Origin of the sequence: uncultured Tessaracoccus sp., assembly GCF_947286155.1 — a bacterium.
Classification (GTDB): domain Bacteria; phylum Actinomycetota; class Actinomycetes; order Propionibacteriales; family Propionibacteriaceae; genus Arachnia.
The window spans coordinates 1-111,189 of sequence record NZ_CAMYPD010000003.1; the positions used below are offsets into that span (position 1 = coordinate 1).

97 protein-coding genes, 3 tRNA genes and 2 pseudogenes are annotated in these 111,189 nt (G+C 64.4%); 60 read left to right on the forward strand and 42 right to left on the reverse strand.

Translation table 11 applies throughout. The annotated features are described in order from the left end of the window. Window positions 1-5: 5 nt before the first annotated feature. The 5 genes from Q0X68_RS01125 to Q0X68_RS01145 form a co-directional block, all read right to left on the reverse strand. Window positions 6-305, reverse strand: a complete 300-nt coding sequence (locus Q0X68_RS01125) for a hypothetical protein (protein WP_297746318.1) — start codon at window positions 303-305, stop codon at window positions 6-8. A gap of 29 nt (window positions 306-334) precedes the next feature. Next, complete coding sequence (locus Q0X68_RS01130) at window positions 335-676, reverse strand: hypothetical protein (protein ID WP_297746321.1); 342 nt, start codon at window positions 674-676, stop codon at window positions 335-337. Window positions 677-771: 95 nt separating this feature from the next. Beyond that, the gene (locus tag Q0X68_RS01135; RefSeq protein WP_297746324.1) at window positions 772-1,986 is read right to left on the reverse strand and encodes a site-specific integrase; all 1,215 of its coding nucleotides are present in this window, start codon (window positions 1,984-1,986) and stop codon (window positions 772-774) included. Window positions 1,987-2,103: 117 nt separating this feature from the next. Continuing rightward, window positions 2,104-2,179 (reverse strand) — tRNA-Arg (locus tag Q0X68_RS01140). Window positions 2,180-2,285: 106 nt separating this feature from the next. Then, window positions 2,286-2,379 (reverse strand) — tRNA-Ser (locus Q0X68_RS01145). A gap of 117 nt (window positions 2,380-2,496) precedes the next feature. Here Q0X68_RS01145 and Q0X68_RS01150 point away from each other — a divergent pair. Next, window positions 2,497-4,293, forward strand: a complete 1,797-nt coding sequence (locus Q0X68_RS01150) for an LCP family protein (RefSeq protein ID WP_297746327.1) — start codon at window positions 2,497-2,499, stop codon at window positions 4,291-4,293. A 3-nt stretch (window positions 4,294-4,296) separates the two neighbouring features. Here the strand turns inward: Q0X68_RS01150 and Q0X68_RS01155 are convergent, their stop codons facing one another. Both Q0X68_RS01155 and Q0X68_RS01160 read right to left on the reverse strand, forming a co-directional pair. Continuing rightward, window positions 4,297-4,740: a hypothetical protein gene (locus Q0X68_RS01155; protein WP_297746330.1), complete on the reverse strand. Its 444-nt coding sequence runs from the start codon at window positions 4,738-4,740 to the stop codon at window positions 4,297-4,299. A gap of 56 nt (window positions 4,741-4,796) precedes the next feature. Further along, a tRNA-Ser gene (locus tag Q0X68_RS01160) sits at window positions 4,797-4,884 on the reverse strand. A 172-nt stretch (window positions 4,885-5,056) separates the two neighbouring features. Here Q0X68_RS01160 and Q0X68_RS01165 point away from each other — a divergent pair. The 5 genes and pseudogenes from Q0X68_RS01165 (at window position 5,057) to Q0X68_RS01185 (ending at window position 11,794) form a co-directional block, all read left to right on the forward strand. Further along, window positions 5,057-5,893 (forward strand): pseudouridine synthase, encoded by an 837-nt coding sequence (locus Q0X68_RS01165; RefSeq protein WP_297746598.1) that lies wholly within the window; start codon window positions 5,057-5,059, stop codon window positions 5,891-5,893. A 521-nt stretch (window positions 5,894-6,414) separates the two neighbouring features. Beyond that, window positions 6,415-7,386 (forward strand): NAD(P)H-quinone oxidoreductase, encoded by a 972-nt coding sequence (locus Q0X68_RS01170; RefSeq protein WP_297746333.1) that lies wholly within the window; start codon window positions 6,415-6,417, stop codon window positions 7,384-7,386. 64 nt (window positions 7,387-7,450) lie between these two features. Next, a pseudogene (gene argG / locus Q0X68_RS01175) lies at window positions 7,451-8,797 on the forward strand (argininosuccinate synthase); the annotation flags it as partial. 235 nt (window positions 8,798-9,032) lie between these two features. Beyond that, window positions 9,033-10,058, forward strand: a complete 1,026-nt coding sequence (locus tag Q0X68_RS01180) for a hypothetical protein (protein ID WP_297746339.1) — start codon at window positions 9,033-9,035, stop codon at window positions 10,056-10,058. A gap of 122 nt (window positions 10,059-10,180) precedes the next feature. Beyond that, window positions 10,181-11,794 carry a L,D-transpeptidase gene (locus Q0X68_RS01185; RefSeq protein ID WP_297746342.1) on the forward strand — a complete coding sequence of 538 codons (1,614 nt, stop codon included), beginning with the start codon at window positions 10,181-10,183 and terminating at the stop codon, window positions 11,792-11,794. Between the two features lie 54 nt (window positions 11,795-11,848). Here the strand turns inward: Q0X68_RS01185 and Q0X68_RS01190 are convergent, their stop codons facing one another. The 3 genes from Q0X68_RS01190 to Q0X68_RS01200 all read right to left on the reverse strand — a co-directional run bounded on the left by Q0X68_RS01190 (window position 11,849) and on the right by Q0X68_RS01200 (window position 15,393). Continuing rightward, on the reverse strand, window positions 11,849-12,820 hold the full coding sequence (locus Q0X68_RS01190) for a hypothetical protein (RefSeq protein ID WP_297746345.1): 972 nt from the start codon (window positions 12,818-12,820) through the stop codon (window positions 11,849-11,851). Window positions 12,821-12,950: 130 nt separating this feature from the next. Further along, window positions 12,951-14,318 carry a cytidylyltransferase domain-containing protein gene (locus Q0X68_RS01195; protein WP_297746347.1) on the reverse strand — a complete coding sequence of 456 codons (1,368 nt, stop codon included), beginning with the start codon at window positions 14,316-14,318 and terminating at the stop codon, window positions 12,951-12,953. Window positions 14,319-14,370: 52 nt separating this feature from the next. Then, window positions 14,371-15,393 carry a PseG/SpsG family protein gene (locus Q0X68_RS01200; protein WP_297746350.1) on the reverse strand — a complete coding sequence of 341 codons (1,023 nt, stop codon included), beginning with the start codon at window positions 15,391-15,393 and terminating at the stop codon, window positions 14,371-14,373. An 84-nt stretch (window positions 15,394-15,477) separates the two neighbouring features. On the opposite strand from Q0X68_RS01200, the gene pseB reads away from it, so the two are divergent. The 3 genes from pseB (at window position 15,478) to Q0X68_RS01215 (ending at window position 18,768) form a co-directional block, all read left to right on the forward strand. Continuing rightward, window positions 15,478-16,461 (forward strand): UDP-N-acetylglucosamine 4,6-dehydratase (inverting), encoded by a 984-nt coding sequence (gene pseB, locus Q0X68_RS01205; protein ID WP_297746353.1) that lies wholly within the window; start codon window positions 15,478-15,480, stop codon window positions 16,459-16,461. 4 nt (window positions 16,462-16,465) lie between these two features. After that, the gene (pseC, locus tag Q0X68_RS01210; RefSeq protein ID WP_297746356.1) at window positions 16,466-17,590 is read left to right on the forward strand and encodes a UDP-4-amino-4,6-dideoxy-N-acetyl-beta-L-altrosamine transaminase; all 1,125 of its coding nucleotides are present in this window, start codon (window positions 16,466-16,468) and stop codon (window positions 17,588-17,590) included. Window positions 17,591-17,805: 215 nt separating this feature from the next. Beyond that, window positions 17,806-18,768: a hypothetical protein gene (locus Q0X68_RS01215; protein WP_297746359.1), complete on the forward strand. Its 963-nt coding sequence runs from the start codon at window positions 17,806-17,808 to the stop codon at window positions 18,766-18,768. 44 nt (window positions 18,769-18,812) lie between these two features. Here the strand turns inward: Q0X68_RS01215 and Q0X68_RS01220 are convergent, their stop codons facing one another. From Q0X68_RS01220 to Q0X68_RS01230, 3 genes are all read right to left on the reverse strand, one after another. Then, entirely contained in the window at window positions 18,813-20,657 is a 1,845-nt protein-coding gene (locus Q0X68_RS01220; RefSeq protein WP_297746362.1) for a hypothetical protein, read from the reverse strand. Window positions 20,658-21,112: 455 nt separating this feature from the next. Next, a complete protein-coding gene (gene pseI, locus Q0X68_RS01225) occupies window positions 21,113-22,165 on the reverse strand; it encodes a pseudaminic acid synthase (RefSeq protein ID WP_297746365.1) in 1,053 nt (350 codons plus the stop codon). 2 nt (window positions 22,166-22,167) lie between these two features. Then, window positions 22,168-22,659, reverse strand: a complete 492-nt coding sequence (locus tag Q0X68_RS01230) for a GNAT family N-acetyltransferase (RefSeq protein ID WP_297746368.1) — start codon at window positions 22,657-22,659, stop codon at window positions 22,168-22,170. Window positions 22,660-22,854: 195 nt separating this feature from the next. Here Q0X68_RS01230 and Q0X68_RS01235 point away from each other — a divergent pair, with 195 nt between their 5' ends. The 14 genes from Q0X68_RS01235 to Q0X68_RS01300 all read left to right on the forward strand — a co-directional run bounded on the left by Q0X68_RS01235 (window position 22,855) and on the right by Q0X68_RS01300 (window position 35,321). Then, window positions 22,855-23,958, forward strand: coding sequence for an excalibur calcium-binding domain-containing protein (locus Q0X68_RS01235; protein ID WP_297746371.1), 1,104 nt, complete (start codon window positions 22,855-22,857; stop codon window positions 23,956-23,958). A gap of 168 nt (window positions 23,959-24,126) precedes the next feature. Continuing rightward, complete coding sequence (locus Q0X68_RS01240) at window positions 24,127-24,381, forward strand: acyl carrier protein (RefSeq protein WP_297746374.1); 255 nt, start codon at window positions 24,127-24,129, stop codon at window positions 24,379-24,381. Continuing rightward, window positions 24,378-25,607, forward strand: a complete 1,230-nt coding sequence (locus tag Q0X68_RS01245) for a class I adenylate-forming enzyme family protein (RefSeq protein WP_297746377.1) — start codon at window positions 24,378-24,380, stop codon at window positions 25,605-25,607. Before Q0X68_RS01240 ends, Q0X68_RS01245 begins: the two co-directional genes overlap by 4 nt. Then, window positions 25,600-26,343: an SDR family NAD(P)-dependent oxidoreductase gene (locus Q0X68_RS01250; protein WP_297746380.1), complete on the forward strand. Its 744-nt coding sequence runs from the start codon at window positions 25,600-25,602 to the stop codon at window positions 26,341-26,343. Before Q0X68_RS01245 ends, Q0X68_RS01250 begins: the two co-directional genes overlap by 8 nt. Next, window positions 26,324-26,704, forward strand: a complete 381-nt coding sequence (locus Q0X68_RS01255; RefSeq protein ID WP_297746382.1) for a hypothetical protein — start codon at window positions 26,324-26,326, stop codon at window positions 26,702-26,704. The genes Q0X68_RS01250 and Q0X68_RS01255 overlap by 20 nt, the downstream gene beginning before the upstream one ends. 131 nt (window positions 26,705-26,835) lie before the next feature. Then, window positions 26,836-27,342, forward strand: coding sequence for a helix-turn-helix domain-containing protein (locus Q0X68_RS01260; protein ID WP_297746384.1), 507 nt, complete (start codon window positions 26,836-26,838; stop codon window positions 27,340-27,342). Between the two features lie 3 nt (window positions 27,343-27,345). After that, window positions 27,346-27,912 carry a putative toxin-antitoxin system toxin component, PIN family gene (locus Q0X68_RS01265; protein ID WP_297746387.1) on the forward strand — a complete coding sequence of 189 codons (567 nt, stop codon included), beginning with the start codon at window positions 27,346-27,348 and terminating at the stop codon, window positions 27,910-27,912. A 194-nt stretch (window positions 27,913-28,106) separates the two neighbouring features. Further along, window positions 28,107-28,979 carry a glycosyltransferase family 2 protein gene (locus Q0X68_RS01270; protein WP_297746389.1) on the forward strand — a complete coding sequence of 291 codons (873 nt, stop codon included), beginning with the start codon at window positions 28,107-28,109 and terminating at the stop codon, window positions 28,977-28,979. Window positions 28,980-29,005: 26 nt separating this feature from the next. Continuing rightward, entirely contained in the window at window positions 29,006-29,965 is a 960-nt protein-coding gene (locus Q0X68_RS01275; protein WP_297746391.1) for a hypothetical protein, read from the forward strand. Between the two features lie 41 nt (window positions 29,966-30,006). After that, a complete protein-coding gene (locus tag Q0X68_RS01280; RefSeq protein WP_297746394.1) occupies window positions 30,007-30,795 on the forward strand; it encodes an ABC transporter permease in 789 nt (262 codons plus the stop codon). Beyond that, entirely contained in the window at window positions 30,795-31,547 is a 753-nt protein-coding gene (locus tag Q0X68_RS01285; protein WP_297746397.1) for an ABC transporter ATP-binding protein, read from the forward strand. The genes Q0X68_RS01280 and Q0X68_RS01285 overlap by 1 nt, the downstream gene beginning before the upstream one ends. Before the next feature lie 89 nt (window positions 31,548-31,636). Further along, window positions 31,637-32,938: a nucleotide sugar dehydrogenase gene (locus tag Q0X68_RS01290; RefSeq protein WP_297746400.1), complete on the forward strand. Its 1,302-nt coding sequence runs from the start codon at window positions 31,637-31,639 to the stop codon at window positions 32,936-32,938. Continuing rightward, entirely contained in the window at window positions 32,935-34,041 is a 1,107-nt protein-coding gene (locus Q0X68_RS01295; protein ID WP_297746403.1) for a glycosyltransferase, read from the forward strand. Before Q0X68_RS01290 ends, Q0X68_RS01295 begins: the two co-directional genes overlap by 4 nt. Further along, window positions 34,038-35,321, forward strand: a complete 1,284-nt coding sequence (locus Q0X68_RS01300; RefSeq protein WP_297746406.1) for a lipopolysaccharide biosynthesis protein — start codon at window positions 34,038-34,040, stop codon at window positions 35,319-35,321. Before Q0X68_RS01295 ends, Q0X68_RS01300 begins: the two co-directional genes overlap by 4 nt. Here Q0X68_RS01300 and Q0X68_RS01305 read toward each other — a convergent pair. Beyond that, a complete protein-coding gene (locus Q0X68_RS01305) occupies window positions 35,291-36,598 on the reverse strand; it encodes an O-antigen ligase (RefSeq protein ID WP_297746409.1) in 1,308 nt (435 codons plus the stop codon). The two genes, Q0X68_RS01300 and Q0X68_RS01305, sit on opposite strands and share 31 nt — an antisense overlap. Before the next feature lie 102 nt (window positions 36,599-36,700). Here Q0X68_RS01305 and Q0X68_RS01310 point away from each other — a divergent pair, with 102 nt between their 5' ends. Beyond that, entirely contained in the window at window positions 36,701-37,963 is a 1,263-nt protein-coding gene (locus tag Q0X68_RS01310; RefSeq protein WP_297746412.1) for a hypothetical protein, read from the forward strand. A 4-nt stretch (window positions 37,964-37,967) separates the two neighbouring features. On the opposite strand, the gene Q0X68_RS01315 is transcribed toward Q0X68_RS01310, so the two are convergent. From Q0X68_RS01315 to Q0X68_RS01325, 3 genes are read right to left on the reverse strand one after another with little or no spacing between them, the layout of a single operon-like run. After that, on the reverse strand, window positions 37,968-39,212 hold the full coding sequence (locus tag Q0X68_RS01315) for a glycosyltransferase (RefSeq protein ID WP_297746415.1): 1,245 nt from the start codon (window positions 39,210-39,212) through the stop codon (window positions 37,968-37,970). 10 nt (window positions 39,213-39,222) lie between these two features. Continuing rightward, window positions 39,223-40,479: a glycosyltransferase family 4 protein gene (locus Q0X68_RS01320; RefSeq protein WP_297746418.1), complete on the reverse strand. Its 1,257-nt coding sequence runs from the start codon at window positions 40,477-40,479 to the stop codon at window positions 39,223-39,225. A 24-nt stretch (window positions 40,480-40,503) separates the two neighbouring features. Next, entirely contained in the window at window positions 40,504-42,294 is a 1,791-nt protein-coding gene (locus tag Q0X68_RS01325) for a nucleoside-diphosphate sugar epimerase/dehydratase (RefSeq protein ID WP_297746421.1), read from the reverse strand. Window positions 42,295-42,410: 116 nt separating this feature from the next. Here Q0X68_RS01325 and Q0X68_RS01330 point away from each other — a divergent pair, with 116 nt between their 5' ends. The 10 genes from Q0X68_RS01330 (at window position 42,411) to Q0X68_RS01375 (ending at window position 52,228) form a co-directional block, all read left to right on the forward strand. Further along, the gene (locus tag Q0X68_RS01330; RefSeq protein ID WP_297746424.1) at window positions 42,411-43,559 is read left to right on the forward strand and encodes a DegT/DnrJ/EryC1/StrS aminotransferase family protein; all 1,149 of its coding nucleotides are present in this window, start codon (window positions 42,411-42,413) and stop codon (window positions 43,557-43,559) included. Then, on the forward strand, window positions 43,556-44,152 hold the full coding sequence (locus Q0X68_RS01335) for a sugar transferase (RefSeq protein WP_297746427.1): 597 nt from the start codon (window positions 43,556-43,558) through the stop codon (window positions 44,150-44,152). The genes Q0X68_RS01330 and Q0X68_RS01335 overlap by 4 nt, the downstream gene beginning before the upstream one ends. Before the next feature lie 83 nt (window positions 44,153-44,235). Continuing rightward, window positions 44,236-44,838: an acyltransferase gene (locus Q0X68_RS01340; RefSeq protein WP_297746429.1), complete on the forward strand. Its 603-nt coding sequence runs from the start codon at window positions 44,236-44,238 to the stop codon at window positions 44,836-44,838. Then, window positions 44,838-45,929, forward strand: coding sequence for a DegT/DnrJ/EryC1/StrS aminotransferase family protein (locus Q0X68_RS01345; protein WP_297746432.1), 1,092 nt, complete (start codon window positions 44,838-44,840; stop codon window positions 45,927-45,929). The genes Q0X68_RS01340 and Q0X68_RS01345 overlap by 1 nt, the downstream gene beginning before the upstream one ends. Further along, window positions 45,929-46,921, forward strand: a complete 993-nt coding sequence (locus tag Q0X68_RS01350; protein WP_297746601.1) for a Gfo/Idh/MocA family protein — start codon at window positions 45,929-45,931, stop codon at window positions 46,919-46,921. The genes Q0X68_RS01345 and Q0X68_RS01350 overlap by 1 nt, the downstream gene beginning before the upstream one ends. Window positions 46,922-46,963: 42 nt before the next feature. After that, window positions 46,964-48,265: an O-antigen ligase gene (locus tag Q0X68_RS01355; protein ID WP_297746434.1), complete on the forward strand. Its 1,302-nt coding sequence runs from the start codon at window positions 46,964-46,966 to the stop codon at window positions 48,263-48,265. 152 nt (window positions 48,266-48,417) lie between these two features. Continuing rightward, a complete protein-coding gene (locus tag Q0X68_RS01360) occupies window positions 48,418-49,719 on the forward strand; it encodes an O-antigen ligase (protein ID WP_297746437.1) in 1,302 nt (433 codons plus the stop codon). 141 nt (window positions 49,720-49,860) lie between these two features. Then, entirely contained in the window at window positions 49,861-50,328 is a 468-nt protein-coding gene (locus tag Q0X68_RS01365; RefSeq protein ID WP_297746440.1) for a VanZ family protein, read from the forward strand. Window positions 50,329-50,679: 351 nt separating this feature from the next. Next, on the forward strand, window positions 50,680-51,762 hold the full coding sequence (locus Q0X68_RS01370) for an ImmA/IrrE family metallo-endopeptidase (protein ID WP_297746444.1): 1,083 nt from the start codon (window positions 50,680-50,682) through the stop codon (window positions 51,760-51,762). 10 nt (window positions 51,763-51,772) lie between these two features. Continuing rightward, complete coding sequence (locus tag Q0X68_RS01375) at window positions 51,773-52,228, forward strand: hypothetical protein (protein WP_297746447.1); 456 nt, start codon at window positions 51,773-51,775, stop codon at window positions 52,226-52,228. Between the two features lie 217 nt (window positions 52,229-52,445). Here the strand turns inward: Q0X68_RS01375 and Q0X68_RS01380 are convergent, their stop codons facing one another. The 4 genes from Q0X68_RS01380 to Q0X68_RS01395 all read right to left on the reverse strand — a co-directional run bounded on the left by Q0X68_RS01380 (window position 52,446) and on the right by Q0X68_RS01395 (window position 56,329). Continuing rightward, window positions 52,446-53,708 (reverse strand): ATP-binding protein, encoded by a 1,263-nt coding sequence (locus Q0X68_RS01380; protein WP_297746450.1) that lies wholly within the window; start codon window positions 53,706-53,708, stop codon window positions 52,446-52,448. A gap of 54 nt (window positions 53,709-53,762) precedes the next feature. Then, a complete protein-coding gene (locus Q0X68_RS01385; RefSeq protein WP_297746453.1) occupies window positions 53,763-54,203 on the reverse strand; it encodes an ATP-binding protein in 441 nt (146 codons plus the stop codon). A 270-nt stretch (window positions 54,204-54,473) separates the two neighbouring features. Further along, the gene (locus tag Q0X68_RS01390; RefSeq protein ID WP_297746456.1) at window positions 54,474-55,400 is read right to left on the reverse strand and encodes a hypothetical protein; all 927 of its coding nucleotides are present in this window, start codon (window positions 55,398-55,400) and stop codon (window positions 54,474-54,476) included. Next, a complete protein-coding gene (locus Q0X68_RS01395; RefSeq protein ID WP_297746459.1) occupies window positions 55,397-56,329 on the reverse strand; it encodes a hypothetical protein in 933 nt (310 codons plus the stop codon). Before Q0X68_RS01395 ends, Q0X68_RS01390 begins: the two co-directional genes overlap by 4 nt. A gap of 940 nt (window positions 56,330-57,269) precedes the next feature. On the opposite strand from Q0X68_RS01395, the gene Q0X68_RS01400 reads away from it, so the two are divergent. Then, entirely contained in the window at window positions 57,270-57,623 is a 354-nt protein-coding gene (locus Q0X68_RS01400; protein WP_297746462.1) for a hypothetical protein, read from the forward strand. 212 nt (window positions 57,624-57,835) lie between these two features. Further along, a complete protein-coding gene (locus tag Q0X68_RS01405) occupies window positions 57,836-58,300 on the forward strand; it encodes a hypothetical protein (RefSeq protein ID WP_297746465.1) in 465 nt (154 codons plus the stop codon). Between the two features lie 441 nt (window positions 58,301-58,741). On the opposite strand, the gene Q0X68_RS01410 is transcribed toward Q0X68_RS01405, so the two are convergent. Continuing rightward, window positions 58,742-59,365 carry an N-acetyltransferase gene (locus Q0X68_RS01410; RefSeq protein ID WP_297746468.1) on the reverse strand — a complete coding sequence of 208 codons (624 nt, stop codon included), beginning with the start codon at window positions 59,363-59,365 and terminating at the stop codon, window positions 58,742-58,744. Window positions 59,366-59,697: 332 nt separating this feature from the next. Here Q0X68_RS01410 and Q0X68_RS01415 point away from each other — a divergent pair, with 332 nt between their 5' ends. From Q0X68_RS01415 to manA, 8 genes are all read left to right on the forward strand, one after another. Then, a complete protein-coding gene (locus tag Q0X68_RS01415) occupies window positions 59,698-60,471 on the forward strand; it encodes a hypothetical protein (protein WP_297746471.1) in 774 nt (257 codons plus the stop codon). A 493-nt stretch (window positions 60,472-60,964) separates the two neighbouring features. After that, the gene (locus tag Q0X68_RS01420; RefSeq protein WP_297746474.1) at window positions 60,965-63,208 is read left to right on the forward strand and encodes an N-acetylneuraminate synthase family protein; all 2,244 of its coding nucleotides are present in this window, start codon (window positions 60,965-60,967) and stop codon (window positions 63,206-63,208) included. A gap of 36 nt (window positions 63,209-63,244) precedes the next feature. Beyond that, window positions 63,245-64,249 (forward strand): glycosyltransferase, encoded by a 1,005-nt coding sequence (locus Q0X68_RS01425; protein WP_297746477.1) that lies wholly within the window; start codon window positions 63,245-63,247, stop codon window positions 64,247-64,249. Further along, window positions 64,246-65,271: a glycosyltransferase family 4 protein gene (locus Q0X68_RS01430; RefSeq protein WP_297746480.1), complete on the forward strand. Its 1,026-nt coding sequence runs from the start codon at window positions 64,246-64,248 to the stop codon at window positions 65,269-65,271. The genes Q0X68_RS01425 and Q0X68_RS01430 overlap by 4 nt, the downstream gene beginning before the upstream one ends. Further along, complete coding sequence (locus Q0X68_RS01435) at window positions 65,268-66,197, forward strand: glycosyltransferase family 2 protein (RefSeq protein WP_297746483.1); 930 nt, start codon at window positions 65,268-65,270, stop codon at window positions 66,195-66,197. The genes Q0X68_RS01430 and Q0X68_RS01435 overlap by 4 nt, the downstream gene beginning before the upstream one ends. Before the next feature lie 2 nt (window positions 66,198-66,199). Beyond that, window positions 66,200-67,315 (forward strand): glycosyltransferase, encoded by a 1,116-nt coding sequence (locus Q0X68_RS01440; RefSeq protein WP_297746486.1) that lies wholly within the window; start codon window positions 66,200-66,202, stop codon window positions 67,313-67,315. A gap of 60 nt (window positions 67,316-67,375) precedes the next feature. After that, entirely contained in the window at window positions 67,376-68,566 is a 1,191-nt protein-coding gene (locus Q0X68_RS01445) for an O-antigen ligase (protein ID WP_297746489.1), read from the forward strand. An 87-nt stretch (window positions 68,567-68,653) separates the two neighbouring features. Further along, window positions 68,654-69,835, forward strand: a complete 1,182-nt coding sequence (manA, locus tag Q0X68_RS01450; RefSeq protein ID WP_297746492.1) for a mannose-6-phosphate isomerase, class I — start codon at window positions 68,654-68,656, stop codon at window positions 69,833-69,835. 49 nt (window positions 69,836-69,884) lie between these two features. Here the strand turns inward: manA and Q0X68_RS01455 are convergent, their stop codons facing one another. Continuing rightward, window positions 69,885-70,832, reverse strand: coding sequence for an acyltransferase (locus Q0X68_RS01455; RefSeq protein WP_297746493.1), 948 nt, complete (start codon window positions 70,830-70,832; stop codon window positions 69,885-69,887). Between the two features lie 346 nt (window positions 70,833-71,178). On the opposite strand from Q0X68_RS01455, the gene Q0X68_RS01460 reads away from it, so the two are divergent. From Q0X68_RS01460 to Q0X68_RS01475, 4 genes are read left to right on the forward strand one after another with little or no spacing between them, the layout of a single operon-like run. Further along, a complete protein-coding gene (locus tag Q0X68_RS01460) occupies window positions 71,179-72,114 on the forward strand; it encodes a glycosyltransferase family 2 protein (protein WP_297746496.1) in 936 nt (311 codons plus the stop codon). Continuing rightward, window positions 72,111-73,115: a glycosyltransferase gene (locus Q0X68_RS01465; protein WP_297746498.1), complete on the forward strand. Its 1,005-nt coding sequence runs from the start codon at window positions 72,111-72,113 to the stop codon at window positions 73,113-73,115. Before Q0X68_RS01460 ends, Q0X68_RS01465 begins: the two co-directional genes overlap by 4 nt. Then, on the forward strand, window positions 73,106-74,143 hold the full coding sequence (locus Q0X68_RS01470) for a hypothetical protein (protein WP_297746501.1): 1,038 nt from the start codon (window positions 73,106-73,108) through the stop codon (window positions 74,141-74,143). The genes Q0X68_RS01465 and Q0X68_RS01470 overlap by 10 nt, the downstream gene beginning before the upstream one ends. Next, entirely contained in the window at window positions 74,143-74,829 is a 687-nt protein-coding gene (locus Q0X68_RS01475) for a cytidylyltransferase domain-containing protein (RefSeq protein WP_297746504.1), read from the forward strand. Before Q0X68_RS01470 ends, Q0X68_RS01475 begins: the two co-directional genes overlap by 1 nt. A 48-nt stretch (window positions 74,830-74,877) precedes the next feature. Here the strand turns inward: Q0X68_RS01475 and Q0X68_RS01480 are convergent, their stop codons facing one another. The 5 genes from Q0X68_RS01480 to Q0X68_RS01500 all read right to left on the reverse strand — a co-directional run bounded on the left by Q0X68_RS01480 (window position 74,878) and on the right by Q0X68_RS01500 (window position 81,449). Then, window positions 74,878-76,329 (reverse strand): lipopolysaccharide biosynthesis protein, encoded by a 1,452-nt coding sequence (locus Q0X68_RS01480; protein WP_297746507.1) that lies wholly within the window; start codon window positions 76,327-76,329, stop codon window positions 74,878-74,880. Window positions 76,330-76,550: 221 nt separating this feature from the next. Beyond that, complete coding sequence (locus Q0X68_RS01485) at window positions 76,551-77,303, reverse strand: hypothetical protein (RefSeq protein ID WP_297746509.1); 753 nt, start codon at window positions 77,301-77,303, stop codon at window positions 76,551-76,553. Between the two features lie 385 nt (window positions 77,304-77,688). Beyond that, window positions 77,689-78,450, reverse strand: coding sequence for a hypothetical protein (locus tag Q0X68_RS01490; RefSeq protein WP_297746512.1), 762 nt, complete (start codon window positions 78,448-78,450; stop codon window positions 77,689-77,691). A 294-nt stretch (window positions 78,451-78,744) separates the two neighbouring features. Further along, window positions 78,745-79,743 carry a dTDP-glucose 4,6-dehydratase gene (rfbB, locus tag Q0X68_RS01495; RefSeq protein WP_297746516.1) on the reverse strand — a complete coding sequence of 333 codons (999 nt, stop codon included), beginning with the start codon at window positions 79,741-79,743 and terminating at the stop codon, window positions 78,745-78,747. A gap of 143 nt (window positions 79,744-79,886) precedes the next feature. Beyond that, on the reverse strand, window positions 79,887-81,449 hold the full coding sequence (locus tag Q0X68_RS01500) for a CpsD/CapB family tyrosine-protein kinase (RefSeq protein WP_297746519.1): 1,563 nt from the start codon (window positions 81,447-81,449) through the stop codon (window positions 79,887-79,889). A gap of 192 nt (window positions 81,450-81,641) precedes the next feature. Here Q0X68_RS01500 and Q0X68_RS01505 point away from each other — a divergent pair, with 192 nt between their 5' ends. After that, window positions 81,642-83,072: a sugar transferase gene (locus Q0X68_RS01505; protein WP_297746522.1), complete on the forward strand. Its 1,431-nt coding sequence runs from the start codon at window positions 81,642-81,644 to the stop codon at window positions 83,070-83,072. Here Q0X68_RS01505 and Q0X68_RS01510 read toward each other — a convergent pair. Then, window positions 83,066-84,127, reverse strand: a complete 1,062-nt coding sequence (locus Q0X68_RS01510) for a MauE/DoxX family redox-associated membrane protein (protein WP_297746526.1) — start codon at window positions 84,125-84,127, stop codon at window positions 83,066-83,068. The genes Q0X68_RS01505 and Q0X68_RS01510 overlap by 7 nt on opposite strands. Window positions 84,128-84,228: 101 nt before the next feature. Here Q0X68_RS01510 and Q0X68_RS01515 point away from each other — a divergent pair, with 101 nt between their 5' ends. The 7 genes from Q0X68_RS01515 to Q0X68_RS01545 all read left to right on the forward strand — a co-directional run bounded on the left by Q0X68_RS01515 (window position 84,229) and on the right by Q0X68_RS01545 (window position 90,504). Beyond that, entirely contained in the window at window positions 84,229-85,644 is a 1,416-nt protein-coding gene (locus Q0X68_RS01515; protein WP_297746529.1) for a sugar nucleotide-binding protein, read from the forward strand. Beyond that, complete coding sequence (locus Q0X68_RS01520; protein WP_297746532.1) at window positions 85,641-86,513, forward strand: hypothetical protein; 873 nt, start codon at window positions 85,641-85,643, stop codon at window positions 86,511-86,513. Before Q0X68_RS01515 ends, Q0X68_RS01520 begins: the two co-directional genes overlap by 4 nt. A 1-nt stretch (window position 86,514) precedes the next feature. Beyond that, the gene (locus Q0X68_RS01525; protein WP_297746535.1) at window positions 86,515-86,778 is read left to right on the forward strand and encodes a hypothetical protein; all 264 of its coding nucleotides are present in this window, start codon (window positions 86,515-86,517) and stop codon (window positions 86,776-86,778) included. Next, window positions 86,775-87,662: a nucleotidyltransferase family protein gene (locus Q0X68_RS01530; protein ID WP_297746538.1), complete on the forward strand. Its 888-nt coding sequence runs from the start codon at window positions 86,775-86,777 to the stop codon at window positions 87,660-87,662. Before Q0X68_RS01525 ends, Q0X68_RS01530 begins: the two co-directional genes overlap by 4 nt. Continuing rightward, window positions 87,659-88,528 (forward strand): hypothetical protein, encoded by an 870-nt coding sequence (locus Q0X68_RS01535; RefSeq protein WP_297746541.1) that lies wholly within the window; start codon window positions 87,659-87,661, stop codon window positions 88,526-88,528. Before Q0X68_RS01530 ends, Q0X68_RS01535 begins: the two co-directional genes overlap by 4 nt. After that, window positions 88,525-89,568: an LCP family protein gene (locus tag Q0X68_RS01540; RefSeq protein WP_297746544.1), complete on the forward strand. Its 1,044-nt coding sequence runs from the start codon at window positions 88,525-88,527 to the stop codon at window positions 89,566-89,568. The genes Q0X68_RS01535 and Q0X68_RS01540 overlap by 4 nt, the downstream gene beginning before the upstream one ends. Before the next feature lie 393 nt (window positions 89,569-89,961). Continuing rightward, window positions 89,962-90,504, forward strand: coding sequence for a WhiB family transcriptional regulator (locus Q0X68_RS01545; protein ID WP_297746547.1), 543 nt, complete (start codon window positions 89,962-89,964; stop codon window positions 90,502-90,504). Between the two features lie 234 nt (window positions 90,505-90,738). Here the strand turns inward: Q0X68_RS01545 and rfbA are convergent, their stop codons facing one another. From rfbA to serS, 3 genes are all read right to left on the reverse strand, one after another. Further along, the gene (gene rfbA, locus Q0X68_RS01550) at window positions 90,739-91,626 is read right to left on the reverse strand and encodes a glucose-1-phosphate thymidylyltransferase RfbA (RefSeq protein ID WP_297746550.1); all 888 of its coding nucleotides are present in this window, start codon (window positions 91,624-91,626) and stop codon (window positions 90,739-90,741) included. Window positions 91,627-91,841: 215 nt separating this feature from the next. Beyond that, window positions 91,842-92,651 (reverse strand): HAD family hydrolase, encoded by an 810-nt coding sequence (locus Q0X68_RS01555; RefSeq protein WP_297746553.1) that lies wholly within the window; start codon window positions 92,649-92,651, stop codon window positions 91,842-91,844. A 102-nt stretch (window positions 92,652-92,753) separates the two neighbouring features. Next, entirely contained in the window at window positions 92,754-94,025 is a 1,272-nt protein-coding gene (gene serS, locus Q0X68_RS01560; protein WP_297746556.1) for a serine--tRNA ligase, read from the reverse strand. Window positions 94,026-94,089: 64 nt separating this feature from the next. Here serS and Q0X68_RS01565 point away from each other — a divergent pair, with 64 nt between their 5' ends. Both Q0X68_RS01565 and Q0X68_RS01570 read left to right on the forward strand, forming a co-directional pair. Next, entirely contained in the window at window positions 94,090-95,604 is a 1,515-nt protein-coding gene (locus tag Q0X68_RS01565) for a diacylglycerol kinase family protein (RefSeq protein WP_297746559.1), read from the forward strand. A gap of 293 nt (window positions 95,605-95,897) precedes the next feature. Then, on the forward strand, window positions 95,898-96,947 hold the full coding sequence (locus Q0X68_RS01570) for a hypothetical protein (protein ID WP_297746562.1): 1,050 nt from the start codon (window positions 95,898-95,900) through the stop codon (window positions 96,945-96,947). A 165-nt stretch (window positions 96,948-97,112) separates the two neighbouring features. On the opposite strand, the gene pheA is transcribed toward Q0X68_RS01570, so the two are convergent. From pheA to Q0X68_RS01600, 6 genes are all read right to left on the reverse strand, one after another. Next, on the reverse strand, window positions 97,113-98,018 hold the full coding sequence (gene pheA / locus Q0X68_RS01575) for a prephenate dehydratase (RefSeq protein ID WP_297746565.1): 906 nt from the start codon (window positions 98,016-98,018) through the stop codon (window positions 97,113-97,115). A 29-nt stretch (window positions 98,019-98,047) separates the two neighbouring features. Then, window positions 98,048-99,364 carry a S8 family serine peptidase gene (locus Q0X68_RS01580; RefSeq protein WP_297746568.1) on the reverse strand — a complete coding sequence of 439 codons (1,317 nt, stop codon included), beginning with the start codon at window positions 99,362-99,364 and terminating at the stop codon, window positions 98,048-98,050. Then, window positions 99,361-103,461: a type VII secretion protein EccCa gene (gene eccCa, locus Q0X68_RS01585; RefSeq protein WP_297746571.1), complete on the reverse strand. Its 4,101-nt coding sequence runs from the start codon at window positions 103,459-103,461 to the stop codon at window positions 99,361-99,363. Before eccCa ends, Q0X68_RS01580 begins: the two co-directional genes overlap by 4 nt. Before the next feature lie 67 nt (window positions 103,462-103,528). Beyond that, on the reverse strand, window positions 103,529-104,413 hold the full coding sequence (locus tag Q0X68_RS01590) for a hypothetical protein (protein ID WP_297746574.1): 885 nt from the start codon (window positions 104,411-104,413) through the stop codon (window positions 103,529-103,531). Between the two features lies 1 nt (window position 104,414). Then, a complete protein-coding gene (locus Q0X68_RS01595; RefSeq protein ID WP_297746577.1) occupies window positions 104,415-105,629 on the reverse strand; it encodes a hypothetical protein in 1,215 nt (404 codons plus the stop codon). A gap of 20 nt (window positions 105,630-105,649) precedes the next feature. Beyond that, the gene (locus Q0X68_RS01600) at window positions 105,650-106,201 is read right to left on the reverse strand and encodes a hypothetical protein (RefSeq protein WP_297746580.1); all 552 of its coding nucleotides are present in this window, start codon (window positions 106,199-106,201) and stop codon (window positions 105,650-105,652) included. Window positions 106,202-106,351: 150 nt separating this feature from the next. Between Q0X68_RS01600 and Q0X68_RS01605 the strand changes: the two genes are divergently transcribed. Beyond that, window positions 106,352-107,206 carry a DMT family transporter gene (locus tag Q0X68_RS01605; protein ID WP_297746583.1) on the forward strand — a complete coding sequence of 285 codons (855 nt, stop codon included), beginning with the start codon at window positions 106,352-106,354 and terminating at the stop codon, window positions 107,204-107,206. A gap of 1 nt (window position 107,207) precedes the next feature. Here the strand turns inward: Q0X68_RS01605 and Q0X68_RS01610 are convergent, their stop codons facing one another. The 4 genes from Q0X68_RS01610 to Q0X68_RS01625 are packed head-to-tail and all read right to left on the reverse strand — an operon-like array spanning window position 107,208 to window position 110,644. Beyond that, entirely contained in the window at window positions 107,208-108,197 is a 990-nt protein-coding gene (locus tag Q0X68_RS01610; RefSeq protein WP_297746586.1) for a hydroxyacid dehydrogenase, read from the reverse strand. Between the two features lie 21 nt (window positions 108,198-108,218). After that, window positions 108,219-109,109 (reverse strand): Gfo/Idh/MocA family oxidoreductase, encoded by an 891-nt coding sequence (locus tag Q0X68_RS01615; protein WP_297746589.1) that lies wholly within the window; start codon window positions 109,107-109,109, stop codon window positions 108,219-108,221. A 13-nt stretch (window positions 109,110-109,122) separates the two neighbouring features. Continuing rightward, window positions 109,123-109,893 (reverse strand): amidohydrolase family protein, encoded by a 771-nt coding sequence (locus Q0X68_RS01620; protein ID WP_297746592.1) that lies wholly within the window; start codon window positions 109,891-109,893, stop codon window positions 109,123-109,125. Continuing rightward, entirely contained in the window at window positions 109,886-110,644 is a 759-nt protein-coding gene (locus Q0X68_RS01625) for a hypothetical protein (RefSeq protein ID WP_297746595.1), read from the reverse strand. The genes Q0X68_RS01620 and Q0X68_RS01625 overlap by 8 nt, the downstream gene beginning before the upstream one ends. A gap of 141 nt (window positions 110,645-110,785) precedes the next feature. Between Q0X68_RS01625 and Q0X68_RS01630 the strand changes: the two are divergent. Beyond that, a pseudogene (locus Q0X68_RS01630) lies at window positions 110,786-111,189 on the forward strand (epimerase); the annotation flags it as partial.

The following is a 111,189-nucleotide window of genomic DNA, read 5'->3' on the forward strand; positions in this document are numbered from 1 at the left end:
GCTCATCACAGCTCACCCCCGGCGACGTAGGTGGCGTTGGGGTCGTCGGTGAACTCGCGTAGCGCCTTGATGTCGGTTGCGAGCAGCTCGGGCAGCACCTCGTAGAGGTTGTCCTCGCCGGTCTCCTCGTCCTCGCGGTAGAGGCCCGCAGTCTTGGCGCGGTCGATCATGTCGACCATGTCTCGGTGGTAGCCGTAGCGGAAATGGTCGTTAATCAGCTCAGCGATGGTGCCCCGCCAAGGGTCACGACCGCCCCGGATGAGGTCTGGCAGGTGCACGATGGTGGCTTCGTGTTCGGTGGTCATTTTGGTGTTCCTTTCGGTGCTGAAGGGGGCTAGCTTTGGGGTGTGTTGTTGGCGGTGATGCCGGCGGCTGTGAGTGCTGCGGTGATGCGTGCGCGTTTCTCGTCTTTGGTGAGCAGCGAGCTGTCAGAGTGGTAGTCGAGATGCAAGACGTCATCCTCGTCAAGCCATACTTTCCCTGCGGCTGTGGCTCCGCCCTTGCGGTTGGATACCGAATCCTCGAAATCGTCAATCACCACACCACAGACATTGCCGCTCTTGTAGTAGTTGACCCAGATTCCTGCCAACTCATTCCAGTTGTTGACGTAGCGGCGTACCTGACCGGTGCCTGGCTTGGTCCACTCGGCGATGTCGGGGGTAATGATGTCGTCCATGGTAGTTTCTCCCTGTCGTTTCCGTCCTTGTGTCTACTACTATACACCGTTGCATAGTGATGTACAAGTCTGGATAGGGAAAAGCAGAAAATCTTTTATCTGTCGTCGTCGGCACTCGCTAGCTGGAGTTGCTCGGCCACCCGGTCTAGGGCGCGCGACAGCAGCTCGGTAGGAGCGTGCAGATAGGTCTGTGTCGTGGCGTAGTCGCTGTGGCCCATAATCGCAGTGATAACCGCCTCATCTACCCCGGCGGCGAGTAGGAGCGTCGCAGTCGTATGCCGCGCCTCATGTAGGACGTAGAGGCCATCGCCCTTACTCACGCCCGCAGCGGACTGGAGTGCCTTCCATGCCTCACTGTCGGCGCGTGAGGTTTGAGGCCTGCCGTCCCGACGCGGCCAGACCAAGCCGTGCGGCGACCCCGGTGCGGCCTCGCGCCACTGCCGCAGCGCCGCGTCCAGCCACGGCACCATCGGGATCATGCGCGGACGCGACTTTGGCCGCACCAGATGGAACGACTTGTAGAGCTGGCGCACCTCGTAGCCATCAGGAATGCGGAACTCTCCAGACCTGCCCGATACATACGGCAGCGGCTGTAGCTGCCACGACACGTCCAGTGTTCTTGCCTTGAAGTTGACGGCCTCCCATGTCAGCCCCAGGCACTCCCCTTGCCTCATCCCCTGCAAGAGAGCTGCGACCCAACGTGCAGCATCCGGCTGGCGTTGAGCCTGTTCGATCAGCCTAATGGCGTCCGTGAGGGGGATCGCAGTTCTGTCATTGACAGCCTTTGATGGACGCCTCATCGCAAGAACAGACTCGGGCACGGCGTACCCCTCGACGCGGGCCGCCCTGAGGGCATTTTGTAGGCATCCCTGGATGCTGGCGGCAGTGGTAGTGCTCGCCCCGCTAGCCCGGATCGCATCGACCAGCCGGCGCACGTCAGCTGGCGTCAGCTCCTCGAGCTTTCTGCGCCCAAGTTCGGGGATGATCCACCGCTTCACCTGTGACCGATTGTTGCTCCACGACTTCGGGCGTAGCGTCTGCTGTGTGGCCTCCAGCCACCGCTCGCACCACACCTGGAGCGTTACTGACCGCTGGAGCGCGGTAGCTACGCCATCGATTTCGAGCGCCTTTCGACGCGCTGTGAGACGATCCCAGCACGTGTTCTTGTCCCGCGCAGTGACCTGGATGCGTCGACGCTTACCGTCGGGCGTCCATCCTGCCTCAATCCGGCCTATCCATAGCTGTCGCGTCTCGTCGAAGAAGAAACTCCCCTCGCCATATTCAAGGTCGAACTTTTTCCGTCGCGCCACGTCGCCCCCTTTGGTGTACCCATTGGTGCACCCATTCCGATACTGTTTCCATGGTACCACCGAGGGGTAAGGAAATGGCCCCGTCTAGGCATTTCCCCTAGTCAGGGCCATTTCACCTGGCGCGCACGGGAGGACTCGAACCCCCAACCTTCTGATCCGTAGTCAGATGCTCTATCCATTGAGCCACGTGCGCTTGGGCAGAAAAGAACTATACCCACCCCTCGCCTTCAGCACAAAATCCCCTGGCGAGGCACCGTCGCAATATGGAACCGCCCGGCGCAGGAACGCGCCGGGCGAGGTGGCGGAGGTGGCGGGATTTGAACCCGCGAGAGGGTTGAAGCCCTCAACCCGCTTAGCAGGCGGGCGCCATAGACCGGACTAGGCGACACCTCCATCGACGGCCAACTGTACCGGCCAAACAGGGTGAGCGCGCAACTTGTCTGCTGTTCGAGGCGTCGCGACACCATTTTTCTTCCTCTGCGCGGTTACACTGGCGCGAGGAGGAAACGAATGGACGAGCCCAACACTCCCGCGCCACGACGCGGAGCTGAGAGCGACGCCGACCTCTCGGGGCTCTTCCGAGATGCGCGCCCGCGACGTCTTCTCACCGACGACGATCCCACCGAGGTGCGCCCGCGTACCCGTGAGACGCTCTGGCGCGCCGACGAAGCATCTCACGCCACGCAGTCCGCCACGTCGCAGCGAACCTCCCTCGACGACTTCCTGCGCGAGGATGACGATCCCGCACCCGAACACGCCGACGTCGAGGACACCACGGCTTCCAGTTCGCAGCCTCGTTTCCGCCGCACGGTGCTGTTCACCATCCTTTCGACGCTGGTCCCAGGCCTCGGCCTGGTGGGCAGTCGCCAGAAGGCAAACCGCTGGCTGGGCGGGCTCGTCGCGCTCGGCTTCGTAGGTGCGACGATCGCCGGCGTCATGTTCTTCACGTCCCGGGTGAAGCCCGACCCAGACGAGAGTTTCATCGCGGCGGCTGCGTCAGCTGCCGTCGGCCTGGCATCGGGCAGAGGCGTGCTGCACATCGTCACGGCCCTCCTGATCGGCATGGGCTTGCTGTGGGTGGCGCTCATCGTGATGACGCATGTCGCGACGCGCTCCAGCGCGGTCAGCCAGGGCAAGCGCCTCGCCGGAGCGGTCCTCGTCGGGGTGTTGTCACTCGCAGTGGCAGCGCCGGTGGCTGTGGGTGCCGCCTATTCGCAGGTGTTGGCGAGCACGCTGAGCAAAACGTTCGGCTCAGATAACGAGGTGGTGTCGAGCTCCAAGCCGACGCTGGACGGCAGCGGGGAGAATCCGTTTGGCGACCTCAAGCGTCTGAACATCATGCTCATCGGCTCCGACTTGGACGAAGGCCGTATCGCGAGCGGTGTGAAAGAGAGCTCCGGGTTCCGCACCGACACGGTCATGCTCGCCAGCGTCGACACCACCACAGGCGCCACGACGCTCATCCAGATCCCCCGCAATCTGCAGTACACGCCCTTCCCCGAGGGCAGCGAGATGGCCAAAGAGTTCCCCGACGGATTCCGCGGCGAGGGCGACCCTGCGGAGTGGCACTTCAACGCCATCTGGGAGCGCACTGATCGCGACTACCCTCACCTGTTCGAGGGTCAGACGTACCGCGGGGCTGAGGCTCTGAAGCAAGGCGTGGAGGGCATCACCGGCCTGCCCGTGCACTACTTCCTACTGCTCAACATCGATGGGTTGCGCAATCTCATCGACGCCATGGGCGGCGTCACAGTCAACATCAACGAGCGCCTTCCGATGGGCGGTAACTCCGAGAACCGGCGCGCGAAGGATTGGCTCGAGGTTGGCGCGAACCAGCACCTGAACGGAGACCAGGGCCTCTGGTACGCCCGCAGCCGTTGGAGCACCAGCGACTACTCACGCATGGAGCGCCAGTCGTGCCTCATCAAGGCCATCACCGACCAGGCCAACCCCACGACGCTTCTCACTCGTTTCGAGGCCATCGCGGGCGCGTCGAGCGACATGGTGCTCACCGACATTCCGCAGCACATGCTCGAGTCGCTCACCGATCTCGCGCTGAAAACCCAGAAGCAGAAGATGCTGCGCCTCGCGTTCACGATGGGCAAGAACGGCTACTCCTACCAAAACCCCGACTTCGACGCCATGCGCGCCTACGTCCAAGAAGCCATCAACGGGCCGAAGGAATCGACGGCGGCGCCTACCCCTAGCGAAGAGCCACACGACACCGACGAGGGGAACAGCAAGAACAACGGTAACGGCGCCCAAGATGTCGCGGACGCCTGCGCGTTCAACCCTAAGGAAGACTGAGGTTCAGCCCTGCTTGACGCGTTCGAGCCGGGCCATGATCTCGTCGATGACATCCTGCATCTGGGCCTGCGCCGGCCCGCCGGGGAAAATGAGGTGGGTGCGGCGGACGTCGCCGTGGTAGATGGTGATGTGCGCGCCTTCGACGGCCTGGGTGACCTTCGAGACATCCTTCCATTGCCCTTCGCGGGTGGCCTGCGTGCCCGACACCTTGTACCCGTCGTCGGTGATGGTGATCCGCACGCCGAGCCTGATCGTCGCCATAATCGCGATGGTGAACAGCGCGATGCCCAGTACCAAGACGATGATGAAGAAGGCGACCGCCAGTGCGTTCCATCCGTGTTGCAGCGATAGCACGGTCAGCACCCCGCCGACGAGGCTCAGCAGCGCAGCGAGGAGAAATGCGCGCAGCGGCGGACGAGATTTGAGGAAGAACGTGCGCTCGGGCATACCGGCAGTGTACTCACGTGGCCGGCCAGTCCCGCGCGGCGTCGGACTTGTGGTGTTGGCGGCGAGGGTGGGATTCGAACCCACGGAGGCTTGCACCTCGGCCGCTTTCAAGGCGGCTGCACTAGTCCACTATGCGACCTCGCCAGAGCCACGAGCTTAGCGCACCCGCCCGGTATGCTCACGCCACAGCACCACCATCGATCAGTGAGGACGCCCGATGCCGCCCAAGTCTCCCCTTCCGCCCCGCCACGGGCTGCAAGCGGCGTGGGTGCGCACCCCTGATCGCGACCCGAACAACGCGCTCCCTTGGCCGACGATGGGCGCGTTCTTGCGTGACAAGCTCGCCGCCGACGGTGACCGCGTCGATGCCATGCTGGAACGCGGCGACTTCGTCGACCAACAGGGGCGTCCGTGGACCGGCGACGAGATCTACCGACCGCACACCTTCGTGTGGTTTCACCGTGAGTTGCGCGACGAGCCCGAGGTGCCCGGGGAACTCACGGTGTTGCATCGCGACGAGCGGATTGTGGTGTTCGATAAGCCTCATTTCCTGTCGACGATCCCCCGCGGCCGCCACGTCGTACAGTCGGCCGTGGTGCGGGCGCGGCAGACGCTCGGGTTGCCGGAGTTGTCGGCGGTGCACCGACTCGACCGAGCCACCGCGGGCGTGCTGCTCATGGCCACGACGAAGCGCTGGCGAGCGCCGTACCACTCGATCTTCGGGGAGCCGACGACGCACAAAACCTACGAGGTGATGGCCCCCGTCGACGATGGATTGACCTTTCCGCGACGTGTCTCGTCGCACCTGGTGAAGCAGGTGGGAACGATGCAGGCCGAGCGCCTCGACCTGCCACCCAACGCGCACACCGACGTGCGGCTGCTGGAGACACGCGACGGCTGGGGTCGGTACGAGGCGACGCCGCTGACCGGCAAGACGCATCAGATCCGCATGCATTTCCTCGAGCTGGGCATCCCGCTGTGGAACGACCCGCTCTATCCCGTGGTGCAGCCGTGGAGCATCGACGACTTCACCCACCCGCTTGGGCTGCTCGCTGCCGAGCTGCGGTTTGTCGACCCCGTCGACGGCTCCGAACGCGTCTTCCGAAGTGGTCGCCAGCTCCCCTGGCCCGACGCTGCGCCTCCAGCTGGTTGAGCGGTCCGCGCCTCGGCGCCGGGTGCTTGAGCCGCCGGCGCGCTCCAGGTGGTTGAGTAGCGCCCGAAGGGCGCGTATCGAAACCAGCCACCCGCTAGGTGGCAGATTCCGGTCCATGTTTGGGCGCGAACCTGCCACCTAAGCTCAACTGAAGTGATTTCGATACGCGGGCTACGCCCGCTACTCAATCACCGAAAGTTGGCCAGGCCTACTCGACGATCGGGGGAACGCTGGTTGAGTAGCGGCCAGCCACCAGCGGCGTGCACCACTGAAGAAACTGCAAAACTCGCCAACAGACGCACCCCTCTACGCTCAGCCAAGCGTGAGACACGCAACTGATGGCGAGTTTTGCAGTTTTGAGGCGTTGCATCTCGGGATTTCGATATGCGGGCTACGCCCGCTACTCAATCACCGAGAGACGGCCGCCTGCTACTCAATCACCGAAGGTGACCACGCCTCAGTCACCGAGCGAGATCACCCCCACCACCCCGGAGCCTTGCTGTGTGTGGCAGGGTGGAGACATGAAGGCAGTGATCGTTCCCGAACCAGGCGATGCGTCGGCACTCACCATCGCTGAAGTCGAGAAGCCCTACCCAGCCCCCGGTGAGGTGCTGGTGCGCACCACGGCAGTCGGCGTGAACCGCGCCGACGTGCTGCAGCGGCAGGGCCACTACCCGCCACCGAAGGGCGTCACCGACGTGCTCGGCCTCGAGGCGTCAGGAGTGGTGGAAGCCGTCGCGGAAGGATGCGAGCGCTGGAACGTCGGCGACGAAGTCGTCGCGCTCCTCGCGGGTGGCGGCGCGGCGGAGTACTTCGTCGCTCCCGAAGGTCAGCTTATCTCCCCACCCCCTGGCGTCGATCTCGTGAGCGCCGCGGGTGTGCTCGAGGTGGCGGCCACCGTCGTGAGCAACCTGGAACATACCTCCCTCAAGGAAGGCGAGACGTTCCTTGTGCACGGTGGCGCGGGCGGCATCGGCACGTTCGCCACCCAGTACGCGAAGGCGCTGGGCGCGCGCGTTGCAGCCACCGCAGGCACGGAGGCGAAGCTCGAACACTGCCGCCAACACGGCACGGACATCGCGCTCGACTACCACGGCGACTGGGTGGCAGCCCTCAAGGAGGCCACCGACGGGCATGGCGCCGACGTGATCCTCGACATCATTGGCGCCAAGTACCTCGAGGCAAACGTCAAGGCCCTCGCCCGTCGCGGGCGCATGGTGGTGATCGGCCTGCAGGGCGGCGTCAAGGGCACGCTCAACGTCGGCTTGCTGCTCAGTAAACAAGGCACGGTGACGGCCACGTCGCTGCGCTTCCGCCCCGAGGCCGAAAAGGCGGAGATCTGCGCCCAGGTGGAGCGCCAGGTGTGGCCGCTGATGCGAAGCGGCAAGGTCAAGCTCTCGCCGGAAACCCGGATTCCCTTCGACGAGGTCCGTCGCGCACACGAACTGCTGGAGTCCGGCGACAACGTCGGCAAGATCGTACTGGAGCTGTAGAGCGTGTTGCAGGCTCGGCGAGACTGAAACTGCCAGTGGGATGCGAATGCCCTAGGGTAGAAGTGTGGTTAAGGTACTGACTTCTCTTCCCGTCGGCGAACGCGTCGGCATCGCTTTCTCTGGTGGCCTCGACACCTCGGTGGCTGTGGCTTGGATGCGCGAAGCAGGTGCGATTCCCTGCACCTACACCGCCGACATCGGCCAGTACGACGAGCCGGACATCGAGTCGGTGCCTGGGCGTGCGAAGGAGTACGGCGCTGAGATTTCGCGTCTCGTCGATGTACGCGGCCCGCTCGTCGAGGAGGGCCTGTCAGCGCTGGCTTGCGGCGCGTTCCACATCCGCTCCGCCGGCCGCGCCTACTTCAACACCACCCCGATCGGGCGCGCTGTCACCGGCACCATGCTGGTGCGCGCGATGGCCGAAGACGACGTGATGATCTGGGGCGACGGCTCCACCTACAAGGGCAACGACATCGAGCGCTTCTACCGCTATGGGCTCATGGCTAACCCGCAGTTGCGCATCTACAAGCCCTGGCTCGACGAACAATTCGTCAGCGAGCTGGGGGGTCGCGACGAGATGAGCGTGTGGCTCACCGAACGAGGCCTCCCCTACCGCGACTCCAAGGAGAAGGCTTACTCCACCGACGCTAACATCTGGGGCGCCACGCACGAAGCCAAGACCCTCGAGGCACTCGACGTGTCACTCGAGACGGTCGAGCCCATCATGGGCGTGAAGTTCTGGGACCCGGCCGTGAGAATCGACACCGAGGATGTGCGCATTGCCTTCGAGCAGGGCCGCCCCGTCGCCATCAACGGCAAGCGCTTCGACGACGCCGTCGCCCTGGTGATCGAGGCCAACGCCATCGGTGGCCGCCACGGCCTGGGCATGGCTGACCAGATCGAGAACCGCATCATCGAGGCAAAGTCGCGCGGTATCTACGAGGCGCCGGGCATGGCGCTGCTCTGGATCGCGTACGAGCGCCTCCTCTCCGCCATTCACAACGAGGACACCCTCTCAAACTACTTCCAGCAGGGGCTGCGTCTGGGCCGCCTGCTGTACGAGGGGCGCTGGCTGGACCCACAGTCGCTCATGCTGCGCGAATCCATCCAGCGCTGGGTGGCGTCGGCTGTGACGGGCGAGGTCACGCTGCGACTTCGCCGCGGCGACGACTACACCATCTTGAACACCACCGGCCCGAACCTCAGCTACGACGGCGACAAGCTCTCGATGGAACGCGTCGAGGATTCGGCGTTCGGCCCCACCGACCGCATCGGCCAGCTCACCATGCGCAACCTGGACATCGCGGACTCGCGTGAGAAGCTCGAGCTCTACGCCTCCCAGGGCACGCTCGGTGTCCAGCAGGCGAAGCTGTTCGGCGAGATCGAGGCCGGCGGCGCTGCGCAGATCGCAGAGCTCGGCGCGCCCCAGCCCGATGATGACATCGACGCGGCAGGGCTGCGCTCGTCGTTCGACTCCGGCACGGACTGATCCGTACACCTTCTTTCGACGGGGTGAGGCTGCACGTATGCACCTCACCCCGTCGCATGTTTGACGCCGCCCCTCAAGCTGGGAATTTGCTGAGAACTTCTCAGGATGATGTACTGTATCGGTCAACAAACCTGCACCACAGTTCGGGGGAATTCCTATGGCACGGGCCAACACCCAGTCTGCGCTTCGTCGTTGCATGGCCGCGGTATTAGCTGCCGTCTTACTCAGCCTGGGGCTACCCGCCCACGCCGACCAGCAGCGTCCGACGGCAAACACCGCAGGCACGAAGCTCACCGGCGAACGCACCTTCCTGTGGGGGGCTCTTCCGTCAGCTCCAAACAGCAAGGTTTGGACGGAGGTGCGGCTCCCCAGCGGCGACTGGTCGCGTTCCCAGTTCGCTCAAAGCAACGCCAAGGGTTCCTACACGGTGCCGCTCACGTACGGTGCCACCACGCCCGGGACGACGCATTGGCGCCTCGCAGTTGCAACGCCTCAGGGTGTCGTGCGCTCCGCAGCGACGACGCTCACCCGCGTCGCTGCGCCCGTCGCGAAGGGTGCGCCCAATAAGCTCATTCGGCAACCGACGTTCACGTGGGGCACGTTCCCAGGCCCCGCGGGCACGAAGGTGTGGACCGAAGTGCAGCTTGCGAACGGTTCGTGGTCGCGCTCGCAAGCATCAACCACTCGGGCTGGCGGCGGATTCACCATCCCTCTCACCTACGGCGCGAACAGCATCGGCACGTACCGCTGGCGTGTTGCCGGCGTGTTCCAAGGGCGAGTTGTGCGCTCCAAGCCGTTCACTCTGAAACGCCGGGATTTCAATTTTTCGTCCTGTTCTCGCGCGGCCCATGCCGAACGTGGGCTGCAAACCCGTGCGAAGCGAGCGCTGCGCGCGGTATGCCATGAGTTCCCCAACGTCACTCGCTACGTGGGCCGTGGCTCCCGGTACAACGCCACGTTCCACTCCACTGGGCGGGCCATCGACGTGATGGTCTCTGGCTCGCGGGGCTGGGAAGTAGCCCACATGATGCACCGCCACGCTGACAGGCTGGGCGTGCAAGAGATCATCTACGAGCGTCGAATCTGGACGAGGCAGCGCTCCAGTGAAGGTTGGCGGCTAATGCGTAGCCGAGGCAGCGCCCGCGCTGATCACTATGACCATGTGCACATCTCCATCCCGTAAGGGATAACGGCTGGTGTCCGGAAAAGAAGTGGGCACGTGAGCCCAGAGTTGGTTGAATGGCCTCCGAAGTGTCATGCTTACCTTGCCTTCAGGGCACTGACTTCAAGTTTGGGGAGAACGACATGAAGACCAACGACACGGGGACGATGCCAGGCGCCTGGCGCGCAGCCGCAGCTGCAACACTCGCACTCTCGATGCTCGGCACCGGGCTGACTGCAGCGGCCGCACCCACCACCGAGTGCACTGTCGACGTGAACCCGGCACACTCATTGATCGTTGGCTCGGCAACCGAGATCACCGGCTCTACGTCGGGGTGTGAGTCTGGAAAGCTCGTGGCGAGCGCATACTCAGACGGACGCTGGGTAACCGTCGGAAGCACCAACACGGCAGGCAACGGTTCGTTCACGTTGCAGCTGTCCGGTCTCGAGGCTGCAGGCACGCACGACGTGCGCGTCTCCCTCGGCAACACAGAATCGCGGACGGTTGAAGTCACTCGCCTGCGCAAGCCCACCATTTCCACCGCGAATTGGTCGCTGGTGGGCGCCACAGCGAATGCGTGGGGTGTCATCGACGGTGCTTCCTCGGCAGAAGTTTGGACGGAGGTGTGGCTGAAGAACGGCCGCTGGTCGCGCTCCCAAACCCGGACTACTGACGCGCGTGGCAACTACGTCATCCCCCTCACCTATGGTGCAAACACCCCCGGCAGCTACCGCTACCGTGTGGGCGCTCGGTACGCGGATGGCACCGTCGTCTACACAGATGATGCGCAGGTAGTTCGTCGTGCGCCCCAGGCCACCGTCAAAACCGCGGGTACTGCACCGGTACGCCAAACGGCAAACGCGTGGGGCACGTTCAGCCAAGGCTCAAACATCCAGGTATGGACCGAAGTGCGCCTCCCCAACGGCACCTGGTCGCGCTCTCAAACCAGCAAGACGAACTCGTCGGGCTTCTACGCCATCCCCCTCACCTACGGCGCCAACACCCCCGGCACCTACCAATACCGCGTTGCAGGCCGCTACCCGGGCGGTGCCGTCGTGCGCACGAATTCCGTGAAGCTTACGCGTGTCGCTGCGCCGTCCATCAAGACCGCGGGTACTGCGCCAGTACGCACAACGGCAAACGCGTGGGGCACGTTCAGCCAAGGCTCAAACATCCAGGTATGGACCGAAGTGCGCCTCCCCAACGGCACCTGGTCGCGCTCTCAAACCAGCAAGACGAACTCGTCGGGCTTCTACGCCATCCCCCTCACCTACGGCGCCAACACACCCGGCACCTACCAATACCGCGTCGCAGGCCGCTACCCGGGCGGTCAGGTGGTTCGCACCAACACTGTCACCTTCCGGCGCACCAATCCTGCCTACAATCTTGATTCGCGCTGCTACTCCGGTGCCCGCGTGATGTGCGCGTCGAAGAAGGACCGGAAGCTCTACTACGTGATGGACGGCAAGGTCGTGAAGGTGCTCGACGCCCGCTTTGGCGCCCGCAGCAACCCGACGCGCAACGGCGTGCACTACGTGTACTGGAAGTCGCGGCACCACGTCTCCAGCATCTACGGCACCGCGATGCCGTGGGCGATGTTCTTCGATGGCGGCCAGGCTGTGCATTACTCGTCGAACTTCGCTCGCGTGGGCTGGAACCATCCGGGTTCGGGCGGTTGCATCAACATCCGCGATGCAAAGACCCTGGATTGGATGTACAAGCAGATCCGCAACGGTGACAAGGTCGTCGTGTACTGATCGACGCTCAGTGAGCCGGGCCACTTCCCTCTGGAGGTGGCCCGACTCGTTGTTCTAAGCACCTGCGTGTGCTTCAGTGTCAGGAATTGGTTCGTTGACGAGCAAACTTCTGACACTGGGACTGCATGACGGGCATGTTCCGCTCCCTTGCCACCCGTGGCTGCGCAGCACCTCGACGATCTCTGCCGCGACGGCACACGCGTCGAACATGACGCGTTCCCATGTGTAGCGCAGCGTGGTAATCCCACGACGAAGCGCGTTGCGGTTGTCACGTCGGGCGTCGCTGCGTGCGTCGTGAAACTCTCGCCCGTCGACTTCCACCGCGAGCAGGTAGTCGTCGTAGAGCGCGTCGACGAACTCGCCATCTTGCACCACGGCTTGGCGCGTCGGAGGCGGCAGCTGGTGCGCTCGCTCAACGCGCTGCTGAAACATCCACTCCAGCGGGCTGTGAATGCCCTCACTCTCCGAGGAGCACAGCCCCTCAAGGAGCGCGCGCCGAGCTACCCTCGTGCGGCGCGAGGCGGCGTCGAGCACCCTCGACGCGGTGGTGCGCTTGGTCTGCAACGCGCGAGTGACGCCCTCCACAAAGGTGACTTCGTCGGCTTCCGACGCCATGTCGAGTAGCGCTTCCTCGAGCTTCGCACGTGCGGGGACGCCGAATGCTGGTCGGGCACCCCGTCGGAAGGTGGCTCGGTAGGCACCAAGCTGGAGGCTGTCTCGTCGCGATGACGCCCACACGACGATGTGGCCGGGCTCGCGTCGGAGCGCGCCGTGGATGAATCCAGCTGCCGCCCCGCTCACGTGGGCGCCTGGCCCTCCGCGCAGGAGCGCTGCATGCACGAACCCTAACCATGTGACCGTACCGAGGATGTACAGCCCTTCGGCAACCCGAGTCGCACGTCGCAGATGGGAGCGCAACGCGCTGCGTGTCATGCCGTGTTGCAGCGCTTGGGCGACGGTGAACGCTCCGTGCTGGTCGGTGATGCGGGCTCGGAGCGACGGCGGCAGTGCGGAACGCTGGTGCATGTGCCCATCGTCGCGGCCATGGCTCCCGGAGACGAGATCTTACGCGTCGTAGGACAACACTATTTCGCTGTTCGATTGTGTCAGTGTCAGGAATTGGTTCGTCGACGAGCAAACTTCTGACACTGAACGCTCACCTCGCAGTCAGCAGTGAGGTGAGCTCGCGGCGGCCGACCGGCTGCACCACGACGGTGTCGATGGCGTCGCTGCGCATCTGCTCGGTGATCTGCGTTTGTTTGGCCTCCTGCGGAGCAATACCGACGGTGATCGCTCCGGCGTCGTGCCACTCGGTGAGGGTTTCGGGCGCCGCGTCATCGCCCAGATACGTCGCAGCGACACTCACCTCGGCAATCGCTCCGGGCTTGAGCACGCCGTCGGGCTTCACCACGGCACCAATTTCCTTGAGCACGTTGCGTTCCCGGTAGTCAGCCAGCACGTCGAGGAGCGCTCCGGCGTGTTCGGAGACGAGGTCGGCTTCCTGCAAGAACACCGTACGTAGCGCGGCATGTCCCGATTCCGTGCGCGCGCGTTCGATGCGGTAGCGCAGCTCCAGCTCGGGCGCCGGCGATTCGATGACGGACGGCAGCACCACAGAGACGCCCATGCGCTGCTTCAGCATGGGCAGCAGCCCGGTCGCGACCAGGGGGGCCGCGTCGGCAGTGCACACGACGTCGGATACCCCGGCCTCTACCGCCCGGGTGAATACCTCGCGGATGGTCGCCGCCTCATGCTCTTTACCGTTCCATCCCAGGTTGTCCACGCCCAGTACCAGGCTGGTGAGCCGCGGTGCAACGTCGGGCACCACGTTGGCGATCGGCCCGAGCGCTCGCACGTGTCCGACGAGGCTGTCCATCACGTCTGCCCAGGGGACGGTGACGGGGTCGGCGTAGCCGTCGAAGAGTCGGGAGACGCGGATGAAATCATGAAGGCAGTCGACGGTGGCGCGGTAGACCGCGGGCTTGCCGGGGTTGCGTCGGGGTGCGAAGAGCAGTTCGTCTGTGTGGCGTCGGATCCAAGGGGTGACGTGCTCGCGGTCGTACGAGTCGACGGCCTCCCTGCCGGCCTGGCGCAGCAGCCTAACAGGGAACACTTCGACGCCGAGGCCCTCGGGAACGACGTCGATGTCGACGCGTCCGTATTCACGCCCGGTTCGGTCCATTTCGTCGATGAGTTCCTGGACGAGATCCGCGTCGGCGACGGGGTTGTCGCCAGTCAACCGCACCACGCGGTCGTCCTCGGCAAGGTCGGATGTCGCGTCGAGGAAGCGCGAGAGCACATCGTCGAGCGAGCCCCGAAGCACCCGGATGCCGGCGGGCTGGAGTGTGGCGGCGATTCTGTCGTCGTACATCTCAACCGACGTAGCCACCACAACTTCAAACCCAGTACGCGAGGCCCTACGGGCAACCAGTTCGACAAGCGGCATGCCTCCAACGGTCATGAGCGCTTTGCCGGGCAGCCGGGACGACGAAAGACGAGACTGAATCACCACACGGGTACGCATACCGGCCAGCCTACTCGTGCACCACCTCGACTGATGCTCACGCCTCGGATAATCAGCGGGCGGCAATGCCTTCCATCGCTGCCACCACTCGACGACGTCCCTCGCCGTCGACGAGGGCTCGGCCTTGCACACTCAGCTCGTCAAGCCATGCCCGGTCTTCGAGCATCCGGGTGAGTGCGACGGAGGCGGCGGTGCGAGCTTGCTCGTCGGCGCGCAGCGCTTCGAGGTGGCCCACCGGGACGGCGAGGGATTCCGTCGCCGCCTCGTAGCCAGTGATCTGATTATCCGTGACGCACACCAGGCCGGTGGGGATGCCGAGGCAGGCGAACTCCCACACGCTCGACCCCGATGCGGAGATCACGAAGTCGCACGTCAACGCTAGGCCGGGGAGGTCGTCCTGCGTACCCAGCACCTCCAGCGACTGACTCTCGGCAAGCTCCAGCGCCTCAAGCGCGGCCCGACGTTCTGGCGACGCAGCGATCGCCACGACGTGGACCGGCAGCCCCGTCGACAGCAGCAATTCAGCGGCGACGGGGCATCCGCCGAAGGGGTCAGACCCGCCGAATACCACGAGCACCTTGGGCGGTCGGTTTGCTGGACGGGGGGTGCCTCGTCGGTGTACAACGACGTCGCGAAGCAGCACATACTCTGGGCCGACAAGCCAGTTCGGTAAGGCGGGGTCGTCGGAGCCGAGGTTCTGGTCGATGTAGATGTCGGCCTCCTGGTGACGCCCGAAGTCACCATCGACCATGGCCAGTACAGGGAATCCTGCTGCCCGCGCGTCGGCGCCGAGTGACGCTGGAAACTCGTACCCGTCAATCATGAGTGTGTCGCAACCGGCTGCGGTGAGCTGCGCCACGAAGTCGTCGGCAGGGGGCACAAACTCGAGCCCGACGGAGGCTGCCTGCTGGCGAGCCCACTCGACGTCACACTCTCCAAACAGCGTTGCGACATGTCCTCTGGACCGCAGTTCCTGCACGAGCGCGGTTTGCCGCACGAGGTGTCCGGTACCGCGGGTAGAAAGCGCGTCGCACCGAATCGCAACGTGAAGGGGCGTAGATTGGTGGGAGTCCATACCGCAAATGGTAGGCTTTGCCAACGGTAACTGTGCGGTGGCATGCCTGCTTCCGTCTGTCTCATTCACAACATAGGAGTACTCGTGAGCCTTCTCGAGAATTCGTCGATCCTCATCACCGGTGGCACCGGGTCCTTCGGCAAGGCGTTCATCACGCGTGTGCTGAAGGACTTCAACCCGCGCCGCGTGGTTATCTTCAGCCGCGACGAACTCAAGCAGTACGAGTGCCGCCAGATGTTCGACAACGACGAGCGTCTGCGTTGGTTCCTGGGTGATATCCGCGACCAGCACCGTCTTGCGCGCGCCATGAAGGACATCGACTACGTCGTGCACGCCGCCGCCTACAAGCAGGTGGATACCGCGGAGTACAACCCCTACGAGTTCGTGAAGACGAACGTCATGGGCTCTCAGAATGTTATCGAGACCTCTATCGACGCGGGCGTGAAGAAGGTCGTCGCGCTCTCCACCGACAAGGCTTCCTCCCCCATCAACCTCTACGGCGCCACCAAGCTCACCGCCGACAAGCTGTTCATCTCGGGCAACCACTACGCTGCTGCCTATCCGACGCGGTTCTCCGTCGTGCGCTACGGCAACGTGATGGGCTCGCGCGGCTCCGTGATCCCGTTCTTCCGCAGGCTTGCTGCGGAAGGGAAGTCGCTCCCCATCACCGATTTCCGCATGACGCGATTCTTCATCACGCTTCCGCAGGCCGTGCAGTTCGTCGTCGATTCGTTCGAGGAGATGCAGGGCGGCGAACTGTTCGTGCCGCGCATCCCGTCGATGAAGATCACCGATCTCGCGCAGGCCGTTGCTCCTGGCGCCGAGATGCACGAGGTTGGCCTTCGCCCGGGTGAGAAGCTGCACGAGGAAATGATCTCGGAGGAAGAGGGGCGACGCACCATTCAGGTGAGCGACACCCGGTATGTGATGCAGCCCGACCTTGCTACGTGGGGCTACGAGGCGCCCGAGGGCACCCCTGTTCCGGAGGGCTTCCACTACACCTCTGACCGCAATGACCTGTGGTTCACGGGCGAGGAAATGATGAAGATCCTCGAAACCGAGGTCTGAGCCCATGCTTCCCTACGGACGCCAGTCCATCAACGACGCCGACATCGAGGCCGTCGCTGAGGTGCTGCGCGGCGACTGGCTGACCACCGGCCCGTTCGTCGCACGTTTCGAAGAGGCCCTCGCGCAGTACACCGGCGCGAAGCGCGTCGTGAGTTGCACGTCCGGCACCGCCGCGCTCCACATCGCGTATGCGGCTGCGGGCGTTGGGCCAGGCGACGAGGTCATCACCACGCCGATGACCTTCGTCGCGACGGCATCCGGCGCCCTAGCTTGTGGCGCCAAGGTGCAGTTCGCGGACATCGATGAGACCGCCAATATCGCACCCGACGCCGTCGAAGCCCTGGTGAACAGCAACACGAAGGTGGTGGCGGGCGTCGACTACGCCGGCCAACCCGTCGAGATCGACCGCCTGAACGAGATCGCTCATGATGCAGGGGCGATCACCGTCGAGGATGCAGCCCACTCCATCGGCTCACACATCGGGGAACGCGCCGTCGGTTCCATGGCGGACATCACTACGTTCTCGTTCTTCCCGACGAAGAACATGACCACCGCCGAGGGTGGTGCCGTCGCAACGCTCGACGAGGAACTCGGCCAGCGTGCGCACGAGTTCCACTTCATTGGCCTGGTGCGCGACAAGGCCCGCATGCGCTACCCCGACGAGGGTCCCTGGCACCAGGAGGTGCACGAGTGGGGCCTCAACTACCGCCTCTCCGACGTGCACGCCGCTCTCGGCTTGTCGCAGTTGCAGCGCCTGGAGCAGTTCAAGCAGCGTCGACGTGAAATTTTCGAGCGCTACCAGCGCGACCTGGCGGGCATCGACGGTGTGGAGACGCACACGGTGCGCGACGGCGTCGACCCCATCTGGCACCTCTACCCCGCCCGCATCCTCGGCGGACGGCGCCGCGAAGTGTTCGAGAAGATGCGCGAGCGTGGCATCGGTGTGCAGGTGAACTACATTCCCGTGTACTGGCACCCGGTGTTCGAAGATCTGGGCTACAAGCGCGGCATGTGCCCCAACGCAGAGCGCTTCTACTCCGAAGAGCTCTCGCTGCCGATGTTCGCCGATCTCACCGACGATCAGCAGACGCAGGTCATCGAGACTCTCGCCGACGTGCTGGCGTCGTAGCTGTCGCCTACATCGTTTCAGTGTTAGAAGTTAGTTCGTAGTCGAGCACACTTTTGACACTGAGCCGATGTCCTATCACCTCCGAGATGTACATCTGACTGGCTGACGATACAAGCAGGTGCACGGACCCATGCACCTGTTAACCACCAAACAGGAAAATCCAGCGTTCCCTGCCTACAATGTGGAGCGGCCCTCTACAGAAAGCTGCTCCTATCGTGCATCACGCAAACCACTTCTACGGACACGCGAACATCCTTGCCCGATATGCGGGGCTCTATGGCGGAGAAATGCAGGATTGGGAGGGCACACCCGGCCCGAACCCACCGCGTATCGAGGGCTACGTCCAGCACGGTTGGAATCTATGGGACGGGTACGCCGTCGGCACCGAGTTGGTTCCCAGGTTCAAGAAGTTTGTATGGTCGCGCGCCGTCGCGCGCCGTGGGCGCACCGTCGGCCTGAAGGACTACGTCGTGATCGGCTCGCCTTGGGCATATTTGCTAAAGCTCAAGGGCATCGACCCGATGCGCCCGCCGAAACCAAAAGGTAACAGCGTGATCCTCTACCCGTTCCATGGGTGGGAAGGTCAGAAGCTTCAGGGCTCACACGAGGGGCTGCTCGAGGAAGTACGTGCCGTCGAAGGTGATGTACCGCTGACGGTGTGCCTCTACTGGGATGAGTACCGCGACAAGTCGATCCGGCATGCCTACGAAAGAATGGGTGTGAGGGTCATCACGCACGGCACCCGTGGATTCATGTACAAGGGCGGCGACCACTGGTTCCTCGACAAACAGCTCGCGGAAGTGCAACAGCACTCGCGTGCCATCAGTAACCGCATGGGCTCAGCCCTGCTCTACGCTGCGTCCCTCGGACTGGATATCGGCGTCTATGGTGACCCGATGACGCTTGAGGGCGACCATGCGGTGTTAGGCGGGCTCGAGAAGCAACTGCGGCTTTTTCCGGAGGCCCATCAGGCGTTCGTACCGAAGGGCTACGCACGCCAGCTTGCCAACACCGAGCTCGGCACGCAGGAGCTGCTCACCCCCGACGAACTGCGCATGCTATTTGGTTGGAAGGGTATAGAGCACCAGACATCGGAGTTCGCGCCTATGGATGACGACGGCGGGCTCGATAGCGCTCCTACACAGGACCTGATCGCAGTATTGAGCGACGACGACTGACTCCAGCCGTCAGCTGGGATGCCATATGGCTCGACGTCAGACGATCAGCGCAGCCGTTTCTTGGCGAACGAGATGAGCCTCTGCCACGCCGACGGTGGGAGTGCGCGCTTAACAATGCCCTTCGCCCCGCGGATCGCGGCGCGGCCGGGCCATGTTATGCCTCGGGCAATCTTGTACGGGACGGACGCTTCGATGCTTTCAAGCTGCCGCTCGAGGCCGTTGAGCTGACCGTCGCGACGACGCACGTGCCGCTCGTACCATTCCATCTTCAGCTGCTGTTCCGCAGCCTCGTTGCCGAGGCGGTTGAGAAGACGCTGCTGTGCCTCGCGGCCCATCGCGGCTCCCAGCGAAAGCTGGTGCTGGCGCCCGAGGATTAGGCTACGCTCGACGAGATCTTCTACGTGAGATTCGTCGGCGATAGTGCTGAGCAGCTTGATGCGTTCGCCGACACGCACGGCCCGTTCGAGGAGGTTTTCACTCCAGCAAAGCCCAGCCATGAGGGCCAAGGCTTCCGTGACACCGTCGAGAGTAATGTTGGCCGGCCACGGGTGCGATGCACCGGTGGCAAGCATCCTCATCGCGAAGCGGCGGAGCCCTAGCACCTTTGCAGCGTTCGGGTCGTTCCCTTCGATCCAACGCCAGCTGGCGTCCAGGAGGCTCAGCGATCCGTCCGGGTGGACAGCCACATTGTCAGGGGTCGCGAACCATGCCTGTTCATGGTCCAGGGCGTCCACCCAACGAGCCCAGCGGCGAATTTGGTCGCGCAGCGGCTCGAGCTGACCGGAAGCTGCCGCTTCACGCCAGCGTGCCTCGAGCACCACGCTGGCCAGCTGAGCCTCAGCACTCACATCGACATCGCGCCAAAGAGGGCCAAGTCCCGTCATACGGCCGAAAGCGCGAACGGTGTAGCCGCCCTCATCGTCGGCCTCGATCCAGCGAGACCAGGAACTGTCAGGTTCGCTCGAATCCTCACGTTCTGGATCCTTTTGCGACTCTTCCTCCAGCCCAACGACCTCTGCCTTCGGATCACCGAACGGATGGTCTGCGTCGATGAGCAGCAATGGCAATTCGTCGACGCTACGCACGAGAATCCAGCTCGGCGCGAGCCGCATGAGTTCGCCTGCCTCGACGATAGACGGCACAACGCTCATGGGGTCACGCAGGATCGTGTCGGGAGCGAGTTCATCGATGAGTGCGCTACAAGTTGCCGTGGTGAGCAGACCCGCATAGCGCTCATCCTCCGCGACGGACTCCGATACCAGCATTCGCGGTACACGGCCGACCACGGCCAGGGTGTTCGCCTTGTTCGCGAAGGTGGCCAGCTCTCTCTGAGTGAGACCGGGGTCGGTGGCACCCCATTCTTCGCCCACCGGGGCATGCTCAGCCAACAGCGTGTCAATACCCAGACGGTTGGGGATGCGCAGGCAGAGCGAACCACCGTCGGCGGCCCATTGGAACGCGCGACGCACCAGCTCTTGGCTGGTAGTGGGCTCATCGTCGGGCGTGACGAGCGTTTCCACCGTGTCCAGTGAGACAACGAGGTCGTAGGGCTCGGTGGAGTCGAAGCGCGTGTACGAGCCGGCCCATACACGTGTCCCGGGACGGGCTGCGACGACCACGCCGGCGTCGGTACGGGATCGCACGATCACGTCAACTTGTGCGTCGGCGGGCAGCAACCCTATGCATTTGGCGGCCTCAGCGCCCAGCAAGAGGGTGCGCCCAGTGGCGCGGCTCAGGGTGGGCTGCAGCAGCAGCTGCCAAAGCTTATGGGGGCGGGGCAAGATAGTGAGATCATCACTCATGCGGCCCGGATCGAAGTCCGACCACATCTGCATATCGCCGCCCAGCAGCTGCACACCGGGGTGATTGGGATCCGGGGTGGTCACCACGTTGCATCGTCTCCTTGATCCGGGGATACCGGCAGGCGGGCCTGCCATCGCAAGAGATTACCATCGAGGCTCCACGTTACGGCGTGTTCGCGGCGCATACGCCTGGGACCCCTACGACTCAACACGTTTACTGCCCCCTGCCGAGTCGAAACCAAGTGCTGCCAGGGCGTCTTCCACAGCGCCCAGTTCGAAGTATCCGACAAGCAGAATGAACAACGGCAAACGCATCGGGTAGGTAACCGAGTGGAACCAGTCCATAGCCGTACCTCGAGAGCCGGTGGTACCGTCAACCATGTGCCCAGAGGCGAAGTGCACCGCGACGACGAGCGAGCCCGCAAGCCAGCGGGCATTGTCTTACCAGGGGACGCGGATGAGAGCCAAGTGGTGCGAACGTAACACCATTTATTCCCCCGCGCCCGGGAATCGCACCCGGGAACGGACGAAATTGCACAGGATTAAAGCAGATCCCACGTGAGCGGCGTGCCCTTCACAGCGTCGACGCGGAACTCGCGCCCTTCGACGTTCTGGAACTCGTCGGGCATCAGACCGCCTGCGGGGCGGATGGAACGCACGTTGTCTGGGGCCACTTTCTCGCCGGCCTTCACGTCGCGGGTCACGAACAGCGAGCGGCGGAAGCGCAGGCCCTCGCGCTCGGATTCCTTCGCGCCGATGCGGGCTTCGCCAAGCGCTTTGCGGGCGATGGCCGTCTCGCGGACCATCGCAGCGAGCTCGTCGGGCTCCAGCGAGAACGCGGAGTCGACGCCGCCGTCGTTGCGGGCAAGCGTGACGTGCTTCTCGACGAGCACCGCACCGAACGCGATGGACGCGACGGGCACACCGATGCCCATCGTGTGATCGGAGAGGCCGACGAGCACGTCGAACGCATTTGCCATCACCGGAATCGAGCGAAGATTGGCCGACGCCGGGTCTGCCGGGTAGTCGGCAGTGCAGGAGAGCACGACGATCTGCTCGTTCCCGGTGGAGCGCGCGGCCTTCACCGCGTCGTCGATCTCAGCGATCGACGCCATGCCCGTGGAAATGATGATCGGTTTGCCCGTCTCGGCCATCGCGCGGATCAGTGGCAGGTCGACGATCTCAGAGCTCGCCACCTTGTATGCCGGGGCGCCCAGGCCCTCCAGGAAATCCACCGCCGTCGGGTCGAACGGCGACGAGAACGCGAGAATTCCCTTGTCAGCCGCGTGTGCGAAGATCTTCTCGTGCCATTCCCACGGTGTGTGGGCCTCGTCGTAGAGGTCGTAGAGGCGCCGCCCGCCCCACAGTTCGTGCCCGTCGGAGAGGCGGAAGCTGGGCGTGTCGGCGTCGATCGTGATGGTGTCAGCCGTGTAGGTCTGCAGTTTGATGGCGTGCGCCCCGGCCTCGGCGGCCATGGTGACGATGTCCAGCGCGCGCTGCAGATCGCCGTTGTGGTTGCCGCTCATCTCAGCGATGATGAATGGATCCGACTCAGGTCCGACGGGAACCCCGCCAATCTGGATGGGCTCGGCCATTACTACTTCCCTTCAAAAATCTTGCGCGAGTGGATGACCTCAACCGTCTCGCCACCCACTTCACGAGCGTACCGCTCCACCTCGGTGAAGCCCTGGCGCGTGTTGAAGTCGACGGCAGACTCATTCGCGACGAGCGTCTCACCGTCGAGCTGCGCCAGGCCCATCTCCTTACGCGCAAACTTCACAGCCTCACGCTGAATAGAGATCCACGCGGGGAACATGGCTCCGCGCTCGGCCAGCCCGTCGTTATCGAGGTAGTAGCCCCACCAGGCTTTGTCGCCGTCGATATCGAAGAATGTCACCACGCCGGAGGGCACCCCGTCGCGCTCATAAATGAGCACTCGACGGGTTGGGTCCTGTTTCGTCTTCTCCCACCAGTCGGCGTGCTCGTCGGCACCGATCTCATGTTGGGTGAGCGAAACACGGCGCACCTCGTCGTGGTTGCGCCAGCGACGCATCGCGTCGAGGTCGGCGTCTGTGGCATCACGAAGCATGGCGGTTCCTTTCGATGAGACGCACTTATCTTACTCAGGCGTGGCTGGTGACACATCTGCGAACTGCTTAAGCACCCCTGTATATGACTTGAGCAACCCGCGGCGCTACCATGTGGCACAGAATTAGGGGAACGAAGGCTGAATCTGATCTGAGGAGGCCATACGCCCACTTCAGGATCATTGTTCGGAGGTCTCATGCCTAAGCTCCATCGCTCGGCGTCGATACTCGTCGCCCTCTTCCTCATCATGACCGCGTGGGTGATGCCCGCGTCAGCTGCGACCCTAGTGAACGCGCACTCCGCCGGCACCAAGCCTGTCGGACAGGCCACCAATACCTGGGGAACCGCTACCGAAGCACCTTTGACTGAGGTCTGGACCGAGGTTCTGTTGCCGACGGGGTGGTCGCGGTCGCAGACCCGTCAGACGGACGACTGGGGTGACTTCGTCATTCCCCTCACCTACGGCACCAACACCGAGGGTGTCACCACGTACCGCGTCGGTGTTCGCGCACCCGAGGGCGTCGTCTATTCGGAGCCGTTCGATCTGCTGCGCACGGCTCCGGCCGTGACTGTGTCCGCCTACAGCGCGGGCACGAAGCCTGTCGGCCAAGGCACCAACACGTGGGGCACCGCCAAGGGCGCACCCAACTCCCGCGCCTGGACCGAAGTCCGGATCGGCTCGGGCTGGTCGAAGTCGCAACAGCGCACCACGGACACAGCAGGCAACTTCATCATCCCCCTCACCTACGGCACCACGATCGTCGGCGCGACCACGTATCGGGTCGGCGTCAGCACCGGAGGACGCACGTACTACTCCAATACCTTCTCGGTGACACGCACTGCTCCCTCGGTGACCGTGACCGCCTACAGTGCGGGCAGCAAGAGGGTGGGCGTCGCCACCAATACGTGGGGCACCGCCAAGGGCGCACCCAACTCCCGCGTCTGGACCGAAGTCCGGATCGGCTCGGGCTGGTCGAAGTCGCAACAGCGCACCACCGACGCAGCGGGCAACTTCACTATCCCCCTCACCTACGGCGTCAAGACGGTCGGCACCACCACCTACCGTGTCGGCGTCCACACCGGCGGCCGCACCTCCTACTCCAGGCCCTTCGCTCTCACCCGCGTCGCGCCCGCAAAGCCGGCGCGTACCGCGAAGAAGCCGGCTCCGAAGTCCCCCTCCAAGGTGTACTACAAGAACTGCGCCGCTGTGCGTGCAGCGGGTAAGGCACCGCTCTACCGGGGCCAGCCGGGATACGCGAAGCACCTCGACCGCGACGGCGACGGCATTGCCTGCGAGTGATCGGGCCGCTGAGCGAACCACTGCAGTGATTGGGCCAGCCAGTTCATCTGGCTGGCCCAATCTCATTGCAGCCTGTGCGCGTTGGCGGTGCACGGCGTCGCGACACTATCTTCCTTGCCGGCTCGCGGTAAGCTGGCATACGACTGAATCGTTCCCCAAGGAGAAGTGATGGCCCAACTCAGCCGCGACCAGCTCAAAGAAATGATGGCCGAGGTGCTCCGTCGTCAAGATAAGACGATGCCGGAGTCCGAAGACGCCGCGCTCGACGAGATCGGGTTCCGTTCCCTCGACTTCTCGGAGCTCGCGTTGCGCGTGGAGGATGAACTCGACGAGGAAATGAACTTCGACGCTCCTGGTCTGCGTTCCATCCGCACCGTCGCCGACGTACTCGACTTCATCGACGAGTTGCAGCAGCAGGCATGACCAACACCCACCCCGACGCCCCCCAGCCCCCACTCACCGCGGCGAACCGCATCGTCGCCGGAGAGTTCGACGGCACCTGGGCCGACCTCGAGCCCCTGGAACTGCCCGAGTGCGCCGCCGTATTCGTGCGCGACGACCTCGAGGCGCTGCGCGCGGTGTGGCACCAGCAACAACATCAGCGCGAGTTGCTCGTCGCGGCAGCATCCCGACGCGAGCCCGGCCTCGAGCAGGATCTGCTCGATCTTGGGCTGAACATCGTCGCCGACGGTGCCGTCGTCGCGGAGCCTGCCGAACAGCGCCGCCCCCGTCGCGGGCGTGTCTGGCTGCTCACGTCGGGGTCCACCGGGCGCCCGAAGCAGGTGGGTCACACCCTCGACACCCTCCTTACGGTGCGCGGCAAACAGCCCGCCCGCACGTGGCTCAACCCGTACACGCCGGGCGCCTACGCGTGGTGGCAGGTCACCACGCTCGCGCTTGCGCACCCGGGCACGTCGATGGTGTGCGTCGACGGCGGCCACCCCTGGGCGGAGCAGGCAGCCAAGTATGGCGTCGACGCCGCCTCCGGCACGCCGACGTTCTGGCGCCAAGCGCTCCTCACACAACGCGACGAGCTGCGCGGTGTCGACTTCAAACAGATCACGCTGGGCGGCGAGCCCGTCGACCAAGCCGTGATCGACCTCCTCAAGGACGCTTTCCCGAACGCGCGCGTCTCCTGGATCTACGCCTCGTCGGAGGCCGGTGCTTCCATCGCCGTCCACGACGGTAAGGCCGGCTTCCCCGAGGCATGGCTCAGCAACCACAAGGAAGGACGCCCGGCGCTCAGCGTCGACGGTGACGAGCTGCTCATCGCGTCCCCCCACCGCGGCGACGGCGTGGCCGAAACCCTGCGCACCGGCGACCGCGTCGAAATCCGCGACGGCCGCGTGTACATCACCGGCCGGCTGGGCTCCGACGAGATCAACGTCGGCGGCACCAAAGTGTCCGCTGGCAAGGTGCGTGGCGTGCTGTTGGAGCATCCGGGCATCGCCTGGGCCGCCATCAAGGCACGCAAGGCCCCCATCGTCGGGCACATGGTGCAGGCCTCCGTCGTGCTCGACGACCCCTCGCTCACGCAAGACGACATCATCCGCTACTGCACTGAGCGCCTCGCCGAGACCGAGGTGCCCCGTCGCGTGCGCATTCTTGACGAAATCCCCCTGAAAGAGAGCTTGAAGTCCGATGTCTAACCCACCCATCGAACCAGCATCCTGCGTCGTCGTCTCCGGCGGCTCACGCGGGCTCGGCCTCGCCATGGTGAACGCCATCCTCGACCGGGGCGCGAAGGTGGCAACCTTCGCCCGCACCATCACGCCGGAGCTTGAACAGCTGGTTGAGCAATACCCGGATCGCGTGCACGTTGCCTCCGTCGACGCCACCGACCACAAGGCCCTCAACGCGTTCGTGAAGGATGCCGAAAAGAAGCTCGGGCCTGTCGACGCGCTCGTGAACAACGCCGCCGTCGGGCAGGATTCGCTGCACGTGCACACCTCGCCCGAGCGCATCGAGCAGATCGTCAACACCAACCTCACTGCACCGCTCATCCTCACCCGCACGGTGCTGCGTCGCATCATGGCGGGGCGCGGCACGGGCCGCGTCGTGTTCGTCACTTCCATCTGCGCGCAGCGCGGCTACGCGGGTCTCGTCGCATACTCCGCGACGAAGGGCGGCCTCGACTCGGCGATGCGCACCATCGCGCGCGAGATGCATGGGCGCGTGCTGGCGAACTCCATCGCGCCGGGCTTCTTCGCCTCCGAGATGAGCTCGGTGTTGGGCCAGACCCAGCTCGACACCATCACCCGCCGCACCCCCACCGGCCGCTTGGTGGAGCCGGAGAACGTCGTGCCGCTGCTCGACATGCTCCTGTTTGAAGACACCAACATCAACGGCCAGACCCTGGTGGTCGATGGCGGCGGCTCCATCTGATTCCACACTCATCACCAGCCGCCGGGGTGTCCACTGCCCCGGCGGCTGTCTGCATATCCACTCCTACACCTCCGATGGGCTTCGCTGGTGCTGGCGCCCAGCCCGCCTCGAACCTGGGGTGAGGTATGCCGTCGATGTTGAGCTGACGGCCAACCCACCCGCCGCCTTGGCGCGGCGACTGCACTCTGACGACAACTTTTGGCACGCCTGGACGAAACTCGAGGTGGTGGCGAAGCTGCTCGACACGCCCGTGCTCACCCTGGTCGGGCGCGGTGAGCTCGGCGCCCCGCCGCCGTCGGGCATCCGTATCGCGTACGTCGAGCTGGACGGCGCGCTCGCCTGCCTTGGACGCACGAGCTAACCCAATATCCACACGCGTTTGCCGAAAAGGCCCAAACTCGGCGATCTGAGGAAACGCGTGTGAATATTGGGTTACCCCACGCAAGTAACCACACCCGTTTTCGTTTATTTCGAACAAGGTACGCTGGGTGCATGACCACCGACACTGCCCCACACACGATCTTTCCGCCCGACGATCTCCGCCCGCTGGATGATCTCTCATTGTTCCTTGAGCAATCCCCTCAACCAGCAGCGCTGCTCGGCCCAGGCGGACAACAGGTCCCGTTACCGATGGAGGCGTATCGCATTCTGCTAGACGTAGTCACTGCAATGCGCCAAGGCCAGGCCATCACCATTGCCCCGCAAGAACAACAGCTCACCACACAGCAAGCTGCGGACCATCTCGGGATCAGCCGCCCAACGTTGGTTCAGCTCCTCGAGTCGGGCCAGCTCCCGTTCACCAAGTTGCCGGGTAGCCGTCATCGACGTGTGCTTCTCAAAGATGTTCTCCGCTATCAGCAAGACATGCGCCTCGCCCGAAAAGCAACGCTGGACCAGCTCACTGCGGAAGCCCAATCCGATGGCTTGCTCGACGCACCAGCAGCTGACTACCGAACCGCTTTACGCAAGACCCGACACAGCAAGCACCCGGAAAGCTAAGTCGTGGCGCGTTTCTCAGCCTTCTTGGACACCTGTGTGCTGGTTCCAATCATTTCGACAGATGTACTGCTTCGGTTGGCCGATGCGGGGCTCTATCGGCCTCTGTGGAGCAGCCGTGTCCTGGAAGAGTTGGAATCTGTGCTCCTCGGACTCCACCCGAAGCTTGCCGACGGGGGCAAGGCAGCGAAACGGATCGCCGCCATGCACGCGAGTTTCCCTGACGCCACGGTTGCGCATTGGCAGCCCCTCGAGAATGCGTTGGTTCTTCCTGATCCAGACGACCGTCACGTACTCGCAGCGGCTATCCGGGGCAGGGCGGATGTGATCGTCACGAATAATTCGCACGACTTCCCTGCAGAGGTGCTGAAACCCCTCGGGCTAGACACCAAGTCGCTCGACGATTTCCTACTCGATCAGCTCGACCTGGCACCATCGCAAACCCTCACTGTCTTGCATGAACTAGCCCTCGCCGCTCAACGCCCGCCCCTCGATGTCCGAGATGTACTGACAGCGCTGGCTCGGGCAGGAGCTGAGCGTTTCGCAGAAGCCGCCGAGGGGCTGCTGAGCTAAGGGAGTCTCCGCGACGAGCTAACCCGATATCCACACGCGTTTGCTGAAAAGGCCGAAAAACCGCCGTTCTGAGAAACGCGTGTGGATATTGGGTTAGTTTCCCGAGCGCCCCCACTCCGCACCCGCTCTGCGTGGTGCCGAGCCCGGTGCGGGAACCCCCCAGGTAGGGTGGATGGCACCGAAAGGAGACCCGCATGACGAGCCATCCCCTCCCCACCGTGGGCGTTGCGTTGCTCAGCATGGGCAACCGCCCTAAAGAGCTGGCCGCCGCACTCGATGCGCTCGGCAAGCAGGAGGGCGTGGAGCTCGACGTGATGCTCGTCGGTAACGGCTGGCGCCCTGAGGGGGTCCCCAGCTGGGTGCGCACCCACTATTCGGAAGAGAACCTCGGTTGCCCGGCGGGGCGCAATCTGGCCGCGTCCCTCGTCGACGGCGAGTTCCTGTTCTTCTATGACGACGACGGCCTCCTCCCCGAACCCGACACTCTCGCCCGGATGGTCCGACGATGCACCCCCGGCGTCGCAGTGGTGCAGGCACGCGGCGTCGACCCCACTGGCGTGCCCTCCCCGCGTCGCTGGGTACCCCGCCTCCGGAAGTCCGCAGAACTGACCGGCGGGGACGTGGCCATCTTCTGGGAGGCCATGGCACTCTTCCGCAGGAGCGCGTTCGACGAAGTCGGCGGCTGGTTCGGTGAGCTCTTCTTCGGCCATGAGGGCACGGACATGGCCATGCGCCTCATCGACCGCGGCTGGCGCATCGTCTATGCACCCGACATCGAGGTGAACCACCCGGCCACATCGGCCGCGCGCCATCCTCACCACTTCTGGTCGACCATGCGCAACCGAGTGTGGGTAGCCAAGCGAGACCTCCCCTGGCCGATCCTCCCCTTCTACCTCGCGCTGTGGACGGCCGCCACAGCGCTGCGCGCCCGCAGCGGCGAGCGCCTGCGCAATGTCTTCAAGGGCTTCAAGGACGGCTGGTCGACGCCACTCCCGGTGCAGCGCGAGCCCATCCGGTGGAAGACCGTGTGGCGGATGACGAAGCTAGGAAGGCCCCCGCTGTGGTGAGACACGACGTCTGGTGGGCTGGGGTGATGAGCCGTAGCCACATCCCGTACGGCGTCGCCTGGCTACGCGAGCTGCTGCGTCGCGAGCCAGGTGAGGTAGCGCTGCATATGTTCTCTTCCCGTTCCTTCCACACCTCTGAAGAGATTTCGACGAGCCTCATCACTGCAGAGCTCGACGATCCCAGGCTCACCGTCGACCGCTGGGACGGCGCCAAGGCTCCCCGCAGCTCACGCCACTGGCTGCTTAGCACCGGCGCCGTGGGCATCAAGCCGTGGCTCCGGCTCACTGCGAAGCATCCCTTCAAGCGTCTCACCGTGGTGGTGATTGACGAGGGCCTCGGCACGTACGGCAACTGGAAGTCGCGCCACGACGCCACGCTCCGCCAGGGCGGCAACGACCCCCAGGCGGCACTGCGCACGACAGCCGTGGAGGGTGCGACGAGGCTCCTCACCCACATCCGCTGGCCGCTGCACGTCCAAACCTCTCCCGGGCGCTGGGCGCTCAACAAGCCGGTGGCCGACGAGTTTCGTCGCATCGCCCCGGCTCCAGACCGCTCGAGCGAGCGCGTCGTATTCCTCACCCAGCCCTGGCCCGAGGTGGGGGTCCTGTCTGAGGTACGCTACGCGGCACATGTCGAATACGTGGCCCGCGCCGTGAAGACCGCCGGGCTGGAGTTCGTCGTCGTGCCGCATCCCGGAGAGCCCGCCGGGCGCTACGCCCGCTACGAAACAACCTCGACGTCCGCCCTCGCCGAATGCAATCCGCTGGTGCTGGGCGCGAGGACCATCGTCGGGGCTTCGTCGACGGCGATGCTCAACGTGGCTGCCATTCACGGCGTCCCAGCGCTGAGGGTAGGAACCCCGGATCTCAGCCGGCTCGACTACGAAATGGCCCCCAATCAGCAGTCGTTACTGGGGCAATACGCCGCGCCGAGCGTTACAGCGGCTGAGCTTGGGCGTAGGCTATCGCAAGGTTTCGGGCGCTAAGCCCACCGGATCAGTGTTGGAAGAGGCCAGATTTGTCGACTGTGAAACGTCTCTGGGAGGAGCGCAAGGTGTTGCGGCTCCTCGTGAAGCGTGACCTTCGCGTGCGGTATTCGCAGAGCGTGATCGGTTACCTGTGGACGGTGCTCGATCCGCTCGCCACGGCCCTCATCTACTTTATGATCTTCGTGGTGATCTTCGAGCGCAGAGACGCCGGGCATACGCCGTACTTCTTGTTCCTGCTCGCAGGGCTACTGCCGTGGCAGTGGTTCAACGCTTCGGTGAATGAATCGATGCGCGCGCTCATCGCTGAACAACAGCTGGTGAAGTCGACGCAGTTACCACGCGAAATTTGGGTGGTGCGCATCGTGGCCTCCAAGGGCTTGGAGTTCATCTTCTCGTTGCCGGTGTTGGTGCTCTTCACCATCGTGTACATCATCCGAGGAGAGACACACCTCGATTGGGGGCTCCTGCTATTCCCCCTCGGGATCGCGCTGTTATTCCTACTCATCACTGGCTTCGGCCTTTTCTTGGCCCCGCTCACGGTGATGATGTTCGACATTCAGCCGACGGTGCGCATCTTCCTGCGCGTCTACTTCTACATGACGCCGATCATCTTCAACCTCGAAAAGCTGGACAAGCTCCAGGGCTGGCAGTGGGTGTTCCAGATCAACCCGTTGGCGGGCATCCTCGAGCTCTTCCGGGCGGGCTTCTTCCAGAATCCGGTGCGGTGGAACGTCGTGGGCATCTCGGTGCTCGGCACCCTCTTGATCTTGGGTATCGGAGTGTGGACGTTCAAGCGCCTGGAACGAACCGTGTTGAAGGAGATTTGATGTCCGACGTGGTGATCTCTGCGCAGAACGCCGGCATCGAGTTCCTGCGTTCTAGGAAGCGTCAGCTCTCCTGGCGCGAACTCATCTTCAAGCGTAAAACGACGGGGGACCGTTCCACCTTTTGGCCGCTGCGCAACGTGAGCTTCGACATCACTGCTGGCGAGGCCGTCGGCCTCGTCGGCGCGAACGGTGAGGGAAAGTCGACGCTGCTGAAGATGATCGCTGGGGTACTCCTCCCGGACGAGGGCACCGTCGAGGTGCACGGGGGCGTGGCCCCCATGATCGAGCTCACGGGTGGGTTCGTGGGCGATCTCGCGGCGCGAGAGAACATCTATCTCACCGCTGGCCTGCACGGGCTGAGCAAGGAAGAGATCGACGAGAAATTCGAGGAGATCGTCGACTTTGCCGGCCCGCAGGTTCGGGATGGCCTCGACGTACCATTCCGGCATTTTTCCTCGGGCATGAAGGTGCGCCTGGGGTTCTCCGTGATCACGCAGCTCGACCAGCCCATTGTACTCGTCGACGAAGTGCTCGCCGTGGGCGACAAGGCATTCCGCGAGAAGTGCTACCGGCGCATGGAAGAACTGCTCAGCACGGGCAAGACGCTGTTCCTGGTGTCGCACTCGGAGGCCGACTTGAAACGCTTTTGCACGCGCGGGCTGTACCTGCGCGGCGGAGGGCTCCACATGGACGGTGAGATGCTCGACGTGATCGCGGCCTACAACGAAGACATCGAAAAGCAGATGCCCTGAGCGTCCGACTCCGCTGCCGTCTCCTGTCATCCAGCGTGGCCGGATATGCTTCCCAGTAGCTTGGTGTTGGCTTGTAGGAAGGAACGAGCGTGAAGATCGCGGTCATTGCTCTTGGCAAGATCGGTCTACCTCTGGCCGTCCAGTTCGCGTCGATGGGCCACGACGTCATCGGCGTCGACGTGCAACAGTCCGTGGTGGATCAGGTCAATGCCGGGCGCGAGCCGTTCCCCGGCGAAGCGCACCTGCAGGAGAAGCTGCAGGAGCTCGTCCCGGCAGGCAAGCTGCGCGCCACCACCGACTACTCCGACGCGATCCCCGGCGCAGATGCGATCGTGATCGTCGTGCCGTTGTTCGTCGACGACGGCACCTGGCAGCCTGACTTCGGCTGGATGGAATCCGCCACGCGCAGCCTCGCCGAGCATCTCTCCCCCGGCACGCTCATCTCCTACGAGACGACGCTGCCTGTCGGCACCACACGCGACCGCTGGAAGCCGATGATCGAAGACATCTCCGGCCTCACCGAGGGCAAGGACTTCCACCTCGTCTTCTCCCCCGAACGCGTCCTCACCGGGCGCGTCTTCGAGGATCTGCGCAAGTACCCGAAGCTCGTCGGCGGCCTCAGCCCAGAGGGCACGCGTCGCGGCATCGAGTTCTACGAGCAGGTGCTCATGTTCGACGAACGCCCCGATCTGCCGGAGGGCAATGGCGTGTGGGACATGGGCACCGCCGAGGCCGCCGAGATGGCGAAGCTCGCCGAGACCACCTACCGCGACGTCAACATCGGGCTGGCCAATCAGTTCGGCAAGTTCGCTGCCGCCAACGGCATCGACGTGCACAAGGTGATCGACGCCTCCAACTCGCAGCCGTACAGCCACATCCACCGCCCGGGCATCGCCGTCGGCGGGCACTGCATCCCCGTCTATCCGCGCCTGTACCTCTACACCGACCCGGAGGCGACGATCGTCCGCACCGCCCGCGAGGCCAACATGACGATGCCCGAGTACGCGGTCGGCCTGGCAGAGGGGGCGCTTGGCTCGCTCGAGGGCCGCACCGTCGTCGTGCTCGGCGCCTCCTACCGAGGCCGGGTGAAGGAGACCGCCTTCTCCGGGGTGTTCCCGACGGTCGAGGCGTTGCAGGCGCGCGGCGCGCATGTGCTGGTGCACGATCCAATGTTCTCCGACGATGAACTCGCCGGGTACGGTTTCAATGCCTACCACGTGGGTGAGCCGGCCGATGTTGCCATCGTGCAAGCCGACCACCCGGAGTACAAGGAGTTCACGCCTGCCGATCTGCCGGGGCTGCAGGTCGTCGTCGACGGTCGGAGCATGCTGGACGGCGCGAAGTGGGAGGGCGTGCGTTTCTTCCGCGTCGGCGACGGGTCACGTAGATGACCGATTCCATCGACGCTCGGGTGGCGCATCTCTCGACGCTGCACCCCCCGCGGGATAACCGGATCTTCAACAAGGAGTGCTGTTCGCTGGCCGCCTCCGGGGTGGACACGTGGTTCCTGGGCGCGCAGGATCACGACGAGGTCGTCGACGGCGTGCACATCGTCGGGCTGGGCACCGCGAGTGGCGTCGTCGGGCGCTTGAAAGCGCAATGGCGCGCGTTCCGCGCCCTCAACCGCGTGCGTCCGCAGCTGGTGCACGTGCACGATCCCGAGCTGACCCCCATGGTCTGGCTGTGGAAAACGCTCCGGCGCAAGGCCGCCATCTACGACGCCCACGAGGACCTCGTCGGGCAAATGGATGACAAGCCGTACATCCCGAAGCTGCTGCATCCGCTGGCGATGCTGCTCGCCAAGGGCCTCGTGAAGCTGGCCGACAAGGGCTTCGACGGCATCGTCACCGCCACCGAGCACATTGCTTCCCTCTACTCGCACCCGAACAAAGCCGTCGTCTACAACTACCCGTACCTGAAGGACTACCCGGCCTCCACCGGCGAGCATGTGCCGGGCCGGGTGGTTTACGTCGGGATGCTGTCGCAGGGCAGGCAGGTGGACGTGATGATCGACGCGGTGCGGAAGGTGCCGGGGGCCACGCTGCTCGTCGCGGGTAAGGCCGACGCCGACATCGCCCCGCTGCTCGCATCCGACGATCCGCGCATCGACTATCGCGGCATGCTCCCCTCGTCGGATGTGCCCGAGATCGTGGCTTCTGGTTCCATCGGGCTGGTGTTCCTGAAGCCGCTGGGCAACTACGTCGACTCCCTGCCGACGAAGCTGTTCGAGTACATGGCCGCCGGCATTCCCGCGGTGGTGAGCGACTTCGCGTGGCTGCGCCGCATCCTGGGCAGCCACGACTGCTGCGTGTTCGTCGACACCTCCACCGCCGACGCGCCTGCGGAGGCCATCGCAGAGCTGGTGGCGAACCCGGAGCGCGCGGCCCAGATGGGCCGACGGGGCCGTGCGGCCATCGAGGAGGAGTTCAACTTCGAGGCGGAGGTGCCGACGCTGCTCGAGGTCACCGCACGGGCGGCTCGTCGGGCGCGATGATCCGCCGGTTGAAGGAGTTCCTGGGCTCACACGAGTTCGTGGGTCACGTGCTCACCCTCATGACCGGCACGGGTGTGGCGCAGCTCCTACCTATTCTCACCATGCCGATCCTCACCCGGATCTACTCGCAGGAGGCGGTCGGGGCTTGGGTGGTGGTGATCGCCGTCGCGGGTTTCGTCATCCCCGTCGCCAGTTGGCGCTACGACCTGGCGATCATGCTCCCCGAAGATGAATCGGATGCCCGCAGGCTCGTCCAGATCGCATCACGCATCAACCTCGCGATGGCCCTCATGACCACCGTCGTGATGGTGCTGTTCGCTCCCAGGATCGCAGCCCTGTTCGATGGCATGCCAGAAGGCGCGTCTGCGTGGCTGTACGCCGTCGGGCTGATCTCCTGGGCCTTCGGGCAGATGGCGATCTACACCCAGTGGCTGATCCGCAACAAGCGGTTCAACCTCGTGAGCCGCAACAAGGTGTTCCAATCCACGACGGTCGCCGTCACCCAGGTGGGCCTCGGGCCCCTACGGGCAGGCACGCTGGGGCTCGTGCTGGGCACGCTGCTTGGCCAGGTGGCGGCGCTATGCAACCTCTGGCGTGGCGGCGGGATACCGGAGCGCGTCGAGATGTCCAAGGAGCACACGCGTCGCCTCATGCGCGAGCACCGCAGGATGCCGCTGCTCAATGCCCCCAACGCCCTCATTGACGCGGTGCGCTTGCAGGGCATCACGCTGCTGATCGGCGCCACCGCCGGTGCGGCCGTCGTTGGTCAGTTCGGCCTCGCGTGGATGCTGGTGCAAGCCCCGACGGCCCTCATCGCCTCAGCGCTGACGCAGGTGTTCTTCCAGCGCCTGAGCGTCACCCCGCGCGGACAAATGTCGGCGCTGGTGCGTCGGACACTGCGCACCACGCTGCTGGTGGCAGCCGTCCCGTTCCTGCTCATCTACTTCCTCGCCCCGCCCGTGCTGCCGTGGGTGCTCGGCTCAGGCTGGGCCCAGGTGGGCCTGTTCGCCGCTGCGCTGACGCCCTGGCTGTACATGAACTTCTCCACCGCCCCGTTGTCGAACCTGTTCGTGGTTGCTGGCCGGCAGGGGCTGATGCTGGTGTTCGCAATCGTGTACGCCGCGACGCCGCTGGGCATCATCTGGTTCGGGCGCCACGGCGATCTGATGCATACCGTGCAGCTCATGAGCCTTGGTCAGGCAGCGCTGCTGGCGGTGCTCATGGGGCTGGCGTTGCTCGTCGCTCGCTCCTACGACCGCGACGCCAGCGAGGCCGCATAAGCTCGCAGCTGATACCTCGAACCCCAGGGCTCGGAGGGTGATTCCGGCGGCACCCTCGTCGGGAATCTACCTGCGCTCAGCGCCACCGACATCATGCCAAGCGATGCGACGTGCAACCAGGCAATCGGCGAGTCGAGGAACGTCGAATTCGCGAAGGACAGCACAAGCATCAACACGACGGACACGCACACCGACTGCTCGGCCACCGTCAGGCTCGTCGGCTGGGTAGCGCCGCCCGTGAAGGCCTTGAGCCGAGGCCACACAGCCACGACGAGGCACGCAATAACCACCGCTGTGGGCAGCAGCCCGTACTGCGACATGAGCTCGAAGATGCCTGCGTGCGGGTTGATGGCGCCCTGGGTGTCGTAGGGGGCGGCGCCGCGGGCGATCTCGGTCTCGAAGCGGCCTGCCCCCACTCCGAAGCCGAACGAGTCGGTCCACAGATACACGCCGCTGCGATACAGGTTGAGCCGGCCCTGCGTCGACCCTTGGCTCTCCATCTCCATCCGTGCCCAGAAACGCGGTGAGTACAGTACGACGAGCCCCCCTGCGGCAATCGCTACCGACGCTACGGCCACCAGCGCGCGTCGGACCTTCGGCCACCATGCCCACACCGCCCACGCCAGCACCAAAGGGCTCACCAGCAACGCCAGGCGACTTCCCGAAAACAGCACGAACACGGGCGTGATCGCTGCGGGCAGCAGCATGAGCATGCGGACGACGCGGCGTTCGGCGAAGCCCGCTAACGCCACGAGTTGGAACGCGGCCAGCGTGATGAAGTAGGCGAACAGGTTTGGGTTGACGAAGAACGACGCGATGTCCTGCGACGCGAGCCGGATGTGTTCGGGCGAACCCTCGAGATAGTTGGGCAGGCGGGCTCCGGTGAGGATCTCGACGACGGCAGGTGCGCAGGCTGCCACCCACGCCAGCCCCCATCCTGCGGCGAACGCGCGAAAGGTGCGAAGTGTTGCGGGTTCCACGGTGACTGCCGCCACGGTCATGAGGCCCAGCCCGATGCTCATCAATTCAGCGAAGCCAGCGTGGCTGTACGGCTGGAAGAATCCCCAACCCACCCAGGCGAGCGCAAGCACCACGGTGACCACGCTCTGTGGGGAAGGTGTGCCGCGAAGGCAGAACAGCGCGAGCGCTACGAGCAGCGCCCCCACTGGACGTGCAGGTGCGATCCCGACCACGGTGACGAAGCTGCCCAGAGCGGCAGCCAACGGCATGCACAGCAGCACCAAGCGGAATGCTACGTCCAGGCCGCGTTCGGTCATGATCGGGCAGTCTACTCGTCTGGAACGGCAACCTTGCTCGGTGCGACGTAGGCGGCTCGGAGCGAGTAGCCTGAAGCACACGTCTGAACTGACAGGAGACCGATGTTGCACACCCACCTCGTCACCGCGCGGCGGTTCGCCTTCTCAGCCGTGCTCGTCGCGGTGGCGGCGATGGTCGTGGCGCTCCTCGCGGGATTAGTGCTGTTCCGACCCGTGTGGAAGGGGTCGGCGACGATCCAAGCTCAGCTCGTCGGCAGCGAATCCGGCGACACCGGGCACGATCTGGCGTCTTCCACGGAGCTCATCAGCACAGCACAGACATTGCTCCAGTCTCCACGCGTGATGGGTCCCGCAGGAGAGAAACTCAATCCGCCGGTGAGCGCCGCCGCGCTCGCCAACCGTGTTGAGCTCAGTGCCCCACCCACGAGCCTCGTGATGGTGCTGCAGACGAGCGCGACGAGCACGTCGGAGGCGGAGGCGACGGTGCGCGCCGTCGCCGAGCAGTTCCGCGAGGAACTCGATGCCGTGCCGCTGCGCTCCTCGGATGGCCGGGTGACGCTCGAGTGGCGTTCGGTTGATTACCAGGTAGAGCCGGACGCCACCGCTCAGGTGGGGGCCGCGCAACGCGCGGGGTCGGCGGCGCTGGCGGGTGTGCTCGTCGGCTTGGCCTACCTCATCGCTCGCGTTGCGCTCGACACCACCGTGCGCTCGCACCGACATGTGGCAGACATCACCGACGACTCCATTGTGACTGTCGTAAATCCCGAGCCGACGCCTGCCCAGGCCGACCTCTTGGCGGGCGCCATGCGGTTCCTCGTCCCTCGCGACGTGGCGCAGCCGGTGCTCGGTGTCGCGGCCATCACCGACGCACACCGTTCGGCCGCCCTCGTTCAGGCGCTCGGCGACGCGCTACGTCGGCAAGGTAACGACGCGGTGATGGTCGATGCGGACCTGCGCGGAGCACCGCTCGGCGATGCCCAGGAGGGGTTCGTCGACGTGTTACTCGGGGGCCACGCCAGCCCACGCGACGGTGTGTTGGTGGCTGGGCAGACGCCTCCGAATGCCATGGAGCTGCTCGCGGGTGCCGACTGGGATGCCGTCACCGCGTCGCTTCGTCACGACGGGGTGACGCTCGTCAACTGCGCTCCCCTGGCACGCACCTCCGACGGGGCCGTGGTAGCGAGCCGCTGCGACGCGGTGCTGCTCGTCGTCGCGGAGGACCATGATCGTCGAGGCGACCTGGCCGAGGCGAGGGCATTGTTGGCTGCGCTGGATACGCAGGTGGCGGGCATCGTGTACGAGAGCGCCCGGCCGGTGAAGGCGGCGTCGCCCTACGACGTGGGTGCGGCAGCGCTCGGGCACTGAGCCGTCACTGCGCCCGGCCCCGCACATCGGCGACGATGTCACGCACATGGGCGACGAACCGCGCCTGGTTCACGCTCGCGTCGAACTCTTGCTCAATCCGTTGGCGCGCCTGGCTGCGCCACGCAGTGCTCTTGCATTGCTCCGCGTGTGCCGCGAGGAAGTCGCCGATGACGTCGCCGGTGGTGTGCGCCGGCAGCAGCATCGCGTCGGGCACGAGCTCACGGACTGCCCCGATGTCGGGCGCGACCGCCGGGATTCCATGGGCCATGGCTTCCATGAGTGAGACGGGGATGCCTTCGGAGTCTGAAGTGTTGAGCAGCACGTCGACGGGCGTGTGCTCCAGGAATCCGAGCACGTCCTCGTGCGGCACCGCCCCGAGTAGGTCGACGCGGATGCCAGATGCGCGCAGTTGTTGGGCGTGCTGTTCGAGCTCCGCCCGCAGCGGGCCGTCGCCGATGTGTGTCCACCGCAGCTTGAGCTCCGGCCGAAGCGCGTGCAGCCGCGCCAGGGCTTCTGCAGCGCGATCGAGCCGCTTGAACGGCGTCATCGAGCTGAGTGTGACGACGCGGAATTCGCCAGGCGGTGTGAGTGGCGTCGTCGCGCCAGGGATCGATACGCCGAGTCGGGAGCAATGGCGCTGATGTTCGGTGAATCCGTAGCGGGCGAGGTGTTGGCGCCCTGCGTCGGAGATGGCGTGGACGCAGCGAATCCACGGGGCGAACTGCCGGATGAGCGGCGTGTACTCAGCCTTTCGGGAGGGTTCCCAGAGGTCGGTGCCGTGCGCCCGCGCCAGCGCCGCGCCGACGCGTGCCTTCCTCGCCAGCATGGCGCCGGCCATCACACCGGAGGAGAGCCAGTACCCGTACACGACGTCAATCCGAGCCCGGTCACGGCGGGCGATGTCGGTAAGCGTGCGGGCGATCAGGTAGACCTGCGCCAACGTGCGCACCGCAATCCGAGCGCGCAGGGGGTTGAGCCGTCGCTCTCGGGCAAGCCGCCACAGTTCGCGGGCGAGGATGGGTGAGGTCAGCGCCCTGGCAGCCGACCACGCCAACCACCTTCGGGACGCCCAGCGGCGCGCGAGGGTCTCGTCGACGCGGACCGCGTCGGGCACGGGGCGAGCCGCAGCAGTGGCGCGTTTCTCGGGGAGAAGCACGACGTCGTCGCTCGCCTGCCAGTGCTCGAGTTCCGGGGCGATGAACGACTCCCCTTCCCCGAACGGGAAGTGCGACGTGACGATGACGATCATGCTGCAGCCCTCACCTGTGCGCCGAGTTCCCGAAGCGCCCGGGATCGTTGGCGACGGTGTGCAGCAGCGTGTGGAACTTGTCGGCGAGCACCGGCAGCGCGTGGTGTTCGCGGACCCACTGCACCGCCGCGGCTCCCAGGCGGGCGCGCTCGTCGTCGGGCATGCTCGTCGCGGTGAGGATTGCCCGGGCGATGTCCGTCGGGTCTTCGGCGCGAGCAGGCACGGCTGCGCCCGAGTAGGCCAGCGGCGAATGGTCGGAGGCGAAGGCGTCGATGATGGGCACGCCGGTGAGCATGTAGTCGAAGATCTTGTTGGCCGAGACGCCGTAGGCGTACAGCGGGCTGCGTTTCGAGCCGATGTAGAGCGCGTCGCACAGGCTGAGCGCGGAGTGCACCTGCGCCTTGGGAATCGTGCCGACGAACTCGATGCGCGCACCGAGCTGCCTGGCCCGCTGCTCGAGGTCATCGCGGTGGAGCCCATCGCCCCACACCAGCGCCGTGACAGGCTCGTCGGTGATGCGTCCCATCGCCTCGACGAAGTCGTCCATGGCGTTGGCCGTGGTCAGACCGCCGGCGTACGCGACGATGCGACGCCCCTCGCCGCGCAACCGCTCGACGCGCTCGACAACACTCGTCGGCACCGATTCGTGGGGCTGATCGATCTCGATACCGTTCGGAATCACGACGACGGGGGTGTCGACGCCGAGCGACCGCACGTACGGTTCGGTATTGGGCAGGATCGAGACGATGGCGTCGCTGTGTTGGTATGCCCAGCGCTCAGCCACGGCCATCGCCCACATGAGCGGGTGCTTCGGCGAATGCCCGCCGAGCTCGATGGGTGTGAGTGGCCACAGATCGTGAATTTCGTGGACGAGCGCCGCGCCAGCACGCCTAGCCACCGCCGCGGCGAACCAGGTGTCGAACGGGTACGTCGACGACGCGATCACCACGTCGGGGCGCGTGGCCTTCGCGATGGCGCTCGCTCGCAGCATCCCCTTGCCGACGAAGTCCGCCCAGCTCAGTATCCGTCCGAGACCGTTGCCCTGGTAGCTGCGGGTGCGCAGAAAGCGGAACGGAACGTCGTCGATCAGGTAGGGCTGCCCTTCGATGGCGTCGGGGAAGTTGCGGGTGCGCAGGTGGGAGTAGGTGCCGGCGAGGATCGTCGTCGAGGAGCCAAGTTGTTCCCATGCACGCGCCATCGCGTGCGGGCGGTACTCCATGCCCGAGGTTGGGGATCCCGCGTAGTGATCGATGTAGCAGATGCGCACCAGATGACCTTTCGTCGTGCAAATTCAGCGCTCGTCGTGCGCGCAGCGTTGGTGGATGAGCTGGGACATCGAGCGAGGCTCTGAGCCGTCGACGAGGTCCAGCTGGGCTGGGTCCAGCGGCGGGACCTGCACCCGTGAGATCAGTGCGTGGCTCGTCGGTTCGGCGTGTTCGTCGTCGCTGAACAGCACCTCGTGCAGTTTCTCGTTGGGGCGCAGGCCGGTGAAGACGATGTCGATGTCGCGGCCGGAGCGTGCGATGAGGTTCTTCGCCACGTCGAGAATCTTGACTGGCTCACCCATGTCGAGCACGAGCACATCGGCGGGCTTGCCGATTGCCCCAGCTTGGATGGTGAGTTCGCATGCCTCAGGGATGGTCATGAAGTAGCGGGTCACGTCGGGGTGGGTGACCGTGACGGGGCCACCGGCGTCGATTTGGCGGGTGAAGGTGTACAGCATGGATCCGCGAGAGCCCAACACGTTGCCGAAGCGCACCGAGAGCCAGTTTTGGTCGAGCCGCTGCGCGAAGCAGGCGGTGAGCTCCTCTGCCAGTCGCTTGGTTTTGCCGAGCACGCTGGTGGCGTCGGCGGCCTTATCCGTGGAGATGTTGACGAGCCGTTCCACACCGTGACGCTCAGCGGCCCGAAGCACGTTGAGGGTACCTAGGGTGTTCGTCTTCCACCCTTCCAGCGGGTATTGCTCCAGCAGAGGGAGGTGTTTGAGGGCGGCGGCATGGAACACGACGTCTGGGCGGTGGGCCGCAAACACCGCGTCGAGCGCCTCGGCGTCACGGATGTCACACAGCACGACGTTGGGGGTGTCGAGCAGGCCCTGGTTGAAGATCGAGAGTTGGGTGCCGTGCAGTCCGGACTCGTCACGGTCGAGCATGACGAGCTCTTTCGGGCCGAATCGATGCACTTGTCTGGCGATTTCGGACCCGATCGATCCCCCCGCGCCGGTGACGAGTACCACCTTGCCCGAGAGGTAGTCGGAGATCTCGCCCAGGTTGGTCTCCACTTGGGCGCGACCGAGCAGGTCGGTGATGTTCAGCTCGTGAAGGTTGGACAGGCGCACCCGCCCGGACACCAATTCGCGGGCGGGCGGCATCACGAGGGTTTTCAGGCCCGCATCGTCGGTGATGGCTGATATCTCCCGCATGAGTCGGGCGTCGGCGGTGGTGATGGCGACGATCACCGTGCCTACGCCTAGACGACGGGCCACCTCGACGAGCTTGGAGCGATCCCCCAATACTTTGGCGCCGGAGAGGTGAAGGTTGCGCTTACCAGGATCATCATCGATGTACCCCATGATCTCGAATGGCGCGTTCGGGTCGAACTCGATCAGGCGCCCGAGCTGCTGTCCGGCATTGCCTGCTCCGTAGATGAGGACGGGTTCGGCGTCGCCGACGTGTGGTGTGCGGGTGACGGTGCGGAACAGAAACCGGCCAGCAGCCATCAAGGTGAGCGCGGCGAGCGGCACCGTGAACGTCACCACACGGGGGTACCCGGGTGTGGCGAAGTACGCTGACAAAACTCCGAGTCCGAAGCCGACCCCCAACACGACTGCACCGAGCTGAGCGGCCTCGTCGAACGAAGCCACTTGGTGTCGGCCCCGGTACAACTTGGTGGCGACGCCGATAGCGAGCTGCAGCACCACCGCGAGGCAGACGTAGATGATGACGAACTCCGCCTCAGGGCCGGAGAGGCTGAAGCTGTAGCGAGCAATCACGAGTGCGACAGCCGCGAGTCCCCAACTCAGGCTGTCCCACAACGCCAGCCCGACGCGCAGGAGGCCGGTCCTCACCACGTTGTTTACCATGCCACCTCCCGGTTGGGCTTCTCCTCGGGAAGTCTAGCGTCGCGAGCGTGTTCGGACCGCAACGGCTGCGGCTGGTGTGCGCCCCCTTTCGATGGCGCCAGTGTATTGTCCGTGACGTGGCATTCCTCCCCTTCGCGCGCCCGGACATCACCGAGGCCGAGATCTCGGCCGTCGTCGAGACGATGCGCTCCGGCTGGCTCACCACCGGCCCGAACGCGGCCGCCTTCGAGCAGGAGTTCGTCGAGTTCCTGGGCGCCGACGCCCACGCCGTCGCCGTGAACTCCGCCACCGCAGGCCTCCACCTGGCGTTCGAGGCCATCGGCGTGCGGCCCGGAGACGAGGTGCTCGTGCCGACGTGGACCTTCACCTCCACCGCGGAGGCGGTGCGCTACTTGGGCGGCGACCCGGTGCTCGTCGACGTGGACCCGCGCACGCTCTGCATCGACTTCGAGGATGCCGAGCGGAAGGTCACCGACCGCACCGTCGCGATCGCGCCGGTGCACTTCGCCGGGCTGGGTGTCCCCGACGGTGCCCTCACCGCGTTCGCAAAGCGCCACGGGCTGCGCGTCGTCGAAGATGCCGCCCATGCGCTACCGACGCTCAACGAAGGCGCCCTCATCGGAGCTCATGGCCACGACGCCACCGTCTACAGCTTCTACGCCACCAAAACGATGACCACCGGCGAAGGCGGCATGGTGGTCACTCCCTACGCAGATCTCGCCGCTCGGATGCGCACTATGCGCCTGCACGGCATCAACCGCGATGTGTTCGACCGCTATTCCTCCAAGAAGCCGAGCTGGCACTACGACGTCGTCGCGCCCGGCTACAAATACAACCTCACCGATACCGCCGCCGCGATGGGACGGGTGCAGCTCGGGCGCTCGCGGGAGATGGCCGCCCGTCGGGCCGAAATCGGCGCCCGCTACGACGACGCCTTCGCGGGCCTGCCAGTCACCCTGCCAGCGCACGCGCCCGAGGGCTCGTCGCACGCCTGGCACCTGTACGTACTGCGGCTCACCGACGACGCACCCGTCTGTCGCGACACCTTCATCCAGCGCATGGCCGATCACGAGGTGGGCACGAGCGTCCACTTCATCCCGCTGCACCTGCAGCCCTACTGGCGCGACACCTACCGGCACGCGCCGGAGGACTTTCCCGTCGCCACCGCGCAGTTCCAGCGCTGCGTGAGCCTGCCGATCTTCTCCTCCATGACCGACGACGACGTCGAGCAGGTCGTCGGGGCCGTGCGGGAGATCCTCGGGTGAGTATCGCCAAGCGCGCGTTCGACGTCGTCGCCTCTGCGGTGGGCCTCGTGGTGCTGTCGCCGGTGTTCCTCGGCGTGGCGGTTGCTATCAAGCTCACCGACGGCGGTCCGGTGTTCTTTCGTCAGGAGCGGGTGGGGATGGGGGGCCGGGTGTTTCGCATCCACAAGTTCCGCTCGATGCGGGTGGCCAACGAGGGTGCGCTGGTCACCAGCGCCAACGATGCCCGCATCACGCCAGCGGGCGCGTTCCTGCGCAAGTCGAAACTCGACGAGCTGCCCCAGCTCATCGACGTGCTGGTGGGCGACATGTCCGTGGTGGGGCCGCGCCCTGAGGTGCCGCGCTATGTCGAGCTGTGGGGTGAGGAGGCCCGTCGGGAGATCCTGAGCGTCAGGCCTGGCATCACCGACCCGGCAGCCATCGCGTTTCGCAACGAGCAGGACGAGCTGGCCGCCGCCGACGATCCGGAGCGGCACTACGTCGAGGTGATCCTGCCGAAGAAGGTGGCGATGTACCGCGACTACGTGCAACACCGCTCGTTGGTGGGCGACCTCGCCGTGATCGCGCGCACGTTCGCCGCCGTCGTGCACGGGTGAACTTGGGCGGCACCAGAGGGTCCGCCATCGTCGCGGGGGCGGTACTAGACTGACAGGCAGTTGACCTAGGAGAGACAACGCAGATGGCCGAGCCCAGAATCCTCCCCTCCGCGGACCTCGACGATGACGTGTCGATTGGCGACGGGTCCTCGATCTGGCATCTCGCGCAGGTGCGCGGCGGCGCCCGAATCGGCGAGAACGTCGTCGTCGGCCGCGGCGCCTACATCGGCACCGGCGTCCACGTCGGCGACAACTGCAAGATCCAGAACTACGCGCTCGTCTACGAGCCCGCGCATCTCGAGGACGGGGTGTTCATCGGACCCGCCGCGGTGCTCACCAACGACACCTTCCCGCGCGCCTGCAACCCCGACGGTTCGGTCAAGAGCGCTGACGAGTGGGAGCCCGTCGGAGTGACGTTGAAGCGCGGCGCCTCCGTCGGCGCCCGTGCCGTGTGCGTAGCCCCCGTCACCATCGGCGAGTGGGCGACGGTGGCCGCCGGCGCAGTCGTCACCCGCGACGTGCCTGCCTACGCGCTCGTGGCCGGCGTGCCTGCCCGCCGCATCAAGTGGGTAGGCCGCTCCGGTTTCCCGCTGGAGGCCACCGGGGAACACACGTTCCGCGACCCGAAGACCGGCGACGAGTTTGAACAGCACGGTGAGGCCCTCACCCTCGTGAAAGAAGCATGATGTCTGAAGCATTCATTCCCCCAGCCAAGCCGATCATCGGCGACGAGGAACGCGCCGCCGTCGACCGCGTTCTGCGCTCGGGCATGATCGCCCAGGGCCCAGAGGTCGCCGCCTTCGAGCAAGAGTTCGCCGAGCACTTCAAGTTGGGCCGCGCCTGCGTCGCGGTGAATTCCGGCACGTCCGGCCTCCACCTCGGGCTGCTGAGCGCCGGCATCGGCGCCGGCGACGAGGTGATCGTCCCATCGTTCACGTTCGCAGCGACGGCCAACTCCGTGGCCCTCACCGGCGCCACCCCCGTCTTCGCCGACATCGCGCTCGACGACTTCACGCTCGATCCGGCCTCCGTCGAAGCGTCGATCACCGAGCGCACGAAAGCGATCATGCCGGTGCACCTCTACGGCCATCCGGCCAAGATGAGCCAGCTTCGCGCCATCGCCAGCCAGCACGACCTCCTGCTGTTCGAGGACGCGGCGCAGGCGCACGGTGCGTCACTTGGCGGCACCCCCGTCGGCGCATTCGGCGCATTCGCGATGTTCTCCCTGTATCCGACGAAGAACATGACCTCCGGCGAGGGCGGCATGGTCTCCTGCGCGGATGCGACGATCGAACGAGGCGTGCGCCTCTACCGCAACCAGGGGATGCTGCAGCAGTACCACAACGAGGTCGTCGGGCTGAACAACCGCATGACCGACATCCACGCCGCCATCGGGCGCGTGCAGCTCACCAAGGTGGACGCCTGGACGCAGACCCGCCAGGGCAACGCGGCCTTCCTCTCCGCGAACCTGGAGGGCGTCGTCGTGCCGGCTGTAGCGGAGGGAGCAGTGCACGTCTACCACCAGTACACCGTGCGGGTGGCCGAGGATCGCGACGGCTTGGCGAAGGCGCTGAAGGAGGAGTACAACATCGGCTCCGGGATGTTCTATCCCGTGCCAAATCACCGCCTGAAGCCATTCCAGTCGGCGGTGGATCTGCCCAACACGGAACTGGCGGCGAAGGAGTGTCTGTCGCTGCCGGTGCATCCGTCGCTCTCACAGGGCGATCTGGAGCGCATCGTCGCCGCCGTCAACGCCCTCGTGAAGGCGGGTGCATGATGGCGAACCTCCGCGCTGGTCTCATCGGTTTGGGCATGATGGGACGCCACCATGCCCGCAATCTGCGTGCCATCGACGGGGTGAACCTCGTCGCGGTGGCCGATGCCCAGGGCGATCCGCACGGCCTGGCGGGCGATCTGCCAGTCCTCCCCGACGTGCATGCGCTGCTCGAGCAGGGCCTCGACTACGTGGTGGTGGCCGCCCCGACGATGTTCCACGAGGAGATCGGCATCGCGATCGCGGAGGCAGGCGTCGCAGCGCTCATTGAGAAGCCCTTGGCCAAGACCCCCGACGGCGCGCGGCAGCTCGTCGACGCGTTCGGCAGCCGCAACATCGTCGCCGCAGTCGGGCACATCGAGCGGTACAACCCCGCGCTCCAGCAGCTCCGTGCACGACTCGAAGCCGGTGAGTTGGGAGAGCTGTACCAGGTCGTCACCCGTCGTCAGGGGCCATTTCCTGCACGCATCGCCGACGTCGGCGTCGTGAAAGACCTCGCCTCGCACGACATCGATCTCACCGCATGGGTCACCCAACGTGACTACGAGTGGGTGGCGGCACGATCGGTATTCAAAGCGGGGCGCGAATACGAGGACATGGTCTCCGCCACCTGTTCCCTGACCGGAGGGTTGATGTCCAACCATCTGGTCAACTGGCTCACGCCCACCAAGGAGCGTCTGACCGCGGTCACTGGCGAGAAGGGCATGTTCGTCGCCGACACGCTCACCGCCGACCTGTCGTTCTACGCCAACGCATCCGTGCAGCAGACGTGGGACGACCTCGCACGCTTCCGTGGCGTGGCGGAAGGCGATGTGACCCGGTTCGCGTTCCCGAAGCAGGAGCCGCTGCGCACCGAACACGAGCGATTCCGCGACGCGGTGCTGGGCAAGGAGTCTGACATCGTGACATTGGAGCAGGGCGCACAAGTGGTGCGTGTCTGTGAGGCGATGATCGAGTCTGCGCGCACCAACGCATTCATCGACGTGCGCCCGTGAGATTTCCCTCGAATCGGCGCCGGGCGTGGGAATATGGGCTGCGTGAAGGCTGTCGAGAATGACGAGTTCATTCGTCGGGGCAACCGTGTTGCGTGGGCGTTTGTTCCCTATCTCGCGCTGTGCCAGGCGGTACAACTCGCCTACCGAGTACCGGGCGCGCGGTTCCTGACGTTCGAGCTCATCGCGCTCGTCGTGTTAACGCTGGTGACCGCGCCCTGGTGGCTGGGCCGACGGCGCGAGCTCGGGAAAGCGACGTGGTGGCTCGTCGGATCGTTCCTCGCGGTCGTGGTCTACGGCATCGTGGCCCTGCCTTTCCACGCACCTGCGGTCGTGACGACCGCGGGGGGTGGCGTCGTACCACTGCAGTATCTGGTGGTCCCGTTGTTGAATGCGGGGCTCGCCACCCTCACTGGGCTCGGAATGATCCTGGCCGCTGAGCCGAAACTCCGGTTGCGCATCGTCGCGGCTGCCGGAGCGGCGTCGCTCGTCGTCGCCTTCATCGGATGGCCCTTCCAGTCCCAGTATCGGCGCTCGATACGGCTCGCCACCGGGCAAGGTGGGGCCGCGGTGGTGCACGTGATCTTTCTGCTGCTCATCGCGGTGGGGCTTGCGGAGTTCCTGCGACGCGGCGGCAACCGCAAGCTCGGCATCGGGCTGATGCTCGGCGCCATGGTCGCGACGTTGGCGACGCAGTCGCGCGGCGCACTGCTGACGCTGGGCGCGTTCGTCGTGCTCCTGGCGCTGGGGTGGGTGCTCAATGGCACGCGCAGCATCTGGAAGCTGTGGCCTCTGGCGTTGGCCTTGGTTCTGGGGGTGGCGCTGGCGCCGTTGGTGCCCGGCTTCGACCGAATCTTCAGCCTTTCCGACACCAAACGGTCCGCCAATCTCACGGCTGCGCTCGGGCTGTGGAATGAGGACTGGTCGACGCGCATCTTCGGTGTGGGCTCGGGGCACGCTTGGCCGTGGCCTGCGTATGAATCCGGTTTGTACCGCTTCCCCCCGGAGGGGCATTCAGGCCAACGCCCGACCGCGTACGGCGACCTCTTGCTCACCCCGCACTCAACGCCCCTCGCGCTGCTGGTGGAGCACGGCCTCGTAGGAGTCCTCGCCGGCGCAATCATGGGCGTGGCGGTGCTGGTGCTCTGGTGGCGTTCGCGGGCGTCGCTGTCCAGGCTCGCGGTGGCGAGCGCTGTGCTGGCGTCGCTGATGGCGTTCCTGTTCGACACCTACCTGTTGCGCAACTTCGGCATCAGCCTGTGGTGGTGGGCATGCATCGCGCTGGTGGCGACGTGGAAGGAACCGGGCCCCGACGATGCTCCCTCGCCCAGTGGGCTGACCGACTGAGCGCTGACGAGCGCACCGGCGGCATGAGCAAGCACCCGCGAGGCGCGTTGCACGGACGAGCCGCCGTCTTCGTCATACCGATCCGATAACGTTCCTCGCCTTTCGCCTCTCTGCGGCTTCGGTTGACCCTCAACGGGTGCAACCATGGCCGGGTGCAGCCAACCGTCGAAACCGAGCAGTTCCGCCTGAGGGGGAACCGGATCGCTTGGGCGTTCGTACCCTACGTGGCGTTCTGCCAGGCTGTGCAGCTGGCGTTTCCGGTTCCTGGCATGCGCTGGTTCACTTTCGAGTTCTTCGCGCTGATCCTCATCGTGTGTGTCACATCCCCCTGGTGGAGCCGTCGCTGGCGTGAATTGCAGGCGACGACGCTCGTCGCCGCCGGCGCGTTCCTGGCGTTGGTGGCGTATGGGCTGGTGTTGCTGTTCCTCTATCCCCCGCCCGTGGTGCGCACGCCTGGCGGCGGGGTGATGCCGCGCTACTACGAGGTGGTTCCGCTACTCAGCGCGGCGTTGACCGTCGTCGCGGGCTTCGGCGTCGTGCTGGCCGCAGAGCGCCGCTTTCGGTTGCGGATCCTCACCGTCGCCGGTGCCGCCGCGGTGGTGGTGTCGTTCCTGGGTTGGCCGTTCCAGTCTGCGTATCGCGGATACGTGCGGCTCGCGACGGGGCAGGGCGGCGCTGCGATTATTCACGTGATGTTCCTACTCATCATGTCGCTGGGGCTCGCGCAGTTCGCGCGCGGCTCCCGTCCGCGGCTGGGGATGGCGATCGTCGTCGGCGGGCTCGGCGCCCTCATCGCGACGCAGTCGCGCGGGGCGTTCATCAACGTCGCTGCCTGGGTGGGGTTGATCGTCGTGGGTTGGCTCATCTCGCATCCGCGCGACGCGAAGCGCCTCTGGCCGTTGGGTGCTGCGGCGCTGGTGGGGCTCGTCGCGCTGCCATTCATTCCGGGGATCGACCGCATCACAGATTTTTGGGATCCGAAGCGGGCAAAGAACATCGACAACGCCTTGGAGCTGTGGGGGGAGCAGCCACTCGGCCAGATGTTCGGGCTCGGCCCGGGTTCGGTGTGGCCGTGGCCGGCCTACGAGTCCGGGCTCTACCCGATGCCCGAAGAGGGGTACGCCGGGTTCCAGCCTTCCGAGATGGGGAACGTACTTCTCACGCCCCATTCGACGCCGCTGCAGATCCTGGTGGAGTTCGGCATTCCGGGCGTCATCCTGGGCGCCGTGATGGGCATCGCACTGCTCGTGGGTTGGTGGCGCGCCCGCACGACGCTACCTCGGTTGATCGTGGCGAGCGCAGTGTTGGCTTGCCTGGTGGCCTTCCTCGTCGATACGTATCTACTGCGAAACTTCGGCATCAGCCTGTGGTGGTGGGCATGCGTCGCACTCGTGGCAACGTGGGAGGCACCACGCCCCGACGACGCGCCCGCGCTCAGTGAGCCAACTGGCTGACGTTCCCGACCACCGGCTGGGGTGAGTAGACCCGGGCAGCGGGAATGCGACGGGGCCTCGCCCAACGCGCGCGGCTCGCAGATCACCCAACAAAGATCGTGCCTGAGCGAAGTGGGCGCCGAACCTATAGTGGAAACTGTGATGCGCGCACCTTCCGAACAAACACCCGTTCGCTGGCCAGGTGGTCGGGTCATCGCTGCCGTACTCCTGTTCATGATGCTCGTAGCGGGGGCAGCGCTGGTGTTCTTGCCGATCGGCTGGCAGCTGAACCGTTTCGTCGTGTGGCTGTACTACTTCAATCGGAACACCTTCGGCATCCGCGGCATTTCCGTGGATGGTTACGCATTTGCCCTGAATGTCCTGTTGTTTTTCGTCCCGACGGTGCTCCTCACCATCGTGTTCCCCCGTGTCCGCCGCTGGATATGGCCGCTGCTGGGGTTCTGCCTGTCTCTGGGAATCGAGACGGTGCAGTGGCGCTATCTTCCCCGTGAGGCCGGCTGGGATGACGTCGTCGCCAACACCCTCGGAGCCTGCCTGGGGGCGATCTGCATCGGTCTGTGGCGCCGCTTCCGGACACAGAGGGCAGTGGGACGCCCCGGTACGAGGTGACGTCTACTCAGGGGGTGTCCCAGATAATCCCCTAGTCAGGGGTGATGCAGGAGTGCCAATGTGGTCTCGGTCGAAGTCGTCCTCGCACTATGGCGTGCTGTCGACGCCTTCTGGAATCGGTCCGCCCGGGTGCTCCGAGTCACACTGCGTGCCGTAGTGCCTCGCTCCGTTCTTGGCATGGCCCAGTCGCGAGCCCTGCACAGGAAGCGACTAGATGTAGTTGGTGTTCTCGTCGCCCGACTAGACGCCAGCCTCGAACGCTCCATGTCGGACTGCCCAGGATTCGTCGTTCTACAACCCAGCGCACCCCGATTCTTGGGAAAATCCCAAGAGTGCTCTAGGATGGCACCCATGAACCCCAGCATTGGCGAGCGGGTGCTCGAGGCGCTCCCAGCAGGCACCCCCCAGAAGGAGATCGCGCGTCAGGTCGGCATGACCGAGGACGCCTTCTCGCGCGCTCTGCGGGGCCAGCGTGGCTTCTCAGCCCTCGAACTAGCACGTCTGGCGGAGATCCTAGACCAAGACATCCACCTGCTGATCACTGGTGAGCCCGACCCGAACCGGCTCGTGGTGTCGGGACGCCACAACTTTGACCGAGAGACGTGGGCGCGGAGTATCGACGGAGGCGAGGGGGACAAGGCCGTTTTGTCTGACGTACTCCTTGCCTACCGGCAGGCGGAGTGGGTCCACTCGCTGAAGCCCAGCCGCGTACCTTCTGATCTGCGCCAAGTGCGTGAAGCCCTTGGAGCGGACTTTGTCCCTCAGTTCATCGACCGCCTCGCCGCCATGGAGATCGACACGGTGCGGCTGTCAGGGCTCAGCACCGCCTACTCGCTCCATGTCGGGGCGCGCGCCGTGATGGTCATTCCTGAGACGGGCAACTGGTTCAAGGAGAACTTTGACCTCGCCCACGAGTTGGCCCATCTGGTCCTTGGACACGAAGGCGTGTGGGCCTCCCCGGACCGCGAGGTAAGCCGGGAGGAGTCTGCTGCGAACGGGTTCGCCGCCGAGTTGCTCCTGCCCCAGGAGGAGATGCGAGCACTCGACTGGACTACCGTCTCTCCTGAAAACCTTGCGGCGCTGATCTGGGGTTGGGGAGTGTCGACTCAGACTGTGAAGTTTCGCTTGGACACTCTCCGCCTCCAGGTGTCTCCCCAAACTCAGTCGCTGTTGGACCTGACCACGCAGGGGCTACTCCGGCGGCACTGGAAGCACGACGCCGTGGGTGACGCGATCACGGAACGGATGACACTGGCGAGCGCACGGCGGTTCCCTGCGTGGCTCACTGAGGCGCACGTTGAAGGTGTGGCTAGAGGGCGCCTTCAGAAAGGCACACTCGCTTGGATGCTGGGAGTCGACCCAGAGGCCCTCGAGGTGGAACAGCCGCCAGCACCGACCATGAGTGACTCCGACCTGATGTCCCTGCTCGGATAGCCTGACAGGGGTGCAAACGATCGAGACTCGACGGCTGGTGTTTCCGGACACCACCGTGCTCGTCAACTTCGCTTTGGTGAACGAGATGTCACTCTTGGAGCGTCTCGTCGGAGGCAATGGCCGTTGGTGTGACACCGTCGCGAGCGAATGCCAGGATCAGAGCAAGAAACAGGGGTTACCTCAGATGCGTAGGGCTGATGACATCTCCGGGTTGTCCCGGGTCATCAAGTCATTGGTGGTGGCAGACGACAAGGCAGTACCACAGCGTTTGGCCGACTTGGATCTCCACCCAACAATTCAATCAACCACCTCATGGCACCTCTTTCGGGTAGCCCACTGGAAGGGCTATATCAACCGGGAGCGGTTCGGCGAGATTCGACGAGTCCTGTTAGCGCACGGGCGAGGTTGCCCTGATGACGTTCGCGATCCGGCCAAGTTCGCTGTGTGGATTACTCCTCCGTCGTGACTGAGACAGGAAGCGCATCCTTGCCCCTCGCCATCAGGAGCACCCCGCCAGCCCAGACCTCAGGGGCGCGGGCGTTGGCCAGGATCGAGATGACGAGGGTGGTTCTCGGCTAGCAGTCGTGGGAGATCATTGAAGTTCGCGGGCAGTTAATTATCCCATGTGGCCCTTTGATGCCTTGGGTCATAATTAATGAGCGAGTTAATTATGACCCAAGGCATCAACTGTGCGTTGAGCGGTAGTGGAATCCTCTGCCGCGTCGTGATGGCCACGACGGCTCGACCAAGCCGGCATCTTCCAAATCTTTGAGCACCCGCCCTACGTTGCTGGGTGCAGCGCGTGTAAGACTTGCCAGTTCAGTGGAGCTAATGCGCCCTCGCTGATCCACGTAACTCCGGGCGATCTGCTCACGACTCGGCCACTGCCGCATCCGGCCGGTCTGCATATCCAGTTCACGCAACGCATCCTCCGCCTCGTGCGACAGCCGCCAGGAAGGTCCCTGCTCGTCGACGGTGCCTTCAACAGGCATCAACGGCGCAAACTCACGCCCCTGAGCGACGAGCAACGCATAGACGCTACTGCGTGCGACTGCGGAGGAATCCTGAATGATCCGCGCAATGGAAGTTTCGTCTGCCCAGCCCCGGTCGAGTACGAGGCGAAGTGTCAGCAGCGAGTTCAGATCAATGGCCGCCGGACGACTGCCCTGAACACGTCGCAGCCAAGCGATCCAGGCCCGATCAGCCTCCCCACCAATCAGCGTGGTCCGGACATAAGGACCATCCAGCTCCTCGATCGTTGGTGGTTCATGCCCAAGTCTGACCATGTCACGAAACATGCGATCCACGCCGACACCCTCCCGCTCGGCGACACGTAGAGAAGCAAGCAGCTCAGCAAGAGAGGTGTTTCTGGAACGCGATGGATGGGTGAGAATGTTGTCCGGGGTGATTCCCTGCACGAAACCGCCCGGACTCGTCACCCTCAGGTAGCTACCAACATACTCAACCACTGTCGGCCCGGGCACCGACCATTCCCGGTGCGCCACGCCGTTCACGATGGCCTCACGGGCAGCCCCCAGAGGGATCTCTCGCGCCTGGCCGACGATGAGTCCCTGCGGCATATGGACCGCGGGCACGGTTCCTTCTAACGCCTGGAATACCTCAGCCAGCTCCTGGAGCAGCGATCGCCCATCGCGTCGAATTCGGAGCTGGCTGTCCTCACCGGCTCCCGGTCGTCGGATGAAGTCCAAAGCGGCCTCGCCCCGTCCAATGAAGGCCAACACTCCAGCATTCGTGAGGGTCCCGTTCGGGGCGATCACGTTGAGTCGCTTCAGAAGATCGAGGTCCTGCGCTTCCGCCAGCTCCTGCGCGTGGTCCTCGCCGGATGCCCTCAAGAAGTCACGCGCCACCACGAAGGCACCTGCGGGGATTTCTTCCCAAGCAACGTTGGACGCCTGCACCGACCAATCGAACTGTTGCGTCGCCATCCTTCGCGCATGCCACGTCGCTGCGTCGATCTCCACACATTGCGTACCCACCCGTCATCGCAGCTTCTTACGAAAGGGCACCGGCTGCAAGGCTTGCGGCACGCGAACCACCAGCAGTCGCACCGAGCGGACTTCGACGTCTCGCACGGCGACGGTCAGGAGACGGTCAGTCAACTCCCAGATACGCTGCCTCAGCCAGCCGCCATCCAGCCTCATGCCAATGAGCTCACCGAGATCCGACACACCGACAATGAGAGCGCCACCCCCATCGCTGTTCGCCATGCATGCCGCCGCTTCGGCGAGCTTGGCTGCTGCCACCTCGTTGTGAGGCTCACCCGGGAGCACCTCTCCGCCCGGACCACGCCGTCCTGCCTCTTCCTTGAGGTCAACATGCTCGCTCTCGTCCGGATCTCCAACTGCTTCTCCTGCTTCCAATCGATCAAGAAGCAATCGTGTCCGCTCCTCGATGGGATCCCGGGCAAAAGTCACACTCATGTACCCCAAACTAACACAGGCATAATTAACTCGCTGATTAATTATGCCTGTGCATGCTTTCGAGCAGCCAACCCTTGCGAGGCGAATTGCCAGCAGGTGTGGCGCATCGGTAACGAACAGCCACTGGCGCCTTTCGTCACGAAGGACGTGTGCGGTGATGCGTCACTGTGCGGGATGACCTGCAACATCCTGCACGCGGTATCGACCGAGCCAGTTCGCTGCATCATCCCTTCGAGCCACACGTCGAATCGGAATGCACAATGAAACCACCTAGGGTAAAGCCCACGAGATCGTCGCCTCAGCATGTTCTACATCAGTCATGGTGGCCTGTAGTGTTCCTTGAACCATAGGCGTCGGCTCGGAGTCTTTGACGCTTTCCCAGTTTCCGCTTCTCGCCTGTTTGGTTTCACGCACGCACATCCATGCGCAGGGGCGCGCTGCGAGGCTGGAGATGACGCCGACATCGGCCTGGAGCCCCAAGATCTCTGTGGCTCGGTGACTGTAGGCACGCAGTGATCCGGACTCACTGCCGCGCAGCGCGGGCAACAGATGAAACGACATTTGAAGGCACTCGCCCCCAGCCAGTTCCCACGGCAGGCCAACCTCGAGCACCACCCATCCGTGGGGGAGCAGGGACGTTCTTCGAATCTCGCAGTTGTGCTCGGCTACCACCCAGGGCCGAGAGAAGTCATGGGGGCATCGATTAACCGCGCGCCCATCGATGACATGAACAAAACGTCTAACGCCATCATACGTGGCTTCAATCTCGAGCAGATGCCTGACCGTAGACCCATCAGGAATGGTGTGGGTGAGCGAGGTGAACGCAAGAGCCATGACCACACCGTCGTTGAACGGCAACCGCCAGCTTTCGTAGACGGATTGGAGCGCTTCGATAACCTCCTGCCAATCATCGTTACCCGTGGTGAGTGTGGGAGAGTTGGCTACCAGGTAGCGCCTCAGCATGCCACTGCCGGTTCCCAGAATCCTTTCGATGTTGTCCAACGCATCCAAGCTGTTGGCTCTCGACGGGACCGACCTGCCGCTGACCCACGTGCGAAGCGCCGGCGCAGTGATCGAGGTGCCCAGCTCAGTGACTTCCGCGGCCAGCCGACTAGCGCTGTAGCCGGCAACACGCATTGCCTTGTCGAGCACGTCGGCGAAACTCGTGCCTTGCCCTGAACTCAGTTCCTGCTTCATGCAGCCTCCTCGCGCAACGCCGCATCCAGTTCGGGGTCCGTCAGGCGCGTCGCCGCAACGTCCTCTTCACTCCAGAGCCAACCCAGTTCCACGCCCCCACCGGTCAAGTCGTTCACCGTCCCGAATGCCTCGTTGCCTCGCACCTCAATCAGCTCGTACGACTTTGTTTCCTCGGGCCGTTCCCCCACTCCTTCAAAGCTCCGCAACCTCACCAACTGGGGAAGCACTTGTGGGCTGAACTCAATGCTCAAGGAAAAACGTCCAATCGTCCGCCCGGTGCTGATCCTTTGCCGGTTCCACCCCGAGGTCGCTGGTTGTGGAGCGCCAGATGGGCGAGTCTCAAACTCGACGGTGGTGATCTCTCCCGGCAGCAGCAGACGATCCAGCAACAGTTCCGCAACTGTCCCACCCGTCTTGGGGAATTCGCGCACCCGCCCCAGCCGCGCCCCGGATCTGGGGTAGATCATCCTGAACAGCGGGGGATCCTGAAGTTCCGGTTCGCGTTCGGTGAAGGTGGAGACTGAGATGCGCTCCACCGCGAACCGGCCAGCCTGCAGCACATAGATAGTGCTAGAGCTGACTAATCGATGCGCAGCGTCGTAGACGTACCGCTCCAGCACGGCAAGGTATCGAAGGTCTTCCGCCTCTTCCATACCAAAGTCGGCACGCGCAACCCTCAGTTCATCACCGTGCGCAACGTTATCAAGCTTGCTGGGGCCTGCGTTCCACCAGCTCGCACCCCGCTCTGGGGAACGATGCTGCGCTTCAGTGAGGTATCCGCGCGGAGTGTCCAAGATCGCTTCCAGCGCTTCAACGGCTTCTAGTGCTGTGCTTCTCACTGGCCGGGTGCGCCCATTGCGCCACAGGCTCAAGGTCGAGGGCGAGCAGCTGATCTTCTGTTCTTTCAATCGTGCGGCGATGCGCTCCAAGGTCAGCCCGCTGCGGTCGATGACCGCAGACAGCCGTACAGGAAAGATGCCGTCGGGAAGGGCGCGCGCGCTGCCCACGTGGGCATGGGGGTAACTGTGCGACACTTCGTCAACCATGGTGCTGCCCTCCTCGTTCACCTATCACCCCACCGCCTATGGCGGGTCGTTCGTAGTCGAAGCATCGTACTGTTCGACAGGTGCACTTCTTCGCCAAGTAGTGCATCACTTGTCAATTGCTAGGAACCCCACCCCGCTGTTCTCTTTAATGCAATGCAACGCAACGTGCCAGTGCAGATGGTCTCGCGCCTACCTCGACGTTCGGAAGGCGCCGGCACGAAGAGGCAGTGTGCAGCAGCGAACGCGAGAGTTCAGAACGCCTCCCTAAACGGATCAGCTGAGTGAAGTCGGCCCATGCACCCCATCCAAGATGCCGCTTTGGCTCGAAAATCACGTCTGACAAGGGCATCTTCAGGTATGGCGCTTGCCCTCTCACCATGCGATAAAAGTTCGTCAGCGAAATCGCATCGCGCGGCCACTGCAAGACCAACGGCGAACCCTCGCAACTTTTGCATTGTGCATTGCATTCAGGTTCATGGCAACTGCAGGAGGTCGAACTCACATTTTGGTTGAATCATCTCACCATTTCCAGATTCTACCTTCATCACCCGCGGCACCGCTGCCCGAAGGCAACAAAAACTCAACGTTTGGCCTACCGAAGGGGTTGTCTTCACAACTTTCCAAGTCGGAACGTGAGGCCCGCCAAAGAGGTCATCTTGGTTCAGCGTACCGAGGCTGCCCAGCGAGTTGAACCCCATCGGGTGTTAGGTTCTCATACACTTAGTGCTCGACAGGCAGCCTCGTTTCCGGGGCGCGCCTGCGGGCACAGGCGAGCGGGTTCCTTGAACTCCGCTCCATAATTTTCAACTGAGGAAGGAAAATCGTGCGACGAATTCTCTTGGGTATCGCCGCCTCGGCGGTCGTGGCTAGTTCGGGAATGTTCGGGTCCATGGCAGCCCACGCGGCTCCGGCACAGGTGTCGCAGGCGACCACCACTACAGCGAGTTTCGGCTACCACCGCATCTCCGCTGCCTACAAGTATGGGGTGAAGTACGAGTTCGCCAACAAGTCTTCCCGGGTCTACGCATACTCCCACGGCTGGTTCTACCTGTTTGCCCGCAACGCAGACGGCACCTACCGACTGATCTGCATCACCTGGTGCAAGCCTTGCTACGTCCCGAAGGCTCGCCCCATCCAGGACAACATTGAACCCTTCAGCAGCGGGGTGCGTTCTTGATGGTTTCGAAGCCTTCTCGCCGTGCCGTCGCAGTAGGTGCCGCATGGACGGTACCCGTGATGGTTGGCGCTCAATCTGTTCCTGCGTTCGCGGCCTCTGACCCGGGTGGAGATATCCCCGTCCCTCCGGACGAGGGTGATTCCAAAGTCGGCTTGCAGGGTCTGATTAACATCGCAAAGGGATGTGGCGGCTACCAGCGTGGTCCGTACAGCATGGTGGTTAACACAACGGATATCTCGGACACCAAGCCGGTTTACGACGACAAGGGTGAGCTTGTTCGTTATGGCTTCTACGTGGAAAACGGCACACCCACCGTCGAGCCCAAGAACGCAAAGCTCACCATTTACGTGCCGTCGAGGCTGGGGAATATCAGGTGGACCAATCGCGAACCTTCGAGCGGCTGGTCGAACTTGACAGTGGATCGCACTGTTCCCCAGCACCGCGGAATGACGGCATACTCGGCGGTGTTCACCGGCCAGTGGGTGTACGACGATTCGAAGCAGTGGATCGCAAGTGGCCCTGCCCCGCAGTGGGGATCCAACCCGCCGAACCTCAGCTGGGAGGGCACCGCGCGCGGCTACTGCGACAACGGCACTATGCCGGGCGCCGCCCGCCGCGAGGTGACCGTCGGGGACAAGGTCCTCACGTTCACCCGAGGGGTGCGCAACCTTCTGTGAACTCCGCGCTGCGGCGCGGCTGGAAGTCGAAAGCCACGCCGCGCCGTCGGGGGGCTTCCCCTATCCATCTCAACCCCCTGGGCCAGAGTCTTTGTTTCCTCTGACCGAAGCCATGTCGGGCCTCCTCGATCATCCTTCGAGGAGGCCCGATTTGCGTCTCTGGGCGACTCAGATCACGTTGCGAGCCACCTGCCAGCTTCGCGCGATGCGTGACTCGAACAATCGCCGATCGGCTGACCCCCAACCGGAGCCCTCAGGTCAGGAACACACCCTTCGATCAACTGTTGTAATCACTTCAGAGGAGGGGCCTGATCATTCTTGGGCCGCCTGTCGGGGATAGTTTCCGATGATTTCGACGGGCCGGGCATCCGCGCCCTGATCGATCCTCTTAAGAGTCTCAATCTCAGGTGGCTGAGCAGGTAGCGACGCCGCAGCCGAGGCTTACAAGCGCTCCTGCACCGGGCGCAGCATCGCATGCACCGGCACGTCACCGATCTGCAACACCTGGATCGTGCCGAAACCATGGCGTCGGTACAACGCCGCGACACGTGGGGTCGAGGCTTCCAAGTAGGCCGGCGCCTGATCGGCATCCACCCTGCCGAGGCCATGTTCGAGCAGCCGCCCTCCGATGTTCTTGCCTCGGTGGCCGGCATCAACCGCGATGTCCATGAGATGCCAGTGCGGCACGCTTGGCACAGCCGCGGCCAAGGCTCTGGTGGCCGAGACCAGACGCGGCAACCGCCGCGCGGGCGGCAACGCACGCACGAGTGCCGGGACGTGTGCCAGCAACAACCGCAACCGACGCGCGAGCCCCTGCCGCCGTCGACCCTTCGGCGCCAACCACAAGGCCACACCGACGACCTCATCGCCATCCCTAGCGACGTCGACTGCACCCGCCTCCAGATACACCGCATCGATCATGGCGGTGAACTGTGCACGCAGACCGGCCTCCGGGTGGGGCCCTGCCTGCTGGGCCACGAGCGGGTCGTCCACGAACGCCTCAACCAGCAGATTTACGTACGCTTCGATCTCGGTTCGCCGGCCATCGGTCACGGTGATTCCCATAGGCTCCAACCTACCGACGATCGAGAGGCCGTCAATCACTGCTCGTCCACGCTAACGCCTTCGATGGCTTCGAGCAGCCGGGTGCCGATGCGTTTCAGTAAGGCCGGCTCCCGCCGTCCTCACCGAATAGCTTTTCTCTACGTCGATTAATTGCAGACTCCATATTCTTATGGGTACAGCTGCGATGGTTGTTCGTTGGCCCCGCGAGGACTTGACAGCCACCTGCGTGTCGTGCTTGATTCCCCTTGTCAACCCAGCTCTGCAACCCTGCGAAAGGATGGGCAATGCCCTCTCATGAAACTCCTGCGTCTGACGCAAATATCCAACAATCCATGACGCTCAAAAGGCGAACCCTGGTGGCCGGTACGGCGTGGGCCGCGCCTGCCGTCGTCGCTGCCAGCGCGGTGCCCGCCTTCGCCGCCAGCCAGACCGACTGCGAAACCGTAGTGAGCGTCTGGCAGCCGACCGAAATGAACCTCACCGGCGGGCCCACCTACACGCTGACCAAGACGAGCAACTGTCGCACCTGGGACGACAACAACGTCCACAGTCACTGGTGGCGGCGCATGCCGAAAGACTACGACCTCACCCCCACTGATAAGGCAACCATCAGCTCGTCTTGGCTGAACATTGCGCAAGCAGTGCAGATCGATGACAAGAAGGGGGAGGGCCAGACGATCACGGTGCGGTTCCCGCAGCCGGTGTATGGCATCACCTTCTACATTGGCCAGATCGACTCCTCGAGCGACGCGCCGTCTTGGTACCGTGACCAACTCATCGTGTCGGTGTCGGGGCCGAACGGTAAGCTTCCCATCACCACGAGGCACGACTACACCGACGGAGCCGCGCTGCCGAGCACCGTCGTAGTCGAAGGCGACGGCTCCACTGAAGTGACTGCCACGTCCCCGAACCGGGTCTCACAGTTCCCCATCACCGGTCGCGACCATCGTGGCACAGTCAGGTATGACACGGCCAAGGATCAGCCAGTCACCGAGATTTCCATCTTCTACGGCGACGCCAAGTACGGCGCCAATGCGGTGCTCGGCAATGGCGGCATGGGCCGCCAGTTCATCTCGGTGAGCCCGATCCGTTGGAGCACCTGCTGAGCGACGTCGGGGCTTACCCAACTGCACGCGGGCGGCGACGATCACACACCCGCTCGAACTGCTCGCTGAGATGACGCAGAGCTGCTCACATTGCAGATGACAACCAGCAACAGCCACGTGCCCAAGGCCCCAGGCCGTTGGGTGCGTGGCTCGTTTGCTGTTCGCACTCGACGGCCAAGCGTCAGGTGCGTCGTCGAGCGGCAGGCGGTGAATAGACCAACCAGGATCGCCTCCATCGAGGCCCCGCCCTGGGTAAACATTGAGAATTCCTTGCCAGGTGGGTGACACCAGATCTCTATCGACGTGCTCGATCAATAACTGTGTGAATGCACTGCTGAGGACAATTGACGTGGATGTCGTGATCGGCAACGCCACTACTTACTCGACACGAGACATGGTCAGGGTTCAGCAGATCCGGCAGCGAGAGAGCCGAGCACGTGGGCCATGAACGGGCTTGGTGGGTACAGTATGGAAGGGAACAGGAGAGTAGGATATGCATATCGAACGCAACGTGGTGGCGCTCACCGTCAACAGTCGCGACGACGTCGTGACGGCCATGCGGAAAATCGACGACAACAAAGCCAGAATCGTCTTCGTCGTGGACTCCCACGGGCACCTCGTAGGTTCACTCTCCGACGGCGACGTGCGCCGCTGGCTCATCGCGTCCACGGCGCCCGAGCTCTCCACGCCTGTCGAACAGATCGCCAACCGTCAGTGCCGCACCGCCGCGTCGGACGCAACTCCCGCACAGTTGCGTGAGCTGCTGGACGACACCATCACGCACGTCCCCCTCATTGACGCCCAGCGTCGCCTGGTGGGTATCGCGACGAGCCGCGCCGACGAGTTCGTCATCGGCCGCCACCGAGTCTCCATCGACGATCCGACGCTCATCATCGCTGAAATCGGCAACAACCATCAAGGCGACGTCGCGTTCGCCAAAGAGCTGGTGGATCTGGCCGTCGACGCGGGTGCTGACCTGGTGAAGTTCCAGCTACGCGATATGGACGCCCTGTACCGCCAGTCCGGCGCGGCCACCGCGGGCGAGGATCTCGGCGCCCAGTACACGCTCAATCTCCTCTCGAAGTACTCGCTCTCGGCCGAGCAAATGTGTGAGGTCTTCGATCACTGCCGTGAGCGCGACATGGACATCCTCTGCACCCCTTGGGATGCCCCCAGTGTGAAGGTGCTCGCTGACTACGGCATCGCCGGGCTCAAGGTGGCCTCGGCAGATATGACCAACCACACGCTGCTCAAGCACATGTTCGCCACGGGCCTGCCCATGATCGTCTCCACCGGCATGAGCACCGAGGAAGAAATCCGGCAGTCCGCCGATCTGTTGCGCACCTCCGGGGCGCCGTTTGCGATGCTGCATTGCCAGTCGACCTATCCGGCGCCGTTCAAGGACATCAACCTGCGTTACCTCCACCGCCTCGCGGACATCTCAGGTGGCCCCGTCGGCTACTCCGGGCACGAGCGCGGGTTCCACATCCCCCTCGCCGCCGTCGCCATGGGCGCGCGCATTATCGAGAAGCACTTCACCACCGACCGCTCGCTGGAGGGCAACGACCACCGGGTCTCGCTCCTGCCAGGGGAGTTCCGGCAGATGGTTGAGCGCATCCGAGAGCTTGAGGAAGCACTTGGCGACGGCTCGGCCCGCACCGTCTCCACCGGCGAGTCGATGAACCGCGTCAACCTCGCCAAATCGCTGGTTGCCAAACGCCGTATCGAAGCTGGCGAACGGATCTCCGCCGACGACGTTGACGTGAAGTCTCCTGGACGCGGCCTCCAGCCCAACAAGTTGGACGAGCTCATCGGACGCAAGGCACCCCGCGTGATTGAGGCGGGCGATTTCTTCTACCCCGGCGATCTCACTGACGCCGTGAGCGTCGGGCGCGACTACCACTTCCGTCGCCCTTGGGGCCTGCCCGTGCGCCACCACGACTACGCCAAGCTCATCCAGGGAACGAACCCCGACTTCATCGAATTCCACCTCTCTTACAAGGATGTCGACCTGAAGTCCGAAGACTTCTTCTCGGAGCGGCTGCCGTTTGGGTTCACCGTCCACCTTCCCGACCTGTACGCCGGCGACTTCATCGTCAACCTGGCCAGCGAGGACGACGACATCTGGGAACGTTCCATTTTCGAACTCCAGCGCGTGATTGACCTCACTCGGCACATGACGCAGTACTTCACCGTCGATGAGCCGCCAGTGGTCATTGCGACGATGGGTGGCTTCACCGCGCACGGCTTCGTTGACCCCTCCGAACGGCCCAAGATGTACGCGAGGATCGCTCGGGCCCTCGAGCGCGTCGATGAGCAGGACATCCGCCTCACTGCCCAGACGCTGCCGCCATACCCGTGGTTGATGGGCGGCCAGCAATATCACAACCTGTTCATGGGGCTGCAGGACACCGTCGACTTCTGCAACGAGTACGGGCGCCGTCTCACCCTCGACATCTCGCATTCGAAGCTGGCCGCCAATTTCCACAAGATGTCGTTCAGCACCTACGTCGAGGCACTCGCCCCGCTTTCGGATCACCTGCACATCGTCGACGCGGAAGGCGTCGACGGAGAAGGCCCCCAGATCGGAGAGGGCGAGGTGGACTGGCCCGTACTCGCCGAACAGCTCGACAGACTGTCCCCCGGCGTCGGATTCATCCCCGAGATCTGGATGGGCCACACGAACAACGGCGAGGGCTTCTGGAAGGCGCTCGACCGCTTGGAGGAATGGTTCTGACCTGTGACAACGCCTCTGACACTGTGGGTATCACCGGTGAGCAACCTCGCCGGTGTCGCCCGGCACATCCTCGACGTTGCCCGGGCGGACATCCCCGGCTGGAGGTTGCACGTCGCGGCCCCGGAAGGCCCGCTGCTGGATGAGTTGCGCGCTTTGGGTGTGGCAACCACACCGATTCCGTTCGACTCCTCGTTCGGCAAGTCTGTGCGGGTTTTGCGGGCGCTGGTGTCGCGGCTCAAGCCTCAGATCGTGCACTCCCACCTGGCGAAGGCAGACTTCGCTGTGGCGCTGGTCTGTGTGGGCCTTCCGCCGAAACTGGTCTCCACGGAGCACGGCATTGCCGCTGATCCCCTGCTGTACAACACCAAACCGATCATCGCCTGGGCCAAGCAGCGAGCGCACCGCTTGCGGTGCCGACGGTTTGCCCACATCATCGCAGTGAGCCAATCAACTGCCGAGCAGATCCAACACCACTGGTCTCCGAAGACACCGGTCACCGTCGTCCTCAACGGAGTGGACCGCCCCGAGCACACGCCGGCCCGCCGCCCAGGCAAGCGCTACCTGTCGTTGTCGAGGCTCTCACATGAGAAGAACATCGCTGCGATCGTCACCGCGTTCGCTCGGCTGGATGCGGAGGCGACCCTCACGGTCGCGGGCGATGGCCCAGACCGCGAGGCAATCTCGGCGCAGGTGCGGGAGCTCGGCTTGGAGGATCGGGTCTCGCTCCCCGGGAATCTGGAGGCACAGCAGGCACTGGCCGAGCATGACGTGCTCGTGCAGTTGTCGAAGTGGGAAAACGCGTCCTACTCCCTGCTGGATGCCACCGTCAACGGCCTTGGTGTCGTGGCCACTCCCGTCGGCGGCAACCCGGAGATCCTTCCGCCGCGCTGCCTCGTCGTCGCGGAGAAGGTTGACGCCGTCGCGCAATGCATGCGTGAGCAGGCGGAGCTGAATGCCCGGCCGGTGCTGCGCGAAAGCTGGCCCACCGTCGCGGAAATGACCCAGCAGATCGCGCGCGTGTACATGGAGGTGTCTCGATGAAGCTGGCATTTGCAAGCAACCACGGCGAGTTCGGCGGCGGTGAGGTGATGATGTTCGCGATGGCTGAGATCGCCCGCGACCTTGGGCATGATGTGACCGTCGTCGCCCCCTCCACGCCCAACGACGTCGTGCGGCGGTCTATCGAGCGTGGTTTCCACACGGTCGAGATCCACGCAAAGAGCACGGCGGAATACCTGTGGCGGCTACGTCAGTGGGATAGGCGTCGGGAAGGTCTTCTTTGGTGCAACGGCTTGCGCCCGGCACTCGCGACGGCAGGTCACGGCGAACGCGTCGTCCATCTGCATATTGTGCCCAAAGGCAAGCTCGTACCCGCCGCCCGCGCCGCCGTGGTGGGGGCCAGACGGGTGGTGGTGCCCTCGGAGTTCATGGCAAAGGCAGTGGGCCTCGGCAGCCAGGTGCTCGAGAATTGGAGCGCCGGTGTTAGCCATCCTGCCCGAACGAAGGCAGACGAGGACGCCCACAGGGTTGGCTTCATCGGCCGAACCTCCATCGACAAGGGCATCGACACGCTCGCTGCAGCGGTGGCGCGCCTCAACCATCAGGGCGGGCACTACCGGCTGGTGATCGCCGGCGAAGCACGATTCGTCGATGAGGAGCAGCGGCAGGCGGTCGAGCGTGCGCTGGCCCCCGTCGCGTCGGTCACCGAACGGCTCGGTTGGGTGACGCCTGAGGAGTTCTACGCGCTGACCGACGTCGTCGTCGTGCCCTCCACCGTTGACGAGCCCTTCGGCCTGGTTGTGACCGAGGCGATGTCCGCCGAGGTGCCACTGGTGGTGACCGATGCTGGGGCAATCCCGGAGATCGTCGGCCCCAAGTATCCTTGGATGGCCCGTAAGGGTGATGCCGCCGATCTGGCTCGGGTGATCCGCCTGGCGGCCACGCAACCCGCTCCCGGCATCCTGCGGGAGAACCACCGCCGCTGGCAGGAACGCTACTCACCCGCCGCCGGGCGCGAACGCTTCGGCGCGCTGCTCACAGAGCTGGAAGGAGCCGGACGATGACCCTCGCGTCCATCGTGATTCCCAGCCGCGGCGGCGCCAAGCGCCTGCCCGTCCTGCTGTCTGCGCTCGCGGCCCAAGATGACCGCGATTGGGAGGCCATCGTCGTCATCGACGGCGACATTGACGACTCGGCATCGGTCGTTGCCCGCTACGCGCACCTGCCCGTTCGATCCATCGTGTTCCCGGACAACCGTGGCCGTGTGGCAGCGCTCAATGCCGGCTTCGCTGAGGCCGGGGGCGACGTCCTCATCCGGTGTGATGACGACCTCGTGCCCGCGCCTGATTACGTGCGGCAACACAAGGCGGCAGCCACGGCTCACGGAAGCGCCATCGGGCTGTGCCTCAACGAGTTGCCGGATACTCCCTACGCCCGCGCCTATGGGGCAGAGGCTGACAAGCTGTTTCAGGCCGCCGCCTACCGCACTCCATCGGATTCCGCGTGGCGGTATTGGGGCGGCAACGTCTCCGTCACGAGGGAGATATGGCAGCGCGTTGGGCTCTACGACACTGACTATCGCAGCTATGGCTGGGAGGACGTCGATTACGGTTACCGTGTGTTTGCCGACGGAAACCCCGTGACGATCGTCCGCGAGCTTGCCACCCCACACCGTCTGGCCGCGGTGACAACACGCTTGCGGGTTCTGCGCGCCTTCCACTCGGGTGCCGCCCGCAGGACCTTCGAGGGCAAGCATCCTGAAGCTAGGCTGTCCCCGGCAGAGCCCTCCCCTTCCTCGATGTGGAACAAACTCGTTCTGGCAATCGGCAAGCATTCGACGCGACGAGGGCTGGCCCTCGCAGCTCGCGTCGTCGACGTGCTGGCGCGCGTCCTTCCCAGGCCGATCTCGCGCAAACTCATCGCTCTCCTGGTGGAGGGCGCCGGGGTGGCGGGATACCGTCGCCCCTCCGACACGACCACGGACTTTTGATTATGCCCAGACCAAAGGTGGCCATCGCCCACGACTACCTCACCCAGCGCGGAGGTGCCGAACGCGTCGTGTTGGCAATGCTGCGAGCATTCCCCGACGCCGATTTGTACACCACCGTCTACAACCCGGAGACGACGTTTCCCGAGTTCAAGGAGCGTCGCATCTTCACCACCGGGCTCGACAGGCTGCGCCTGCTACGCCGCGACCACCGATTTGGGCTGCCGCTCTACCAACGCGGTATCGATGCCTCCCCCGTTATCGACGCCGACGTGCTCCTCGTCTCTACGACGGGGTTTGCCCACGGATTCCGCACGACGGGCCGCAAGCTCGTCTACTGCCACTCCCCTGCTCGCTTCCTGTACCTCGTCGACGATTATCTGGGAGATGGCCGTCGTCTGAGCCCCATCGGGCTTGGCCTCGCTGCGTTGCGTCCCTCCCTCATCCGGTGGGATCAGCGGGCGGCCCGCAGCGCCGACCGCTACCTCGCCAATTCCACCGTCGTGCGGGAGCGCATCAAGGATGTGTACGGCATCGACGCAACTGTGGTGCCTGCGCCACCGGCGGTGAGCAATCACACCGCCCCCACACCGCTGGCAGCCTTGGCCGACTGGGCCGATGGGTTCCACCTCGTCGTGTCCCGGCTCATGCCGTACAAGAATGTGGACAAGGTGATCGCCGCATTCCGCGCCATGCCTGATGAGCGGCTGGTTATCGTGGGCAAGGGCCCGCTGCGCGACGAACTCCAGCGCAACCTGCCGGGGAATGTGCGCATGTTCGAAGGCATTTCTGACGGCGAACTCGCCTGGTGCTACGCCAACGCACGGGCACTCATCGCGCCGAGCTTCGAGGATTACGGCCTCACTCCTCTCGAGGCTGGTGCCTTCGGCACACCGACGCTGGCCCTCCACGCCGGCGGCTACCTCGACACCGTGGCCGAAGGTCTGAGCGGAGTGTTCTTCCCAGCCCCGACAGCCGAGGCGATCGCGACCGCGGTGCGTGAAAGCTCGGGGGCAAACTGGGATCACGATGCGATCCGTGGCCACGCCGAGTGCTTCGCTGAGCCACACTTCCGCAGAAGGCTTGAGGAGCACGTTGGGGAGCTGGGTGGCTTCGCTTAAGATGATCTCGATTAACCGTGTCTCGTTTTCTCAAGCCGTGTCGGAAGGGCTGGGCCAGTTTTGAACTCCGAAATCCGTGGGGGGTCAGATCGATTTGATGATCCGCTCAGCTTTTTTATTGCATCCCTGGCTGTTTTCCTAACAGCAAGAGATTACTTTGTTTGGTTTGACTTCTCGATTTCTGGCCTGCCAACCAACACGTTGGCTGCTGTGGGGCTTGTCGCAATAGCAAGCTTCCGAAAACCTAAATGGCGCCTGCGGCTCCCGTTCATCTCGGCAACAGCCGTGGCGCTCTTTTTGTGGTTAGTGTTCACCACTGTTGTTATTCATGGCGACTGGAATATCCGCCGAATGGGCAACATCCTCGTTCTGCTTCTCATTGGAGGAGCAATCGCATCTGGTCGACTTGGATTGAAATCCCTCACTGTGGGCGGCATCTTGGGATATCTGCTTGCCCTAGTAACGAGCGTCATCCTCATGGATGAGAGTTCGTATACTGGTCGTTTGACGGGGGTATTGGGCGACCCAAACGCGGCTGGGTTCATCTTGGTTACGCTCGGCTTGAGCTTCGCCCAAGGGCTCGAGTCGAGGCTACGCCCGTGGCGATGGGCACTCTTTGCCGTTGCTGTATTCGGAGTGTGGCTTACTCAATCTCGAACCACCATGTTTGCGCTCGCCATCGCAACGTTGTGGATTTTGGTTAGCAGGTTTCTTCCTCGCTGGCCAGCGGCTCTCGCCTTGGCCTCCACTGTTTGGTTTTATGCCTGGATCTACGGGGTCATGGAGGAGCGCGGTTGGTTTGCAGACCGCGACGGCTCCGACGCCCTGCGCGAACGCTTGATATTAGCCGAACAGCTCCAAGTCCAACAGGCTGGATGGACAGGCAACGGGCTTGGTACTGCAGTTGCAAAGCTCGACAACATTACCCTGTTCTTTCACAATAGTTACCTAGCAATGCAGGCTGAGGGCGGGAAAATTGCGTTGTATTTGCTGTACGCCTTTATTGTGGCACTCTTCCTGACCATCCACCGGGTGCCTTCCAAATCCCGGCCCGTTTGGGTCGAAGCCGGAGTGATTGCTGGGTTTATCTGCTCCATCAACATCGGATTTTCTATTACGCATCCAGCCTTGGCGGTAGCGATTGGTTTGTATCTATACCATTACTGCAAGTTCAGAGAGGAGTCCCAACGCGATCAGCTCCCCTCCGCCTACCGTAAGCCTGAGCTTAAGGCAGCACCTCAGCCACGTTGAGCTCTCTGTGAGTTTCCTCAGGGTTCTGTGATTTCAGTTCAGATGGGTTAGGGTTGTGCCCGACAAGGAGAAGAGAGGGAACTACCGATGCATCGGTTGTCAGGCGCAGTGCAGCATTTTGCGTGGGGGAACCGCACCGAGATTCCGCGCCTGCTCGGCATCGAACCCGACGGTCAGCCTTGGGCCGAGTACTGGCTCGGTGCCCATCATGCTGGCCCCACGCACTTCCCTGACAACCCGAGCGAGACGCTCGCCTCGCACCTTGAGCGCTACCCCGAGAACATCGGCAAGGCCTCCATCGAGGCCTACGGCACCAAACTCCCCTACCTGATGAAGATCCTCTCGGCTGCGGGCCCGCTGAGCCTTCAGGTGCACCCCACTCGCGAGCAGGCGCTCGCCGGTTACGCGCAGGAATCCCTCGCCGGCCTGCCGCTCAGCCACCCCGAACGCTCCTACAAGGATGATTGGCCCAAGCCCGAAATCATCATTGCGCTCACCCCGTTCGAGGGCCTCGTCGGTTTCCGCGACCCGTTTGAATCCGCCACGCTGTTCGAGGCACTGGGCGCTGGTGAAGAGCTAGCCGCCATCATCGAACCACTGCGCGAACACACCGAGCAGGATGCGCTACAGAAGGTGTTCCTGGACGCCCTCACCCTCCGCGAGCACCGAGACCTAGTGAACTTGGTGCTCTCCCGCGCGGCAGAACTCCTCGACGCGCCCGGCGCTGTTGGGGAATTCGCCCGCACCGCCATCGAGATCAACGAGCACTTCCCCGGCGACCCAGGCATCCTCGCGGCTCTACTCATGAACCGCGTCACGCTCGCCCCCGGCGAAGCCGTAGCGCTCGAGGCCGGCGTCCTGCACGCCTACCTGCGCGGCACCGGCATCGAGGTGATGGCCTCGTCCGACAACGTCCTTCGCGGCGGGCTCACCACCAAGCACATCGACGTCGACGGGCTCCAAGGCTTGGTCAGCTTTCGCACCCTCCATCCGCAAGTCCAACTCCCTGATGGTTCGGAGGGCCTCTTCCGCTACCCGACGACGTTCCCCGAATTCGAGGTGTGGCTGCTCACCCCCACCAGCGACGCCTGCCTCATCATGCCCCGCGAGGATGCAGGACGCATCGCGCTCGTCACCGAAGGCGAGTTCGTCCTTGATGGGGATCAGCGCCTCACGCTCAGCTGTGGCGAGGCCGTGTTCATCCCCGCTGGAGAACACGTCGCAGCCTCCGGAACCGGCCAGCTCTTCGTCTCGGCGTCAGGCATCTGAGCCCATTCGGTCCAACGCCCAGGCAGATCACTCAGCGGCACGAACACCCTCACCTGCGCACTTCATTCCTTTTATGCGCCGCAAACTGGGGAAACTCGAAGAGCAAACCAGTGAAGCGGTAACCCCACAAGAATAGAGCAGGGACCGCGAAGCCCACGGTAATTTGAATCAGCAGGAAGGGCCAAGGAGCACTCTCGGCCACTTCCTGAAATGCCAACGCCGACAGCGCCTGCGCTGGAAAGTGAACGCAGTAAAGCACTATCGACTTCTGACCGAGCCACTCGAGCGCTGGCATCCGTGGTGCCCTAGACCACAACCAGATGACCGTGAAGACGCCCGCCCAAGGCAATAGCCACGTCCAAACCTGTCGTTGATCGACCATCGGAATCCCCCAGCCAAAGGCATGGGAACAGGCGATCACAACTCCCACGAGGCCGGCCACCCCAACGATCCAAACAGGCATGGTAAGGATCGAGGTCAAATGGCGACGAACTGCCACACCCAGCATGAACATGGCACCGAAGAACAGTACACGCCGGATCCAGTTCGTCGATGGGTCAGCCACCATGAGCACCCCCAGCATGCCCAACACCATGACCCACGCTGGTATCCAGCGCGTGAACCACGCAATCGGGTAGCAGCAAAGCAGAACTGCCAAGAACCACATGTGGTACGGGCCGACGATCCAAGTCTGCGGTCGGGTAGCGCTCGAGAGCTCTCCCAGGCAAGCCAGCGTCACCAATGTCCACACGACATACGGCCAAAGAACCCTACGTAATTTCCCTGAAGCAAAGGAGCTGAGCGGCTTGTGTACCGAATTCGCAAGCAGCATTCCAGACATCGCCAACAGCATCGGCATGCGAAACGCTGCGAATAAGGAGACGAAGGCGTCCCAGCTTGGCAGGGACAGGTCGCCTCCAACCTGGAGTACACGAGGGATGCCAGCGGCGTGGTGAAGGACCACCAGACTAACGGCCAGCCCACGCAATGAGTCCATCCAATGCATTCTGCGTTGAGTGCCCAGGGCCCAGCACCTTTCTCTCGTCGCCCACAGCTTAGCGTTACATCGCGCTGCCGCGTCGCACGTCGGGAACACCGCACTCGCCTTCGGGACGGCTTGGTGCGTCGCACAGGAATTGCAGACGACAACGTGATAGATCCGGGCTAATATGGCGCAGAGCGACACTCATTGCCACGGCACAGTAGAGACGAGGGGCCTTGCAAGACTGGACATCACACATCACTGGTCTCCGTGCCGTGTCGCTCTCGGCAGTCCTCCTCACCGCTCCAACTGCGGAGTTGGTGCTGTGCACCGGCCCCGACGATGAGCCTGGTGCCCTGTCATGACGCAGCCGCCTAGCATCAGCGCCATCATCCCGCACTACGGTGACAGCGAACCCACGCAAGCGTTGATCGCCCAGCTTGAAGCTCAACTCGGCGCCCCAGACATCGAGATCATCGTCAGCGACGACTGTTCCCCCTCCCCGTTCCCAGAAGGCTCCGGGTATCAACTCATCCGCAGGGAACGCAACGGCGGCTTCGGCTCGAACGTCAACTCTGCTGCGGCCGCTGCGACAGGCGACTACCTCCTGGTCCTCAACAGCGACCTCTCCTTATCGCCGAACTTCGTTTCCGAGCTCGCGCAGGCAGCGACGAAGTTCCCGAACACGGTCATCAGCCCGAAGGTCATCGAGCACGGTGCCGCCAACTACACCGCCCGCCGCTGGCCGAAGGCCCGCCATCATGCCTGGGAATGGCTCACACCACTGGCCCGGATCAGGCACACCAAGCTGTGGCATCGGTTCGTCGGACATGACCTCAGGGCGCACGCTTCCAGCAGCGCCGTCCAGGTGGATTGGGTCATGGGTGCCTGCATGTTGATCCCCCGCGACGCGTTCGAGCGCGTCGGCGGCATGGATGAGCGCTTCTTCATGAACAGCGAAGAGGTGGACCTCCAACGTCGCCTGAGCGAGGTTGGGGTTCCGTCGATGTACGTCCCCGAGATCTCGGTGGAGCACGCAGCGGGCGGGTCTACGCCGTCGGATCGTCGTCGGGGTTGGGTAACAGACTCCCGCTTCCAATACGCGCAGAAGTGGGGAGGCGTGCGAGGGTTGCGCGCGCTGTTACTCATCGCCACCGACATCAATTTCCTCTGGAACCTCACCCGACAGGCCAGGCGAGTCCAGGGTGTGAACGCGCGACGCACCCGTCGGCACGAACGCCAGCTCATCGCGCATGCGTGGGCCATGCGCCATGGTAAAGAGGGGTACCAACCATGAGCCTTCCGCACGTCATGCTCGTCGCACCCGCCTTCCACGGGTACGCCCAGTCGATTGCGCGTGGCTTTGAGCTGTCCGGGCACGAGGTGACGCTGCACGAGTACGACCGGCTGGATGGCTTCCGGGCGAAACTGCAGCACAAGGCGCGCGTCGAGCTGCCAACCAAGCTCGGCCTCAAGCACGAAGCCGGGGTGCGCGCCGGGGCCAGCACTGCCGAAGCAATCCGAGCAGCACGCCCAGATGTCGTCATCATCATTCGAGGCGACCACGTGGACGACGTGGTTTTCGATGCCATCGACGAGGTAGGCGCTCGGCGTATTCTCTGGATCTGGGATGAGGTTCGACGCACCAACCACACCGAGGCCACGCTGAACCGCTTTCCGCAGCTCATCACCTACTCGCCATTGGATGCCCAAGCGTTTGCGGCTGCCGGGCGCGAGTGCCTCCATGTGGCCAATGCGTTCGACCACACCATGGTTCCCGCTCGGCGCCAGCAGTCCAACGACATCCTCTTCGTCGGGGCGCGGTATCCGCGTCGGCAGCAGTTCGTCGAAGCACTCGTTCGTGCTGAGGTGCCCGTGATGGCGGTGGGTCGCTCGTGGAGCAAGCACCTTTTCGACCGCGCGAGGACGTGGCAGTGGCGACGCCCTAACGTGCGCTCCATGCGGGATGTGCCGCGCTTGCAGGGCTACGAGTTGACGGCGGGAGCCCCGGCGGCGTTGAACGTTCATTTCGATCAGGACGGCTTCACGATGAAAACCTTCGAGGCCCCGGGCGTGGGTGGCGTGCAACTCATCGACCGTCCCGACGTGGCGGAGTACTACGAGCCGGGCAAGGAAGTATTGGTGTTCGACAGCGAGGAGGAACTCGTCGAGCTCGCCCGACGGTGCATCCGCGACGACCGCTGGGGAGACGCCATCAGAGACGCGGGCCAGCGCCGCACGCTCGCCGAACACACGTTCGTGCACCGGGCGAAGGAGGTGGCGAAGCTGTGGGGTTGAAATTCACCGATCACGGCTCGTGGGCTGCGTGGCAGGCGTCTCGTCGACGGCTCCACGTGCTGAAGGACAAGCTCACCGGCAAAGGCGGATCAGGCTCCCCGGTAGCCTTCGAGTTCCTGCTGCGGGGCTCGGAACCGAAGCTGCTCGTCGCCTGCGATTCTAACTCCCCAACTAACCATCACTCGCTGCTCACCCCGCTCGGCGATGCCCTGGATGCCGTGATCGTGAAACCGACGACGGTGAATCTGGAGCTCCCCGCCGACACGTGGCGCACGCTGCCGTCGGCAGAGGCCCTGCCGTCGTCGGTGGAAGCCGTGGCGTCGATCGGTGACCACCTGCCAACAGGGGCCTGGGCCCATCAGCTCGCCCGGAAGCGTGGCTGGCAGCAATGGGTGGTGCAACATGGGCTCCTGACGCCGTTCGCGCCTCCCCCACCGCCCGGTGCCACGGTGTTGACCTGGTCGCCGGCGGATTCTGAATTTCTCCGGGCTGGCCGCCCGGATCTGACGTTCGTGGACGTGGGTTCCCCCATGCTCGCTGCGGCCGCTGCGCACCCGGCGCCGCACATCAGCCGCTTCGAACGCCCGGTATTTCTGGGGCAGCTACACGGTGCGGAGCTGAGCCGCTGGTCGATGACCCGTTCCGTCACGACGTTCTGGCGCATGACCAAGGCCACGTACCGTCCTCATCCGCGGGAAGAGGACAAGCTCTCGCGCGCCCAGCATGCGCTCTGGCGTCGCCTGGGAATGGAGATTGACGCTGACGGCACGCTCGCCGAGCTCGACCGGCCCGTCGTCGCGGCGTTCTCCACCGGCGTGCTGGAAGCCGCCGCCCGGGGCGTACCCTCCTGGGTGTATCACGTGAACCCGCCTGCCTGGCTCGAGGAGTTCTGGGCTCGCTACGGCATGGCCCGCTGGGGGGATGCCCCCACCCACTGGGAGAACGCCTACCCCGCTGCACCCGCCACGCTGATCCGAAGCCAGTGGACAGAAGCCTCCAACACCGGCACGACAACGAAGGACATCTGATGAGCCGCTACGTCGCAGTGATCCCCGCCCGTGGTGGGTCGAAGGGTATTCCGCGCAAGAATCTCCAGCTGCTGGCTGGCAAACCGCTCATCGTGTGGACGATTGAGCAGGCGCTCGCCGTCGAAGGGCTGCACGTGATCGTCTCCACCGAGGATGTCGAGATCGCTGAGGTTTCCCGCGCCGCTGGCGCGGAAGTGGTTGGGCGTCCCGTGGAGCTCGCGCAGGACACTACGCCGACTGAGCCCGTCGTGGAACATGTGATCGACGTGCTCACCGAGCGCGACGAGCGGCCCGACGCGGTGATGCTGCTGCAGGCCACCTCGCCCATCCGGCTGCGTGGCACGCTGACGCGCGCCATCGAGCAGTTTGAGGGCACCGATGTGGACTCGCTGGTGGGCGTCGTGGCGTGCCCCCCGTTCCTCTGGGCCTCGGAAGGTGGGCGTGCGGTGCCCCATTGGGATTTCGAGCACCGGCGTCGCCGTCAGGACATGACGGAGGCGGAGCTTCGGTATCGGGAAACCGGCTCGGTGTACGTGACAGCCACGCGCGTCTACGCGGAGCAGCACAACCGTCTGGGTGGACGGATTGGGCTGTTCATCATGGAGGAGATCGAGGGCATCGACATCGATACGCTCGCCGATTTCGAGCTGGCGGAGCACAAGATGCAGCACCTGCTGCAACCGTGAGTGTCCAGGCGCCCACAGGCCTCCATTGCTAGCCGTGGAGGCGACGATTCACGATCGTTTCAACGCAGACCGAACACCGTTCACCGCGAAACGCACATCCGAGCGATAGCCTGAGCACAGCCACATTGCAGCACCGTGGAAGCACAGGAGCAGGACGCCGATCACCACCAGCTGAGCTAGTGCGGGTAGCGAACCAACGAACATGGAGGACACACCCCAGGCGCCGAGGGCACTCAGGCCCCCAACTGCCACGTGCATACTGGAACTGGTTAACAGCTCCTTGGTGCGCACTCCCGTAACCCGGCCCGCCCAGTACAAGGAGAAGGGCCAGAGGATCGCGTGCGAGATCGCAACCCCTGCGACAATGCCGTAGGCGCCCCAGAGCGTACCGATTCCCACCGAGAAGGCCTTGGTTATCAAGGAAGTCACTGACAGAAGCATGAGCGTCCCCCCACGGCCGCAGCTGGTTAGGATCCACCCAGCAACAGACCCCATGAGCGCAAACACTTCGGAGGCTGCGATCAAACGAACGAACGGCACCGACGCCCCCCAGTCATTGCCGAGCGCGAGCTCCACCAGAGGACCTGCGGCCGCAATCAACCCCCCTGCCACGAACAGGATGGGAACATTCAACATGATCTGGCCTTTTCGAGCCAGGGACGCGAGCGCCTTGTTATCGTCTTGCACGGGCGCCATGGTTGACAGCGCGACGCGCGCGAAGGGATTGGAGAGCATACTCAGCGGGGCTCTCGTGATTTGGGAAGCACGGTTGAATTCCCCTACCACGGCCTTGCCGTGTAGGCGCCCGAGCAGCACCACGTCCAGATTCCGATGAGCATAGGTCAACAAACCATTGAGGAAGTAGGCGACGCCAAATCGCAGCAGCTTCCGAGTGCCGAAGCCGCGCCTGGCGCGGCCTGGAAACCATTTCGCGGCCCACACGACAGCGACCAAGGTACCTACGCCAGTCACCACTTGCGGAACGGTCAGAGCCAACACGCCTCCGCCGCTGAAGGCAAGCAAGAGGGAGAGTGTCATCCCAACCACTGCCGCAGTGGTGTCGATGATCGCCAGGATGCCATAGCGCATCGAACGCATGAGGCTGGCCCGATACTGAGCAGCAAAGCCTGCCAAGAGCAGTGTTGGCGCCATCACATACAGGACGGTATGCACCGCTGGCTCTCGGTAGAACCACGCGGCTAACGGTGCGAGGGCTACGGTGAGCAGCGCCAGCCCTCCCCCCACGCTGGCATTGATCCACCAGAGGTTAGTCCGTACCTGCGTCGGCAGTTCCTTTGCCTGTACCGCGGCGGTGGACAAACCGAGATCTTGGAACAGCGTCGTGATGCCGATGACGGTCATGGCAACGGCGTAAACCCCGAACTCTTCAGGTTGAAGCACGCGGGCGAGAATTACCAGCCCGGCGATTTGCACGAGCATGTGCACCGCAGTGCCCGTCAGCGTGTAGAGGCCAGCCTTCGCTGCTCCCGACTGTGTCACAACTGGTCTCCCCTACCTGTTTCTCGGATTCAGCATAGAGCTGCTGGCAGCGCCCAAGCGAAGTGGGGCATCTGCGTGGCCGTTGCAAACGGAGTAAAGCGACCGAGCCACGCAGAGGAGCTCGGTCGCTACAATCTCCAGCTACCTATCGTGCCAGCGCATCCGGAAACGTTATCAGGCGCCCAAAGGTAACATGCTCGGGCCGCCTAGGCGCACTAGGTTCAGCAATCACACTTGTTGATGGAGTACTTGATGTTGCTCACGGCGATCTGCTGGTAGTTGTGGCGGCTACTCGTATCCAGGCCGGGGGTAATATCCTTGAAGTGCATGGAGAGCTCGGTGATCGGGCCGACGATGCTAATTGCCGCAGAACCCTTCGTCTCGGTGTACATATCCCAGTCATACTTGGAGCCGAGCGTATCAATGACGTGAGGGCTCTCAACGGTGACACTCGATGAGCCGTTGTTGAGCACTCGAAGATGCTCTTGATTAAACACCGTCGCATTGACAACGCCGTTCTTGGCAGTCACAGTGACTGAGTCTTGATGCCGGTCACGGCGCCCGGAGAACTTCGAGTCGATATCATGCAGCAGGAACTCAACGCAGTACGCGGGCTTGGGGAATTTTACGTTTAACAGAGTGCCCTGGGAGGTATTGCCGTGCTGAGCTACCACCGCCAGGTTCTTCACCCAGGGATACTGCCGGAAAATGGCCGGGAACTTGCCCGCATTAAGGATTTCGCCGTCAAGACTGCCCGCGTAGATACTATCCGTGGTGATCTGGGTGCCGGGCAGCGGCACACGGGTGGCCTGAACATGCGCTGCAGAGAAATATCCACCCCATGATTCGGCCTCGTCAATGCAGGCACTCGCCGCGAAGGCGGGAAGTTGGTTGGCTGCCACCACGGCAGGCACCGACCACGCCATTCCTTGGACCACTGTCCGGCGGCGCACCGACTTCTCAAACTCAGTCATCTAAGCAAAACTTTCTATTAGGTCTGAAGATCGCTTCGAACGCTAGCACAACTCTTCAGCCCACTCCAACTTGTGGTTCACTTCTTGAGTACCCGCTCTGGCAAGCTGCTTTGTTGGCTCAGCCCGGCATGATCGCGTGGCTCGTGCGTGCCCCCGACACCAGGGAAATCTGCGGGCCGGTATCCGCACCCGACTGAGCCAGATCCCCTTCAAGCAACCGTGGCGCAATAGCCTCATCGAGTCGGTGGGCAGCGGGCAGAAGAAAGCGACCGAGCCACGTAAGGGGGCTCGGTCGCTACCATCTTCAGTTCACTACTGTTCCAGCAGTGAACTCAGAACCATGTTCGGGTGCCCGAGAGCGACGCGCTCGGACAGCCCTGGAGCGCTAGTTGGCGCCGCAGTCACACCGGTTGATGGAGTACTTGATGTTACTCACAGCCATCTGCTGGTAGTTATGGCGACTGCCACGATTCAGATACGGGCTCACGTTCCGGTACTGAATGGATAGCCCGTTGATGGGGCCAACGATGCTAATTGCCGCCGTGCCATTGGTTGACTTGTACATATCCCATTCATACTGGCTGGAGAGCGACGACAATTCGTGGGGGCTCTCAACGGTGACACTCGAAGAATTGTTGTTCTTGATCCGAATATGCTGGGCATTGAACGCTACCGCGTTGACAGCGCCGCCATCAGCCGTCACCGTGACCGAGTCTTGATACAAGTCTCTGGGGCCGGAGCGCTGGGAGTCAATGTCGTGAAGTAGGAACTCAACACAGTACGCGGGCTGAGGGAAGGTGAGCTTCAAGATGCTGCCGTCGGTGGCATCGCCACTCTGCGAGATGACCGCAAAGCTATTCACCCACGGGTACTGCCGATAGACCTCCGGGAGACGGTCTGTTCTAATGACATCGCCGTCAAGATTGCCCGCGTAGATCGAATCATTGGTGATCTTGGTGCCAGGCAGCGGGATGCGGGTGGATTGGAGATGCGATGCAGTGAAATGCCCACCCCATGATTCGGCGTGATCAATGCAGGCACTCGCCGCGAAGGCGGGAAGGTGGTTGGCTGCCACTACTGCCGGCACCGACCACGCCATTCCCTGAACTACTGTCCGGCGGCGCACCGCCTTGTCAAACTCAGCCATCTGGCAAAGCCCCCTACTATACTAGGCCTGAAGGTCACTTCGTACGCTAGCACAACGCCTCAACGTACTCCAACTTTGTCGTTATTGTTGCATCCTTGCCCCGACAAGCGGCTTCGTTCACCTTTCTCCACCCGCTGTCATCAGTTGCTCGGAGCACAAGCCACCGGGGTGAGCGTGGGGCTGTCTTCACCTATGCGGGCACGTATGGCAGGCGGTTGCCCACGGCGGCTCGCGTCGACACAACCAACACGCCCGACAACACCTAGCCATGGCGGCGGCAGCCGCACCGGCCACCTACTGGCCAGTCTTCGCGTACTTTGCCTCCGTCGCAGCTTTCATAGGCCGCCACCAATCTTCGTTGGCGCGGTACCAATCGATGGTGGCCGCTAGCCCATCCTCAAAGTCTTTGTAGCTCGGCTCCCACCCAAGCTCGGTGCGCAACAGAGTTGCATCAATCGCGTAGCGCAGATCATGGCCGGGGCGGTCATGGACGTGCTCGAACGCGTTCTCGTCCTCACCCATCAGCCGCAAAATCATCTGGATCACAGACTTGTTGTTCATCTCCCCATCCGCACCGATCAGGTACGTCTCGCCAATGCGGCCACGTTCGACGATGGCGAGGACTGCCGAGTTGTGGTCGTCAACGTGAATCCAGTCGCGCACGTTGAGCCCGGCCCCATACAGCTTGGGGTGCACCCCGTCGATGAGGTTCGTGATCTGACGTGGGATGAACTTCTCGACGTGCTGCCTCGGCCCGTAGTTGTTGGAGCAGTTAGAGATGGTGGCCCGCACCCCGAACGAGCGCACCCACGCGCGCACGAGGTGATCGGAGCCGGCCTTCGACGCCGAATACGGGCTCGACGGGCGGTACGGCGTGGTTTCGACGAAGCGCTCCGGGTCGTCGAGTTCCAGATCGCCGTACACCTCGTCGGTGGAGATGTGGTGGTAGCGCACGTCGTGGCGACGCACGGCCTCCAGGAGGTTGAAGGTACCCACCAGGTTGGTGCGGATGAACGGCGACGGGTCTGAAAGCGAGTTGTCGTTGTGAGATTCCGCGGCAAAATGCACGACGACATCCGCCCCGCGCACCACATCCTCGACCACCTCCGGGTCGGCGACATCACCCCGCACCAGCCGCACCCTGCCCTCGGGAAGCCCGGCGAGCGACGCCTCGTTGGCCGCGTAGGTCATGGCGTCGAGCACCACCACCTGATCGTCGGTGTGCTCCATCAGGTAACGCACGTAGTTGCTGCCGATGAAACCGGCCCCACCGGTGACGAGGGTAGTAGACATAAAAGACACTCTTCCGTGTGCTGAGGGACGACGCTGTCAGTCTAGCCGCCCCACTTCGGTGTTCTCCGAACTCGACCGGGCAAGCCTGTGATCGTCACATCACCAGATCATCGTCCGCCGAAGACTTCGCGAAACGAACCGGGTCAGCCGTGCCGAGCCCGCGTGGGAGTGGCCTGCGGCTGCGACACCGAGTACGGCTCCACCGAAACCGGGCTCACTGCACTCTCGGGACGTTGCGAGGTGGCCTTCTTCTTGCCCCGGCGCTTACCGCCACCTTCGTACGAGGTGTAGTAGCTTGCCCCGTACCCGTAGCCCTTACCGTAACCGTACACAACCTCCCCCATCGTCTTCTTGGTGGCGCCATTGAGCACGGCTCCCAGCAGTTTGCCCTGCACTTGCTCGAGGATCTTCGCCGCAACGTGCACCTGCTCTTTGTACGTCTTACCCACGCGAACCACGAGGAGGGCGCCGTCTGAAGCCGCGGTGAGCACGGCGGCGTCGGTGACTGGCAACAGCGGAGGCGCATCGATGATGACAATGTTGTCAATCTCCAGCGTCTGGATGATGTCGGCCATCACCTGAGAGCCTGTGACTTCGCTGGGGTTCGGAGGAATCCGGCCGGCCGTGAGCACCCTCAGGTTGGGCTGAGCTGATTGCTGCAGGGCATCCTCAAGCCTCACGTCGCCCGTGAGCACCTGGGTGAGCCCGAGGTGGCTATCCAAGTGGAAGGCCGCGGCCTGCATGGGGCGCCGAAGGTCGGCGTCGATGAGAACCACCTGGTGCCCTGCCTCGGCAAGCACTCTGGCCAGGTTGGCAGCTACCGTCGACTTGCCCTCGCCCGGGTTAGGGGAGGTGATCACGAAGGAGCGAGGGGGGTCGTCGAGGCTCGTGAACCGGAGGTTCGTCCGCAGCTTCCTGAGCGCTTCGGATGCCATGCCGGTTTCCGCCTGCAGCGCTTCATTGTTACGCTGCTTCTTCAGTTCGCCAGTTTGAGGAATGACACCGAGCACGCTGGTCTTGGCGTACTCCTCCACTTCCTTCGAAGTGCGAACGCGCGCATCCAGCGTACGGCGCAAGACGGCAACGAGTGCGCCGACGAGCAAACCCAGCCCGGCACCAAGCAGCAACCCACGTTGCCAATTGGGAGAGACAGGCGTGGTGGGCAGATTGGCCGGTTCGAAGTTCACGAGCGCCACGCTTGGCTGACCATCCTGCGGGAGGCCATCCAAGCTGCCAACCTCATTGGCCTTCGCAGCGGAGGGCTGGATGGTCTCCATGCGATGGATCACGTTCGCGATGGCCTGCAGCGCCGCGTTGGCCCTCGCCTGCGCCTCCGCTGGGTTCCTGCCGGGGGAGCGCACCTCGAGGATGTTCGAGCCGGCGACGATCTCGGCCGAGATTTTAGCTGGCGTCACGCCTGGCGAGCGCTCCTGCAGCACCTTCGCCATCTCATCCGCCACGGCTTTGGTTTCAATGAGCGGCATGTACTGCTGCACTCGCTGGGCAGCGAACGTGGTGGTCGCCTGAGCGTCGTAGGCGCTTCCCCCGGAGGGCACCGCAGCGATGAGATACCCGGTGGCACGAGCCTCATACACCACGGGCTGCAGAAAGAGCCATCCTGCTGCCCCAGCGACACCCATCGCGCCTGCTACCAGAATCAGCAACCACTGTTTGCGCAGCAAGCGAACGACGTCAATCACCGTCATCGAAACACACTCCCTAACTTGGCCTCTTGCAGAGTCTAAGGTCAGACCTGCGCCTGTTGGAAATGCAAGCCCCTCCTCAGGCTTGTTTTGGCGTGCTCAGACACCAATTGACACCCCCATTGGGCGGCGCATTACACTGGGCCGCGTTAGTTGAGAAGAGCAGTGGGTGCTCAGAAGAGGTCGCCGCAGCGTATGGCTCGAGTTCGCAGACGTAAAAAGCTGTTCGTACCCGCACTGTGGCTGGCACTCGTAGATCTGGCTCTGCTCGTCATCGTGACGTTTACAGCCATCTACCTGCGCCAGGCCGTGCCCGGGTTCAGGAACGAAGGTCGCGACGTCGACCAACTCGTCGCGCCCATTGCAGCCGGCCTCATTCCTGCGTGGCTGGCTCTGTTTGCCTTGGCTGGCACTTACGAGCGCCGATGGCTCGGCTCAGGGCCACAGGAGTTCAAGCGGGTACTCAACATGTCGCTCCTAGTGGCGGCGCTGCTCGGGGTGACCGCGTACCTCTTTGACTACCCACTCTCCCGCGGCTTCTTCATCTTCCTGTTCTCCATCGGCATCCCGCTACTGCTCTTGGGCCGCTGGGTGATGCGCCGGGTACTCCACGTGGCCTTAAGCTCCGGGAAGTTCAACACGCGAGTGCTGGTGGCAGGCGAGCAAAGCCACGTCGACGATCTGCTACGAGTCATCGAGCGCAACCGCTGGCTGGGATACCGCCCTGTAGGGCTCCTCATGCGCAACCATGAGCAAGGCATGGAGGCCCCGGGAGGCTTGCCTGTGCTGGGCACACCACGCGACGCAGTTACCGCCATCGAAGCCTCCCAAGCTGACGCCGTGGTCTTCGCGGAGGGCTCCTTCAGCCGCGCCCACGACTTCAACCGTCTCGCGCGCGCCCTGGAGGACGTGGACGCGCAGACCATCGTCGTGCCGGCCCTCACCGACATCTCCGCTAGCCGCATGACGGTCCGCCCCGTCGCCGGCATCCCGCTGGTGCACGTCGAACGCCCCACCGCCGCCCGAGCCACCGCTTGGACGAAACGGGTCTTCGACATATTCGGGGCAAGCGTGGCCATCCTTCTGTCTTGGCCCATCATGCTGGCCGTGGCACTGGCCATCAAGCTCGACGACGGCGGCCCCATCTTGTTCCGCCAGGTGCGCGTGGGCACCAAGGGCAAAGAGTTCGAGTGCCTGAAGTTCCGCTCCATGGTGGTCAATGCGGAGGAGCTGAAGGCCGAACTCATGGCGAAGAATGAAGCCGACGGCGCCCTGTTCAAGATGGAAGACGACCCGCGCATCACCCGCGTCGGTGGCTTCATCCGCCGCTACAGCCTCGACGAGTTCCCGCAGTTCTTCAACGTGCTCTTCGGCGACATGAGCCTCGTCGGCCCCCGCCCCGCACTACCCAGCGAAGTGCAGACCTACAAGAGCCACGTGCTGCGTCGCCTCGACGTGCGCCCCGGCATCACCGGACTGTGGCAGGTTTCCGGCCGCTCCGACCTCGACTGGGACGAGACCGTCCGACTCGACCTCTACTACGTCGACAACTGGTCCATGCTGCAAGACATCGCCATTCTCCTGCGCACGGTGCGCGTCGTGCTCCTCGGCTCTGGTGCCTACTGATTCTGCGGTTCGTCACCGGCTTGGGCTTGCTCGCCCTCTGGCGGTAGCGCTGCGGCAACCTCGGCGGCTACGTCCTCGATAAACTCCAGAACGCTACTCGTCCCCACGACGGGGCCTCCGGCCAGGAGATCGTCGGTGCCGAGCAGCACGGCCGCCGGAGTTCCGCCTATCTCGAGCGCGGTGCGCAGCATCCGGTGCGGGTCGAACAGCGCGTGCTCGATGGGGGCGATATCGCCCTTCTCCTCCAGCTCCAGCCCTCGCCCAACCTCCATCGTGTACACCTCGCGCAGCGCCACTGGCCCGAGCTTCTCTCGCATCTGCCCCATCCGTTCGCTGACCGGCTTGCAGGAGCCGCAGCTTGGTGAAGTGAACACCAGCAGCTGCGCCTGCGTTCTCGCCAGCTCCCGCACCGAGTAGGTCACCCCAGTGGCGGTGATGACCGCCGCCGGCGGCGTCGGGTGCCGCACGTAGTCGAGCTCTCCGCCGTCTCGTGCTACCTCCGCAGGCTCGCCCGCGACGGGGCCGGGCATGGGCGTAGGGCGCCCCCCGACGATCAGCGTCGCCACCAGCGCCGCCACGCCTGCACCCAGCACCCAGCCCCACACGCCGGGCCCGCCGGTGACGACGTACCCCAAAGGCATGCGTCCAACCACGACCGCGTAGGCCACACCCACGCCCGCAACGAGGGTGAGCAGCACGTTGCGGGCGAGCGTGCGACGGGTCACCTCGCCCATGCCGAGCCGCCCGAAGCAATTGCAATCCACGGGGTAGCCGAAGGTGAGGGCCCGCCCAATGACGACGGTGTAGGCGAGCATCAGCGCTAGTGCCGCCACCGCGACGATCACCCCCGCCACCCCGGGCAGCACGAGCAGCGCCACTGCCAACGCCAGCTCTGCCCAGGGCAGCGCGAGCCGGAAGAACGGGCGACCCAGCCAGCGCGGCAGGCGCAGCGCGCTGAACGCGCTCGCGACATCCTCCGGTTGGCGCACCTTTGCGATTCCGCTCACCGCGAGAACAACGGCAACAATGAGGGGGGCGAGCACGAGTGGAGACATGGGACGCATTCTACTGACGCACTGCCTGGCATGCGCAGTGACAATCCTTATCCCGACGGTATACTCCAGGCTGACATGAGGAACTCGAGGGAAGGTACGCAATGACGCAGTTGCGGGTGGAGCGCACCCCCATCGACGGCCTACTCGTGCTACACCTCCCCGTGCACGGCGATGCTCGCGGCTGGTTCAAGGAAAATTGGCAGCGAGAAAAGATGCTCGCCCTCGGCCTGCCCGACTTCGGCCCGGTGCAGAACAACATGTCGTTCAACGCCCACGCCGGAGCCACTCGCGGCATTCACGCCGAGCCGTGGGACAAGCTCGTCTCCTGCGCCACCGGACGCATCTTCGGCGCCTGGGTGGATCTGCGCGAAGGCGACGGGTTCGGCCGAGCGTTCACCGTCGAGATGGGCCCCGAGACAGCCGTGTTCGTGCCCTACGGGGTGGGCAACTCCTACCAGGCGCTCGAAGACGGAACCGTCTACTCCTACCTCGTCAACGACCACTGGTCTCCTGAGGCGCGCTCAAAATACACCTACCTCAATCTCTTCGACGAGACCGTCGCCATCGACTGGCCTATCCCCGCTGAGCAAGCGGAAATCTCCGACGCCGACCGCACCCATCCGCGGCTAACCGACGTCACCCCCATGCGCCCCCGAGCGACGGCCCCCCTCGCCTCCCGCGAGGTGCTGATTCTGGGCGCCGACGGGCAGCTCGGCACCGAACTCCAGCGGTTGTTGCCGGATGCGACGACGCTTCGTCGCGAAGCGCTGAATCTGGAAGATCCGGCCGCGATTGAGGCCTACGATTTCTCGGGCATCGACGTGGTCATCAACGCCGCCGCCTACACCGCCGTCGACGCCGCCGAGACACCGGAGGGTCACCGTCGGGCGTGGGCCGTCAACGCCACCGCCGTCGCACGACTGGCCGCGGCTGCCCGTCGCGACGACTTCCTGCTGGTGCACGTCTCCTCCGACTACGTCTTCGACGGGTCCGCAGAAGAGCACCCGGAGGACGAGCCGCTCAGTCCGCTGGGGGTGTATGGGCAGACGAAGGCCGCCGGCGACCTGGCCGCGATGGGCGCCCCGCGCCACCTCATTGCCCGCACGAGCTGGGTGGTGGGAGCAGGCCCCAACTTCGTCCGCACCATGGCAGGCCTGGCCGACCGAGGCGTGTCCCCCACCGTCATCGCCGACGCCACCGGGCGCCTCACCTTCACGTCGACGCTGGCAAGCGCCATCGTGCACCTCGTCGAGCACGATGTGCAGGGGGTGGTCAACGTCTCCAACCTTGGCCCCGTCACGAGCTGGTACCACATTGCCCGCCGCGTCTTCGAGCTTCGCGGCCGCAACCCCGACGACGTCACGCCCGTCACCCAGGAGGAATACACCGCGGGCAAGGAAGGCGTCGCGCCCCGCCCGCTGCACAGCGCTTTCCGCCTCGACCAATTGCGCGCCACGGGCTTCACTCCCGACGATGCCTTCGCCGCCCTAGAGCACTACTGCTCGGAGCTGTCATGAGCGCCTCGCTCCTCATTCGCGGCATCGGCGTCCTGGCAGAGCTCATTGTCACCGACGGTGAGCTAGGCCCAGAGCAGGACGCGCTGCTGGCCGATGAGCTCCGGCGCGTGTGGGCGCGCTGCCTGGTGAACCCCGCCACGCTACGCCCAGATGAGGCCCCCGAAACCACCGTGCGACTGCAGCTCACCAACGACGCGGAGCCCACTGCGAGTACCCTCGACCAAGCGTTCGCAGCGAACACCCTCGACGAACCCCAGCCCGACGACGAATACACCGTCGTCGCGCACGACATCGAGGCCCTGCTCACCTCCGCCACCCAGACGATCACCCGCGCCCTGCTCGCCCGCCGGATCGGTCGTCGGCTCCTCCTGCACGCCGGGTGCGTCGCGCACCCCGTCACCGGCAAGGCGCTCGCCTTCGCCGCTGGCGGCGGCACGGGGAAGACGACGCTGACCATCGGCCTGGCGAAGCGCTACTCCTACATCACCGACGAGACCCTCTGCGTCAACGCCGACGGCGACATCGCCCCCTACCCCAAGCCGCTGTCCGTCGTGGGCGCCGGGCGCTACTACAAGGCCGAGCGCTCCCCCGACGAGCTGGGCCTGGCGAGCATCGGGGCCGAGCCACTCCTCGTCGGGCTGGTGCTGCTGCGTCGAGACCCGGAGGTCACCGACGTGACGGTGGAAGACCTGCCGCTGCTCACCGCCATCGAAGAGCTGGTGCCGCAATCGTCGTCCATCCACCGCTTGCCCGAGCCGCTGCACGCCGTCGCGAACATCATTGACCTCGTCGACGGCATCCAACGCTGGACATATTCCGAGTGGGAGATGCTGGAGCCACTCGTCGAAGCACGATTGGGGACGGTCTGACGTGCGCTACCAAACGAATGGGGAGCTTCTGGACGTGCTCGAGGAGGGCACCGACGCGCTCATGCTCGTCGACGACCGCCTCGTGCGAGGCAGCGTGGTGACCGTCGACATCCTGTGGCTGTGCAGCACCCCGCGCACCATCGACGAGCTCGCCGCCCACTGCCTGGAGGCGTTCGGGGCGCCCCCGGGAGCGACGATAGAGGAGGCCACGCTCGCCGCTGTGCGCTCCCTGATCGACGTGAAGGCGCTGCGGGAGGTGCCGTGATCCCGACGCCCGAGCGGCTGCAGCTCACGCATGCGGCCATCCAGTTCGTGTGCGAGTTAGAAGGCGCGCGAGCCCTGCACATCAAGGGGCCTGCGTTGCATACCGAGCTGCTACAACTTGAAGACGGACAGCCTGTGCCCCGCTCCTCCACCGACGCCGACGTGCTCATCGAGCCGCGCCTAGCACGTCGCGTGATGCAAAGCCTGATGAAGCAGGGCTGGCGGCGTGTGGCGTCGTTCGAGACGGGCTCCCCGTTCGGGCACGCAGCCTGCGTGTGGCATGACAAGCTCGGCTACGCCGACATCCACCGCTCCTTTCCGGGCATCGGGTTGCGCCCCAACGACGCCTTCGACCGCTTCTGGCACGACCGCACCGCGATCCAGCTCGGGCACCGCGTCTGCTACGTGCCGAGCCTGGAGCACCAGCGGCTCATCCTGCTGCTGCATGCGGCCCGCAGCGGCGACCCGGGAGTGGCCGACGTCGAGGCCGCCTGGCGCCGCCCCGACGACGAGGTGCGCTCCCGCACCCGCCAGGTGGCGCGCGAATTCGACGCCGAACTGCCCCTCGCGGCGGCCATCGGCGAACTCGAACAGTACCGCGATGACCGCCACTACGAGCTGTGGAAGCAGTTCTCCAGCGGCGATCACGTCGTGCGCTCCGCCGAATGGCGCGCCCGCCTCAAAGCCGCCCGCGGCCCTGTTGACGCAGCGAAGCTCGTCGTGCGCTCCGTCCTGGTCAACACCGACCGCCTCGCCATGGACCTTGGACGACGCCCCACCCCTACCGAGGTGTGGAAGGCGTGGCTGCGGCGGATGCATCGCGCCGTCGACGAGAATGTCACCCACCACGACACTCCCCATCCGGAGCAGGAGGATCCCCGATGAGCAGCTACCGCGTACACCCGGACACCGCCTGGGTTCACGATCCAAAAACCGACACGATCCACGTGATGCCACTGCCCGCAGGCGAGCCTATGATGATCGGTGGCACCGGCTGCGTGATCTACCTCGACGTGGTGGCCGGGCTCGACCCGGTGGCCGAGGCCCTCAACCGCTGGGATGCGCCCGAAGACGAAGTCCGCACCGGCACCGTGCAGTTTCTGCAGGCCCTCGTCGAGGCCGGTGTTCTGATGACCGACAAAACCCCCGCCGCCAAGGTGGAGCGGAAGGCTGTCGTCGAGGAGGTACCAGAGGAAGCGCAACAGGTCGAGGCCTTGCGGGAATTGAGGCTGTTGTTCGTCTGCACGGCGAACATCTGCCGCTCTGCCTATGCCGACCGTCGCATGCGTCACCTTCGGCTGCCGGGGATCGTTGTCAATTCCGCCGGCACGCAGGCGCTCGTCGGACAGCCCGTCGACCCACCGATGGCGCGACACCTCACCGATCCCAATGACGGGTCAAACCACAGCGCGAAGCAGATCACCCGTGAACTCGTCGAGGGAGCGAACCTCGTCATCGCGATGAGCGAACGGCACCGCAACTACATCCTTGAGGAATGGCCGCAGGCGGCGATGAAGACGTTCCTGATCGGGCATGTGGCCCGGGAGTTGCAGCACCTGCCAAACTCTGCCCGCCCCGAGGACGTGGCCCCCTACCTGTGGGCGCATCGCACCGTCGAGCGCGGCGACTCCGTGCACGATCCCTACGGGCGCGGTGATTCTGTGGCTGAGGAGACTGCGCGTATCATTGACTCGCATCTCGACGTGATTGCCAAGGTGCTTGGAAGAACCATGATGGGAGCGCTGCAATGAGCGACAGTGTCTTGGACGAGGACGGTCTGCGGGAAACTGACGACAGCACGCCACGTCGCGCCGCAGGGCGCAAGCAGAATCGTCGCGCGCTCACCGTCACCCTCGCGCTGTTGGGTGTGGTGCTGCTGCTGGCGATCGGGGTACTTGCCTGGTACGGCAAGGCGCTGAACGATGCGCTCAACTCGATCCACCGCTCGAAGGATCTCCTGCCGCCCAGCGAGACGTGGTCGCCGCCATCTGGCAAGGCCGCCAAGCCGGGCGAAGACAACGCGCCGGTCAACATCCTCATCATCGGCTCCGACTCCCGCGGTGCCGACCGTGGCCGTTCCGACGCGCTGATCCTCGCGCATCTCTCAGGTGATCGCAAGAGCGTCCACCTCATCTCTATCCCGCGTGACTACTGGGTCAACATTCCAGGTAAGAAGGTGGCCAAAATCAATGCCGCCTACTCGTGGGGTGGCGCTCCGCTGGCTGTGCAAACGGTGCAGCAATTGCTTGGCATCCACATCGACCATGTGGCGATCACAGACTTCGAGGGGTTTAAGAAAGCAATCGACGCCGTCGGCGGTGTGACGGTCTACAACAAGCAGGCTTCCTCGTGGGGCGGGCACTCGTGGCCCAAGGGTGAGGTGACGCTCGCCACCGGCGAGGACGCGCGCTGGTACGTCGGGCAGCGCTACAACCTGGCAAACGGCGAGTTCGACCGTCAGGAGCGCCAGCGCGACGTGACCCTGGCGGTGTTCGACAAGCTCACCTCGCGTGGGGTGTTAGCCGACCCGATCAAGTTCCGCGAGGCCGTCACCGCGATCGGGCCGAGTTTCACCGTCGACGATGCTCTCACCAACGACCGGATCACCAAGCTCGCGATGAGTCTTGGTTTCGAGGGCTCCTCGAATATCCGCTCCTACAGCGCTCCGTGGGCGGGCTTCGGCAGGTCGGTGGACAGGCAGTCGTACGTCAGAGTCGATGAAGAACGCCTGTCTCAACTCGGGCAGGCCCTGCGTGATGACGAGATGGAGAAGTACTACTCAAAGAAGTAGTTTTTTACAGAGTGCCACTCTCACCGGATAGTGACCCTTTCGTTGGCTAGCGTGTGCGTTGAGGGTTCTCGTCAGGCAACTACTCATAGGTGTCAGCGAATGGTCGGAATGGCCCGACTGAGTACTAGTGTCGCTGCACTGCATGATGAACGACTGCCTTTCAGCGGTCGGATGATGGGTGCAAAACCCCTTGTCAGACGATGGTCCATGACGGATGGTGCCCACTTCGCAAGCTGAACTCCTGAGTACCTATACCCAGCACCTCCCGGACCTCGTACTCAACCAAAACCCGTAATGACGCCCACATGATTTGAGGTTTGGCCCCTCGTTTTCCTGTCATCATCGAAGTGTGAGGCCGTCGGGTCACCCCGGCGGAGAGATGAGGAGAACACCATGACCGATCAGCTAGCGCCCTGCGTCAACGCGTCCAACGTCTTCCTACACCCGCTCCTGGAAGACGGTGCCAATCCCAACACGCGTGCCGAGCGTCGCGAGCAGGCCATGCTTCGAACCCAGGCAGCGCGCCTCTGCGCCGACTGCCCTATGCTCGCACAGTGTCTCTCCGACGCAGTCGTGAAGCACGAGGTGACCGGCTTCGTCGCTGGCACCACCAAGCGTCAGCGTCAGGAGATCCGCGCCCGTCTCGGAGTCCAGATCAGCAACGAGAACATAGACATCTACGCAGGCGTCAACTCGGGTCGCCAGTTTGATCGCCAAGAGATTCTCCGCATACGTCAGGCCAACCCGGACGAGCCGCTCAGCGTCATCGCGCAGAAGATCGGCTGCTCCGTCTCGACGGTGAAACGTCACCTCCGGCGGATCGAACTCGACAGCAGCGCGCCAGCGGAACCGAAAACTCCCGTCGTGCCTAGCCCAGAAGACGTGCTCGCCACCGCCAAGGCGCTGCGCGCCAGCAGCCAACGCGTCGCCGCCTGATTCTCCATCCCCATGCTTCCCAGTGTGGCGGGTCCCCTCCGCGGGCGACCCGCCACACTGCTGTATCCAGGCCCCTCATCGAAGGCCTTCCACGAACCCAACCGCGGTCACCGGCGGCATCGGTGACATCGTCGTGCATCGCATCATCGCACGCGTCGGCGACATCCTCGACGCGATGGGGTACGCCGCTCGTGAGTTGTCGCGTGTGCTGGTGGTGTGGTTGTCGGTGGGTTGTTACGTATTGGCCGGTTTGTTCGTGTCATCGGCTAGGAGGTCAAGGAGGTAGTTGCCGTAGCCGGATTTCGCGAGTTGTTGTGCGCGTTGTGCAAGTTCGTCGTCGGAGAGGAAGCCCATCCGCCATGCCACCTCCTCAGGGCAGCCCACCTGTAGCCCTTGGCGGGCTTGGAGGGTGCGCACGAAATCGTTGGCGTCGTTGAGGGAATCGAAGGTGCCAGTATCGAGCCAGGCGGTACCGCGTGAGAGGATCTCCACGCGCAGCTGCCCCTTGTCGAGGTAGAGGCGGTTGATGTCGGTGATCTCATACTCCCCACGCGCTGACGGTTCGAGCCCGCGCGCGATCTCGACTACCTGGTTGTCGTAGAAGTACAAGCCGGGCACCGCGTAATGCGACTTCGGCTCGGCAGGTTTCTCCTCGATGGAGGTGACCACACCATCCTTATCGAACTCGACAACCCCGTACGCCTCCGGGTTGGCGACCCGGTAGCCGAACACCGTCGCACCTTCACGTTCCCCCAGCGAACGCAGCATACGACCAAGTCCGGGGCCGGCGAAGATATTGTCGCCCAGGACGAGGGTGACATGGTCACTGCCGATGAAGTCCGCGCCGATCGTGAACGCCTGCGCTAGCCCCTTCGGCTCAGGCTGCTGCGCATACGTGATGCTGATCCCAAACTGCGACCCATCCCCCAGGAGCCGCTCAAACTGTGGCGCGTCGTGCGGGGTGGTGATGACCAACACATCTCGGATGCCCGACGCGAGCAGTGTCGAGAGCGGATAGTAGATCATCGGCTTGTCATAGACAGGCACGAGTTGCTTGGAAATGGCCTTGGTGATCGGGTGGAGGCGTGTGCCGGAGCCGCCCGCGAGAATGATGCCGCGCATGCCTCGATCCTAACTGCACACCCACATCTCCAGCCACCCACCGGCTACAACCAGCAAACTTCATAATCCGTACGCAGATTGACCGAAGTGCCCTATTTCGGGGCCTTAGCTTCATCTGCGTACGGATTTTGAAGTTTTTTGGCTCGAAGCCGTCGTGATGTCTGGGGCCGCCTTCGTGACGTTCGTTAGTCATCAGCGCGCGGACGCGGGCCGAGTTAGCGCTGCCGGCGGCTCGGGGCGGGACCGCCGAACCAGCGGTCGAGTTCTGCGACGGTGCCCAGTTCCGCGAATCCGGTGGTCACCGCGTCGGCGGCGGCGCGTACCTCGTCGGGAGCCTCCCCCATCGCAACGCCTCGCCCTGCCCATTGGAGCATCTCGATGTCGTTGTAGCCGTCGCCTAGGGCGAGCACGTCGCGCGCATCGACGCCCATCTCGTTACACACGCGCTGCAGCGCGGTGGCCTTGTGGATGCCCTTGGGCGCGATGTCGAGCCACGCAGACCACCCGACGAAGTACGACACGTCGTGCATGCCCAGTTCCGAGATGAGATCGCCAAAGATGTTGTCCCCGTCGGCCTCGGGCTCGCGAATGATGAGGCGTGACACCGGCTCGGACATGAGTTCGTCGAGCCCGACGATGTGCACCTCCCCCTCGATTTCACCTTCTGGGAAAGGCTGCGACGCGTACCGCACGAGGTTGCGCTCCACGCAGATGCGGGCATTGGGGAGCAGCTCGGAGACGCGCTGGATGGTCTCTGCCGGGTCGAAGAGCACCTCGTGCACCAGCTCGAACGGCGGGTTATGCACGAGCACGGCACCGTTCGACGAGACGGCCCAGCCGGGAGGCAGACCGAGCATGTCGAAAATGGGCTGCGTGGCGAGCCAACCGCGTCCGGTCGCAAGCACCACGGGCACCTGCTCTGCGGCACGGTTCACCGCGGCGTGTACCTCGTCGGGCATATTGCCAGCCGAATCGACGAGTGTGCCGTCGATGTCGAGCGCCACCAACTTGGGCGTGAAGGTCATCGTTGCCTTCTCCTCTCCAGAATCGTTCGATCCACCATGCCACCGCACGGCAAACGTCGCTTGCCGCGAACCTGAACGCGCGGTAAACGCCCAGGTGGGAAGCTACTTCGCGGTGGGAACGAGGGCCTCCATGCCGCCGAGGAATGGCCGAAGTGCTTCTGGCACGCGCACCGACCCGTCGGCCTGCTGGTGGTTCTCGAGCAGCATGATGATGATGCGGGTCATGGCGCACAGGGTGCCGTTCAACGTCGCAATGGGCTTCACACCGTCGTCGAATCGTCCGCGAATGCCGAGGCGGCGGGCCTGGAAATCAGTGCAGTTCGACGTCGACGTTACCTCGCGGTAGCGCTGCTGTGTGGGTAGCCAGGCGTAGCAGTCGAATTTGCGGGCGGCGGAGAGACCGAGGTCGCCGGAGGCAACGTCGAGCACCTGGTACGGAATCTCGAGCAGCTCCAGGAACTCACGCTCCCAGCCGAGCACCTTCTGGTGCCATGCTTCAGCGTCGGACGGATCGCAGTGGACGAACATCTCGACCTTGTCGAACCAGTGGACGCGGAAAATGCCGCGCGTGTCTTTGCCGTAGGAGCCGGCCTCGCGGCGGAAGCACGGCGAGTAGGCGGCGTACTGCTTGGGCAGGTCGTCGAGGATTTCGCCCGAGTGGTATGCGGCCAGCGCCACCTCGGAGGTGCCGACGAGGTACATGTCGTCGCGCTCAAGGTGGTAGACGTCGTCGGCGGCCTGGCCGAGGAAACCGGTGCCATCCATTGCCGACGGCTTCACCAACGCCGGCGGCAGCATGGGCGTGAAGCCCCATTCGAGGGCCTTACTCATGGCGAGGTTGAGCAGTGCCAGCTCGAGCTGCGCGCCCACGCCGGTGAGCACGTAGAACCGCGAGCCGGAGATCTTGGTGCCGCGCTCCATGTCGATCGCGCCCAGCGCCTCGCCGAGCTCCAGATGATCCTTGGGTTCGAAGCCCTCGGCGGCGAAGTCTCGGGGCGTGCCGACGGTGTCGAGGATCTCGCCATCATCTTCGCCACCGCGAGGGACCCCGTCGAGGACGATGTTGCCGACGCTCTTGAACAGCTCGGTGAAGCGCTCTTCGGCCTCGCTCACCGCGCTCTCGGCGGATTTCACGTCGGCGGCGAGCTGCTTGACGCTCGCCAGCAGGGCGGCTTTTTCGTCGCCCTTGGCCTTGGCGACGTCTTTGCCAGCGGCCTTTTGCTGCGCGCGCAGCTCCTCGAAGCGCGCGATCGAGCGTCGGCGCGCCTCGTCAGCTGCCACGAGCTCGTCCACGAGTTCGACGGACTCGCCGCGGGCTTCCTGCGAGCGGCGAATGCGGTCGGGGTCTGAGCGGAGCAGCTTCGGATCGATCATGAGCCCACCCTACTTGCAAATCCGCTTCCACGCCGAGCGGTGCTGTGACCGATAGTCTGTGCGCATGCAGCAACTTCGTCGAAGCGGTTTCACGCTCGCGTCTGCCGCGCTCCTGGCGCTCGCCTTCGCAGTGTGGACTGCGTGGCTGCCCCAAGCCGTCGACGGGTGGTGGCGGGTGGCTCCGCCGGAGCCGACGTCGAACCTGGGCCAGGTGCTCGCCATCGTGGCGGGCGTGACTGCGTGGCCGGTGCTGCTCGTCGTCACGGCGGCGGTGGCGTGGTGGATGTCCAGGCGGCGGTTTTACACCGCCTCGGGTGCGGTGCTGCTCGCGTTCGTGCTGACGGCGAGCCTCACCACCTTGATGCGCCACAGCATCGGCAGGGCGCGCCCAGAGTCGCCGTTCGCGGGGGCCATTACGCAGCAAGGGTTCGGGTACCCGTCGGTGCATGTGGCGATGTGGACGGCCGGTGCCGTGATGGTGGCGACGTTGCTATCGACGATGCGCCGTCGGGTGTGGCCGGGCGTGGTTGCGGGGACGGCGGCGGTGCTTGTCGTCGCGGTGAATCGGCTGTGGATGGGCGCGCACCAGGTGACCGACGTTGTGGGCGGCGCCCTGCTGGGCGGGTTCGCGGCGAGCCTCGCCAATCTCCTGGCCGACGTGCATGTCGTGCGCAGGCCTATGCGCGGCGACGACCTGGCCGCGGCGGTCATCTACAACCCCGTCAAGGTCGTCGGGATCGAAACGTTCCGCGGCCTGGTGCAGCAGACCCTCGAAGATTACGGCTACGAGCGCGTCGTGTGGCTGCCCACCGAGGCCGACGACCCCGGCGTCGTCATGGCGCGTCGGGCGCTCGAAGCGGACGTCGACGTGGTGCTCGTCGCCGGCGGTGACGGCACGGTGCGCGTGGTGTTGGGAGAGTTCGCCGACACCGGGCAGAAGGTGGCGATCCTCCCGTCGGGCACCGGCAATCTGCTCGCGAAGAACCTGGGCATCCCGCTCGACGTGGAGCAGGCGCTGAGGCTCGGGCTGGAGAAGGCTCCTACCGCAATTGACCTCATCGAGGTGCAATTGCCCGACGGCGTGCAGTTCGCCGCCGTGCTCGCCGGCGTGGGCATCGATGCGAACATCATGAACGACACCGACGAGGACCTCAAGAAGGCTGTCGGGGTGGTGGCATACGTGATGGCCGGCGCTCGACACCTCGACGCCAACCCGATGCGGGTGCGGCTCACCGTCGACGATCAACCGCCGGTGGAGGTGGACGCGTCGCTGGTGTCGATCGGCAACGTCGGCGAGCTTGAGAAGGGTGTGTCGCTGATGCCTGCAGCGAGCGCCCGCGACGGCGTGCTCGACGTGCTCGTCGCCACGCCCAGCACGCGACTCGACATGGCGCAGATGATCAGCGACGTGCTGTTCGAGGCCGGCGACGGGCCCAACATCGCCCGCTACACCGGTAGTCAGCTGCGTCTCGAGGTGCCCGAGGGTGCGGCCTGCCAGATCGACGGCGACGTCGTCGGGGACGTCACCGACGTCACGTTCCAGGTGCGCCCCGAGGCCGTGCAACTGGCGCTGCCGTAGGTGGCGGTCCCCCGGTGGTTGAGTAGCCCGCCCGCCCAGCCGATGGTTGAGTAGCGGGCGCCGCCCGCGTATCGAAACCACGCTGGAAGAGCGCATTATTGATAAGGAATGAGGGATTCCACCGAAAACGGTGGAATCCCTCATTCCTTATGCGACTGGTGGCCGGGGGCCGCCTATCGATTACGGGTGGCTCTGGCAAAATGACAAGGGAGCGTGCCAAGATTCAAATCCCCACACACTGGCAGACACTTCGTCGACAACCTCACGTATGAGGCGTTCAAGGAGAGGTACCTATGAGCATTCCACGACGCGCGGCGATTGTCGTCCCTCTCATCGGCGCGGTCTCGGGCTGCTCCCCATCGCCTACGCCCACACCATCACCGGCCCCGACTGCGTCCGGCTCACCTGCGACGGAGTGCGTCACGCTGGATAGCTACTCCTTCGATTGGGTCGGCGATCCGTGCTCGCCTGGTAGCTCCCCGGTCAGTGACGACCAGGACATGGCTCGCATTGATTGGCACGGCCCACTGCGCATGTCCCCTCGCGGCGCGGTCGCGTGGTACCACGGCGGGTTGGTCGAATGGGATGAGCACGGTCGCCCCTCCCGCTTGCTCGCGGTCCGAACCGCTTCGACGACGGCCTATGCAGTACTGGGCAAGGACATTGTGGTGCCACTGTGCGACGGTCGCATCCAGCGCTGGACCGACGGTTGCCCCGGCGAGGTACTGGCTGGGCACGGCGGTGCGCACGTCGTCGCTATGGCGACTATCGATGAGTCACACTTTGCGACGCTCAGCGACGATCAACAGCTGGCCCTGTGGGACGTTGCACAACGTCAACCGGTTGCCACCGCGAACATCTCGGCCAAGAACCTCGTCCGGCTCGAACTGAGTGACGGAGTGCTGTGGGCTTCAACGCCTACCGCGTGCTTTGGCTACGACGCTCGGCAACTGACCGAGGCGGGCACCGTCGCAGATCTCCCATCCTCACCATATGGGTGGGCGCCAGCGCCTGGACGCCGATTCGTCGGGCATGCGGATGCACTGATCGCTGCCCAGATAGGAAAAGGAGTGGTCGCTCGCCACGACACCAACCGCACCAAGATGTACGCTGCCGCTTCGCCTGATGGATACATCGGGGCGATCGGTCAGGGCCGGCTCTTTACCGGCAACATCGATGGGCCCGTCACCCGATCGGAATATGTCGATGCGCCACACCATCCGGCGGGCTTGGCATTCTCCAAGGAGGGCAACGTGCATCTCTTAGATCACCTGCGCGGCGGGGGCAAGCTCAATCCAGCTGCCAACCGTCTCGAATACTCTTATGCGTCACCACGACGCTAAACAGTGGAGTGAGCGGGATCAGGGAAACCCCGACCCGGTGGTTGTGTAGGCGGCCACCCCACCCCCGATGGTTGAGTAGCCCGCGCAGCGGGCGTATCGAAACCCCCCCCGCATCTCGATACGGCCGCTACGCGGCCTACTCGATGACCGGGGGGGGAAGAACCATCACCGCCCAGGAGACACGGACCCGAGCCAACGCTCGGCCTCGGTGAACGACTCGTCGGAGAAACGGTCGTCCAGTTTCGGGGCGCGCCCGTCGGCGCGCGGGTAGGAGCCGAGGAAATACAGGCGCGGGCAGATGCGCGCGAGCCCTTCGAGGGTCTCAGCGATGCGCTGGTCGGCGACGTGGCCCTCGGCGTCGATGGAGAAACAGTACGAACCGAGTGAGGTTTTCGTCGGGCGCGACTCGATGCGAGTCAGGTTCACGCCGCGCACCTTGAACTGCTCCAGGATTTCGAGCAGCGCGCCTGAGCGGTCTTCATCCATGAATGCGACGAGCGTGGTCTTGTCCGCGCCGGTGCGCTCCGGCACATCCCCGGCCTGACACACCTCGACGAAGCGCGTCACGGCTCCGGAGTTGTCCTCGATCTGCCACGCCAACTCGCTGAGCCCATAGAGCTGCCCGGCCACGCGAGCGCACACCGCCGCGTCGTGCCGAGAATCGTCTCTGGCTACCTCTTTCGCTGCGCCCGCCGTCGAACCGGCCTCGGTGACCGTCGCGTCGCTCAACCCCGACAGGAAGCGACGACACTGCGCCGCCGCATGCCCGTGCGTGAGCACGTGCCGCACGTCGGCGAGCGTCGTACCCGGGCGCGCATAGAGCCCGAACGACACCGGCACCAAGATCTCTCGACGAATCATGAGCGGCGAGCCGTTGATGAGCTCATCGAGCGTGGCCGACACGCCACCCTCCACGGAGTTCTCGATGGGCACCACCGCAGCCTCGACTTCCCCCGAGCGCACCCCCGCCAGCGCCCCCACCACCGACGAATACGGCTTCGCCTCCGCATCCGTGATGCTCAACAGTGCTTGGTGCGTAAACGTGCCCGCGGGGCCGAAGTAACCGTGCATTCCCCCACCCTACTGGCGCGCGGCCGTCATCACTTGGGGCCACGCTCCTCGCGGGACACCTTCCGCGCCTGCGGCACGACGATAGCCAGCACAATGCCGCCCACCACCAGCATCATCGCGATGATACCGAGCACGATGCCGATCACCACCGGCCGCTGATCCACCACCTTCGACGGCGGGTAGTGCTTGGCGGGCAACTCCGTCGCCGCCCCTTCGTTGGGGTAAATCTGCGGCACCTCACCCGACAGCAACCGCAACGGGTTCACGATGCCCGCCCCGATACGCGGGTCGGGGTTGGCGGCCGGCGGCGGGTCGGCCGTCTCGATCAACCGCTGCCGCACCTCCGCCGGCGTGAGGCGAGAAAGCCCGTCGGCACGCTGTTTCTCGATCATCAACGCGACGATCCCACTCACGATGGGCGTGGCGTAACTCGTGCCGGTGATGGGCCCGGAATACACCTGACTCTCGATGCCGCGCACGGTGTCGTAGTTCGACGGGTCCAGCGCCTGCACCGCTTCGCCCGGCGCGCCAATGTCGACCTTCCCACCTGCCGCGCTGCCCTCCGATGCGGTGTCGTTGCGCGTCGTCGACCCCACCGAAATCACGCCCGGAAACGACGCCGGGAACGCCGCAGCCCCCTGCAGCTGACCACTGTTCCCCGCTGCAGCGACCACCACTATGCCCTTGTCAACCGCCAGTTGGATGGCGTCGCGGAAGTTCTCGAAGCCCTCAACCTGATTACTCACCACCTGCGAGAGGTTGATGACGTCGACCTCCCGCTTCACCGCGTCGAGCACCGCCTCGGTGGTGGGTTGGAGCGGCATCTCCGTCTGCTCCTCGCCCTCCTTCGGAGCCTCCGACTTGAACAACGAGCGGTAGGTAATCACCTTCGCGTTCGGGGCGATCCCGGAAAACTCCACGCGCCCATCCAGCGGCCCGCCATCCTTCGAACGCCCGCCCGCGAGCAGCGACGTCACCCTGGTGCCGTGCAGGCAGTCGAACTCGTCGAGCTGCTCGTTGCCGTTGCTCTTCAGCCCGCCGAGCATGTCGTAGGCGGTGAAGCGCTTGTCGTCGGCTTCCTGCAGGTACAGCGACCCCTCCGTTGCGGTGCCGGTGTCAATGACCGCAACCGTGACGCCCTCGCCCGTCGCGAGCTTCCACACGCGGTTCATCTGCAGACGCTCGAAGTGCCACGACTGGTCGGGCGCCGCCGTGCCCTTCGCCGCGACGTGGCACTCCTTCGGGTTGAAGGGCGTGACTGCGGCAACGGCGCTCGTGGAGCACTGCGACAGACCCAGCACCGCCGCCGCAACCGCTGCGACGACGCGGGTGCACCGTCGCTTCACTCCTGCCCCTCCTCGTCATCCGGGCCGGGGCGGTACGCCGCCTGCACCAAGCCCTTGAACGCGCGCGTGACGAGCGTGCCGCGCCCGGGCGGCATCGGCGACGCCTTGACCTCACCGAACATGGCGCCCTCGTCCTTCGTGCCCGACATGACGAGGCCGGGGCTGATGGATTCGCGCATCTTCGCGATGATCGGATCACCGTAGATGGCCCTACCCGCGCCACCCATGGAACGCGCGACGACGATGTGCAGGCCGATGTCACCGGCCTGGTTCACGAGGTCGGCGAACGCGGCCATCGGGTTGCCCGACTGGGTTGCGACCAGCTCGTAGTCGTCCACCACGACGAACACCTCGCCGCCCTGCCACCACGAGCGGTCACGCAACTGCTGCTGGGTGACGTCGGGGCCAGGCAGACGCATGCGCACGGCCTCGGCGAGCTGGCGCAGGTTGTCCGTCGCCGCGGATGCCGACGGGTAGTAGCCGATGAGATGCTCCGACTCGACTTCGCCGAGCAGTGAGCGTCGGTAATCGACGATGACGATCTTCGCTTCCTTCGGGGTGTAGCGCGTGGTGATGCCGTGCAGGATGTTGCGCAAAATCGTCGACTTGCCGCACTCCGGGCCGCCGACGATGGCCAGGTGCGGTTCGTGTTCGGGGTCAAACCACACCGGCGCGAGCTCCTGCTCGTCGATCGCCCACGGGATGCGACGGTCCTTCTCGTCGTGCTCGATGGCGGGGAGCTCGTCGATATCGAAACGCTCCGGCAGCATGCGCACCTCGGCCGCACGCGGGCCCTTCCAGGCGTTGTTGACGCGCTCGATGAAGTCCCGCTGCCCGTCGGCGACGTCGTCGGCGTCCTCGACTCCATCAACGCGGGGCAAACCGATCAGGGTGTGCAGCGGCCCTTCCGTGATGCCGCGGCCCGGGCGGCCGGCGGGGATGATGGCCTGCACCTTGCGGTCGATTTCCGAGTCGAACGGGTCACCGAGCTTCAACTCGATGCGGCTTTGCAGCATGTCCTTCGTCGCTGCGCGGATTTCGGACCACTTCGCCGCGCCCACCCAGGTGTGGATGCCGAAGCCGAGGCCGCCGGCGGCGATCGCCTGCACCTGCGGTTCGAGCGTCTCAAACTCCGTTTTCAGGGTGAGCCAGCCGTCGATGACGAGGAACACGTCGGTGGGGAATCGGTCGGCGGGGATCGAGCCGTCGGCGCGTCCGCGTCGGTAGGTCTGCATGGAGTCGATGCCCAGCTCGGCGAACTGGAGCTCGCGCTGGCCACGCAGGCTGGTGAGCTCCGCGATGGTGCGACGGACGCGGTCGACGTCGAGGCGGCCCGTCACCGAACCCATGTGGGCGAGTTTCCGCATCGACGTGAGACCGCCACCGCCGAAGTCGAGGCAGTAGAAGCCCACTTCCTCCGGGGTGTGCGTGAGCGCGAGGCCAGCGATGGCGGCACGCAGCGCCATGGACTTACCGGCCTGGGGGCCACCCGCGACGCCCATGTTGCCGCCGGAACCGGAGAAGTCGATCACCCACGGGTCGCGACGCTGGTGGCGGGGGCGGTCGATGAGGCCAATCGGGGCGCGCAGCGTGCGGTGCCAGGCGGGGTTGGTGGCTTGGAGGCCACGGTCGGGCGTCTCGGCCACGCCGTCGAGAAGCTGGTCCATCGTCGGGGGGTCGTCGAGCGGCGGAAGCCACACCTGGTGCGCCGGCCAGCCGTGGCCCTTGAGACGCGACACACAAATCGACAGGAGCGTCTCTTCTTCCTCTTCCTCGTCGGAGGATGCGGCTGCTGGCTTCGCCGTTTCCTCCGGCTCCGAGGCATCCTGCGTCGGCGGAAGCGCAGGCTCTGGCTCCGGTTCGGGTTCGGGCGGTTCCACCGGAAGCACATAGTCGACGGTGAACTCCAGCACCGGCGGGGTCCACGCCTTCGTCTCAACGACGCCGCCCTCGTCCATGGGCTGCGCGTTGCCCGGCCGCGCCGACGGCGACTCATGCCAGGGGCCCGACACGTACGCGGCCTTGAACCGGGTCATGCCGGTGGTGTCGAACTTCAGATACCCGTTACCGGGCGGCGTCGGCAGCTCGTACGCGTCGGGCACGCCGATGACGGTGCGCGACTCCGCCGGGGAGAAGGTGCGCAGCGCGATGCGGTAGGAGAGGAAGGTGTCGAGGCCGCGCAGCTTGTTTTCTTCGAGGCGCTGCGAGGCCAGGAGCTGGTGCACGGCGATGGATCGACCCACGCGGCCGATCTGCACGAACAAGTCAATGAACTCCGGGCGAGCGGTGAGCAGCTCGGAGAACTCGTCGACGACGATCAGCAGGCTCGGCATCGGGGGGATGTCGGCGCCGGCCTGGCGGGCGTTCTCGTAGTCTTCCCGGTTCTTGAAGTTACCCGCGGCGCGCAGCACTTCCATGCGCCGGTCGAGCTCGCCGCCGATCGCATCCTGCATGCGGTCGACGAGGCTGAGCTCACCCTCGAGATTGGTGATCACCGCAGACACGTGCGGCAGTTCGTCGAGACCAAGGAACGTCGCGCCACCTTTGAAGTCGACGAGGATGAAGTTGAGCTGTTCCGTGGAATGCGTCGCGGCAAGGCCAAGCACCAGGGTGCGCAGGAACTCCGACTTACCAGACCCCGTCGCGCCAATACAGATGCCGTGCGGGCCCATGCCGCCCTGCGCGGACTCCTTAATATCCAACTCCACCGGGTTGCCGTCCTCGCCGGTGCCGAACGGGATACGCAGGTGGTTGCGCAGCGGGCGGGGCCGCCAGGCCTGCCGTGGGTCGAGGGTGAGCGGGTCGCCAATCCCGAGCATGGCCGGGAAGTCCTTCGGCGGCTCGAACACCACTTCTTCCGCCTCGCCTTCATCCGACGTGACCAGCTCCGGCATGCGGTACGGGGCCATGGCTCGGGCGAGCATCTCGACGTACACGCCCTTGACGGTGTCGGGGCGGCCGAACGGCGTCTGTGCGTGCTGCACCTTTGAGGTCCGACGGTGCAAGATGACGCGGTCACCGTCGATTTCGAAATACGCGACGCCGAGCTCCAGCTTGCGCGGGAGCTTCCGCTCACCGGTGACGTGGATGCTCACCGCCTTCGTCTGCGGAGTGATGAACTGCTGAGCGTTGACCCCCTCGACGCCGTCGGAAACGACCACCATCAACGACGGGGGTGTGTCCGCTGCCTGCGCGGAGGTGCCCAGCTGGGAGATCTCGCTGGCGCCGGTGGCGAACATGCGCAGGCTGCCCACGCCGTCGGTTTCGGACGGGTGCTGCAGGTGGGGCAGCCACTTCACCCACTGCCACTCGGGCTGGACTTCTTTCCGCGCGGCCACCATGAGGGCCGCGTCGGTGGGGGCATGCCAGGTGACAAGTTGCGCCACCATCGAGAAGGCGACGCCACGGCAGGCCTCTTCGTCGCCGATGAGCTGGATCGAGCGGAAACCGCGGAGGTCGACGGCCAGCGGCACCGACTGAATCACGCGGTGGGTGCGGATGAAGCGTCTCAGCGCGCCGGTGGTGAGGGGTTCGAGATCTTCGATGGGCTGCGACTCCGGCGGCGTGATGCGTTTGGCCGACTGCTGACGCCCGACGGAGATCCGCACCGAGCCGAAGTCTTCCGCGTCCGGGCGGCGCTCCCACATGCGCATGCCGCCGACGACCGTCCACAGCGAATCCGGCGCTGGGTGGCGGTAGGCGACGGAGGCGCGCTGCTCGTCGGCGGTTTTGGCGAAGTTCCTGCGGGTCTGGGCGAGGTAACGGAAGTAGTCGCGGCGGTTGGCGTCGAGCTGTGCCGACTGGTCGTCGTTCTGGCGGCCGGTCTGGGAGAGCATCATGCCCATCATCGAGACGCCGTACAGGCCCATGACGATGCCTCGCAGTGGGTTACCGCCGCCTCCGCCGAGGCCACCGCCTAAGAGCATGAGGCCCATCGCGAGGGCGCCCGCCAGCATAGGGAGCATGCGCAGGACCGCACCGAACGGCTTCGAGGGGGACGGCGGGGGAATCTCGGGGGGTGACTCGAGGAGCAAATCGCCTCGCGGCATCGCCGGTGGGGTCACCCGCTTGGGGCGGTGAAAGGTGACAACACCCATCTACGCTCTCCCTCTCCTGAGACCTACGCAGCTAAACCTAGTGTGAGCAGGGGGTCAAAGCGACTTCTCACCCAATATCCACACGCACTGCTGCAAGCTCACGGAAATTGGGATCGGTCGCAACGAGCACGATGTGGCCGTCGCGTTGTGTCACGCTCAAATGACCAATGGCGTCGGACGGCGGCAAATCGTTACGAATCTTCTCCACGAGTGCAGCCACCTTAGCGGCCGGCACATCACTTAAGTTGAATAATTCCTTAGCAGGCTTCGTCCTAGGAGAACTCACCGACGAAGAGAGCTGCCGCAAGCCCCTATGCCATTCGAAGGCCCTGTTGTGGGGAGAGTCGAGCACGGTGACAATCATCTGGTCACCACCTTCGTCGTCGGTGACATCGATGCTGATCCGTGTCAACAAACTCCCTAAGCCGGCAGTCTCGATCTCACTCCAGAGCTGAGCGATCCCCGCTGAACTGGTTGCATCAGCGACTGGCTCTAGCTCGGTACCGGCCAGATACGCGCTGGGCGCCCCACCGTCGCAGGTAGCTTGCGTTCCGACAATACCTGGAGAAACCACGTGCACGTCAACGGTGCTGTCGCCGTCGCAGCCCTCCACGAGCCTCTCAGCCAGCTCAAGGCTTTCGTCAAGCGGAAACTCTTTTCCTGGCACCGTTCGTGGCAACGCGGGATCGGCCACGGGCTGTCGCGTCGGAGCACCCTCCCCCAATACGAATATTGTCTCCCGAGATGGCGGCTCGCCTGCCGTCACTTCGATGACTGTCGGAGTGATGCGATACCCGGCTATGCGCGTCGTGTCGCTTACGTATTCCCCAAGTCGTTGCCTGGCTTGATCTATGGGTGCCGCGTCAGACTCGCCGCCATCTGAACACGCGGCGAGCGCTCCCACCGTAACTGCGAGAATGGCAACGAGTGCTGAAAGCTTCTGCGCGGTCATCTCACTCAAGGAATTCTTTGAACAAGGCCTCAGCCTCAGCAGCGGATGCAGACTCGTTGTTGATATATTCACGGATCGTGTCCGTTAGCGCTTCACTCATTTCGCCTGCCGCTACACATCCTTGGTGAATTGCAGTCTGCAAATCATCAGCGAGCCCGTTGAGCGAGGTTGATTGAGCCGCCGAGAACTGAGGCATATCAATCATAATCACCGGCAACCGAGATGTACCTGCCGCCTTGGTTTTGAGTGCGGACATCTCCTTCTCGATGTCATCCCAGTATTTGATGTGCGCTTTAAACCATTCTGCATCACTGCGGATGTCACCGGATGCAACAGAGTTTGGGTTATTGAGATTTTCCCCTGCATTCGTGGCCGATGGCCACTTGCCGTCTTTTCCGATGCCTACCAGGTCATTTTGTAGAATACCTACCTGAATAACGGAATCTACTGCACCGGCAAGTTGACGCCCTTGCTCTTGGACTTCATCGATGTACAGCTGCCTAGCATCCTGCATTACCGTAATCAATTCTTTGATCCCGCCGATAAAACCATCGATACTGGTGTAGTTCTGGATCGCCGCTTTAATGGCATCTACGTAAATTTTCTCCTGGGCTAGCGCCAAATCAGCCAGCGCGGCAACTGAGTCGGTGACGTCACTCAGATAGGAGGTCGTGTTGGTCACGAGTCCTGCAACAGTGTCCTTCGCGAGGTCAGCAGCAGTACGTTGAGTAGACAGCGACCCTCCGTACATGCCTGCAGATTGGCTGGCCCACGCCCCACCGCTGGCCGGAATTTCCGTGGTTGAAGCGGGATAGTACACCTTAGCGAATTCCGAATCCACATCGAACCAATCGGTAACGAAGTCGCCTACATCAGTAGGAATATTGGCCAACTTCTCTTGTTGCGACAGCTGCTTCTCATCGGTGGTGTTATACTCATCTTCTGCGGTCCGCAATTCATCCATTGCCTCGCCTTGCCGAGAGTGAGGACGGGCAGTCATGAACGGCCAGTGCCAAAACTTTGCCCAGCCGCTCGGCTCAGTCTCACTGTAGTAGGGGCATAGCAAGGCTTTACATTCCCATTCTTGGAAATCCCCGACATGCGACCGCTCGGTACTCATCTCTGCCAGCACAAGATCAGCTTGAGTTTCATAGGCATCTTTGAGATCGTCAGTCATCTGTTTGACGAGGTCAATGGTGGATTGTGGTCCGGTCATACTTGCACTCTCCCTGAATGTTAATTCTCAATCAGATAACGACGTGCCGCTGTATAGTGTTTCTGCGCTTCAGCCATATCAGGATCCTCATCTGGTTCAGAGACAAGGGGCTTCGGCAATACTTCTTTAATATGGTCACTCATTTGTTGAATAGGTGCACGTTCAGCCCACTCCGGGTTGATAGCTAGTGCTCGAAATCTCCCGGCAACAACAGAGACTTCGACGCGGTTGTCTGCATCGGTGAGCAGCTGCTCACGCCTATGGTCTATTTCGCCGGCACGCAACCGAGCGATGTACCGTTTCGTCGCCTCGCGCCCCTGGCGCATCTCCGAAAGGGAGGACTCCACTGCCGATAGCGGCAGACTCAAGTTGCGCAGTTTCGGGATCTCTCGACTCTGGGCATGATCAGGGGCAGGCAGCGCGTCGCGGATCAGCGTCGAAATTGTTGCTGCCAAGCCTGACGCATCGAAGCTCTGACGCCACATATTAGATATCCGCAGAGAAACCACTTCGAGATCATTCAGCGTGATCTCGACGGTGCCCGTGTCATCTTTGAGTTCTTGGGTGGGCATTCGACGTCTCCCCTCTGCTGAGTACGTCTTCACACTACAAACCGCCAGTTTCAGCGCCGGTGAGTAAAACTACTCAGTTCTTCATCGACTACCCCGTGGCTTCACGAACGCCTCGACGACATCATCACGAACTACACCTAGGCTGAGACCGTGTCCCGCCCGAACCTCTCACCGTTCACCGCAGGGGTTCTTCTACTGATTTTCGGTGCGCTCTCGGTGCAGTTGGGGGCGTCGATCGGCACATCGATCATCCCCGCGGTCGGCGTCTTGGGCGTGGTGCTCGCCCGCTACACGCTGCAGGCGTGCGTGCACATCCCCCTGGCGTGGAAGCATCTGCGCCGCGCGCGGCTCGCGGATTGGCGGTGGGGCGCGCTCGTCGCCGCGCCCCTGCTGGCGATGAACCTCACCATCTACATGGCCTTTTCTCACATCGGCGTTGGGCTGGCGGTCACCATCGAGCTGATGGGCCCCATCACGCTCGCGGTGCTGACCGCCCGCAGCCGCCCCGGCTGGCTGGCCGCCGGGCTCGCTGCGGTGGGGATGGTGTTGGTGACGGACCCAACCGGCGACGTCAACGTTCCCGGCGTGCTGTGGTCGCTCGCCGCAGCGGCGAGCTGGGCGTTCTATCTCCTCGCCACGCGCAAGGCCGGCCAACAGCTGGAGGGCCTGACACCGTCGGCGATGGCGAGCGTGATCGGGCTAAGCGTCCTGATCCCGCTCAACCTGATCTTCACCAGACCCGCAGACCTCAACCCGACGGTGCTCCTCCTCGCCGTGCTGGCTGCGGTGCTCTCGTCGGCGATCCCGTACGCCTGCGATCTCCTCGCGCTCCGGCGCGTGCCGATGAACGTCGCGTCGACGATGATGTCCATCAACCCGGTAACCGCGTCGATGTGGGGCGCGATCATCCTCGGCGAGCGATTCGGCGCGCTCGAGATTGCTGGCTTGGCGATCATCTGCGTCGCCAACGTGCTCGTCGTACGGGCGGCGCGGAGCCCGAGGTAGATCAGCTGAGGTGCTGGGCGGCGGCCCTCTCTATCTCGAATAGCAGCCGCTCGCCGGCCAGGAGGCGCTCAACCTCGTCGACGGCGCATGTTCCCTGCTCCCAGCGTGCTTGGCGGGTCGCACCTGCCACGTGCGGAGTGAGCAGCACGTTCGGCAACCCGTACAGCGCGGAGTCCGCAGGCAGGGGCTCCTCGTCGAAGACGTCGAGGCCAGCGCGGATGCGCCCGGCCACGAGTTCGCGCTCCAAGGCTTCGCCGTCGATGACGGCCGCCCGCGCTGTGTTGAGGAAGATGCCGCCGTCGGGGATGCGCGCGAACTCCGCACGGCCGAGCATGCCGCGTGTTTCAGGCGTGACGGGAGCGTGCATGGCGACGACCGGCGAGGCCAACGCGTCGTCGAGCGGTACAAGGCGCACCCCGAGTTCGGCGGCGCGCTCGGGTGCGAAGTAGGGGTCGAAGGCGACGATGTCCTCGCAGCCGAGCCCTCGCAGCATCCGGGCGTGCCAGACCCCTACCCTGCTCAGCCCAATCAGCCCGTGGCGCACCGTGTGGATGGCGGTGCCGAACTCCGGGTGGCGGCTCGCGGCGTAGTCGCGGGTGGTTTGCATGCCGCGGTCGTAGGAGTGCATCTCGCGCAGGAGCACGAGTTCCATGGTGAGCGCGAACTCGGCGACGGCGCGGGCCATGGGGTCGCTGCCGGCCTGGCTCACGGCCACCTCCGACGAGAACACGTCCGGCCCGAGCGCCGCCCGCCACGAGCCGGCGGTGTGCACGATCAGGCGCAGCCGATCACCGTCGATGCGTTGGAGCTGGGGTGTGCCCCACCCGGTGATGAGCACGTCGTACTCGCTGCACACTCCGTCGGGCAGCGCGGTGGCGTCGTCGGGCAGCACATCGACGTCGGCGAGCTCCTCGAGCCGGCGCCATGCGTCGGGGGTGAACAGCAGCTCGCGGAATGCGGTACTCAAAGCGACGAGGACTCGGGCGGTCATGGGTGTTCCTTTCGTCAGTAGTCAGCGTTCGGCTTCGGCGAGGCGGCGGGCGTCGGTGACGGCGCGCAGCACTGCCGCGGTGTCGTCCCAGGCCAGCGGGCTTGGGGCGCCGTCGGCCATGGCGAGGAGGTGGCGGGTCATGGCTTCGGATCCGAAGGGGTCGGCTCCCCCGCTCTCGCCGATTCGGATGGAGTGCCGGCCGTCGGCGTCGGCGTAGTCGACGCGGTACGCCTGGCCAGAGACCGTGCCGTCGATCTCAAACGTCGCGTGCACCCCGTCGGCGTTCCTCGCGGTGCCGGAGGCGACGTCGGGGCTTGTCAGGGGCAGGTCGCTGGCCTTGCTGGCGACGCATCCGGTGACGCGCATCGTCGGGCCCAGTACCACTTCGAGCAGCTCGAACGCGTGGGCGCCCATCATGGGCACGAGTCCGCCGGCTTCGTCTTGCCAGCGGGATTCGGGGGCGGCCCAGTAGGCGATGTCGTGCGCCGCGACGACGTGTACCTGCGCGACGGGGCCCGTCACGGCCGCGAGGTCGGGGGCGAAGCGCAGGATCGAGGTGGTGAGCACGCGCTCCTCGCGTCCCGCCACCGCCGCTTCGAGCGCGGCGAGCTCGTCGTGGCAGGTGGCCGCCGGCTTGGTGATCGCGACGGCGCACCCCTCCGTGAGCAGGGCGCCAGCAAGCGGCGCGACGCGGCTGGGCGGCACCGTGATCAGCACCCCGTCGGGCTGGGCGGCGAGCAGCTCGTCGAAGCTCCGGTGCACAGTGGCGTCGGGATGGTCCGCGACGAAGCGGTCCATCCGCGACGCGTCCTCGTCCCAGATGTGGAACTCGACGTCGTCGCGCAGCAGGGCGACGTGTTCGGCGTCGGTGAAGGGGTGGCTGTTGGCGAGCCCGGCGTAAGCGATCTTCATGCGGCGCACTTTCTCACAGTCCCAGGGCATCGCCGAACAGCCGCTCGGCGTTGCGCCAGAGCACGTCCTCGAGCTGATGGGTGGGCATGTCGGCGGCGGCGATCTGTCCGAACGCCACCACTGGGTCGAGCAGCGACGAGTCGGTGCCGAACAGCACCCGCTCGCCGGGCGCGTGTTCCATGACGTATCGCATCTGCCCGGCCATCGCCACGGAGCACGACGGCTCGAGCCACAGATTCTCGACGCGGTTGGCGGCTTCGCAGGCGAGATCCCAGCGGTCGGCGCCCATGTGGCCGGCGATCACCTGGATGCGGTCGAGCCCGTCGACGGCGTTGGCGAGCTGGACGACGTCGGGCCCCCACGTGTGCACGAGCGTGACGGCGCTGTGCTCGTCGAGCATCTGGAGGGCGTCGCGCATCTGGGGTGAATCCATCTGGGCCGCCGGGTAGTGGGTGTGGATTTTCACGCCGACGAAGGGGCTGCCGGGTTGGATCCAGCGCTCCACCTCGCGCTGGGCAGTGGCGATGTCGCGCTGGTTGATCACGACGTAGCCGAGCAGCTCGTCGTGGGTTTCGAGGGTGCGCGCGAGTTCCTCGTTGCCCGCCACCGCGTCGTGGAAGACGCCGCGCGAGTGCGAGACGAGCTGGCGGGTGATGCCCCAGTGTTCGCACATGCGACGGTTCTCGTCGGCGGTGTCGGCGCCGACGTGGAAGAAGTAGGGGCCGACGTGGGCGTGAATGTCGATGATGTGTGTCGCGTGTGCGATGGGGTGGAGATCAGCCATGGGTTCGCTCCTCCAGCATGCGTTGCAGGTTGCCACCTGCGACGGCGATGAAGTCCTCGTCGCTGATGCGGGCGTCGCGGAGGCGCCACACGGTGGGCTCGAGGTCTTGCAGCGGGCTGCCCGAACCGAACGCGAGATGCGCTGCGCCGAGCTCGCCGCAGACGCGCTCGATGGAATCGGGGCCGAGCATCTTTCGGGTGGATGCGACGAAGCCCGGCTCTTCGCGGGCGACGAGCAGAAAATCTGCCAGCTCGTAGAAGCCGGCGTCGAGGAAGATCACTTTGGCGTCGAGGCCACGAAATGCCGCTTGCACCTCGCTGAACACGCCTTCGACAAGCATCAACAAGCCACGAGCGGCGGCCTCTTGCACGACGTGGAGGTAGCCGGGGCTGCTGGCAGATTTGCCCTGGGTGACCCCAGAGAGACGCACGGCGCAGACCCCGTCGGCGATCCACTCGTCGAGGCGTTCACCGATGCCGACGGCGTCGCGCAGGTTGACGGAGTTGCAGCGACGCCAGCCGCGCGGCTCTCCCCAGGCGCGCAGTTCGTCGACCGCGCCGCCCTCGTCGTACCAGCAGCCCCGTGCCGATGAGACGAGCGCGGAGTCGATTCCGCCACGGGCGAGGATGCGTTCGATGGCCGCGGGAGACCCGTCGACGTCGGGGCGCGAGGTCCACAGCCCCGCGACGACGTCGCAGTCGAGGGTGATGCGACGGGTGTCCTCGGCGAGTTGTGTGAAGAATCCAGGCACCGGTGCCCCTTCCGTGAGGAAACCTTTTCTAGCACTATAACCCTCGTAGCCCCACGCGAGGCAAGCAACGCGCAATACCCCTTGCAGGCGCTCGAGAAAAGCTTTACCATTGTGTGTAGCAACGAAGCTTCAGGAGGGCCCATGCACGACGCACCACCCAGCTCCGAGAATGAGCTCGACGAGCTCCTCTCGCAGCCCACGCCAGGGGTTATTGACACGCTCGGGAAGATCGACGGCGACATCGTCATTCTCGGCGGTGGCGGCAAGGTTGGCCCGACGATGGCGCGCATGGCGCGCAAGGCGCTCGACGAGGCCGGTTCGTCATCGAAGGTCATCAGCGTGTCGCGGTGGTCAGACAAGGACGCGGCCCGGAGCCTCAACGAACACGGCATCGAAACCATCGCCGCCGACCTCGGCGACCCGGATGCTTGGCAGAAACTCCCCGACGCCGGCGCCGTGATGTACCTGCTCGGGCACAAGTTCGGCTCGACGGCGAACCCGTCGATCACCTGGTGGATCAACGCGGTGGTGCCCGGATTCTGCGC

What these genes read in the sequence shown, in the direction of transcription:
- Q0X68_RS01555 (WP_297746553.1), bottom strand. Translation starts at nt 92,651, where the DNA reads ATGACCTTCACGCCCAAGTTGGTGGCGCTCGACATCGACGGCACACTC.
- Q0X68_RS01235 (WP_297746371.1), top strand. Translation starts at nt 22,855, where the DNA reads ATGCCTAAGCTCCATCGCTCGGCGTCGATACTCGTCGCCCTCTTCCTC.
- Q0X68_RS01385 (WP_297746453.1), bottom strand. Translation starts at nt 54,203, where the DNA reads ATGAGTGTGACTTTTGCCCGGGATCCCATCGAGGAGCGGACACGATTG.
- Q0X68_RS01540 (WP_297746544.1), top strand. Translation starts at nt 88,525, where the DNA reads ATGAGCGACAGTGTCTTGGACGAGGACGGTCTGCGGGAAACTGACGAC.
- Q0X68_RS01155 (WP_297746330.1), bottom strand. Translation starts at nt 4,740, where the DNA reads ATGCCCGAGCGCACGTTCTTCCTCAAATCTCGTCCGCCGCTGCGCGCA.
- Q0X68_RS01270 (WP_297746389.1), top strand. Translation starts at nt 28,107, where the DNA reads ATGACGAGCCATCCCCTCCCCACCGTGGGCGTTGCGTTGCTCAGCATG.
- Q0X68_RS01415 (WP_297746471.1), top strand. Translation starts at nt 59,698, where the DNA reads ATGACGCTCAAAAGGCGAACCCTGGTGGCCGGTACGGCGTGGGCCGCG.
- rfbB (WP_297746516.1), bottom strand. Translation starts at nt 79,743, where the DNA reads ATGTCTACTACCCTCGTCACCGGTGGGGCCGGTTTCATCGGCAGCAAC.
- Q0X68_RS01420 (WP_297746474.1), top strand. Translation starts at nt 60,965, where the DNA reads ATGCATATCGAACGCAACGTGGTGGCGCTCACCGTCAACAGTCGCGAC.
- Q0X68_RS01515 (WP_297746529.1), top strand. Translation starts at nt 84,229, where the DNA reads ATGACGCAGTTGCGGGTGGAGCGCACCCCCATCGACGGCCTACTCGTG.
- Q0X68_RS01295 (WP_297746403.1), top strand. Translation starts at nt 32,935, where the DNA reads ATGACCGATTCCATCGACGCTCGGGTGGCGCATCTCTCGACGCTGCAC.
- manA (WP_297746492.1), top strand. Translation starts at nt 68,654, where the DNA reads ATGCATCGGTTGTCAGGCGCAGTGCAGCATTTTGCGTGGGGGAACCGC.
- Q0X68_RS01570 (WP_297746562.1), top strand. Translation starts at nt 95,898, where the DNA reads ATGAGCATTCCACGACGCGCGGCGATTGTCGTCCCTCTCATCGGCGCG.
- Q0X68_RS01520 (WP_297746532.1), top strand. Translation starts at nt 85,641, where the DNA reads ATGAGCGCCTCGCTCCTCATTCGCGGCATCGGCGTCCTGGCAGAGCTC.
- Q0X68_RS01465 (WP_297746498.1), top strand. Translation starts at nt 72,111, where the DNA reads ATGAGCCTTCCGCACGTCATGCTCGTCGCACCCGCCTTCCACGGGTAC.
- Q0X68_RS01245 (WP_297746377.1), top strand. Translation starts at nt 24,378, where the DNA reads ATGACCAACACCCACCCCGACGCCCCCCAGCCCCCACTCACCGCGGCG.
- Q0X68_RS01310 (WP_297746412.1), top strand. Translation starts at nt 36,701, where the DNA reads ATGTTGCACACCCACCTCGTCACCGCGCGGCGGTTCGCCTTCTCAGCC.
- Q0X68_RS01535 (WP_297746541.1), top strand. Translation starts at nt 87,659, where the DNA reads ATGAGCAGCTACCGCGTACACCCGGACACCGCCTGGGTTCACGATCCA.
- Q0X68_RS01170 (WP_297746333.1), top strand. Translation starts at nt 6,415, where the DNA reads ATGAAGGCAGTGATCGTTCCCGAACCAGGCGATGCGTCGGCACTCACC.
- Q0X68_RS01380 (WP_297746450.1), bottom strand. Translation starts at nt 53,708, where the DNA reads ATGGCGACGCAACAGTTCGATTGGTCGGTGCAGGCGTCCAACGTTGCT.
- Q0X68_RS01325 (WP_297746421.1), bottom strand. Translation starts at nt 42,294, where the DNA reads ATGGTAAACAACGTGGTGAGGACCGGCCTCCTGCGCGTCGGGCTGGCG.
- eccCa (WP_297746571.1), bottom strand. Translation starts at nt 103,461, where the DNA reads ATGGGTGTTGTCACCTTTCACCGCCCCAAGCGGGTGACCCCACCGGCG.
- Q0X68_RS01230 (WP_297746368.1), bottom strand. Translation starts at nt 22,659, where the DNA reads ATGCTTCGTGATGCCACAGACGCCGACCTCGACGCGATGCGTCGCTGG.
- Q0X68_RS01250 (WP_297746380.1), top strand. Translation starts at nt 25,600, where the DNA reads ATGTCTAACCCACCCATCGAACCAGCATCCTGCGTCGTCGTCTCCGGC.
- Q0X68_RS01315 (WP_297746415.1), bottom strand. Translation starts at nt 39,212, where the DNA reads ATGATCGTCATCGTCACGTCGCACTTCCCGTTCGGGGAAGGGGAGTCG.
- Q0X68_RS01240 (WP_297746374.1), top strand. Translation starts at nt 24,127, where the DNA reads ATGGCCCAACTCAGCCGCGACCAGCTCAAAGAAATGATGGCCGAGGTG.
- Q0X68_RS01435 (WP_297746483.1), top strand. Translation starts at nt 65,268, where the DNA reads ATGACCCTCGCGTCCATCGTGATTCCCAGCCGCGGCGGCGCCAAGCGC.
- Q0X68_RS01590 (WP_297746574.1), bottom strand. Translation starts at nt 104,413, where the DNA reads ATGACCGCGCAGAAGCTTTCAGCACTCGTTGCCATTCTCGCAGTTACG.
- Q0X68_RS01195 (WP_297746347.1), bottom strand. Translation starts at nt 14,318, where the DNA reads ATGCGTACCCGTGTGGTGATTCAGTCTCGTCTTTCGTCGTCCCGGCTG.
- Q0X68_RS01410 (WP_297746468.1), bottom strand. Translation starts at nt 59,365, where the DNA reads ATGGGAATCACCGTGACCGATGGCCGGCGAACCGAGATCGAAGCGTAC.
- Q0X68_RS01260 (WP_297746384.1), top strand. Translation starts at nt 26,836, where the DNA reads ATGACCACCGACACTGCCCCACACACGATCTTTCCGCCCGACGATCTC.
- Q0X68_RS01185 (WP_297746342.1), top strand. Translation starts at nt 10,181, where the DNA reads ATGAAGACCAACGACACGGGGACGATGCCAGGCGCCTGGCGCGCAGCC.
- Q0X68_RS01600 (WP_297746580.1), bottom strand. Translation starts at nt 106,201, where the DNA reads ATGCCCACCCAAGAACTCAAAGATGACACGGGCACCGTCGAGATCACG.
- Q0X68_RS01455 (WP_297746493.1), bottom strand. Translation starts at nt 70,832, where the DNA reads ATGGACTCATTGCGTGGGCTGGCCGTTAGTCTGGTGGTCCTTCACCAC.
- Q0X68_RS01595 (WP_297746577.1), bottom strand. Translation starts at nt 105,629, where the DNA reads ATGACCGGACCACAATCCACCATTGACCTCGTCAAACAGATGACTGAC.
- Q0X68_RS01475 (WP_297746504.1), top strand. Translation starts at nt 74,143, where the DNA reads ATGAGCCGCTACGTCGCAGTGATCCCCGCCCGTGGTGGGTCGAAGGGT.
- Q0X68_RS01305 (WP_297746409.1), bottom strand. Translation starts at nt 36,598, where the DNA reads ATGACCGAACGCGGCCTGGACGTAGCATTCCGCTTGGTGCTGCTGTGC.
- Q0X68_RS01505 (WP_297746522.1), top strand. Translation starts at nt 81,642, where the DNA reads ATGGCTCGAGTTCGCAGACGTAAAAAGCTGTTCGTACCCGCACTGTGG.
- Q0X68_RS01405 (WP_297746465.1), top strand. Translation starts at nt 57,836, where the DNA reads ATGGTGGTTAACACAACGGATATCTCGGACACCAAGCCGGTTTACGAC.
- Q0X68_RS01340 (WP_297746429.1), top strand. Translation starts at nt 44,236, where the DNA reads ATGGCCGAGCCCAGAATCCTCCCCTCCGCGGACCTCGACGATGACGTG.
- Q0X68_RS01285 (WP_297746397.1), top strand. Translation starts at nt 30,795, where the DNA reads ATGTCCGACGTGGTGATCTCTGCGCAGAACGCCGGCATCGAGTTCCTG.
- Q0X68_RS01565 (WP_297746559.1), top strand. Translation starts at nt 94,090, where the DNA reads ATGCAGCAACTTCGTCGAAGCGGTTTCACGCTCGCGTCTGCCGCGCTC.
- Q0X68_RS01130 (WP_297746321.1), bottom strand. Translation starts at nt 676, where the DNA reads ATGGACGACATCATTACCCCCGACATCGCCGAGTGGACCAAGCCAGGC.
- rfbA (WP_297746550.1), bottom strand. Translation starts at nt 91,626, where the DNA reads ATGCGCGGCATCATTCTCGCGGGCGGCTCCGGCACACGCCTCCACCCG.
- Q0X68_RS01390 (WP_297746456.1), bottom strand. Translation starts at nt 55,400, where the DNA reads ATGAAGCAGGAACTGAGTTCAGGGCAAGGCACGAGTTTCGCCGACGTG.
- Q0X68_RS01370 (WP_297746444.1), top strand. Translation starts at nt 50,680, where the DNA reads ATGAACCCCAGCATTGGCGAGCGGGTGCTCGAGGCGCTCCCAGCAGGC.
- Q0X68_RS01255 (WP_297746382.1), top strand. Translation starts at nt 26,324, where the DNA reads ATGGCGGCGGCTCCATCTGATTCCACACTCATCACCAGCCGCCGGGGT.
- Q0X68_RS01190 (WP_297746345.1), bottom strand. Translation starts at nt 12,820, where the DNA reads ATGCACCAGCGTTCCGCACTGCCGCCGTCGCTCCGAGCCCGCATCACC.
- Q0X68_RS01165 (WP_297746598.1), top strand. Translation starts at nt 5,057, where the DNA reads ATGGGCGCGTTCTTGCGTGACAAGCTCGCCGCCGACGGTGACCGCGTC.
- Q0X68_RS01125 (WP_297746318.1), bottom strand. Translation starts at nt 305, where the DNA reads ATGACCACCGAACACGAAGCCACCATCGTGCACCTGCCAGACCTCATC.
- pseI (WP_297746365.1), bottom strand. Translation starts at nt 22,165, where the DNA reads ATGGCCGAGCCCATCCAGATTGGCGGGGTTCCCGTCGGACCTGAGTCG.
- Q0X68_RS01200 (WP_297746350.1), bottom strand. Translation starts at nt 15,393, where the DNA reads ATGGACTCCCACCAATCTACGCCCCTTCACGTTGCGATTCGGTGCGAC.
- Q0X68_RS01615 (WP_297746589.1), bottom strand. Translation starts at nt 109,109, where the DNA reads ATGAAGATCGCTTACGCCGGGCTCGCCAACAGCCACCCCTTCACCGAC.
- Q0X68_RS01440 (WP_297746486.1), top strand. Translation starts at nt 66,200, where the DNA reads ATGCCCAGACCAAAGGTGGCCATCGCCCACGACTACCTCACCCAGCGC.
- Q0X68_RS01180 (WP_297746339.1), top strand. Translation starts at nt 9,033, where the DNA reads ATGGCACGGGCCAACACCCAGTCTGCGCTTCGTCGTTGCATGGCCGCG.
- Q0X68_RS01300 (WP_297746406.1), top strand. Translation starts at nt 34,038, where the DNA reads ATGATCCGCCGGTTGAAGGAGTTCCTGGGCTCACACGAGTTCGTGGGT.
- Q0X68_RS01485 (WP_297746509.1), bottom strand. Translation starts at nt 77,303, where the DNA reads ATGACTGAGTTTGAGAAGTCGGTGCGCCGCCGGACAGTGGTCCAAGGA.
- Q0X68_RS01350 (WP_297746601.1), top strand. Translation starts at nt 45,929, where the DNA reads ATGGCGAACCTCCGCGCTGGTCTCATCGGTTTGGGCATGATGGGACGC.
- Q0X68_RS01620 (WP_297746592.1), bottom strand. Translation starts at nt 109,893, where the DNA reads ATGGCTGATCTCCACCCCATCGCACACGCGACACACATCATCGACATT.
- pheA (WP_297746565.1), bottom strand. Translation starts at nt 98,018, where the DNA reads ATGCACGGTTACTTCGGCCCCGCGGGCACGTTTACGCACCAAGCACTG.
- Q0X68_RS01500 (WP_297746519.1), bottom strand. Translation starts at nt 81,449, where the DNA reads ATGACGGTGATTGACGTCGTTCGCTTGCTGCGCAAACAGTGGTTGCTG.
- Q0X68_RS01490 (WP_297746512.1), bottom strand. Translation starts at nt 78,450, where the DNA reads ATGGCTGAGTTTGACAAGGCGGTGCGCCGCCGGACAGTAGTTCAGGGA.
- Q0X68_RS01610 (WP_297746586.1), bottom strand. Translation starts at nt 108,197, where the DNA reads ATGACCGCCCGAGTCCTCGTCGCTTTGAGTACCGCATTCCGCGAGCTG.
- Q0X68_RS01510 (WP_297746526.1), bottom strand. Translation starts at nt 84,127, where the DNA reads ATGTCTCCACTCGTGCTCGCCCCCCTCATTGTTGCCGTTGTTCTCGCG.
- Q0X68_RS01460 (WP_297746496.1), top strand. Translation starts at nt 71,179, where the DNA reads ATGACGCAGCCGCCTAGCATCAGCGCCATCATCCCGCACTACGGTGAC.
- Q0X68_RS01545 (WP_297746547.1), top strand. Translation starts at nt 89,962, where the DNA reads ATGACCGATCAGCTAGCGCCCTGCGTCAACGCGTCCAACGTCTTCCTA.
- Q0X68_RS01150 (WP_297746327.1), top strand. Translation starts at nt 2,497, where the DNA reads ATGGACGAGCCCAACACTCCCGCGCCACGACGCGGAGCTGAGAGCGAC.
- Q0X68_RS01365 (WP_297746440.1), top strand. Translation starts at nt 49,861, where the DNA reads ATGCGCGCACCTTCCGAACAAACACCCGTTCGCTGGCCAGGTGGTCGG.
- Q0X68_RS01430 (WP_297746480.1), top strand. Translation starts at nt 64,246, where the DNA reads ATGAAGCTGGCATTTGCAAGCAACCACGGCGAGTTCGGCGGCGGTGAG.
- pseC (WP_297746356.1), top strand. Translation starts at nt 16,466, where the DNA reads ATGCTTCCCTACGGACGCCAGTCCATCAACGACGCCGACATCGAGGCC.
- Q0X68_RS01275 (WP_297746391.1), top strand. Translation starts at nt 29,006, where the DNA reads ATGAGCCGTAGCCACATCCCGTACGGCGTCGCCTGGCTACGCGAGCTG.
- serS (WP_297746556.1), bottom strand. Translation starts at nt 94,025, where the DNA reads ATGATCGATCCGAAGCTGCTCCGCTCAGACCCCGACCGCATTCGCCGC.
- Q0X68_RS01345 (WP_297746432.1), top strand. Translation starts at nt 44,838, where the DNA reads ATGTCTGAAGCATTCATTCCCCCAGCCAAGCCGATCATCGGCGACGAG.